We start from the raw sequence: 115,343 nt of genomic DNA, 5'->3' as shown, positions 1-115,343 counted from the left end.
AAGCCATCATCGGCGGCAGTAACAGCACCGGATACGGTAACATCCAGCAACCCACCATTCCCTGCCTCGACAAGAATCCCGTCTTCCGTACGCGCGGTAATTGCACCGCCTAGATCCAGCGTTGTGGCACCCGCCGCCGTACCCGTGGCCGACACAACAACACCAGAATCACCGGTTATATCACCATCTGAATCGATCAGCGTTGCCGTACCTGCCGTGTTCGAAACATTCAGGCCAACTTGGCTCGCTGTGATGTCGCCATCAGCACCCGCAATGAAGGTCACAGTACCTGCATTGCTGTTGTCAATTTTAACACCGTTAAGTGCCGTCGCACCAGTGACCGCCGCGTCCAGCTCAACCAGCACATTGCCGGTTCCCGTCGAGGAGGCCGTAACAACCGTGGCCGTTCCTGTGCCGGTAACATCGGCGTCGATATCCAGTTCGACATTGCCGTTACCGGTACCCGTCGCAGCAATCGCACGGTCAGCCGCGGTCACGGTGCCGGTGGTGTTGATTGTTGTATTGCCGTCGCCACTGTTGACGACCTCGATCCCGTCCTCACCGCCGGACAGTGTGCCGCCTTGCGTGATCGTAACCGCGCCGCTGCCAGCCTGTGCAACATCAATACCGTCCTGATCCGCAGTGACGGTTCCATCCATAGTAATCGTGATGTCGCCGAAGTTCGATTGCGCCATATCCGCAGGGTTGCCCACCACGATACCGTCGCCGCCAGTAGCTGAAACAGAGGACGCAGCCGTGCCATCAATCGCAACAGCCTGACCCGATGTCCGGTTGGTCACCGCAATCGCCGAGCCCGCCGTGGATGTGACTGCCGATGCGAAATCCAGATCAACCGCCGCGCCACCGTTCAGCACAATACCCGTCGCACCGGACACATCGCCACCAGCCGCCAAATCGATATCCAGCAGGCCCAGGCCTGAATCGCCGATCACCTCCAGCCCGCTGCCCGTGCCGCCCGACAATGCCGCACTCAGATCGAAGTCCAAACCGCCATCATTGCGCAGATGCAGCGTCGCACCTGTATCCGTACCGGTAACAGCCCCCGCCAGATCAACGGTAACGGTGCCTGTGCCCGCAGCCGTTTCAAGGTCGATGCCCGTCTCAAACCCGCTAATCGCGCCCGCCGCAGTATTGGAAAGTGAGATTGAGCCGTTCGCCGCCGCATTATTCGCTGCTACACCGGTCGATCCAGCAGCATTCGTACCGTTAATCGCCGCGCCAACCGTCAGGGCAATATCGCCACTGCCGCTGGTGACAGCCGCCGCAATACCGTTGCCCGCCGTAATCGTATCCAGCGTACCAATCGTGACATTGCCATCCGCAGCACTGGCGTCGATGCCGATATTGCTGCCAGCCGTCGTTAACGTGCCGCCAGCAGCGGTGTTCACATCGATATCCCCACCAGTTGCACGGGCCTGCACAACTGTACCTGCCGCGGAAACCGCAGCGGAAATATCAATATCCGTGTCCGCATTCAGGTTGGATGTAACAACACCCATGCCCGAAGAACTGCTGACCGCGCCATCGACATTTATATCGATCAGCGTCGTTGTTGCAGCATTTGCATTGGTCGCGGTAATCGCGTCCCCAACAACCGCAATCGTACCGGCCGCCGTATTCTCAAAGGAAATGCCGCCGGTCGCGCTACTCATTGTGAAGCCTGCGCCCGATCCGGTCACCGCATCAGCGATATCCACATCGATCAGGCCCGAGCCGTCATTCGTCGCAACCAGAACATCGCCAGTGCCCGCGCTCAGCGTGCCGCCTGCATTCGTGCTAACAACCAAGTCACCGGTTGAGGAAGCCGATTGCGTGATCGCGATCACATCGCCCGTACCTGTCGCTGCAATGCTGCCATCGGCAACAACGCTGACATTCTGGGCCGAATCTGTCGTGTTGATCACGGCGATCGCCGCCTCCGAACCACCGCCCTGCACTGCCGCATCGACGTCGATCAGAATTTGACCGGTCACCAGATTGCCTGCGCCGCCCGCAGCAACCGAAATCGCCGAACCCGCAGTACCGGTCAGCGTATCCGTGTTGTTGATGGTCACATCGCTGGCGCCATCGCCGACATTCGAAATCACCACACCACGGCCACCCGAGGTTGCAGCATTTGTCGTCACCGAAACCGCACCTGCGCCGCTTTGCGTGACATCAATTGCCACATCATCAATATCGCCGCTGGTCGCAGAAACCGTATCATTTGCAACGATGGTAACCGTACCCGCACCCACCGAAGTGACCGAGATCGCATCCTCACCGCTAGAGGCAACAGTGCCGTCCAATGTCGCGCTAACCGCGCCGCCCTGATCCGCCTGAACCAGCGAGATACCAACGCCGCTGGCACTAATATCACCACCCGCACCGGAGGTCAGGGTCAAGTCGCCCTGCTGGTTGCTCAACGCAACGCCACCGCCCGTGCCACCTGTCACTGCGCCCGTAATCGACGCGGTGATCTGGCCGTCTGTTGTGCTCAACGTTTCGATGCCGATAGCCTGACCCGCAGCCCCCGACGAAACCGCGCCCGAGGATGCAAAGCTAACGCCAGCCGCCGTGGACGCATTGCTGACCTCAACGCCCTGCGCTCCGGTAGAAATAACATCACCCGCCAGATCCACGGTCGTCAAACCAGACCCGGTGTTCGCAACCGAAACACCCGTTGTCGTCGCAGAAACATCACCCGTGGCAAACGTCGTCAGTGTTGTCGTCGTGCCTGCGCCGCTCAACACGATACCGCCAGTACCACCGGTTACTGCGCCCTCAGCCGTGTAGGTCGTGCTGCCTGTCCCGCCATTATTGATCGTCACTGCGGTCGCGGATGTGCTGGAAACCGTGCCAGCCGTCGTAACCGTCATGTCCTGCGCCGAAGCCGCGTTCGTCGCGCTCAACCCGCTGCCTGTTCCGCCCGCCGCATCGCCATCCAGATCAATGATCGTGCTACCCGAGCCATTATTCGCAACGGCGACACCAGTGCTCGCGCCAGTTACATCACCTGCCGCACCGCTGGTAACAGTCACATCGCCAGTCGCGGCCGCGCCTGCTGTCACGCCGACAGCCGATGCCAGCGCGGAGGTCGCCGTATTGTTCACAGCAACTGTGGTTGTTCCCGTGCCGCTGTTCAGCACGTTAATCGCGTCCGTCGCGCCAGTTGTGGCCACCGTGCCATTGGTCGTGACCGCAACATCCGTCGCGCCCGCACCACCAACAACACCAACGGCAAAACCGCCAGTCGAGGTAACAGCGTCACCCGTTGTTAAAGTGGTCGTGCCCGTACCATTATTCGTGGCGTAAATACCGACTTGTCCGCTGACAGTACCGCCTGCACCCGTCACGATCGACAGGCCGTCACCAGTGGTTTCAACCGCGATGCCGGTTCCAGACGCCGCCGCAACGGCACCATTTGACGTGACCGAGGCCAACCCCGAACCGCCGTGATCCACATCAATTCCGTTACCCGCCGCCGCGGTCACAGCACTCTCGCTCGTGACGGTCGCGGTTGTACCTGCGGTGGTTGTCACGCTGATCGCGCCAGCAGCACCGGTTTTGTCCAGATCAACTGTCGCCGCCCCAGTACCGGCATGGTTCACCGTAATCGTGCCCATAGTGCCCGATGCACCCGTGGACCCGACGCTAACATTATCCGCCGTCGCACCAGTGGTCGCGAGGATATTGCCAGCCGTACCCGCCACATCGATGGCCAGGTCGCCCGTTCCGTTATGCGTCGCATTAATCGCCGAAGTGCTGCCATCGATTGTTCCGGCGGCTGCAATGTCGATATCAACTCCGGTCGCGGCGGCACCGGTTGTTACCTCCAACCCGTCACCACCAACACCGGTCACACTGCGCGCGATATCAACGTCAACAATGCCCGTACCCTCAGCCGCGATATTGATCGCATCGCCATTCGTGCTGGCAATCGCCGTACCAGCCTGCACATCCAGCGTAACACCGGTGGAGCCGGCAGCCCCGTCAATGTCCAGGATTGAGCCAGCAGTGCTGCCAGCGCCAACCTCGAAGTTGCCGCCCAATGTCACCACGGCAGCACCTGCGCCGTCATTATCGACGTGAACCAGCGAACCACCCGTTGCAGTTCCAGTCACCTCGCCATTCAGCGTTAACGCCAAATCACCTGCCGCACCGGTTGTCGCAACCGAAATGGCCGCATCCGCTGCTCCCGCTGTGGTCTGTGTGACATCGCCATTTAACGTGACAGTGGTCGTCGATCCAGCTGCGCCATTGGTAACATTCAACGCCTGTGCGCCGCCCGTAATGCTGCCACCAGACGCCTGCGAAACCACGGTTGAGGTATTGGACCCGCCCGCAACAATATTAACGCCAACACTGGATGCACCCGTTCCTGAAACGGCCCCGTCGAGGTCAGCCATCAATGCGCCCGCACCATTTGCCGTAACGGATACACCACCTGTTGCACCCGATACGCTGGAGTTTGCCAAGAGGTCGATAGTTGTACCAGCGCCCGCAACAGTATCCGCAACCGTCAGAGCGGTTCCCGCGCTGGAGCCAATCGTGTCCGAAACGTCAATATCAACCGCGCCGGAACCATTATTGGTAAAGTTCGCACCACCGGTCGCACCCTGCACAGAGCCGCCATTCATGACCGTAAAGTCGATGCCGCCCGTACCGGTTGTTGTTTGCGTGATACCGGTTCCAGCGCTGGACGCAACACCACCAACACCGGAAACCAGAATATCTGTATTGCCCGCGCCGCTGACCTCCAGACCGGTGCCGTCATTCAACACAGCCCCGTTAACCGTGATCCGCGCATCCCCATCGGAAGAGGCCAACCGCGCGCCGCCATCAACCGTACCACCCAGATCCAGTGTCAGAACCCGTAGCTGATCCATGGATTGCGTATTGCTGACATCAACCGCCAACCCGTTGGTCGAGGTGATGGTGCCAGTATTGGTAATTGTGCGCAGTTCACCATTATCCAGCTCATCGTTGCCGGTGATGGCCACACTCAACGCGGCGTTATTCGTTGTTGTAATGTTGCCCGAGTTATCCACCGAAACAGCGCCGGTTGTATCACCCGAAAATCCACCGGTCGTGCCCGTGATCGAACCGGAGTTATCCAGCGTCAGATCACCCCCAACCACCGAAACCGCCGGACCGCTGGTCGCAGTCACGATACCATCATTGTTTAATGAGAATGTCTGCGAGGTCAGCGACTGGATCGAACCCGTCGTACCCAATACAGAACCGGTCGCACCAACATTAATGACCGCACTGATATCACTGCTGCCACCGGCGCCACCACTGGCACGGGGCTGATTGACCAGCAGGATTCCCATCCCGTCAAAGCCTGCTTCGCTACCCCCCTGCAAAGTACCATTGACATTTACAGTCTGAACGAAGCTTTCGTCGAAATTCCCCAACGGCGACAGAACCAGCGCATTATCATTCGAGGTCAGCGACCCCGTCGCCGCGATTGTGGTGGTCCAGTTGCCCCCAACCTCACCACCGGCAACGACGCGCAGCGCATCCTCATCACGCACACCGGCCGAACCGGTCGTGTCCAAACCCGCGCCCGCATTTACAACCAACGTGCCGGAGCCACCCCCAACAGTTGTGTATGTCCGGTCGTTAACATTATCGGGCGCCCCGCTACAGATCACCGTATTCGGGCTGACCGGAGTATCGCAACTGCCTGCATGTGCAATAACCGGAAAGCTCATTAGGCCGAGGCCAACAATTGCAGTATGCAGGGCAAGCGATTTGCGGGGGGTATGGAACGTCATATTTGCTGTCCTTGTCGAAAGCCGAGGGGGGATAAGGCTTCGTTGTCGGGGTGCACCGGATGGTTCGGGTACAGTTGCCAATAGAAAAGCACGAATGCGCCATCCCTGTCACGCAACTGAGAGGTATATACGTCAGTATATTGCAAAGTTTTTAATTTCTATGACTGTACGCAGTATCACACTAACCATACTATTGCGTTGCAGCACTTTGGGCTTGTTGCTGTGCCTCGCGGAATCTGAGCATCAAAAGTCGGGCCTGGAACAGGCCGTGACGCCACAATGGCTCGGCCTCGAACTGCAATCGAACGGCCATCGGTTCGCCTGCCAATGCGCGCGCACTATAGGTGCTGGTGACCGATAACCGAACGCCCTGCTGGACATCACCGACCGCATCCTCCAGCCGAATATCCGTCGTAGGATCAAGCGGTTCAAACGCCGCGGACTGACGCAGCGTTGCTCCCTGTAATGCGCGGGTCAGCTTCTCGACCCAGACCTCGGGAAAGGCCCCGGTCAACTGCGCATGGCCTTCATCTGAAAGTAGATGACCCAGCATTTGACCGGGGCTGACCTGCGCCCCAACAGTCAGCGTAGCATCCGGCCGGAACAGCCCTTTTTGTGCGGTGCGCACCTCCAACGACTCAGCCAACCGTTGCAGGCGCGCAACACGTATAGCGGATGTTGCAGCGCGCTGCCGTGCCGCCTGCGCCGTCAATGGATCAAGGCCCGCAGCACTATCCGCCAATGTCAGATCGAATAATTGCTCAGCCTGCGCCAAAGCCAATTCCGACTCAGCCCCCGGCGCCTGCAATTGCGCCAACCGGTGATTCTGTTCGACCGGCCCGGCCATAGCCAGTTCTCGCAGCACGCCGCCCTCACCCGCCCGCACGGCATAATGCCCGTCCAAATCCAGTTCGAGCGGAACAACCACATGATACGGGCGCGGGATCAGCGCGATGATCAGCGCGGCGACGCCCAGAATTGGCAACCACAGCCACCCCTTGCCCGCCTTACGTCCACCTGTCGCCATCATCCCCTGCCCTCGCCCCTGTGGCGATGGTCCCGCCAAGGATAAAAGCGGCGTGAAAAACATCGCAGCCATACCCCAAACAACCAAAAACAACCCAAGCCCCAAGAACTTCGGCAAAACCTGCCATGCGACAAAGGCCACGATCCAGATTTTATAACAGGTCGAAACCATCGCGAACGCAATTCGCAGTGGTGCCACAACTATCGCATTACCCGCCGCACCGAACTGAAATCCGGCCAGCGCCGTGCGTACTGACTTCAGTGCGACAAAGCTCTCCGTATGCCAGTTCCGGCGATGACAGGCATCTGACAATGCGAAATAGCCATCCAGCTTTAAAATCGGGTTAAGATTGAACACCACCGTGTTGATTGAATTGAAAACAACCAGCGACGACAGCACCTGCCGCACGGCAGGATCCTCAACCAAATGCCACGCGATAAACGCCACCATCGCGACGCTGAGATCGGCAAACAGCCCCCCCAGCGAGATCATGATCCGCCCCCAACGACTGGCCAGCAAATCCGCCTCGGAACAATCGACAAAGGGTAACGGGTATAGTCCCAACAGCATGACGCCCGCCTTACGCACCCGCACCCGCGCACGGGTCGCGGCAAGCACATGGCCCAGCTCATGCAACATCTTGGTCAGCGGCGCGACGATGGCAAAGGTCGCCAGCGCGGACAGGCTGAAAATATCCCCGATCCGGCTGACCATCGCGCCATCCGTTACCGAATGCATCCATAGGCAGATCAGCGCCAGCAACCCGAACCACACAACGCCAAAGGGCGAAAAGGTCAGCGCAGCCAGCCACCGCAACCGCGCCTGCAACGGCCCCACATCGAATAGCGGTACTTGCATAAATAGCGGGTTAAACTTCTTCGCCCGCTCACCACTGGCATCGGCGCGCATTGCCCGCACAAACTCACCAATGACGGTGGCAGCGGCAATTTCCTCCTCAGGCGGTGTCCCGATTAGGCGGCCAGTCAGCCGCGCCCGCACATTGGCCATCAGACGCGCCAGCTTTGGCTCCAGCCGCAGAATACGACCGCTAGCAGGGTCCGACAGCAAATATAGGTGCCGCCCGCCTTCTTCAGACAGGTGCAATCGCGCCTCTCGCAACGGGCCGGCACCCGTCATGCCGCTCACAGTTCAATACCCAGCTTTTCCCATGCCTTCAGCCGGGCCCATTCAGCCAGCGGTCGCAGTAGAACCGCAACGCGGGGCCGCTCGCCCAGATCCAGACGCGCGATACCGGTCAGGCCCTTGAACAGAGCAGCATCGGCATCCGCCACCTCGGCCAAGACCAGAAGCACGGTATCCCCCTCCTCACGTCGCGTGGCGACGGGGTCCTCGATCACGGTCACTGGCCAGCTACGATCCCCGATCCCGCGCAGCAGGAATGTGCCTGTCGTGCCGGTTCGCGCAAGGGGCGCATCGATCGCAGCTAATCGCAGCAAGACCCTCATATCATTGCCGATCTGAACCTCGGCCAATGAGGCACCCGCGCTCATCATCGCGCCAACCTCACCCCGATTGATCAGGTCGGCAATCCGGCCATCCTGCGGGGCGGTCAGACGCAGCGCGGCGACACGCTCATCCAATCGAGCCAATCGCAAAGTTGCAATTTCCTGCCGCTGTAACGCCAATTGATACCGAGCATAATCGCTGGCGGCCAAGGCTTCTTGCGCACTCAGCCCCTCCAATAACTGGCTCAACGCGGCCTCGTCCCGCGCCTCATCCAGCGGTTCGGAAACCAGGGTCGCGATCACGGTGCCAGCGGTAACATGTTCTCCAACGCTGACCTCAACCGTGGCCAGCCGCGCATCCTCCGCCGCGATGACGATCTCACTATCCGCCGGACGCAATTCGCCCGGAGCGGTGATTTCAAACCGAACAGGCCATGCGAGGAATACAATTGCGGCGGCCAGCGCGGCACCAATCGCGGCGCGCCGTACCCAACCGCCCCCCGCACGAACCCGCTTGGGAAACGCAACCGACAATGCGGCCTGCGCCTCAACAACCTGATCGGGGGATGGGGATTCCTCAACATATAGCGCCAGCCCGTCGCCCGTAGGCCGTGCAATAACAAATCCCGCGATCCGATGTTCCTCGCAGAACAGCTCCAGATCAGCGGGACCATCCCCGATTTTACGTGAAGAAACCGCCAGAACCGGCTGATCCTCATCAATCATTCGGTTCGTGAAAATCTTGATACTATCACTGCGCAGATCAGCCGTCGGGCTTAACCGATGCACCTTACGCGCCTGCCCGTTGCGGACCTCAACAAAAGCGAGGCCCGTCCAGCCGGTCGCCGCGGCCAACCGCTCCAACGCGACCAACCGGCGTGGTTTTAGGCGTTTGGGCAGGCTGACCAAGGATTCCAGCAGCGGCAGCCGCCACGGCACCTCAACCTTTTCAGGCTGCACCGGCGCACTGTTTTGAAAGGCAATCTGCCTGCTGGCCCGCACCAGATTGCGGATCAGATGGGGCAAGGCAACGTCGCCATCACCCACCTGCCACAAATGTGCGCGCCCGTCGCCCAGCGGTACATGCACCGCCAACCGACCAGCGACCAACCTGCGTGCGCCGGGGCGCTCCGCCTCAAATTCGGGCAATAGGGCGATCAGCTCAGTGCTAGGTGCGGGGCCAATTAACGGCGTCACCGCTCCGCCCGCAATTAATGCGAGCAGATCAACATGTGTACCGATCCCGTCGAGCGCGCCGGTGATCGGCCCGCCCTGTCCCGCGCTCATCCGCCGATCTTGCCGAACCGCTCTTCATATGCTTCGAGCGAACGGACAAGGATTGCCGCGAACCGCTTTGCCGCAGCCGGGTTCATGACCATACGGTTGTTCAGCTCGATCTCGACCTTGCCGCCCTCGGGTACGCCCTTCCAGCTTTGATGCTGACCGAATAACAGGAAAAATTCCTCCTGCGTTGCGGTTGCCGTGGCCACATTCGCATAGCTCGACATGATATCAGTATCGTTCCAGACCAGCTCCACCCCGTTGGGCAGAGTTTGCGTCAGGCCGTTCGTCGTATTCTTCTCGGACATGTTCCGATTGCTCCTTAAGACTACCCTAAATTGGGCGCTGTCATTCCGCCGCGAGTGCAGCAGCCGCGTCAAGGTCGAAGGCAAGAATTTCCTCCAACATATCCATTACCATCTGCTCGAATATTGCGTCGAACAGATCGGGATCATTCAGCAGACCATCATTGGACAGGCGCAGTTGCAGCGATGTGCGTACGCTGTCCAAAATCAGATCGCGTTGCAAGTCATAGCGTTGCAATTCTGCCATCTCCGCAATGAACGAAGGCGACGCGACAACCCGTGCGATGTGATCGGACAGTACCCGCGTATCATTGGCAAAGATGCTGACCTCGGTCGCATCGCTTGGCGGCGTCCCGACCGAGATATCATAGCTGGCGCTGCTGCCTGGATTGTTCGCCCCCTGCGCCATTGGCGCGACAGGCGCAGGTGCTGCGATCCCGCCCGGAATGAACGAGACGTTTCCGCCGCCCGCACCGCCGGTTGAACTGCCATACACGCCCAGCACAGTCGAGCTTGCAAACACATCCCCAGCAACCGACGTCATAAGGCCCGTAACCGTTAGCGATGCCGAATTCGGAGCGACAAAGTTGCGCTCGAAATCAGTGTCGAAGAAGTTCGACCCCAGATCCGCGACGATGAAATCACCATCCGCGCCGCTGCTGATAACGTCATTGCCGCCGCCGCTGGTGAGCGTCGTTTGCATCTGGATTGTCTCAACCCATGAGCCAAGCAATGCATCCAATGTGTAGGCGCGTTGCAGATCGAGCGTATCACCGAACAGGATATCCTGTCCGTCATTGCCCGTGATCGTATCATCGCCCAAGCCACCAACCGCCAGATCGCGTCCGCTACCGCCAACGATCACGTCGTCATAGGCAACATCATCGCGAATTGTTTGCAGCGTCTGAACACGGTCCGCAGCACTACCGCCAGTTGGCGCGGCTGAGGTTGCAAAGAACGTCACCGTGGCCAAATCACCGATCAGGATGTTCGCGCCCTCACTATCCGTCAGCAGATCCGCGCCGCCCTGACCGACAATCAGGTCGCTACCGGCACCACCGTCGATCGTGTCGGCAGCACCCTCACCGGCCTGCGTGGCAGTTAGCGAGGTCACAGCACCATTGCCATCAAAGGTCAGGTCGCCCATATCCCCCAGCGCAACATCATCGCCCGCGCCCAAGGTAATGACATCCGACCCCTTGCCGCCAACGATGACATCATCGCCATCGCCGCCATTCAGCACATCATCGCCAAACGCATTCGGCTGGGTCGCGGTTACGCCAACACCGATTGTATATTCAGCAGCGTCACCAAAGATCGTGTCGTTCCCGCCAAGCCCGTTGATCGTGTCATTGCCCGCACCGCCCAGCAGCAGATCGTCGCCCGCACCGCCGGTGATAACCTGATCCACAACCGGACCGCTATTATCGATGGTCAGAACACCACCCGCGCTAAGGTCAGCCGAACCGCCAACCACAACGTTAAAGCCACCATCATCCGAGAAGCTGTTCACGCCGGCACCGCCAATCACGATGTCATCGCCCAAGCCGCCCTCAATCGTGTCGTCGCCGCCCTCGGTAATATCCAGCGAGGTCAGCGCAGTACCGCTTGTCAGGTCAGCCGCTCCGAAATCGCCCAGAATATGATCGTCGCCGTCGCCGCCATTGATCTGATCCGCGCCCGCACCGCCGAGGATGGTATCATCCCCCGCACCGGCATCGATCACATCGCCCGCACCGCCCTGCGACGCGCGGGATGTTGCACTGGTTACGACATTCGCAGCCATAACAACAACCGCACCATCGCCGGAGATCAGGTCATCACCCGATCCCGTCGTCAGGTCATCGGCGCCCTTACCGCCCAGCACGATATCCGCGCCAGTGCCCGAGGTGATTGTATCGTCACCGCCATCGGTCACATCCAGCGTGCTGAAGCCAGTTGCCGTCAGCGTCGCCGCGTCACCCGCAATCCGGTTATCACCGTCGCCGGCATCGATCAGGTCGCCAGCTTCGCCACCGATGATCGTATCCGCACCGCCCAGCACCGTAATGACATCCGCACCACCGGTTCCGGCAGCAATATCAGTCACATCAGTCGCCGTGATCAGACCCGCATCACCCAGGATACGGTTATCGCCCGCACCACCATTGATCGTATCTGCATCCGCGCCGCCGATAATCTCATCCGCGCCTGCGCCGGAGCTGATGCTATCCGCACCCCCCGCACCAACTGTGGTAGAGGTCATATCCGTCGCCGTGATCACCCCCGCATCGCCCAGGATACGGTTCGCACCCTCACCCGCCGCGATGATATCAGCACCTGCACCGCCGATGATCTGGTCATCATCCCCCAGCGTGGTGATCATATCGTCACCGCCCAGCGTATCGGATAGCGAGGTAACGCCAGCCGTATCGATCCGCGCGCCATCACCCGCAATGCGGTTATCGCCCGCACCGCCAGTGATCGTGTCCGCACCAATGCCGCCGATGATCTGATCCGCGCCACTGCCGGTGGTAATGCTATCCGCACCACCAACAGTTTGATCCAGATCCGCCATCTGCGTTGCATCAAGGGTCGCCGCGTCGCCAGCAATCCGGTTATCACCGTCGCCCGCATCAATCGTATCTGCGCCAACACCTCCGACGATCACATCCGCGTCGCCCAGAGTGGTGATCACATCATCGCCACCGACCGTCAGGTTCATCGACAGCGCGACATCGCCCGCGACCGAGCCCTCATCACCCAGCACAACATTCGCACCAGCATCCGCAGCGATTGCATCACCGCCAACACCACCGATGATCGTATCCGCACCGGTGCCTGTTGTGATGTCGTCGATACCACCAATGCCCGAACCGCTCGTGACACCGCTCGCATAACCAACGGCGCCCTCAACAACCGTACCGGAATCGCCCAGCACCATGTTGTCGCCATCGCCGCCCGATACTGTGTCAGCACCCGCGCCAGCAATGATTGCATCCGCACCGATACCCGAGGTGATGCTATCGTCGCCTCCGATGCCGTAGTTCAGCGAGGTCAGCGTATCAATGCCAGCCGAGGCTACGATGCTACCCTCATCCCCCAGAATGCGATTGTCGCCATCACCGGCCGTCACCGTATCAGCACCCGCGCCGCCGATGATCCGATCCAGATCACCACCGGTTGTGATGGCATCATCGCCACCAACACCGCTGGCGCTGCTGAGTGCGGAAACAAACGCGCCCGCCTGATCCAGCTCAACCACTCCGTTATCGCCCAGAACCACATTCTCACCCGAGATCGCGCCGATTATATCCGCTCCGGCACCGCCCAGCACAACATCATCGCCCGCGCCCAATGTCAGAACATCGTTGCCGCCAATCGCCTCATCCAGAGAGGTGAATGTCTGCCCGCCCGTCGCAAGGCGCGTTAGCGTCGCGTGATCGCCAGCAACCAAATCATCGCCCGCGCCCGCATCGACCGTATCGGCCATGGCACCTGCAAGGATCGTATCATTGCCCACGCCCGCGGTGATGCTATCCGCACCGCCGATTCCAACCTCATCCGTGCGGATCGTAGTTGCCGCCGCCGACATGTTGATCGAACCACCATCACCCAGAATGATGTTGTTACCAGCCGCCGCAGTTACGGTATCCGCACCTGCACCCGCCGCGATCCAGTCATTGCCAATGCCCGTTGCGACAATATCCGCACCGCCATCCAGCGAGTCCGTGGCCGTCAGAACTTCATCCCCGCTCGCGCTCAACGTATAGCTGCCGCTATCGCCCAGCACACGGTTATCACCGTCACCGCCAATGATGCTATCCGCACCGATCCCGCCGAGGATCACGTCATTACCAATGCCGGTTTCAATCGTGTCGTCGCCGCCCAGCGTTTCCGCCTGCGATTGTACCGTCAACGCACCTGCTACAGCCGTGATTGTGCCATTGTCACCCAGCACAGCATTATTGCCTGCGATGCTGGTAATCTGATCCGCACCAAGTCCGGCAACGATGAAATCATCGCCTGCGCCAGTCTCAATCGTGTCGTCACCGCCGAGCGTTTCCGCCTGCGATTGGACCATCGTCGTGCCTGCAATAGCCGAGATCGCGCCATTATCACCCAGCACAACATTGCTGCCCGCGCTGCTAGAAATCTGGTCCGCGCCAAGGCCACCAGCGATGAAATCATCGCCCGCGCCCGATGTAATCACATCTTCAGCACCAATTGCGGTGTCAGTCGTAATGACTTCACGGCCCGTATCGTAAACGATCCGACCGCTGTCGCCGATGATATCATCAGCACCCGTTCCGGTCGTCGCAACATCCAGACCACCGCCAAGGATCAGCGCATTGCCGCCATCCCCACCCGTAATCGTATCGTTGCCATCGCGCGCATCCGCTGCGGAAACATAGGTCCGCGCCCCGGCAGCCGCTACGGTCAGCGTACCGACATCACCCAGAACCGTGTTCTGCCCCTCACCAACTGCAACCAAATCATTGGCCGAGCCCGCAATCACGAAATCATCACCGCTACCGGTCGTAATCTGGTCATCACCAGCAAAGGCATCGGACACGCCCGACATCACGCTATCCGCGCCCAATGTGATCGAACCGCTATCGCCAAGCACAGCATTGCTGCCATTGCCTGCATCCAGCGTATCCGCAGCACCGCCCAGAATAACGAAATCATCGCCAAGCCCGCTGGTCACGTCATCCGCACCATCACGCGCATCGGCAGTGGAGTTCGCCACCAGCAGCGCCATCGCAACATCATGGCTGATCGTACCATCATCGCCAAGGATGATGTTATCACCGCCACCGGCCCGAACCGTATCCGCACGCAGACCCGCGATGATCAAATCAATGCCATTCGATACGTCGATTACATCGGCCCCAGCATTATCATCAGCGGTCGAGGCCATGGTCCCTGCAACGAAATCGATCACGCCGCTATCACCGATGATGCGGTTCGTACCCTCACCACCCGTGACAGTATCCGATCCGCCGCCCGCGATAATCGCGTCAGAACCACCGGTCGCCACGATGCTGTCATTCCCGTCCTGCGCCGCCGCAGCCGAGGTCATGGACAGCGCCGTTACAGTACCAGCCGTAAACAGGATCGTACCGCTATCGCCCAGAATCAGGTTGTTACCAGCACCAGCCGTCACAACATCCGCGCCGCCACCGGCTGCAATCATATCCGCGCCACCGGTGGTGGTGATCTGATCGCCACCATCGGTCGCATCTGCCGTTGTCGTCAGACTGCCCGCAACCAGATCGATGGAGCCGCTATCGCCCAGCACCTTGTTATCGCCGGATTGCACATCAGCAACATCCGCCGCACCGCCAAGGATAACGATGTCATCGCCAGTATTGCCGCTGATCGTATCGGACCCGTCACGCGCATCCGCCGTGCCGGTCACATCCAGAATAGCCGTACCATTATAGTTGATCACACCGCTATCGCCGAGGATGACATTATCGCCATCGCCAGCGGACAGCAGGTCACCGCCCGTACCGCCAATGATCCAGTCATCACTGACCGAGGCAGAGCCGGTAACCGTATCATCACCATCCGTATCGGAGGCAAAACCGGTCAAGGTCTGGCTAACCGTATCGATGACGCCGCTATCCGCCAGAACCATATTCGGCCCCGCATTCACGACCGAATACTCATCCGAACCACCGCCCAGAACCAGCTTGTTATCGCCACCGGTTGCGCGAACAACATCCGCTCCGTCACGAATATCGGCATCCGAGCGCAGGATCAGCGCGGCGGTTGAGCCGATCACATGGGTAATGCTGCCCGTGTCGCCCAGTACCAGATCGCTGCCATCATGCAGTGTCACATCATCCGCACCGGACCCACCGATCACCATGTCGGTGCCAAGGCCGCTCAGCTGGATCGTGTCATTTCCGGCAAGGCTATCACTGCCGCTCGACAGTGATCCAGCGACGGCGTCAATCTCACCGCTATCGCCCAGAACCTTACGCGCATCCGTGGCTGCACCAGCACCCGTTACCGTCAGGCTATCCGAACCACCGCCCAGCACGACTGCAGACATACCGCCGCCAATGCTGACCGTATCGTCACCGTCCAGCGCATCGGAAACCGCTTCCAGCGCCAACAGGGCCAAGGCCGCGTCATGGGTCAGATGCCCCTGATCCGCCATAACGATGTGGTTGCCATCGCCCGCCGTAATCACATCCGCGCCCGAACCAGCCACGACAATCGCGTCGCCCGTTCCAGCCGTGATCGTATCCGCACCGTCGAAGACGCTTGCAACAGTTGCTGTAATCTCCATTCCGGCAATGTCGATCGTACCGCTATCGCCCAGAATACGGCTGAGCCCATCGCCAGCGTCAATCGCATCCGCACCACCGCCAAGGATCGCAATATCGTCACCGCCAAGCGCGCTAACCGTATCGTTTCCATCCCGCAGATCCGTGGTCGCGGTCGCCGTCAACACTGCGCCCGTTCCAACCGTGTAGGTAATACGACCCGTATCGCCGAGGATCGTGTTATTGCCCGCACCAACCCGCACAAGGTCAGCACCGCCGCCCGCGACCACAATGTCATTACCGGTCGAGGTGCCGCCGCCAACTGCGATGACCAATGTGTCGCCGGTTGCCTCATCATCGGCCACCGTCTCAATCACGCCATTCACATTGTCGATGGAGCCGCTATCGCCCAGTACAACATTGTCACCATCGCCAAAGGCGACCGTATCGCCCTTACCACCCGCGATGATCCAGTCATTGCCGCCAAGAACCGTGATGATATCAGCCGCATCGCGTGTATCGACCGCGCTGTTCATGCTCAACAACTCAGCCGTGCCAACTGTGTGCAGCACTGTACCGGTTTCGCCCAGAACGATGTTATCGCCCGCACCGCCAGTGATCGTATCCGCACGGCTACCTGCGAGGATAATATCGGACCCGTCGCCAGTTGTGATGCTATCCGCACCCGCCTGAATATCGGATGCCGTTTCCAGCGTTCCGGTCAGCGCATTGATCGTACCACTGTCGCCGAGGACTTTGTTATCGCCCTCACCCGCATCCAGAATATCGCCTGCACCGCCCAGAATAACCGCATCCGCGCCCGTGCCCAAGGTAACAACATCAACGCCATCGCGTGCATCCGCGGTCGAGGTCGCAACCTCCAGCGCGCGCACAACGTCATGCGTCACACTGCCGGTATCACCCAGAACGATATTGTCGCCATTGTCGCCGGAAATCGTATCCGCGCCACTACCGGCAAGGATAATGTCGATGCCCGCTCCGGCCGTGATGCTATCCGCACCCGCAACACTGTCACTGCCCGTTGTCAAGGTCAGCGTCGGCGTATCGATGGAACCGCTATCGCCCAGGATCAGGTTGTTGCCCGTGCCCGCGTCCAGCACATCGCCTTGGCCGCCCAGGATCACGCTATCCGCACCCGTACCGACCGTAACATTGTCCACGCCATCGCGTGCATTTGCAGTCGAGCTCGCATTAATCAACGCAAAGCCCACACCGTGTGTAATCGTGCCGGTATCGCCAAGAACGATATTGTCGCCATTACCGCCGGAAATCGTATCTGCGCGGCTGCCGCCGATGATGATATCAATGCCCGCGCCTGTGGTGATCATATCACCCGCCGCATCGCCCGCTGTGCTGGCCGTTGGTGTCGCATCCAGATAGCTGTCCGAAGTCGCGGTCAGGCTCATCCCGACAACATCAACCACACCGCTATCACCGATGACGCGGTTCATACCCTCACCCAGATTGGCGATATCTGCTGCGCCGCCAAGGATGGCAATGTCGTTGCCCTCCAGCGTGGTCAACGTATCAACACCATCACGGCGATCACTGGTCGAGGTAAGCGAGATCAACGTCTCCGCACCAACAGCAACCATGACCGTGCCGCTATCGCCGATAACAGCATTATCGCCCGCGCTCAGATTGATCTCATCCGCGCCTGCACCCGCAATTACGATGTCATTGCCAGTGCTCGCGCCAGAGGCAACGCCACCCGACAGCGCAATCACAATCCGGTCCGCTGCGGATTGATCCGCCGCTTCACTGCTGATCGTGCCCGTTGTCCGGTCGATCAGGCCGCTATCACCGATAACCCAGTTATCGCCGGCACCAATCTCTGCAATGTCAGAGTTTCCGCCCAGAATGATCCGGTCGGCTCCCTCCAGCACGCGCACATGGTCGGCACCGTCGCGGGTATCCGTCACGCTTTCCATCGCGATCAACACGGCTGTGCCGATCTGATGGCTGATCGTGCCGGTATCGCCCAGCACGATGTTATCGCCCGCGCCGCCAACCAGCGTATCATTGCCCGAACCGAGGATCACGATATCCGAACCGCCGCCCGTGGTGACCGAATCCGCGCCCGAATAGATGTCCGAGATCGTGGACATCGTCCCCGCATCCGCATCAATCGTACCGCTATCGGCCAGCACTTTGTTGTCGTTCGCGCCCAGATCCGCAATGTCGCCACCACCGCCAAGGATGACCACATCGGCACCGGTTGTTGTTGTGACCGTATCGGCCCCATCAAACTGGTTGCCAATCGTCGTCAACACCTTCGCACCGCGCGCCGCCGTAAACGTAATCGTGCCGGTATCGCCAAGCACAAGGTTCGCGCCCGCGCCCAGCGTCAACGTATCCGCGCCCGAACCGCCCAGCACAATATCCGCGCCGCCGCCCGTGGTAACCTGATCGTCACCGCCAAAGACAGCTAGACCAGTGGTCGCCGTACCTGTGGTCAGGTCGATGGTTCCACCCTCGGCCACGACGATGTTATCGCCCTCACCCAGATTGGCCACGTCAGCCCGCGCGCCCAGGATCGCATAGTCGCGGCCCTGCAACGTTGTCACCGTATCAATCCCGTCAGACCCATCCATATCGGACAGCATCGAGATCAGGCTGTTATCCGCCACGTTGAACAGGATCTTACCCGTATCACCCAGCAGCGCGTTATCACCCGCGCCCAGGTTCAGAACATCTGATCCGTATCCGCCGATGACCAAGTCATTCGCGGAACCGGTCGTGATCTGATCGTCATTCGAGGTCACACCATCGGTGCCAACAGCCGTTTCGATTCGACCCTCGGTCAGGTTAATCTCACCCGATCCACCGATAACGCGGTTCAGCCCCTCGCCCAGATCAGCAATATCCGATCCACCGCCTAGGATAACATCGTCCATCCCGCCAAGCGCGGTGACCGTATCGGCACCATCACTCTCGAACGCGGAAACCATGCTAACCGTGGCCAGCGTCAGGCGATCATGGTTGATCGTGCCGGTGTCGCCGATAATCGCGTTATCGCCCGCACCCGCATTGATCACATCCGCGCGGCTGCCGCCGATAATCATATCGCGGCCGGACCCTGTGGTGATGCTATCAGCCCCGACAAAGATATCCGTTGCACTGGTCAGGAAGGCATTCCGCGTCTCGATCGTACCGCTATCGCCCAGCACGGTGTTGTTACCATCACCCAGATTTGCCGTATCCGCCGACCCGCCAAGGATCACCAGATCGTTGCCGCCCAGCGTTGTGACAGTGTCACTACCGTCCCGCGACACGCCCGTCGAAACCAGAGTGTACCCCAGGAAGTCATTGATCCCGTGGCGCACATCACCCGTATCCCCAAGGATCGCGTTATCGCCGGCACCAGCATTGATCGTATCATTGCCACTGCCGCCAATGATGACATCCGCCGAAATACCGGTCGTGATCGCATCATTGCCGCCAAAGGTCTCAGACGACGCGCTCAACAACCCAGCAAAGGGCTGGATGCGCCCGGAATCGCCCAGCACCACGTTGAAACCATCGCCCAGCGTAATCGTATCGCCACGACCACCGCCCATAACGCGGTTGATCAGGCCATCCGCCGTGATCACATCAGCCCCGTCGCGCACATCCGACGTGCCAACCATATCCGTCACAACAAACCCGATAGGCGTATGCGTCACCGTGCCCGTATCGCCCAGAATGGTGTTCGTGCTGCCCGTTCCGGCAGAAATCGTATCTCGCCCGACACCGCCGAGGATGATATCCTGATCCACACCCGTGGTGATCACATCATCGCCTGCATCCAGATCGCTGGCAGTCGTCATAGTACCAGCCGTGATATCAATGGTTCCGCTATCGCCCAACACGCGGTTGAACCCGTCACCGGCAGCTAGGGTGTCATTGTCCCCGCCAAGGATAACGATATCCGCACCCGCACCTGTGGTGACGTTATCGCGCCCATCCTCACCGGAATTGCCCGACTGCATCAACGTCGCCGCAAAGGTAGCCGCATCGAACACGATCTGACCGGCATCGCCGACGATCAAGTTATTGCCTTCGCCCGCGATGATCTGATCGCCACCAACACCGCCTAGGATGATATCGATATCATCACCGGTTGTGATCGTGTCGTCGCCAGCCTCGATCGTGGCGGCGGTACGCGCAGTACCCGTATCGCTGATCGAACCGGTATCACCAGTGACGATGTTCACGCCCTGCCCTAGATCGGCGATATCATCATCACCGCCCAGAATAACCCAATCCTGACCACCAAGGGTCGTGACCACATCGGCACCATCCGCAGATCCGCCAAAGGTCAGGATTGCAGTAACGCGGTTCGTATCTTGCGACACGAACACATCCCCCACATCGGCCAGAATACCGTTATCGCCGGCACCCGCATCAATCGTATCGCCACCGGACCCGCCGAGGATGAAGTCATTCGCCGCGCCCGTGGTGATCATATCATCACCACCGCGACTGTCAGACCGCGAGGACGCCTTGAAGACGTCAATCCGCATGTCGCCATCATCACCGGCGACCCAGTTCAGACCCTCACCCAGATCGGCAATATCATCGCCGCCGCCCAGCACAACGTAATCGTTATCGCCCAGCGTCGTGACGGAATCGTCCCCGTCCAGATCAGTGATGGTCGAGGTCAGACGCAGTGTCATCTTCTCGATCAACGCCACATCAGCGGCGACACGATCCAGTTCTGCCTGACTTGCATTGGCCGCAGGGGTAAATCCGATGATCGCGCGGCGCGCCGCCGCATCGAACAGGATTGTGCCGTCATCACCCAGAATGGCGTTGCGTCCGATACCCGCAGAAATCGTATCATCGCCGCTGCCGCCAACGATCATATCCGCCTGATCCGCCGCGGCGCCGCCAGCATCCGAGGCAACGCCCGAGATGATGCTATCCGCATATTTGCTGGTGGTCGCGATAACCGTGATTTCGCCATCAATCAGATCAACATCGGCCAGATCACCGGCAACGATGTTGGTGCCCAGACCGGCATCAACCGTATCGTTCCCCTCACCCGCAATGATGACATCATGGCCGTTACCCGCCGTGATAAGGTCCGCATTGCCAAAGGCAGAGGCAACGCTGATCACTTCCGTCACGGATTCCAGTGGACGCGATCCGCGCACATTCGCGTAATCGCCAACCAGAACGCCAGTACCGGATACATCCGTCAGCACATCAACCGTGCCCGAGGACGCGCCGCCGCCGATCAGGATATCCGTGCCCAAACCACCGGTCAGCGTGTCCGCACCTTGGTTCGAGGAATCTACCTTCGCCGCTGTGTAATCCTGCACAACGCGGTTCGTGCTCAGCGTGGTCTGACCGAAATCACCAACGATCATGTCGTTGCCGCCGCCGCCAGTGATGCTGTCGCCCTCACCGCCGCCCAGCAGGATGTCGTTTCCACCATGGCCGTCAATCGTGTCCTGACCATCGGACAGGTCAACACTGTCCACCACCAACACACCGGGGAAGCTGAGATGCAGTGTCGAGCTGGCCACGTTGATCGTGCTTCCGCCCTGCGTAATCTCGAACCGGCCACCGGTGATCATGTCATTGCCAAGGTTGCCCTTGATCACATCATCATCGCCGCCGCCCTCGATCACGTCGTCGCCGCCATGGCCCCAAATCTCGTCAGTGCCCTCACCGCCGATAATCAGGTCGGCGCCATCCTCAGCCGCCGCTGTGTTCAGCGCGGTATCCGTGGACAGACCGTCCGCTGTCAGTTGCGCGGACCAGCCATATGCCTTGTTCACACCATCTCCGAGGAAGATACGGTCCGAACCGGCGCCGCCCTCGACCGTGACGAAATCGCCATTGCCGTTAATGGTGTCGTCGCCTGCACCGCCGAAGATTTCAACCGTGCCGGACGCGCCACCCGTCGTGATGGAATCCGCGCCTGCACCGGCAAAGATAACGTGATCGCCGGACCCAACCGTAACCTGATCGGCTGACGAACCTGCGATGCTCTGCGTGGACTGGGTATAGCTGGTTTTGAAATCAGACATCGTCTTGTTCTGATCGCCCCAGGTGCCCGCAATGATCGCCTCGGCTGCGGCCTTGTTAAAGCCACCGGCGGCAAAGGCGGCCGTGAACTCGTCCCGCAATCCGTAATCATCGTCGGCAAAGATCAGCGTGCTGCCCGTACCGCCAACCGTGATGGTATCCGATCCGGCACCGCCGATGATCCAATACTCACCGGTCGCGCCCGCGCCAGCCGTGATCGTATCCTGCCCGTCGCCGGCAAAGACGACGTGGAACCCTTGGTTCGACAGAACGATGTTGTCATTGCCGCTGCCGGTAAAGGTCAGCGTCGGGGTCGTGTCGGTGATGCCCGACATGTCGATATCGTTGTTCCCGTTGCCCGCCGGAATGATGATCGCACTGGTCGCTGAATCCAGCGAGGCCGACTGACTGACGCCACCCGATGACCAGCTAACATCAATCGGAGAGTTCGGCCCCGTGATGACCAAGGTGTCATTACCGTCCTCGGTCACGTCGGACATGCTCAACCCGGACCGCGATCCGATATTCAGGATCGCCGTGTTGCCCGTATCCGAGATGTCGGACGAAATCTCACCCGGAATGGCCAAGCCGCCAAAGGTGAAGCTGGTGTCGAAATCGAAGATATTGACCGAGAAGCTGGCGGACAGCGCCCCGACCCCGATCTTACCACCGGCCGATGCGCTGAACGAGAATCCGCCATCGCCCTTGAACACAAACTCCAATGCCTCAACGAAATCGGAGGCACCCGCAGCAGCCTCGGCCACCTTGATAATCTCGGGAATGCGCAGCTTGCCGTCATTGTTCGGATCGTTGAAGCCAAGCCGGAAGCTGGCATCGCCCGATCCCTTCAGGAACGCCGACGCAATCGCGATACTGATCGAGGCCGATGCCTCGAATCCGATCCCGAAATCGACCAAACCGCCATCGGAACTGTCGATAAAGATACCGTCGAACAACCGCTCCGGCTGCAAGGTATCGATGAAGTTCACTACACCGGACAGGTCATAGCCCACCGTGAAGCCCGCAAAACCGTGGCCATAGACACGGGCCTCCAGCGCATTGCGGATCGGCGAAACCACCTTGGACGGCAGACCCGATGCATCAATCAGAGCGCCGACAATGTCGATATCGAATTCGAAATCGATCAACGTATAGGTCGCCGTAACCACCGTCACATCCGAGAAGTTGCCCAGCAACAGCGCGATAACATTGGACGGATCAGAAATAATCGGCAGATCGATGGACAGACCGGTCCCGCCAAACTTGCTGGTAATCGCCGGACCGGCATCCGTGCGTGTCAGATCGGCGGCCTCCAGACTGCTGGCCTTTGTCGAACCGTTGCTCAGCCCCTCGGTCTGATTGACGAAATCGAATGTACCGAACTGAATAACGCCACCGGAATCCTTGAGATCATCAACGAACACAATGATATCCGCGATGGTGTCCACAATGCCCAGAACAGGGAATACCGTCGTCAGCGCACCGAACGCATAGCTCAACGGAGCCGTGTTTAGCGCACGCCCCAGCTCTGCAAGCGGATCAATAATCGGGGCGAGCGGATCGATGATCGGCGCGAGGAATGCGTCGTACAGCTCCGTCGCGTCCAGACGCACATCCTCGAACCGCAGCGTGTCGAGGCTGAACATCTCACCACTGCGCGACGTGTCAAAGCTGGCCTCGACCACCAATTCAGTCGTCACAGCAGGCAGTGCATCCACGCCGCCAATCTCGATCGCCTCACCGGTGACAGGGTTGATAACACCCGCCGTCAACTGGATTTCGGCATAGGCTTCAGCGGTAAAGCTCAGCTCGACCAGTTCGCTCATGCGCAGGCCGGAAACCCGCACTTCCTTTTCCCAATCAATCGCGGTGCCGTCTTTTTCAACGGAAATACCGGACAGATCACGGGTGATATCCGTACCCTGTGATCCATACAGATCGGCATCCAGCGAAGCCTCAACCCCGACGCGCCCGCCATCATATCCCGCCTCACCCGGTGCCGCGGTAAAGCCGTTGCCATTGGTGTTATCGGTATCCACAGCCGTCGCGGTCAGACGCAACAGGTTCGCCATGGTAAAGCTGCCGGCGAAGCTGCCCGCATCAACGGTAAAGTCGATGCTGATTTCGGCCTCATCCTCATCGTTCAGCAGGAAGAAGCCGTTCTTATCAATCCCGAACCCGATATTCGCGCTGTAATCCAGCGACAGCTCCAGCGCGGTGCCTTCCTCGAATTCCAGCTCGAAACCCGGAATGCCGATATCAAAGCCAGCATCCAGCGAGGCAGAGTACAAATTGCCCGAGAAGTTGAAGTTACCGTACAGATAGCTCTCGCTCGTGGTGCCCGACGTATCCAGGAACGCCTGCATATAGACCACGCCAGAGGTCCCGAACAGATCGTTCATCTGGTCATTCAGGAAACCGGTCAGCAGATCGACCGAGGTTGGCAGCGTTCCGTCCGCCTTTGGCTGGCTCGCATATTCCAGCGCCGGCGCGATCAGATCGTAGCGCATATCGTCGATTACCGACAGGCCAGCAGACAGGCCATCACCGATAACCGGCAGGTTCACCGTGTCCAGGAAACCACCGATCAGATTGTCGGTCTGCTTCAGGATCAGGTCCAGCCCGTTCAGCACCAAACGCGGATCGTTCAGCAGACCGATCACGTTCACATTGCTCAACGCATCCGCCAAACCATCCAGGTTCAGGTCCACATTGCCGGTGGGGAAGCTGCCCGTCTCGAAGAACTCGATCAGGTCGCCTTCAAAATTACTCGACAGGTTGGCAGTGTCGAAATTCGCTGCCGTGATGCCTGCCTTGGTCTGGATCAGCGGGGCGATATATTCGAACCCTGCATCATCGCCAAGGAAGCCCAGATTGTCGCTCAGCGGCAGATCAATCGTGACGCCCAGTTGTACATCAGGAATGAACAGGTCCAGCGGGTCGGCAATGCTGCCGATCAGCGACAAGTCCAGTTCACCATCATTTCCATCACCATCGGCATCGTTCAGCGCAACGCCAATCTTTGCCGCATCGCCCGATCCGTCACCCGCATCGATCAGCGCGGTGCCGCCCGTTACCGTCGCCTCAACCGGCCCAATGCCAAAGACGGCGTTGATGGAATCCTCGGCCCCTGCCTTGAACTCGAACCGGATGGAGGTGTTGTCCGTATCGATAAACGTGCGCACCTTACCGTCGCCCGCGCTCTCGTAGACAGCGGTGGAGGACACTTCGGTTCCGTCCAGCTCCTGCCCGTTTTCAAAGCCCAGCATCCGCGCCGCGTTGGCGCCATTCAGCTCCTCGATCTCGAACGTCACACCGTGGCTGACATCCTCACCGGTCAGGGTAAAGCTGACGGGGTCATAGCCCTGCGTTTCAGCGAAATCGGTGGCGGTCATGACCAACACGCCGCCAACCTCGGTCGCGCGCATCAGCTGGCTGACCGAAATCGTGGTGCCGGGAACTGCATCGGGATCAATCGCGGACCGTAGGACCGAGGAATCCTGCATCGCCTCATTGATCGCATCGGCCAAATCGGCAACCGTCGTGCGGGCGCCATCGCTAGGCACCTCAACAGTGACGCTCTCACCATTTACGATTACATCAAATGCATAGGCCGTCGCCGGATTGGCCGTCGTGGCTGACCCCGTAATGACCTGTGTGCCGCCATCATCGGCGCTGTCCTGCGTGTCCGCCCCGAACAACGCGGTGACATCTGCACTATCGCGCGCCACAGCATCCTGATCGCCAAAGGTGAACACACCCGTCGCGGCATCATAGCTGAACGAAACATTATCGCCCGACCCATCGCCCAGCGTTGCAGACCCGAACCCGGTGCCAACCGCCGCATCAATCAGCGCGACAACATCGGCAACGGTTTCCGCGCCCTCCAGATCAACGGAAACCTGCGTACGGTCCCCCGTATCCCGATCGGTCCGCGTGATCCGCAAATCATTACCGCTGGCCCCAACGATGGACCCGACACTGGCCAACAGACCCAGCGCCGTTGTGCCCTCAGCAAAATCTGTCGGCTCCGCCAGAATGGCGCTCAGATCAATGCCGAAGCTTAGATCCAAAATCAGATCCGTCGTCAGCGTCAATTCCGCATCGCCGCGCGCATCGACAAGGCCGGAGACAAAGCCCGCAACATCCGCCCCGAGGATCGTTTCCAGCTGATCGCCCAACAGCGCCGCCAGATCAATCGCCAGCGGTACGGTTTCAGTGTTGCCGTAAACCAGATTGAGATCGAAGGTCAGAATCTTCTCAACCGTATCCCATGCCAGCGTCACGGTGTCCGCGCCAAACACGCTTTCCAGCGCGGTGTCCAATGTGTCGAGCGTGCCCTGCGGATTGTTCCGCGCATCCTGCACCGCGACGAGGAAGTCCTCGGAGAAGTTCGCAACATCCAGCAACGAGAAATTCAGGATCGGAATTTCTTCGTCAAGGAACGGCAGGTCGTCCTTCAACGTCTCACCAATATCCACCAGCAGCGTTGCGATATTGGTCAGCGTGTCCAGCGTATCACCGGTTTGCAAACCGGTTAGTGCCTCGGCCACGGGGCTATCAATATTGACCGACCAAGTGTCCGTGTCGAACAGATCGCGCGCGCCAACCGTTACCGAGTTGATTGCATCCTCGGCCAAGCCACCCAGACCTGCGACCTCGATACTAACATCACCGAAATGCACGACGGCCACATTGCCGACCTCACCCGCATCAAAGGCTGTCTCGTAAATGTTGTTGTTGATCTTCAGGTTCGCGCCATTCAGCACGACATCGCCGTCCTCGGTCGTGACAGCACCACCGCCCAGCTCGAACCGGCCCAACAGGTCCAGCGCACGGCCCGCAGAAATCTTCGAGGCAAGCGTGGTCAGTGAAACCGCCTGATCGAAATCGGAATCCGAGTTTTCACCCGTCAGCGTCGCGAACAGCTGCGCATCCAGAACGATGAAGTTATCCGACGGCGTGTCCAGACCAATGCCCGCCTTTACCAGACCCAGATCCGCCGAAGCGGTCAGACTGGTCGCACTCGCACTGATCGAGGCAAAGATCGACGTGTCCTGAACATAGACGTGATCCGCAAAATCGCTGGCGCTAAACGACCCATCATTGCCCGCACGTTCGGTCAGCGCCGCACCCGCGTCACCGATCAGCCCAGCCAGATCAATCGCCAGCGCCGTGTTCAACTCACCGCGCAACAGCGCGGCCATGGTTGCGTTCAACTCCAACCCGGCCACATCGCCAAAGCCAAGCTCGTCCAGGTTGAACGATCCGGCAATACCCGTCATCGCCTGCAATTCAGGCAGCAGGAACAGCAGACGCCCATCCTCACCCAGCGAGATTTTGACACCCGGAATCGCGTCGTTCAGCTGCGCATTCGCCCATGCCAGCAACCCATCCAGGGTCTGCGCACGCACCGCATTCTCAACCAGGAACTCAACACTAGCCGCCGCACCGGCCGGATCGTCCAGCGCATATTGCAGCTTATCACCCACCGCCGTCACGGACAGGTTATAGGCCTCCAATGCGGCATCCATCTTTGCCGCCAGATCGGAGACCGTGGTAAATCCGGCACCGGCTGCAACCCGAACCTCGCGCACAGTTCCGGCAGCATCTGTGACGCTGATAACCAGCGCCTCCATGCCTGCCAGCTCGGTCACATCAACATCATCCGCCGTGGTGCTCGATGTGGCCGCAGCAAAGGATATCGCGCTGACCAACCCGAAATCACCAATCAGCAGATCGTCCGTCTCGACGAAATCAACGACAACATCATCACCCGGAACATCCGCCGTAAAGACGAGGCGACCCGCGCTATCAACACTGACCCCGACACCGGCGGAATTCAGTACCGCATCCATCGCCGCAGCAATGCTGGCAATCGTTGTGAACGGACCGTTGATGACAATATTACTGTCAACGCCGCCATCGGTCAGCGCGATGGTGAACGATCCCTCAGCCACAATTGCCGCAACATCCGGCGTCCCCGCCGTAACTGTGGTCAACGGTGGTTGCAGGGCCGCGCCCGCCGAAATGCCGGCTGCCGTCAGATCAACGAGGAAGGTCGATTCCAGCGCCTCAACCACATCCGTAATTGGCGACAGCGCATCGCGCAGGGACAGATCGGTAAAGGGAAGGTCCACATCGAACAGCGCCTGACCGAGGAAATTCTGAATCTGCGTAACCGCCTGCGACAGCACAGCGCGCATCTGCTCCACGCCATAGGCTGCGAAAGCATCGACTGCCCCCTCAACCGCCGCGCGGATTGTGCCATCGGCAATGGCACCGCTGAAATCACTGGCCACGTCCAGAACAGCCGCATCGACAAAGGCCGCAACCATGTCGTCGGACGCTGTGCCCAAAATACTCTCAAGCCCGACGACCAGCGCGAAATCGCGCGAGGTCTGGTTGGCCGCATCAAACGCATCCGCGCCCAGAACCGATGAAACCGCCTGCGTATCCAGCGACCCGTCAATCGTGACCTCGATCAAGCGATAGCTGACATCATCGGCAATGGCGACAAAACCGCCGCCGCCAATTTCCGCGATCTCGGCCGAGACTCCGATCGGCCCCACATTGAACGTATTACTAACCGACCCGCCAAAGGTGATCGTGCTGGATAGGGTCAGGGTATCGAAACCGGTCGTGGCCAAGCGGACCTGCGCCAGATCGATCTGCTCCAAAGTACCCGAAACAAATCCCAGCGAGGTCGTCGGCCCGGAGCCGCCGCCAACATAGGCACCCGCGCCGCCGGCAACCAGCTCAGGCAGGGCGAAGTTATCGGCCAGCAAACCAATGCTGTTCGCCGTGGTCGTCTTGGTAATATCGAACGAGAATTCGCTGGTCGTATCCGCAAACAGGGATTCCGTAATTGCGGTCATATCCAGACCGAAATCCGCCGCGCCCAACAACACGTCCAGATCCAGATTCAACGCGGCCATATCGACCACCACGTTAATCTTGTCCGCCGTCTCATTGTTAAAGGTGACAATGTCCACGCCGTTGCGCTGCACATCCGTCAGGTCCAGTGAGAAGAACGCCGCCGTCAACTCATTCGCGGCGGCCACGCCAACAGCCGTGCCCAAACGCTCAACATCCGCATTGGTGACAGGCGCGGCCAGCTTGGAATCCAGCAATGCCTCAATCGCATCGTCGAAATCGTCATTGTTTACGAGGTTGTCAAAGGTCAGCAGCGCCTCAACATCGGCACCGGTCAACGTGACTGAAACATCATCGCCCGTTCCCGCAGTACCGTCCGCACCATCCGTCTGGATCGAGCCGATACCAGCCGCAATCGCCGCCTTGTTCGCCTGAACAAAGGTATCCAGATTAACCTCGAACGCGGCCTTCGCGGCCTCAACCGTATCGCGGATATCCGCCATCAGGATTTGCGCGGTTTCCTGTGCGCGCGCCAGATCGGTTGCGCCGCCGGTTGCACTGTCAAAACCCTGCGCATCGAAACTATCGCCCGCATCAATCAGCGTGCCCGCGATGGAGACGGCCTGCTCCAGCGTGTCCTGATAATCGGCAAAGATCGACTGCAATTCCTCGGTCTGGGCATCCAGCGTGCCGACAACAGCGTGGAAAATATCCAGCCCCGCGGCCCCGCCTGTATCCAGATCCAGCGTGGCATCCAGCATGATACGCGGCTCCATCGGAACCATCTGGGCCTTCATCTGCGCCAGCGTCTCGTCTCCAAGCCGCGCCTGTGCACCGATTTTTTCAAGCTTACCCATAGCGTATCATCCCGATCTCAGCCTTAATTGAACCGCACAGTGCGCGTTCCCTTTGGCGATATTATGTCAAGGTATCATCATGCATCGGTATCCCGGTGCAATATTCTCATTATCAGTCGTATAATATGCGCGGATTGTCCGTGATCCTTGATCCGCAAGTGGAGAAATGTATTCGAGCCGCACCTGCGCCTCCACATCCCCACGATCACCAGCCTGAATCACCTGATCCGGTGCCTCACGCAGGCGCTGTACTTGTCCAACAGGAACGAAAACCTCGATTCTCATCGGGTCTACCTCGATCAAGGTGGCAACGGGATCACCGCTGGCCACCTCACCGGGGGCCAACAGGCCCTCACCTATAATGCCTGATGCAGGGGCGCGAATATCGCCCTTTGCAATCTGGATGCGCAGACGCTCTGCCTCCGCCTCGGCGAGAACGCGGGCCTCACGCTCACGCTCCAGCTCGAACTGCGCCGTCAACTGATCGCGCAGCGCTTCCTCATGCGCGGCGGCACTGATGACGCCGCCATCAAAAGCACGACGGGCCGAGCTATATAGCCGGTTCGCCACATCAGACCGCGCCTGCGCCGCCTGCAATGTTGCCGTGCCCGCCGCCCGCAATTCAGCCTGCGCCAGTTCTGCCTGCAAAATATCGGTATCCACGCGGGCAATCACATCGCCCTGCTCAACATGCTGACCGGGACGCACCCGCACCTCGGCCAAAACTCCGGCGATGGGCTGCGCAAGCTCGATGATCCGCGCCGGCAGGATCGCACAATCCAGCGCGCCAACGGGGCGCAACGGAATAGCACCCGGCGTGATCCCCTGCGCATAGATCGGTCCGGCAAGAATCATGGCGATCAGAAACGCTCTCATATCAACGCCTCCACAGGATCAGTGCCCGTCAGATAGGCAAGACGCGCCCGCGCGCGCAAAATATCAAAGCGGCGTAGCAGTAGGCTTTCCTCCGCACGTATCAATTGGATTTCACGGGCCAGCACAGCAACGGGCGCCGTTACGCCCGCCTCAACCGCGGCACGCTCCGCAGTCACCAGCGATCGTGCGGCGGATAGTGACACCTGCGCACCGGCCATTGCGCGAACGCCCTGATCAATACGCGCCACCAATGTTGTGATTTCCGCCTCAAGCTGCCGACGCAGCGCAACTTCGGACAAAGTCGCATCGCGATACGCGCTTTCCGCCAAGCGGTGCGCGTAGCCGGTTCCGGTGCGGTTATAAATCGGGACACTGATCCGAACCCCGATGGCATATTCCTCGGTATCGGTTCCGATCCGCCCCGCCGATCCGCCCTGCCCCTCGTAATCGGCGCGGGCATACCCCTCAACCCGAGGCGCAAAATCGCGGGCCACTGCCTCACGATATAAATCGCGGCGGCGCACCGTTTCCAAGCGGCGCTGCTGCATCAGCGGGTTCGCCTGCAACGCAGCCGTTACATAGGTATCAATAGAATTGGGCACATTAAACGCGGTCGATGCGGGCCGGAACATATCGATCCCCGCAACGGCACGCCCTGTCAGGCGGGCCAGATCGGATAACACGCCCGCAATCTCCTGATCGAACAGCGCCAGATCCCCTTCGGCCGAGCCACGCTCAACATCCAGAACCAGGCCAGCCGCCGCGACCGAGCGTCCCGCATCGCGCAACCGGTTTTCGGCGGAGAGCTGTTCGCGCACACGACCCAAACGGCGCGCTGTCAATTCGCGGCGAGCCTTGGCCGTCATTCCACGCAGATAGGTATCAGTAACCTCGAACACAGCGGCCTGTGTTTCGGCTGCGTAAGTCGCCCGTGCAACACCCTGCCCGCGCTCTGCCGCATCCCGCGCTGCAATTGCCGCCGGATCATATAGGGGCTGCGTCGCCTCAACCCGCAAAATGGTACTGTCGTAATTTCCCTCAGTACCGGTGAAACCGCCGGTCCGACCGGTCCGCTCCTCAATCCGCCCGAAATCAATATCGCCACCAATGCGCGGGGACAGGGCAAAGCCTGCATTCTCCCGCTCGATATCTGCACGGCGAACACCCTCCGCCGCCTGAGCAACCCGCAGGTTTTGCGTACGAACCAGTTGGGCCAATGCCTCCAGATCATCCGCACCTGTCGGTGAGATATCCTGCACGACATCAAACTCAGTGCCGAAATCGCTGAATTCCTCAGGTGCAGGCGATGGGATTACCACCTCGCCACCCTCGAATCGTCCGGCCTGCACGCGATAGGTTGGCGACCCCTCGGCGATGCGATCCGCCTCGCGCAGTCCCTCAGCCGTCTGTTCGGCCACGCCCTCGGCCAGATAGACCGGAGCGTCAATTTCATCCAAAGCCACTGGAGACACAGGAAAACATCCCGCAAGCATTACTGCTGCGAGCATGATTTTCATCAATGCGCACCCTGTCGGGTTCATTCGGCATCCATCCATCGACTTAGTGGCTGCGGTGTAGCAACTGTACGTTACATACTCAGCTGCCAATTCTCCACCATATTCATTGGCGATGCCGTGCTATTCGATACCTTATTTACAATTGATTGACGTATCTCATTATTTTTTCATGAATAAACGCATAGGTTGTATTTAGAGGGAGTTACTCTCCGCAAAACTACGGAAAAAGGCGAGGAATGCCTTATCAGGATCACGCGCAGGCTCCTTTCCAGCGGCCCAACTGCGCCACTCGGATTCCACGTGATAGATATCGTATCCGGGAAAACGCAGGCGCGCCGTCTCGTATGTCTCCGACGATAGCGCCGCACCTTTCCGCTCCATACGCGCGGGACGCGGACGGGGCTTTGGCGCGGCTTCAGCCACCGGCTCTGTGCGGCCCTCGGCCTTGGCTCGTCGCCCGACCGATGAGAATTCCATAGCCCGCGCGCGCTCCGCCTCGCCCTGCCCGTCCTTGCGCCACCAGCGCAATTTGACGCCCGTGACACGTCGACCGGTTTTAACCGGCTCCATCTCGACCACATAATCGGACAGCGCCGACACCTCGGCCACCGCAGGCTTGATCGCGCGGTTGTTAAGGTTTGCCCATTCCGTCAGCTTGCCGCGTGGCACGCCAAGGACACCGCGCAATTGGTCCAGGCTGAATTGCTCCTCCGACCTGTGCTTCAGGTTCCCCCGCTTTTGCACCATCTCATAGAGGGTCAGCGCGTATTTCGAGCTAAGCGCGAACATCACGTCGCGCTGCAATCGGGCAAAGATGGTGGAGTTGCGAATGATCTTACGCAATCGCGCGGGGATTTCGTAATGCAACATGCCGTCGGGTCGGGTGTGCTCGATATTGCCGCCCAACAATTGCACCCGCTCGATCGCCGGTTCACCGTCCCACTTCACCGCAACCTTAACGATCGAGGCCATCAGCCGCTCGACACTTTCGCCCACACGGTCATTGGAATTATGCGATCCGCGCAGCAACGCCTTGGGGATCGTGTGTACCACCGGTTTATCAATCGCGTCCCATGCGTTTTCCAATAGCTGGTTATAGATCCGCCGATCCGCCAAGGTTAACGGCGTGACTTCGACCAGATCGACCAGTTCACCCGGTTTGATCAGGGATTCCGCGTTGGGTCGCGCCTGCATGGTGCGATAAGATGGCTTGGATTCGGCTGCCATACCTGTCTGCTCTTACTTTTGTTGGAGTTATCACGTAAGACTACACCGCTGCCCCCCAACACGCAATCACCCAAAAGGTAAGCCTAGATCAGGTGCCGCGACTCACCCCGACGTCCCGAACCCCTATTTTCATTGACGTTCTGCGACTCACGATTCGCAGCGAATGCAGCCTCCCCAAAAGTAAGCCTAGCATCGCATCCCGTTTCGTAAGTCTTGCCACCCCAGCCTGTAAGCCAAACAACCCCGATATGTACGCCAACGCACCCCAAATGTAAGATTGAACCCATTTTTACGGAATAATTACAGCTACTTACTCTTCTAGAACAGAGAACATAAAGAATCTGAACATAAGGGGTTTCTTTTGATTCGCTATAGAAGGATTTGCGCCATGCTTCCCGCTATGCGAACCCTTACCTATGGGGTGAATTCCGGCCCAAAACTGCCAAATCCCTCTTTTCAACTCCGTTCATCCTGTTTCATTCAGATGATTTCCGGTTTTTGAGGTGTACCCTTTCAAAAACCGCACTTGTTGTTGAAACAGCAAAACGGCAATGTTGCGCAAACCAATCAAACAGCGGAGCGATCCATGACGCAGACCCCCCTTCCCCCAGTCGGTGAGGCGGAGCTGGAGATGCTCTCCACCCGCGCTGCCACCGTTATCGAGCGCTTGCGCGATCGGGTCTTCGCGCCCGGCACCTCCAAACGCCTACAGCTCAGCTTCACCGTTCGCAAAGCGGCCGAGATGGTAGGACGTACCGAAAAAACGATCCGTGAGGCTGAGGACGATGGCCGCCTTCCCGTCGCGGCAAAGGATCCGGAAACCGGACGTCGCACGGGATATGCTCTCGCCGATATCAACCGGATGCGCCAAGTTTTCGGCACCCTGCCCCATCGTGGTGAGGATGACGAAGCAGCAGTGATCGCGGTGCAAAGCTTTAAGGGCGGCGTCGGCAAATCCACAGTCGTTTGCCATATGGCGCAATATTTCGCGCTAAAGGGTTACCGGGTTTGCGTCATCGATTGCGACAGTCAGGCATCCACCACATCCGTGTTCGGCCTGAACCCAGACGTGGATGTCGATGATGAGGACGAAACTCTCTACCCGTTCTTTCGCCATGGCGGACCAAAGTCGCTGCACTACGCCCTACGCGCGACCTATTGGCCGGGCATCGCACTGATCCCCGCGAACCTTGGCCTCTATGATGCCGAGTATGAATTCGCCGCTCGCATGGTGCGCGAAGACGCCTTCGTTCTGGACCGGTTGCGCGACGGGATCGACAGTATCAAGGATCAGTTCGACGTTATCCTGCTCGATCCACCGCCGGCGCTGGGGATGATTTCGTTGAGCGTTCTGCGCGCGGCAAACGCCCTGATCATCCCTGCTCCACCCAACAATATCGACTTCGCCTCGACCGCGCATTTCCTGAAAATGATGAACGCCACTTTAGGCGATTTGGCCGAAGCTGGCGGTTCACGCGATTACCGTTTCGTCAAAATTCTGGCGACCAAGATGAATGATAACAAGTCTGCGCATGTTGCCATCAAACGCATGATGGACGCCGTTTTCCCGCAGGACATGCTGCAAGCGGTCTTGAAGGATAGCGCCGAAATCGACAACGCCACCGCCAATCTACACACGGTTTACGAGCTGACCGGTGCGCAAACTCGCACCGATACCCACCGTCGATGCCGTGCCTATCTCGACGCGGTCGGGCGTGAGATTGAACTACTTGTCCGTAAATCCTGGCCGAGCCATCACGCCGGCCTGCGTAAGGAGGGCCAGCTATGAGCAAGCGCCATGATGATGTTTTCAACGACGTACTTTCCGGCTTGGACCGCGCGCCATCGGCAGAGCCGGATCGCCAGTCCGGAACACGGTTTCTAAAGCGCCGCACCGGTCTGACCGAACGCGCCGATACCGAGGAGAAAACCCTGCGCTGGGTCGATCCGGATAATTGCCGTATGTGGCGTCAGCACAATCGCGATTACGATCTTCTGAACGAGGAAAACTGCGCCGATTTGATTGAGGGTATGCGTGCGCAGGGCCAACAGGAATTCCCTGCAATCGTGCGCAAACTCGATCCGGCTGAGGGGCACGATCATGAGTATGAGGTGATCTGCGGTGCGCGTCGTCACTGGACCGTTTCGTGGCTGCGGGCGAATAACTATCCTAAATTCCGCTTTCTGATCGACGTTCGCGAGTTGACGGATGAGGAGGCGTTTCGCCTCGCTGATATCGAGAACCGTGACCGCCGCGACATCTCGGATTACGAGCGTGCGATTGATTATTCGGTTGCCTGCATGACCTATTATGGCGGCTCGCAAAAGGAGATGGCCTCGCGGCTTGAGGTGTCTCCGACATGGCTGAGCCGCTATTTGCAGCTGGCGAAATTGCCGGGTCAGATCGTGGTCGCTTACGGTGATAAGACGCTGATTAAGGAACGACACGCACGCGCGTTGCGGCGCTGGATGGCAACGCCTGAGGACGAGGATGCGCTGTTCGATCGCTGTCGTGAACTGGTGCGTCGGCGTGAAACGGATCGGGCGATCACGGACGGGCAGGCGATTTTCAACTTTCTGAACACCCCCGAGAAAAAGGCTGCCGCGCCCAAGGAGGTTCAAACCTTTAAGCGCGCGGGAGAGCGTGAGGGTATCAAGATGCAGCGATCGGGCCGTAAGATCCGTCTCGAATTTGATGAGGGGTTGAGCCGCGAAGCGATCAAGGAGGCCTTTAGCCAATTTATGGCGGAACATTATCCCGTTCGGCGGAGATAGGGCGATTGCCCATGGGCAATTTTGGAAAATATACATGATATCAATACGATGGGCGGCCTCACGAGGTCGCCCATTTTGTAAGAGTAATGGTTTCGATCCCCAATTGCCCATGGGCAATTCATAAAAATAGCTGTATTTATAAGAGGTTGCGCGTCGGCAAACTACACTGTTGACCCAGCGCGCATTCTACAGCCACCCTCCGCGCTATGACATACAGAAATCCCAACGCTCCCGAAGATGCCTTTCTTGAAACCTTTGCCGGTGCGATGGCGCTGGAGCTGGGGATGCGGCGTGGTCTACTGGACCGCATCGCGCTGGATGGTGCCGTGCCGATTGATCAGGTGAACCTGCGGGCAGAGGCGGCGTTTTTTCCGGTGCTGCTGCAACGTGCAGGCATCGTTGAGCAGGTCGTTGACACGCTGAAACTGACCGATGAGTTTGCAGGAATCTGGCCGCATCGGCGTGCGGCGCTTGCGCATAAGCTACGCTTCCTCAAGGCGGTCAGCGTCGATCTGGCGATGGGGATGTCGGACCTTGTTGGTGATCTGCCCAAGTTCATGAAACACGCGCACACCTTCGATATTTTCGACTACGGCAAATCCATGAACACCGATCCGGCGGCGTTAGAGGCAACGCAGATTTGGTGTGACTACGTGGCGATCCTGACTGAAACGGAAGCACCGGAAATTGTCGCCGCGCTAGATCTGGACCCCGGTGCGCGGGTGCTGGAAATCGGCGGGAATGTCGGCGTGATGGGCGCAGCAATCATGACGGCTTTTGGTGCGGAGGTGACGGTACTGGACCTGCCGGCGGTTTGTACGCTGGGGCAGCGGCGTAATGCGGAGCGGGCCTCCGGCGCGCGGCCCAGCTTTGTTATGGGCGATGCGCGGGACGGCGAATGGGATGAATTGCCCGGTGCGCCATGGGATGCGGTGATGTTCAAGAGCGTGTTGCATGATTGGCCAGAGGCGGATCGGCTGAAGCTGCTGGATCACGCGGTTGCGGCCCTTGCCCCCGGCGGGCACGTGATCGTAGCGGAGCGGGGGCCGTTGCAGGCGACCGGTCCGCTGCCGTTCTGGTTAACGGCCGATCTGGTCTTCGCGCCATTCTATCAGCCCGCCGAATGGTATGCGGATGCGTTGGCTGCGCGGGGCTGTAATGTCGTGCAAAGCGCGCCTGATCTGGGCCTGCCATTCCATATCACGGTGGGGACCAAGACGTGATCCTGACTGTTTGCGGCATACCCGGATCGGGTAAATCAACGGTGGCGAAACTGTTGGCGCGGCATCTGAAGGCGCCATTGGTTGCGTGGGATGAATACGAGACGATGACCCAGCGGTCACCGGACGAGATTGCGGCGTGGCTGGCCCGTGGCGCGCCGTTTTCGGAAATCGAGGCGCCCGGTCTGGTGGAGCGGTTGCGTGGGGCAGGGGAGCTTACGGTTTTTGACAGCCTGCTGGGGCCGACATGGCCGCCGTGTTTTGATCTGAAACTCAGCTCAATCTGGTTGGAATGCCCCGCGGATATCGCGCTTGCCCGCAAGGTTTCGCAGTTACTGGCGCAAGTGGGCCCTGAATGGATTACGGGATATCTTGCGGCATATCCTAAAACTGTTGCGCCAGCATTGGCATTTCAAAAGACAAGAGTTCCGCAACTGTGTGATTTGACACTTGACGCCACAATGAAGCCACAATCATCAGTTGATTCCGCACTGCGTCATTTTTTATATAACGATTAAAGCGTCTTCTGCTTCACAGTTCATTACGCAGTTCAATAAAAAGAGTGGATATATTCGGGGTTTTTAGAGTAAAAAGACGCTAGGAAAATGCCGTTTTGATCGCCTGATTTATTTGGGCGGCGTTACTGCGTTGAAGCAATTGTGTTTTTTGCAGGAGACTTGCCCGTGTCCATGCCGTTCGGTCGCCGAGTAATCGGTAGTTTGCCCAGCCTTCCAATCAATCGCGGATTCCGTGCCCGCCTGAAACATCACGATCGGGATCGTTTCGAGCGGCTGCGGCGTGCGGCATGGCGGCTTATGCTGGACCCTATGGAACCACGGGTTCTGCTGTCGGCTGATCCATTCGCGCTGGCCGCGGGGGGGACCTACGATTCGGATGTGATGGCGGCAGGGGTCATGTCTGGCTCGACGCTGACCGTCACCATCGATGATGATTTGGATGCAGGCACGGAGATTGGTGTACGGATTGCGACCGGGGCAACGGCGCAAGAAGTCATCATCACCGACCGACACAATTCCGACATCGTAATCTATCAGGGCAATTTGACGGGCATCAGCACGCTGAAGATTCTGGGCGATAGTGGCGACGATCACTACGAAGTGGACTTTGACGTATCAACGCTGGATTCAGGCTTCACGTTGGAATTCGGCGCGGGCGCTGGGTACGACAGTGTAGACTTCGTGGCTTTTGATGAGGGCTATACCGGCAACATCATTGCAAACACAGACGCGGTCCGTGTGGCGTCTGGCGTCAGCTTGGGCACGTCGACCAATAAGCTTGCCTCGTTCACGGCGGCGGCGCGTATTACCGAATCTGTGCGCACGGGCAGCGGGCAGGACGTTGCCGATAATGGCACTGCGCTGGTTCAGATTAACGGTTCCATTATCTCGGAGGGGGCGGTCACGCTGACCGCAACCGGCTCCACCAGTTTCAGTTCATCGCTGGGCGGTGTGACCTCGACCCTGACCGGTGGGGCAAATGCGTATGTCAATGTTGGTGCGGATGCCACGATTGACGGTTCTAGCCTGTCGCTGCGTGCGACCGCCGATGGTAGTATCACGCCGAGTGCCGACTATAAGGTCGGCTTTGTCAGCCAGATCAACACGTCCACCACAGCATCTGTTAATATTGCAGGTACGCTGACGGCGCAGAATTCGATCTTTGTCACGGCGCGTGAGGCACTTGATGTTGCCTCGGATATCGAGACGCTGGCCTATACCGCGACCAATGCTGTCTTTAACGATCCGGATGAGGCGTCAAGCGTTGGATTTGATGCCGTAAGTTCCAGCATCAATGCCGTGCGCAGCAGTACAGTTACGATTGCCGATAATGCGTCTATCAGTGGTGCGCAGCTGTCCTTTGCAGCGGTTATCGAGGGCGATGTTTCCACGACGATCAAGAGCGAGCTGTTCGGCCTAACCACGCAAACCGTTTCTGGTGATGCGAAGGTTGTTGTTGGCGCCGCGACGGTCACAGGCACCAGTGCGGTCGGGTTCTACGCCTCGAACAAGTCCAAGATCAGTGCGGAGGGGATTGTTTCCTCGAACACGGTCACGGGCGAAACCTCTGCCACGCTGACCGGTTCCACTGTCACAGGCCGTTCGGTTGATGTTCGGGCGACGGATACGACCGAGATTTTGGTGCAGGCCAAGGATCTGGATATCGGCCTGTCCGGCTGGAACTCGATCAGCCTGCCATTGGGCGCGGCGATTAACGAGGTCAACCGCACGGTCTCCGCTGTTGTCGTCGGGGGATCGCTGGAATCGACCAATTCCGGCATCAGTGTGCTGGCGACCAATGATATGACTTTGGTTGCGACGGCAAATGCCCAGCAGCTGAATATCCCGACCGGTTATGTAAACCCGACCGGTTTTGCGCTGAACATCGCGGGCACCTTGGCCGTGAACGAATTGCTGGGTGGCACAACGGCCAGTGTGACGGATGCGACGATCACGGCCAATCAGGCTGTGAATGTTGTTGCGACCACCAGCGCATTGATTGATTCCAAAACGGAGGCATCTGCGCAGACCCTTGGCGGTGATGGTGCGGCGGTTGCGTTGGCTGTGGCCTATAACAACCTTGGCCGTGATGTGGATTACAGCAGCTTTAAGCAGGGGATCGATACGATCCTGGGGCTCGGCCTGGTTCAGGATTATCAGGGCTTCGACACGGTTGCGCTGGTCACTGGTTCCGTGTTGAGCGGGCGTGACGTGAACGTAAATGCGACAACCTCGCAGATGCTGCTGGATTCGACCGCGACCAATGTTGCGAAAAACGAGTCGATCGCGGTGTCTCGCAAGACGAAATCCTATGCGGCCGGCATTGTGCTGGCGACGAATATGGTGACCTCTGCCACGCGGGCGACTGTGTCGAATAATGGCGCGACGCGCAGCACAATTACGGCCACCCAGAATGTAAGTGTAGCGGCGACTGACGGCGCGAGCATCAATTCCAACGTCAAGCTGGTCAGCAATGCGACGGCGGCGACGGATGGTGGTGCCTCGAATATCGACAACCTGATTGGCGCGGTCAGCCCTGCGGATTACCGCACCAACGGCACGATCCAGACCGATGGTGATTTGCTGACGCCAACTACGCTGAGCGCTAACCCGGCGCTGGACTTTGGCGACCGTGTGCAACTGTTTGCAGAACTGGATGGCAGCACCGGTACTGCGACCGGCACAGCGAATGATATTTACAAGTTTATGGGTGCGGATGGCACCGCCGTTGACCTGACCACAACCGATTTCACCGATACGACTCTGTGGAAGCTGGCGACGGAAACCGATCTGGTTCCGACGGGCAATTCATTCCAGGAAACCGACGCGATCGGCCTTGGTGGCGTTGTGGTGCGGAACGAGGTGACCTCGGGCGCGGAGGCGTTGGTCCAGCAATCCGATATAGGTGCGGCCGGAAATATTACGGTGAAGGCTGATGGCACCGGCAACCTGACGGCCATTGCCGATGTGGGTGTGACGGTTTCCAGCGGCAGCTCCCTGACCGGAGATGGTGATAGTAACGCGGTTGGCGGGGCGTTGGTGTTCAACATCCTCAATGGCGGGTCCAAGGCGACGTTGCGCGACAGCACGCTGACCATGGCCAATGGCGGCGCGATTGTGTCGGCGGAAAATGCCACGGCGATGGATGCGACGCTGCATGGCGCATTTGCAGGCGGTGCAGATACCAAGGCGCTGATGATGTCGTTCAACACGGTCGGGTATGAAACCCAGAACCTGTTGTTCATGGCCTTGGATGCTTTGCTGGCCAGCGATATTGGCGCGCAGCAACCGGCGGGTGCCACGGCGTTGGTCACAGGCTCGACAGTTTTGGCCCATGCTACACCTGCGGGCGTGAATGCGTTGAGCGTGAGTGCAACCAATTCGGCCACATTGACTGCCCTGACGGATATGAACGCAACCACGGCAGCATCGGCATTCCGTGGCGCCGATGGTGCATCCGCTGCCGGCGTGATTACGCAGAACATGCTGTCCGGGGCCGCGCGTGCCAGCATTGTGGGCAGCTCGGTGACTGGAGACGGAATTTCGATCCTTGCCGATGATAGCACGGTTATGGATGCCACCACGGCGTTGGAGACCAGTGCCAGTGCGGACAATGATCTGGGCTTTGGCATCGTTAACGATTTGCTGGACAAGGCCACCAACGAATACGCCTATACGACCAAGAGTAACGGGCAGGAAATCGCGTTCGGCCAGCGGGTGCTGGATGGGGAGAGCCTGTACGAATATCTGGGCGGTGATCCCCTGACGGTTGCGGATTGGACGGCGATTGATTTCACCGATCTGAACCTGTGGCAGCTAAAGGATACGGGCAATCTGTTGTCCACGTCCTTGGCCAAGGCCGTTATGAAGGGGTTTGCCATCAAGGATGCTGGCGGCGCATCCACTGCGAAATCCTTTATGATTACGCGGAACGAGGCGCATGGCGGTGCGGAGGCATTGGTCACGCGCAGCACGCTGGTTTCCGGCGGCGATGTATCGGTCATCGCGCGTGAGCGCGCATCGCTGCGGGCGCAGAATACATCCACCGTGGCGGCGAAGGCGGCGAAGTCTGGTGTTGTGGCAACCAACGCGCTGTTCTCCAAGGCGACGGCGGGCATGTCGAATGGCGTGGTCACAACCACCGGCTCGGGTGATGTGACGGTTCAGGCGTTGAACATCACGACGATGGATGCATTCCTAGACGTGAAAACCACGGGCAAGTCGGAGTCGATCGGCTACACCTTTGCGTTCAACACGGTTGGCTATGACACCGGCAACATCCTGTTTGCGGCGGTCGATGCGTTCTTGGGCTCGAACTACTTTATCGAGACGGACCCGACGGGCGCTGAGGCGTTCATGGATTACGTCACCGCATCTGTTGCGGGTGATCTGGATGTCAGTGCGGCCAGCCGCAATGTGATTTCTGATGATGCTAATGTTCTGTCCACAGCCGTTAGTGGCGATGATCTGGACAATGTGGCCGTGGCCAAGCCTGAGGACGTAGCGGATGAAACCGCAGATGCGGCGATCAAGGCAGCGTTGGAGGCGGCGTTCGCCACGCTCGAAATCGAATTCGAAGGTGATTTGACGGTCGAAATTCTGGCTGCCGGCTCGCAATGGTATGTGACCGATAGTGAGGGGCGCATCTGGCAGATCAAGGATAGTGCGAGCACTGGTTTGGAAGTGGCTGAGGTCAGCCTGCTGAACGCTACCGTTGGTGCAGATGCGACGGCGAAGGCCAAGAATGATCGCGTTCTGGTGGATGCCTTTGCTGAATCTACCAAGACGAATGCCGATGGTGAGCAGGTCAATAAGGGCAAATCCTATAAGGATCTGAAATACGGAGCCAATGCGTCAGCCACCGGCGGTGTTCTGGCAACTAACCGTGTGGCCAGTGAGACGAAGGCGTGGATTTCGGGCGCTACCAAAACCCATGATCTGAATTCCAGTGTTGAGCTGCTGAGCACGGATGACCGCGTTGTTTATAATGGAAAAAGCTATGCCTATGTCGGCTCGCCTAATCTGATCGATGCGGATGACGGGCTGGGCCTGGAATCCGTTCCGGCGGCACTGACTACGGGTACGACTGTGCGCCTGCTGGGGCTGGTGAGCGCGTTCGATATCGGGGTTTATGTGACCTATACGGGGTCCACGATCACCAATACTGACGGCAAATCGCTGAAGGAGTTGATCGACGAGTCCCCCGATGATTGGGAACTGGCTGCAACGCCTGATCCAGTGGTTCTGACCAATGCGGTTCAGGACTTTGCCAACAATGCGCTATGGGTTGATCTGGGCGCTGCGCCGCAACGGGATATCACGGCGGCATCTGTCAGTGTGACGGCGCAGGATAGCGCGAATTTGCGGGCCGAAACCTCGCTGCTGGTGGATGCGACCGCGATCAACAATATGAATCTGGTTGGCGAATATGTCGCCAAGGCGGCCAGCAACGAATACAGCTTTACCAATCATTCCGGCACGCAGCTCGTTGTCGAGGGCGACATGATGCGCGTCGGTACGATCGACGTAAGCGGGCTGAGCGGCGCTGCACTGACCGAAGCGCAGGCGATGAATGCGCTGACGGGCCGCGTGTTCTACTATTCCGGCTCTGATGCGACGATGGATCTGGGTGCGGTTACGGCGGCGACCCTGACTGATGCCAGCGAAGGTGCGCTCTGGATCGATCTGTCGATCATGCCCGATGCGCAGGATGTGCTGACGCCGAACCTTGGCAATCTGGCGGACTCCAATGCGAAGGCTACTGGCGCGACTGTTGTCACCAACCAGGTTGATGGCGCAACGGCGGTTGATGTGCGCGAGGTGGCGATCACCGTTGCGACCGGCGATATCGTGATTGCGGCGCTTGGCAATGCGACGCTGCTGTCGAATATTACGACCTCGGTTACGACCTCGGGCGGTTCGACCTGGGGGTCGGGTACGGTTGTGTCCAAGCAGGGCATGGTTGCGACCAACATGCTGCTGGGTGCGGCCAGCACGACGGTTCACAATGCGGACCTGCGCGCGACGGTTGGCGATGTGACGATCACGGCTGACCAAGCGGTTGTTATGGACAGCACCATCGATTCCAACGCGATGACTGGCGACACGGCCAAGAGCCTGACGCTGGCCTTCAACACGTTGGGCTGGGATTCACAGAACATTCTGTTCAACACGTTCGAGGCGATTATCGGCGATCCGTTCATCTCGGATGATCTGCTGGACGGTAAGGTTGAGTCCGGTGGTGCGGTTACGATCACGGCGACCAATATTCTGGCTGGCGGCGCGATTGACGCGGCGGCCTATACAACCGCGCTGATGAACGCGACGGTGACGAATTCCACCATGTCCGAGGCGGGCGCAATTCAGGGTGCAGGCGGGTCCAGCACCGGGGCGTTGATCTCCTCGAACAAGGCGCAGGCCAAGGCGCATATCCTGATCGACAATGCGGATGCGGCGACCGGTGAAAAGCTGAAGGCGGGCACCGATCTGTCGGTGCTGGCCGAGGACCGCTCGCAATTCTTCTCGAACACCAAATTCGTGTCGTCCTCCACCACGTCGAATACCGGCGGCGCCGATGTGTTGCAGGAAACGCTGAACGATGTGGTGCCGGTTGATTTTGATACAGGCGTTGCGGTTGGGTCTGTAGCGCTCGGGTTTCAGGATCGGGTGCGCGTGGATGATGCGCATGCCACAGCGGATGCACAGGGCAAGATTTACTACTATCTCGGCAATGATGTGGATGCGTCGGGCAACCCGATTTTGGTTGATCTGAGCACGGCGAACTTCCTCGATCTGGACCTATGGCGCGAAGCATCCGAAAGCTCGATTATTCCGCAGGGATATAATGTTCCTGATGTTCGGGTGAAGGAGGGCGAGTCCCAATCCGGTTCTGACAGTAAGGCAACGGGCATTGTTTTCGTGCTGAACGATCATCGTTCGGGTGCCAGCGCGATTGTACAGAATGCTGTTCTGGAAACGACGGATGGCGATATCTCGGTCACGGCGGATCTGAACGCCAGCATGGAGGTTGACGTCAACAACGCGACCTCGTCTTCGGGCGGTAATGCCGTGGGTGAGGGAGAGAGCGAGGCGATCAGCGGTACGGTCGGCACCAACGTGATGTTGGGCTCGGCTGAGGCGGCGATCATCAACAGCACCGTAAACGCAGGTGATGCGGCTGGCGGGGCAACCGATGCTGGCGATGTGATCGTTAAGGCGATCAACGACATGGTTATGTCGGCCAATATGCAGGTAGTCACGGCGACGGGCGATACGGCCTATGGCGTGTTGGCGGCATTCAACACAATGGGGTGGAAGCCCTCGAACGCACTGTTCAACGCAGTCGAAACGCTGATCGGCTCCAGCCCGATTTCCGAGGCGTTTAACGGTGAGGAACCAGCCGAGGCACGCGCATGGATGGACCGCGTTCAGGTCACAGCAGATGGCGATATTGATGTTACGGCAGATAATACCGCAACAGTAACCGCGACGACGGGCAACCAGACGACCAGTGCGGCCAGCGCGTTGAAGGATGCCAGCGGTAAGGGCTTTGGCGCGATTGTTGCCTCGAACAAGTTGAGCGCGGGTGCGCGGGCCTGGATCACCGGTGCCCTGGTTGAGCCGACAGGAACCGAAACGCTCGCAAATGGCGATTTCGTTATCGCGGGTGATGGCAATGTCTGGAAATGGACCGGCGCCGCAGGTGACGTGGCCATCCCGGCGGATACCGCATTTGGCAGCACGACGGGCTGGACGGCCGCGACGCACGCCGATGTGAACCAGTTGATTGCTGGCGGTAACATCACGATCAGCGCAACGGATGATGCGACGTTGGACGCAACCAATAATAGCAAAACGCAAGTTACCGTCCGCAATGATGGCGGGTTGAGCATCGTTCTGGGCATCGCCACCAATCTGGCGGATGATTATAACTACACCACTCTGTCTGGCACCCGTGCGATGACGGCTGGTGATCTGGTGCGGATCGGGTCGAATGTGGCCACTTCCGGTGGATTGACCGCAGGTGATATGTACGCCGCAGTTCAGCAGGTCGATGCCGATGGCAACATCATCTATGGCCCGAACTATGCAAACCCGATTGATCTGGCGACGACGAATTACACCGATGAAACGCTGTGGCGCAAAGTCAATGTCACGCCTGAGCAATATGCCGCGCTGATCGCAGCGACGGCAGGTGTTGCGGGTGTTGGCAATGTGTCCACCTCGGACGCGACGGCGGTTGGGGCGGCGATTTCCTATAACGATGTGCGCAGTCATGCGCTGACCACGGTTCAGGGCGCTGATATCTGGGCCAAGACAGGCTCGATTACGATTTCGGCGGATGAAACCTCGACCTTTACCGCGCTGAATACCGGCAAGGTAGCGGCGACGGGTGGGTCGGTTTACGCGGGGGGTAAGACCTCGGCGGTGAATGCGATCATTTCGACCAACGCGCAGAATGCCGAGGCGGAAACGCTGGCCAAGCATGTGACGTTGCGCGCCGGTGGTGCGGTCAATGTGACGGCAGAAAATGCGGCAACCATGTCTGCAACCGTGGATATGAGCACGATTGCGACCGGTGGTGAGCGCGCGATTGCAGTTGGTGTTACGGTTGCGTTTAACCAGATCGGGTATACGAACAGCCTGATCTTTACCAATTTTGCGGATATGATCGCGGGCACCTCGATCTTTGGTGAGGACCGCGCGCAAGCGACGGCGACGCTGTCTAATGCGACAATTACTTCTGGCGGTAATCTGAATGTGTCGGCGGATAATGCGCTGACACTGGATGCGACGATTTCGTCCTCGGCTGTTTCGGTGTCGATTTCCAAGGAAGCGACGACCTCGGTTTCGGTTGCGCCGATCCTGTCGATGAACCGTGTGGCGGGGCAGGCCTTGGCCGTGTTGCAGGACGTTTCCTCGTTGACGGTTGGCGGCAATGTGAATGTGACGGCGCTGGATACCTCGGTTATCAATGCGGTTGTTATTTCCGCAACGGTTGCGATTTCGGCCAGCACCAGCGGCGCGAAATCTTTTGCCATTGGCGGCAGCTTTACCCGCAACTCCATCGATAGTGAGGCACAGGCCCGTGCCATTCGTATTGGCAGTTCCGGTGCGGCAGCGGATATTACCAATGATCTGAACGTGACAGCACGCCGTGCGGCGCAGATCAACGCGACAGGTCTGGCGGCATCGGTGGCGGTATCTGTTTCGGCCAGCTCCAAGACATCGCTGTCGGTTTCGGGTGCGGGTGCACTGGCGGCAAACGTGATCCGTGGATCGGCGGATGCACTGGTTGATGCGTCCAACCTGACGGTGGGTGGCAATACGGTTATCAGCGGCACATCGGGTTCCGCGATCAATGCGACGATGGCGTCGGTTGCGGCATCTGTTTCGATTGGCGGCGGCACATCACCAGCGGTGGCGATTGGTGCGGCGATGGCGGTGAACTGGATCGGTTACGGTCGGGTTGCGCAGCGGTTTGACGATCAGATCACGGCGACCAGCGGTGATGGCACGGTGACACTGGGCGCGAATGCGCTTGTTACGCAAACACGTGGTCAGCAGAGCGGAAACCAGCTTGCGTCTATCGGGTACAGCTTTATCGGAACGGCAGGGGATGTTGACCTCAGCACGACCGATTTCACGGATACAGCGCTGTGGCGCGAGGAATTCTATATCTCGGATGGTGGCGTTGCCGCGATCAATGCCGGTGATCTGGTTCGGGTTGCGGATGGCGATCAGCTGTCCGGTGCGATCTTTGAATATATCGGCTCGGAATCTCAGGTTGCGACCACGACGGATGGTGTGACGACGCTGGTTGATCTTAGCCTTGCTGACTTTACCAACCGTGATTTGTGGCGTCGCAAGGATATGGCGGCAGGCACCGATGTGGGTGCTGTGGCAGAACTGCGCGGGTCTGATCTGGCCGGCACTGGCACCGTGGATATCACGGCGGATGCGGCGCAGAGCATTACCTCCACCGTGGTTGCGGCGGCGGTTGCGCTGTCGGCGGGTAAGACGGGTGTGGCCGTTGGTATTGCCGGTTCGGTTGCGGTGAACAACATTTGGGGCGGGGCCTATGCCGCGATCTCGGGCGATATGGATAGTGGTGTTAGCGGGTCCACCATCACGGTGGATGCCAAGGATACCAGCATTATCAACGCGGCAACGGCTGCTGCGGCGGTTAGTGCAGCACTGGGTAAAACGGCGGTTGCTGTATCTGTCGGTTTGGCGGTCGCCTATAACGAGGTGTCCGGCGACACCACGGCGGAGATTGTCAGCGCGGATGTGACCAGCACAGGCACTGGCGCGACGGATGGTGTGTTTGTAAATGCGGGTAGCGCCCCGCCGCCCAGCTTTACTGGTGCGGCAGATCCATTGGTCAGTGTTGATCGCTTGGATGACGCGACCGAGGTTCAGACCAATGATGATGGCGATGCGGTCGATGCTGCCGATGCGGCGGCTGATAAGGCAACCATCGATAAGGTGACGGAGCTGATGAACGATCAGCTGGCCGCCGCCGATGCGGTTCAGGGCAGCTATACCGAGGGTACGGTTCGCCTGACCAAGAATAACGAGGCTGGCGGTTGGACGCTGGTTGATGAGGCGGGCAAGGCATTCTCGCTGAAGCTGGGCCCAGCGGGTGAGCTGAACTTCGAGGTCATGACGATCAACGCGATTTCGGCTGCTGCGGCGCTGGCCATTGCGGGCGGATCGACGGGTATCGCGGTGTCGGGGGCAGGGGCGCTGTCGCTGAACTATGTTACCTCGAATGTGAAGGCGCGGATCAGCGGCTCGGTCGTTGTGTCGGCGGGCGATATCGGCATTACGGCTGATATGAAATCTGGCATCAACTCGGCGGTTCTGGCGGCGGCGATCTCGGCTGGCTTCGGCTCCACCGGTGTTGGCGTTTCCATCGGTGCGGCGCTGGCGTTCAACTATGTCGGTAAGGGCTTTGCCGGTCTGTCGGATGGCGGTTCGGTTGAGGCATATGCAGAGGATAGCCGCCTGCAAGCAGCGGATGCGTTGGTCATTACGGCGGATAATGCGGCGCAGATTAACTCGGTCGCCTTTGCCGGTGCTGTGGCGATTGCGGCAGGTTCGACCGGTGTTGCGGTCTCGGGTTCCGGCGTTGTTGTGCAGAACTGGGTCGATATTGATACGGCCGCCTATATCAGCGGCGATGGTGCGGCGAGCGGTTCGTTGCCCGGCATTCAGGGCGGCTCGATCACGGTTGCGGCGGATGGCACCGGTGAGATCAATGCCTTTGCGGCGGCAGTTTCGGTAGCATTTGCTGCGGGTTCAACAGGGGTTGCTGTGTCCATCGGGATCACGGCGGTTCATAACGAGATTACCGGCGACACGACGGCCCATATCAGCAATGCGGATCAGGGCGTGCGGGTCACATCCGGCGATATGATTGTTTCGGCAACGGATGCGGCGACGATCAATGCGGTTGGTGCGGCGGCTGCCTTGGCCGCTGGATTTGGCTCTGTCGGGGTTGCGGTTTCGGGCGCGGGTGCGCTGATTACCAACCGGATCAGCAGCGGCGCGCAGGCGCGTATCCTGAATTCGGACACAACTGTTTCGGCAGGTAAGCTGACGGTTAAGGCGGATAGCGCCGGTACGATCCGGTCGCTGAACGCGGCGGCCTCGCTGGCGGTTGGGGCGGGTGCAACGGGTGTTGGCGTTTCCATCGGTGTGGCGCTGGCGCGCAACCTGATCGGAACCAATCTGGTGCCATTCACCGGCAGTGGTGAGAAGACAACAGCGGATACAGTTCAAACCTTGGCTACGGGCACCTTGGTCCGTGTGCTGGGTGGCGTGCGTGAGGGCGACGTCTACGAATATATCGGCGAGACGATCAACCGCGCTTCTGATGACCAACTGGCGCTGGATAGTGTTGATTTTGCGGATGCTGAAAACTGGGTGTTGAGCAATGTGAGCAGCACGCCGGTTCTGGTCACGGCCGAGATCATCAACTCCGATCTGACGACCAGCGGCGCGACCGAAGTGTTCGCGACCTCGCAGCAAAAGATCGACGCGGTTTCGCTAGCCGCTTCGGCGGCTGCATCGGCAGGGTCTGTCGGGGTCAGCGTTGCGGGTGCAGGCGTTGCCACGGAAAACCGGGTTCAGACTGATGTGACGGCGCGCATTACCGGAACAGGTAGTGAGACGTTGGACGTGGGTAGCGTCAGCGTACTTGCCGCAGATCAGAGCCTTGTGAACGTGTTCACGGGTGCTGCTGCAATCTCCGCTGCATTTGGCGGTGTGGGGGTTGGCGTGTCTGTGGCGCTGGCGGCCTCGATCAATGTTGTCGAGAATGATGTCTATGCGGGCATCACCTCGGTCGATCAAATCAATGCGGGCGGCGATGTCGCGGTGCGTGCGGTTACGGGCGATACGCAGCCTGCCTCGGTTCTGGCGGGGATGACGGCGGCGCAACTGAACGACGCGGTTTCCTATGATCAAGAGGATGACGGCAACGGAAACGATCAGCCAGTTGCCAGCGATGTAGCAGGTGATGCGGCTATTCTGGAAACCCTGCGGGCCAAGCTGGCCGCAGTGGGTGAGATTGCCGAGGGTGAATTGCGGCTGGGTCTGGTCAAGCAGCCAGCCGATGCAAATCAGCGCGATTCCAGCGGCAACTTGATTGCGACCAGCGATGATGGCTCGACCGTTTGGCAGTTGCAGGATGCGGAGGGCAATGCGTGGTCGCTGACCATGACATCAGGTGGATCGCTCAGCGCATTGCGCACGACCATCAACTCGGCAGCCGTGGCAGCGGCCGTTGCGATCACGGCGGGTGGTGTTGCTGTGTCCGTTTCTGGAGCTGGTTCGTTGGCGATCAACACGGTGTTGAGCTCAACCAAATCCGAGATCAAGCTGGCCGATGTGACCACCACAAATAGCGGCGATGTGATCGTTGAGGCCAATAACTCCGCGCGGATCAATGCGGCGGTTATGTCGGCTGCAATTTCGGTCGCTGTTGGCGGTGTCGGCGTTGGGGTGTCGGTTGGCGCGTCCTTCGCGCGGAACTTTATCGGCGCGACCAGCCTGTTTAGCGACGAGGCGGATGATGGCAGTGTCGTCGCGCAGATCGTGGATTCGAACATCATCGCCTCGGGCGATATCAGCGTAACGGCTTCTGGCAATCAGCGGATCTCGACGGTTGTTTTTGCCGGTTCGGCGGCTGCTGCGGGCGGATCTGTTGGTGTAGGGGTCGCGGTTGGCGGCGCGGCGGCACAGAACGTGATCCGTATGACGGAAACGGCCCAGATTGTTAGCAATCAAAACACCAGCGTTTCTGGTGCGAGTGTCAGCGTAAATGCATTGGATGCCAGTCGGATTGATGCGGCGGTTGCGGCGGTTGCGCTGACCATCGCGGCGGGCGGTGTTGGCGTAGGCGTGTCGGTTGCGGGCGCTGTTGCGATGAACGATATCGACAATGCGATCACGGCGCAGATCAACGAGGTTGCGGGCAACCTGACTGCTGGTGCGACGGGTGGCGATGTTTCGGTCGTGGCGCAGGATAACAGTCTGATCAATTCGGCAACGGCGGCAGCTGCAATCAGCTTAGCGGCAGGTGGTGTCGGGGTTGCGGTTGCCGGTGCAGGTGCCGGTGCAACGAACCGGATCGGCAATACGGTCCGGGCCAAGGTGTCGGGCGCGACGGTTAATGCCAGTGGCAATATCATCGTGCGGGCGCAGGGCAATGCGACGATCAATGCGGCGGTTCTGACGGCGGCGGCTTCCGTAGCCGGTGGCGGCGTTGGTGTCGGCGTTGCGGTTGGCGGATCGGTTGCTGTCAACATTATCGGATTGAGCAATAGCACCGACGGCTCCTTTGCCGAGGTCACAGGCGCGACGATGAATGCGGGCGGAAACGTGACGGTTCAGGCGCTGCAAACCTCAACGATCAACACGATTGTGCAGGCTGTCTCGGCGGCCTTTGCCGGTGGTGGCGTTGGTGTTGGTGTATCGGGTGCGGTTACGGCGTCGAATTCGACGCTGGCCTATGCGGTTGATGCGTCGGTTACCAATTCGACAATTACGTCCGGCGGAACGGTCACTGTAGATGCCGAGGACACCGGCACGATGTTGAGCATCGTTGGTGCAACCTCGGTCGCGGCGGCTGTTGGTGTTGTGGCGGTTGCGGTTACGGTTGCGGTCAGTGTTGCCTCCGGTGTGATTGATAACCGGGTTACGGCATCGGTTAGCGGTACGGATGTTACGGCGTCGGCAATGTCGGTCACGGCATCCGATGATATGGATAATCGCGTGATTGCGGCGGCCTCTGCTGCGGCTGCGGCGGCGGGTATTGGTGCAGCGGTTGCGGGCGGTGGTGCGCAATCCACACTGACCTACACCACAGATGTGACGGCTGAGATTACGGGCAATGCGTCGGATATTCTGCGCCTGTCCAATAGCCTGAACGTGGACGCGACCTCGCGCACGACAATGCTGTCTGAAACGCTGGCGGCCTCCGCTGCGGCAGGCCTGGTTGGTGTGGCGGCGTCGGGTGTGAACTCGACATTGGTTGCGCGGCCAGATGTGCGCGCGACGGTTAGCGGTGTTCGTGTTCAGGATCGTGAGAGCGGAACGGCAACGGTTGATGTGAGCATCGACGCGATTTCGCGGATGAGCACAACAGCACGGATCGCATCGGTTTCGGTCGGCAACACTGCTGCTCTGGGTGGTGCATCGGGCATTATGATTTTGGATGCGAATGTACAGGCGCAGGCTGGCGGTACATTCAACGTGCGCGATCTGAGCGTTACGGCGCGGACAGATGGTCTGACCGATGGTGGACGCACGGCTGATCTGACGACAATTGCTGGCGGTGGCGCCGTCTTGCTCAGCGCACAGGGTGCTGATGCGCGGATCACGGTGACCAATGATGTGACGGCTGAGATCCTGTCGAATTCGGTGATCACGGCGCGGGATGTCTCGGTCGTGGCGGATGGTGATTCCGATGCAATTGCGCGCGGTTATGCGGCGACGGTTGGCTTTGTCGGGCTGGGCGGTGCAGGTGCATATGCAAATACGACTGCTGTTATTGACGCGACGATCGGCGCGGGCGTTGCGCTGTCGGGCCGAAATCTGACGATCTCGGCTGATGGTACAAATGCGGCGCAGGGTGCGGTTGCGGTTGGTGCAGCGGGCGGCATTGCAGCGGCTGTGAACATTGTGGACGTGAACATCGATGCTGATGTTACGGCTGCAATTGCGGATGCCGGCAGCTTTGCCACGCAGGCTGATATTGATCTGACGGGTGAGTTTGCCCTGACCGCTGCGCATCATGCGCAGCCGGATAGTGAGATTGTGACGATTGCCGGTGGCGCGATTGGTCTGACCGGTGCGGTTAGTGATATTGATGTCGACTCTACCGTTCTGGCACGGGTTGGCAGCTATGCTGATGTGGATTCGGCGACGGCTAGTTTCGGGGCGACCAGTCAGGTGACCAAGAACGCGGTTAGCGGCAATAACATGACCGCGAAAACCGGCGGTTTGGCCAGTGCGGCGGGTGCGATTTCCAGCGGTGATCTGGGTCTGGATACGCGGATTGTGTTCGGTGCGAATTCCGATGTGGAAACGACCGGCGATCTGGTGGCGACTGTGGCGAACCTGATCACCTATAAGGAGATCCTGAACTTCTTTACCGCGGGTGCGGTTTCGGGTGCTGCGGGCAATAACAGTGTCGATGCCAGTGATGTAACAGGCGAGGTCCGTCTGGACGGTGGTGCCAATGTACGCGCCGGTGGCGATCTGTTGATGGAGGTGGACGGCCTTTACGACATCACGGTCAAGACCAGCGCGGAGACGTGGGGACTGGCCACGGCTGCGGCGGGTTCGGCGATTATCACGCTGACGCCTTCTAACCTGATCACTATGCAATCCGGCGCGACGATGCTGGCGGTGGGTGATTTGACACTGACCACGGGTGTTGGTGCTGACTTCATCACGACGCAGCACAACCTGTCGGTCACGATGGAAACCTTTGCCGGTTCGCTGGTTCCGCTGGACGATATCGCGGCCAAGGCGACCTATATTGCCTATAACACCATCAACGTGAAGGTTGGCGCAGTGATGGAGAGCTACGGCTCTATGCTGCTGAATTCCGATCAGAACGCGGTGTTCGATACGGAATCGCTGGCCAAGGCGACAAGCTGGATTTCGGCGGCAACCGATGCTGTGGATAGCCTGCTGGGCGGGTCCATGGCGGATCAGGATGATGGTGAGCTGCTGGTGCGCGCCTATGGTAAAGTCGTCAATGACGGCACCATGCGCACAGGTGCCTATCGCAACAAGTTGCTGGTCATCGATAACGAGATTGTCGGCACGGGTGCGAATGCCGAACTGCGCTATTACTCCTCTGGTCAGAGCCTGAGCTTTGGCGATCTGGACGGTGATGGGCGCAAGGATACAGCCGCCGACCGTGCACATGCGAATTACGGTGCCTTGGTCGATAGTGATGTGGGCGATATTGCCTTTACCGCCGGGGCTTCGGTCCAGACCAGTAGCGCACAGCGTGAGATTGAGCAGTTGCAGGCGGCCCTGGCCGAGTACAGCAACAATGCCGATTTGCGTGAAAGCTATGAAGAAGCGATCCGCGTGATTGAGCAGCGTATGCTGGATAGCGGTTTCGCGGTTCAGGAAACATTGAACGGTGTGACCAGCATTGTGCCGATCCAGCCAGAAATTCAGCTGATCACCATCGCTCCGGTGAAGGCTGAGGCGGGTCGTATCCGCGTCTTTGCCAACCAGTTGTCCGGCGCCGGACTGTTCGACACGCCCAAGGATGCGTCGATCGTTATCATCAACAATACCGAAGCCAGCATGAATATCGAGGGGATCGAAATCCCTGAAACCAATGGTGGTTTGCTGTTGAACGGTATCGATGTAACGGCTGATTTAGCGGCGACGAGTGCATCGGGCCTAGCGGCAGAAGTGAACGCAAATATCATCAGCGGGTTGCGGCCCGTTGGGGATGTGACAATGGATGGCGATGCGACGTCGTTCAGTTATTCCGGGACAACGATTGGTGCTGCCAGTGGGCCGACCGTGACATTGCCTAACAATGTTTCGGAGGCTGCACAGGCAAACTTCGCCTCGGCTGAGGGGCCACGCATTCTGATCGACGTGACCACCAGCGTTACCCAGATCAAGGAGGAGCGTGCCGCCCTTTACGGCAGTTTCTACGGCGATGCCACCATGCCACCGCAAAGCATCACGATTGAGGGTGATATCCTCAACCGTCGCGGCTCCATCGGTATCTTTAACAAGGTTACCGGCGGTTCGATCACCCAGCTGGAGAGCGCAAACGTTATCGGTAGCGCGGTCACGCTGGAGGCGCAGGGCTCCATCAGTATCAACGCGACATATGCCGCCTATATCGGTGGTGATCCCTATGGCGAGATTATCGACCTGACGGCCTCGGATGAGGGGATTAGCTCCGCTAATTCGGCATCTGTTGCTGCCGCGCTGACCGATGGTGTTTCGGGTACGGTACAGGCAGAGCGGATCACCATTACCGGTGAATACGTTAACATTGCAGGCCTGGTTCAGGCGGGTAAGGCTGACTTCAAGGTTACGCTGGGTGCCAGTGAGCGTCAGCAAATCCTGAACGCAACCGGCGCTGTGACGCGGATCACGACATCGAATGATGATTTCGAGTTCCTGTATATCCGCGCAACCCAGCAGCTGAAGGTATCGCCACTGACGCCGGCAGGCGGCCGGATTGAGATTTCGGGCAATGTGACCAGCACCGGTTCCGGTAAGCTGGTTGCCTATTCCGGCTATCCACAAGTTGAGATTATCAACAATATGGGGCTGGGCGATTACCTCGATATTGTTGTGAATGAAATCGATGGTGCGACACGCGGCACCGGCGAAATTCTGATCTATGACAAGACGCGCAACCAGTCGGGTGATGGTGACTTCATCCGCACGGGTTCGCTGTACAAAAAGAATGAAGATGGCTCGCTGGTTCTGACGACAACCAACACCAATCCGCCATCGGCCAGCGGTGTTGCCGGGTCCAGCTCGTCGAGCACGACGAATTTGGGCAATGGGGTTACGGCGACCTATGATGTGACCGATAACCAGCGTTACGGCTTTGCTATTGGTCAGGTAACGCAGGAAAAGATCGTTTCGGTCTATGGTAAGTCGGGTTGGCTGGGCATCGATTTCCTTGCTATCGATCCTGATGATGCGATCAGCTCGAACTCCACAACATTGTCGGCGGAGCTGATCCCGAACTCGAACTACTTCTTCACCGTTGATCCGGGCGATGTTTCTGCCGCGGACAAGGATTATCGTTACGGCACTGTTGTTACGACCAATACCGATCTGTCGGTCAGTGCGAAACTGACCAAGAAGTGGACGACCTCCACCTGGTACGGCAAGAAGACCTACTATCAGGAGTGGACGCAGCTAAAGGGTACGAACACGATCCATAAGCATGACGTTGATGCGTCGCGCGATATTGCGATTGAGTTCATTCACAATGATGCAGCGAACATCACCATTGATGCAGGCGATTCCGATCTGATCATCGGCGGCATCATTCGCAACGACACGGGTAGCACCACGCTGCGCACGACGGGTAAGCTGACCACATTGGGGGCGAGCGCGGAGAGCGGTCCAACCATCGGTGGTAAAACGGTCAGCCTGACGGCGACGGGCGGTGTGGGCACCGATACCACTGCGGTTCTGACGGAACTGGCAAATAACGTGGCTGGAATCCGCCTGGATGTCAGCTCGGCCGGGAATGTCTCGGTGCGTGAGGCATCTGGGGATATGGTCATTGGCACCATCACAGGTGGTGGCTTGGTCACATTGCAGGCCAGCGGTTCGATCCAGGGGTTCAGCAGCAGCAACCGCGTTACCGGCGGGTCGATCACGATGACCTCGACGTCCGGCGCGGTGGGCAGCTCAGGCACGGCGATCAACATCAATACCGGCGATCTCGCCTCTAGCCTGCTGAACGTCACAGCAACCGGTGGTGTTTACGTGAACGAAGTTGCTGGCGATTTGCGGGTCAACGCGATCAGCGCGGGCGGGGACGTTTATGTAGGTGTCGCGAATGGCGATCTGCTGGATGGTAACCGGACCGAGAGCCGCGATGAGCGAGCTATTTCTGAATTGCAGGGCGCGTGGAGCGCGGCATCGCTAACCGGCACAGCGGCTGAAGATAAGGTTAAGGCCGCGAAGGAAGAGTTGATCCAGAGCAAAACGGATCAATACGCAACCTATTGGGCGTGGCGCTCGGTACAGGATGATTACACGGTCCTGATCCCCGGCTCCGCCAATTATGATGCGAATGCCCTGATCACGTTGAACGTGTCCGAGCAGGATTATCTGGAGCAGCAGCTCGAGAGCGAAATCCGCGATGCTAAACCGACTCTGACCGATGCGGAGGTTGCGGATAAAGTCACGGCGGGAATGCTTGCACTACGGGCCAGCCGTACGGAGCAGTTCCGCGAATTGCATACCAGCTATGGTTCAGCGACGGCTGAATACGATAGCACGTTCCGAGTTATTCTGACGTCTGAGGAAGAGGCGCGGATCGACGGTTCTATTAAAATCTGGACCGAGGATGAGCTGATCAACGCAGTTGGCGCGGGTCTGTTGGCGCCTGTCACAGATACGCAAACCACGATTGAGGCTGACAACATCATAGGCGCATCGGTCACGCTGGACGTTCAAAACGGGACTGTCGGACGGACCGGTGGTCAGGTTCTGATTACCCTCGGCTCGGCTGAACTGACGCCGGATCAGCGCCTGACCCTGGGATCGGCTGAGCGCGATGACATGTACTTCCTGACGACGGAGCGTGTCGGCGCGGTTGTGAACTTCGACGGGTCCAGCATGATCCGCACGAACGGCACATGGGACAGCACGTTCCGTGCCGGCCAGACGATCCAGATTGAGGGAACCACGGCCAACGCGACCGAGGATGGCAAGCTATACACCATCGCCAGCGTTTCCGCGGATCGCACAACGATCGTCTTCACTGAGGCATTGGCACAGTCGGAATCCGTCCAGTCGGTCTTTGTCTCGGGGGTCAGTCTGGACCCGCGCGGGATCAACGCGGTTACGACAATTTCTGTCACGGATGGTGGCACGGCGATCAGTGCCGGTGCCGGTACGTTTGACGGGTTCAATATCGGGGACAAGATCCTGATACAGGATCAGACCGCCACGACCGCAGCCGAGGAAGAAAGCTTTATCGGATCGAACAATGTCGGCAGCGCGGACAACTTGCTGGTGGTGAGTGCGATTTCGGCGGACGGGTCCAAGATGACCTTTGGCCAAGTGCAATTGGATGGCGGCACGCTGGTCGATATCTCGACCCGTCTGTTGACGGCCGAGGATGCAGCCGGTGCAAATGTTATCGTCGATCAGTGGGTCGATCTATATGCGGTTCAGGTTCAGGAGCGCGAAGATTTCGACATCTCCTCCAGTGGTGTGCTGAAGGTAACAGCGGGTGGCGAAACCTTCCTCGGCTCTGAAAACGATCTGAACCTCGATGTAATTACGGTTGATGGTGATCTGCGGGTCAAGACGAATGGCAGCATTCTGAACTCGGTCGGAACGGCAGGTACAGCCAACGTTACCGGCGATGATATCGTGCTGGAATCCGGCAGCGGGTCCATCGGCGTGAACAGCGATGTAGGCCGCATTTATGTCAACACGACAAGCGATGGCAGCCTGACGGCTCGCGCGTCCAATGACATTGCGATCACCGAGATTTCGGGCAACCTGAACTTGGGCACGATCTATTCCCGCTCGGGTGATTTTGATCTGGTGGTTGATGGGTCGGTGATCGACGATATCAATTCGGACTTCGCGAATATTCAGGCCAAGAATATCAGCATCGAGGCGGGCGGTTCTATCGGCTCCACGGACAATGCGCTGGAATTCTATGCAACGGGTGATGGCCTTGTAACGCTGCATGCGGCTGGTGGTAATATCGTTGTCGCTGAAACCGAAAGCACGCTGAACCTGCGCAATGCATATGCGGCGGGTGATATTGAAATCCGCGCAGTTGGGTCGATCTCGGATGAGTTCGATCTGGTTGACCCGTCCAATCCTGACAGTGCGCATGCCGCTGGCTTGGCCGGTGTGGATGTCAGCGCGGGCGGTTCGATCCTGCTGGAATCCACGCTGGGCTTTATCGGTCTGGCGGGGAATGACATCGAGATCGACTCGAACCGCGGTAATGCGTCTGGTACGGGAACGGTGACTACGAAATCCGGTCAGAACCAATATATCCGTGAGACTGTGGGCGACATTAACGTGGCCACTCTGGAAACGGATCTGGGGCAAACAGCGTTTATCGTTGCAACCTCGGGTGCGATCCTGAATGCGGCGGCGGCGAATGTGTCCAACGTAAAGGGTGGACGGGCCTATCTGTCGGCAACCGGAAATATCGGTTCGGCCAGCAAGGCGCTGTATACCAAGATCGGGACGCTTCAGGGTCTGTCGGTCAATGGTGGCGTGTGGCTGACCAATGACGGCGCACTGTCGGTGGATGTGATCCAGTCGGGCTATGCGCTGAACACGCGGGGCAACGCGGTTATCACGACGCAAAGCCCGGTGACGATCAGTGCTGATATTGCCGTTGGCGGGGACGCGACGTTCCTTGCCACGGAAACTGCGACGGCGAATGACGATACCTTTACGTTGAAGGCAGGCATCCACATTGATGTTGCCGGTTCGGTTCTGATCCAGGCGGGCGACGATGTCGTGACCGAGGCAGGATCGTTGATCACGGGTGCGGATATCGTGATCGAGGCGGACTACGCCGATGCCGATGCGTTTGGTGGCGATGTCACCATGGCGGGTCAGGTGATTGCGGAAACGGGTAGTATCACGATCACAACGAATGCGGCAGATGATACGGTCAGCATTGCCGCCATCGGTACGCTGGCTGATAGTGAAGCGGTTGTGACTGTTGCAGGTGGCGTCGCCACGACAACCACGGCGGCCACGGTATCTGATACCAGCCAGCTCTATTCGCTGTGGGCCAAGACGGACATTATCCTCAACACCAATACCGGTTCCGACACCGTGAATATTGCGGGTCGTGTGCGGGCCGAGGATGATCTGAGCATCAATCTGGGCCTTGGCGATAGTGCCACGGATACCGCCACCTTTGGCGGAACGCTGGAGGCCGGTAATGCGCTGAGCGTGACCGATACCGGCGCGGGTCGCACGACATTCGGTGTGACGGGTAATATGACCGCGACGACCATCAGCCTGCTGACCTCGGACGGTGATGATGTTGTGGATATGAACGGTACGGTTACGGCCTCCGGTATTATCTTCATCGATACGAATGCGGGCTCGGATTCCGTGACAACGGGTGGGGCGATGACCTCGACCGGCAGTTCGATCACGATTGATCTGGGGTCTGCTGATAGCGGAACGGAGAGCATTACGCTGGGCGGAACAACGACGGCGGCGACCTCGTTGGAAATTCTCGATCTGGGCGCAGGTCAGACGACTTTGAATGCGGGCGGTGCGCTGATTGCGGGATCGCTGCTGGCGATCGGAACCTCGGACGGTGCGGACGATATCGACTTTGCCGGTTCGTTGCAGGCCGTTGGTCAGGTGGTTCTGGATACTAATGCGGGGTCGGATAATGTTGCCTCGGTCGATGGGGCGACGATCACCAGTACGGCGGCAAATGTACTGATCGATCTGGGCGCGGGTGATAGCGGGGTTGAGGTTATCTCGCTCGGCGGTGCAATCAATGCGGCGACCGACCTGACGATGACAGATACCGGTGGCGGTTCGACCAATGTGACGGTCGGCGGATCGATGACCTCGGGCGGGACGTTGAGTGTCCTGACCTCGGACGGCGCGGATATCCTGCGCTTCGAGGGGGCATTGCAGGCGGCTGCGGCGCTGGTCATCAACACGGCACGTAGTGGCGATCAGCTGACCACGGTTAGCGGTGCGACTGTGACCAGCACGGGCAGTTCAGTTCTGCTGCAACTGGGTGCTGCGGATAGCGGTACGGAAGTTGTGACGCTGGGCGGTGCGGTACAGGCCGCGACCAGCCTGACGATTTCCGATACAGGCGCGGGTAAAACCACGCTGACGGCTGAAGGTTCGCTGATTGCAGGCACGGTTCTGGATGTCGATACGTCGGATGGCGACGATGTGATCCGGTTCGAGGGATCGTTGCAGGCACAAAATGAGGTGACGCTGCACACGGCTCAGGGTTCGGATAGCGTAACCTCGGTCAGTGGTACGGTTACTTCGGTTGCCTCCTCGGTCACGATTGATCTGGGGCAGGGCGATAGCGCGGCGGAAACGCTGACTGTCTTGGGGCAGATCAATGCCGCGACGACGGTTCAGGTGAATGATGACGGCGCTGGCGATACGTCCAGCTACACCATTACCGGTGGTATTTCGTCGGGCAGCCTGATCGAATTCATCCTTGGCGATGGTGGTGATACGGTTCTGCTGGACGGTGCCATGACAGCCAGCGAGCGGTTCGAGCTGGATGCGGGCGATGGTTCTGATGCGGTGACGGTTGAGGCAACGGGCGCCCTGCGTGCCACCAATACCGGTGCGGTTGCGGCGGTCGTGAATATCGACTTCGGTGCTGATGATGCGGGCGCGGAAACGCTGACCGTTAAGGGTGAGATCACGGGTAAAACCTCGGTCACGATCAGCAATGCTGGCAGTGGCACAACGGATTTCGCGAACTCTGGCACGATCCAATCGACCGAGGGGTATGTCCGCTTTGACGGTGCGACGGGCACTGATAATGTTACAAATACCGGCACGATCGAGGCGCAAACCTATGTCGTGATGTATCTGAATGCAGGCGATGACAACCTGCAAGTCACGGGTACATCTGGCGATGCTGCAATTATTCGGGCGCTGACGGGTGAGGTTCTGCTGGACCTCGGCGTAAATGATAATGCTGCCGAAACGGTTACGCTGACCCATGCGTTGATCTCTGCCGCGACGGATGCTGTGATCTGGGATCGTGATGCGGGCACGACGGATATTGCTCTGATCTCCAGCAGCCTTCTGGCCGGTGATAACATCAATCTGGAACTCTCCGATGGAACGGGCACGCTGGATCTGGTGAACTCGACCATCTCGGCTGAGGATTATGTGGAGCTGGACGGGCGTGCGGGGGATGACACCTATACGTTCGATCTGAACTCAACGGTTTCCACTACTGTTGCGGGTGATGTGAACGTCACGATGGGTGTCGATGATGGCGCGACGGATACGATCAACCATGACGGTTTGATCAGCGCGGTGCGTGATGTGCGGATCAACGACCAGCTGTCGGGTAAGACAGTTCTGAATGTCACCGGAAATGGTCGCATCGTTGCGGGCCGTGATCTGGATATCCGCACCTCGTCGGGTGAGGGCCGGATTACCTTTACTGATGCGACGGTTAGCGCGGGTGATGACGTTGTGCTGAATACCGGCGCGGGTCGTGATTTCGTGACCTTCCTGCGGGGCAGTGTGACGGCGGTTGATGCGATCCAGATTGATACGGGTGAGCAAGCGATCACCGGAACGGATGATCGCGATCAGGTGCGGATTGAAACCGCCACTTGGGATGCGACCTATATCAATATCGATCTGGGCGAAGATGACGACATGCTCTGGCTGCTAGACCCGGCCGCGTTCGATGGTGAGGCCGTGCTGCGCGGTGAGACGGGTGATGACCGGTTCCAGATTGTGCGTCTGGACGCCCAATCCACCGGCGACAGCCTGCTGGTTGATGGCGGTATAGGCTCGGATGATATCCTGCTGCAAACATGGGGTTCGGTCGCGGGCGCCGCGGGTGCCAAGGATTACATCATCAATGTCTATGATAGCGGCACCGAAAATGACGGCGCCGACACGATGCAGATCGACGGCACGTCCGATGCGGATATCTTCCTGAGCCGTGGTAACTTCGCGGCGCTGATGCACGGAACCGAGGATCAGATCCGCAGCAATGCATCGGATCGTCCGCAATCGGTTGAGCGTATCAACTATGATACCACGCTTAATGGTCGTCTGACCCTGTTCGGGCATGAGGGCGACGACGTGTTTATCTCGGATGATAACGCGACGATGATGACGATGGATGGCGGCAAGGGCGATGATACGTTCCAGTTCGGCCAAATCTTCGGCAACAAACCAAGCAGCGAATTCTTTGCCGATAACGGCATTGCGGCGGGTGATGATATCGACGCGCTGCTGACCACACGCGGCTGGCTGTCCAAGGGCATCCGCTTTGCCACCAATGCCAAGGGTGGCGAGGGTGAGGACACCTTCACGGTCTATTCCAACAAGGCCAAGCTGAAGCTGGAGGGCGAGGACGGGAATGATGAGTTCATCGTGCGTGCCTTTGTCCTGGAGGGTGACGGTTCGGGCACTGCTGATAACCTGGTTGAGGTTAAAGCCGGCGGCGGCGACGACAAAATCCAGTATAACGTCAACGCGCCTGTGGATATTGATGGCGGTGCCGGTTTTGACCGCGTCATCGTATTGGGTACGGAGGCGGATGATAACTTCGTCATCACGTCCGAGGGTGTATTTGGCGCGGGTCTGAACATCTCCATCTCGGGCGCGGAGGAAGCGCTGGAAATTGATGGTCTGGAGGGCGATGATAACTTCTTCATCCTGTCCACCAGCGCCTATGCCGTGACCAATGTGATCGGCGGTCTGGGATCGGATACCTTCACCATTGCGGGTGATGTGACGGAGCAGATTATCTCCTCCGATATTGATGGCCGTTCGGGTCTGATCGATCATCAGGGCGTATCGGCGGATGACAGCTATGATGGCGTATTCATCGCTGGTCTGGGCACAACCATTGCCGATCCGAACAAAGGTCAGGTGGTTATTTCCAACGATACCGGATCAACACTGGGCGATCTGACGGTGGATGAGGCCGGCGGCTCGGATGTGTACACCGTTGTTCTGGCGGCGGCACCGACGGCTGCGGTTTATGTGACGGTTTCGGCTGGGCGTGCCTCGCTACAGGATCGTGACCTGACGGTGCCTGGCATCACCGGCACACCGGGGCTGGCGATTAGCGGCACAACGATCACGCGCAGCACGGGCAGCTGGCTGACGGATGGCTTTGCCGATCACCACTCGATCACGCTGGCAGGGACGACTGATCTGGATAATGACGGCACGTACCGCATTACCTCGGTCACGGACACGACCATCACGATTGAGGGTGTGTTCGAGGGCGGCGATGAGGTGCTCGCCTCAACCGTCAGCGCAACCGGCGGCATTGCCGATAGCGTGCGTGTTTCGGCCAATGGTACCGACTTTACCGATGCACTGGTTCTGACATTCGATGCCACAAACTGGAACGTCGCGCAGACGGTAACGGTTGAGGCAGCGCAGGACGCAGCCGAGGAAGGCCAGCGGATCGTTCAGATCAGCCATGGCGTGAAATCGGCGGATGCGAACTTTGACCAAGCACAGGTCGAGAACGCTGAAATCACGGTTCTGGATGATGATAAGCCTGAGTTGTTGATCATCGAAAGCGGCACCGACACCTATCTGCATGAGGGTGTTTCCGGCTCCGAAATCACGGATACCTACGATATCCGCCTGACACGCGAACCCGCTGCCGGTGAGGTTGTGACCGTCACGCTGAGCGACGATAGCAATTCGGGCGATCTGACCTATTCCAAGCGTGTTCTCAGCTTCGATGCCAGCAACTGGGATCAGGCGCAGACGGTAACGGTAACGGCCAAAGCGGACGGTATTGTTGAGAATAACGAGGGCATTCGCATCACCCATACCATTGGCACCTCGGGCGGTGTTTATGATGCAACGACCGAAAGCTTCCTGGATGTCACCGTCTCGGATGGCGACAGTGCCGGCGTGATCGTGCGTGAGAGTAACGGCGACACGCTGATCATTGATCAGGCGGGTGAGACGGATACATACTCGCTGCGCCTGACCAAGGCACCAACGCAGGATGTTACGATCAACATCGCGGATGATGGCCAGACACGGGTTGTGGCCGGTGGCCGCGTCGTTCTGAACCAGCTGGCGCTGTATAGCGGCACCCTGCAATTCGTGCATAACCCTGACGGGCCGGATTACATCATCCGCACGGATGGCGGTGATTTCCGCGATGATGATTTCGCAATCGGTCAGCATATCGACGTGACAGGCACTGCCAGCAATAACGGCGCCTATGCGGTAGGCGCGGTGACTGAGGGCGGCACGCGGATCGAGCTGTCCGGCGGTATGTCCGTTGTGAATGAAACGGTTGCAGGCACACTGGATGTAACGGTTGCGCAGGTGACCTTTACCAAGGATAACTGGGATCAGGCGGTTACCGTTACTCTGGAGGCCGATCCGGACTTCATCCCTGATAGCCTGAGCTATGTGACCAAGGTCTTCGCGACGGAGCCGCATACGGCCTCGAAAATCGCAGGCCCGCTGATCATTGATGGTGGTCCGACCACAGGTCGTGAAATTCACAGCGCGGTTATGTTGCCAACGGAACGCGATAGCGGCCCACGTGACATCAATGTTGTCATTGACGAAACGCAGCAGACGGACCGCGTCTTCCTGCACAATGATACATCTGTCGCCGTGGATGCGGGCTTTATGAGCAATATCGTTGATGCGAACGGGGTTTCCCGCACTCTGATCAACGGGTTGGGCATGGGCACGGGCACGCTGACCTTTAACGAGGGCACGCCGGACGAGCCGATCTACAAGACCTATGATCGTGGCGTCAGTTTCCAGCAGATCGAAGTGACCGAAGTTCTGTTGGGTCAGGGCGATGACAGCTTCACCGTTGATGGCTCCAACGCTACGGCGGATGGTGTCACGGCGCAGGCGATCACGCTGGTTCATGGCGGCGGCGGTTCGGACCGGATCACCATTAACGACGTGACGACGGACACGCTGTTCGTTGTCTATGGCGATACGGATACCGATGGCGCGCGTTATAACTGGGAGGGTGGTGCCGTGAACGGCAACGCGCTCAGCTTTGACGCAGTGAATGGTGGTGTCGGATATGACCCGAATGATTTCGCGGATATCATTGATGCCAGCAACGTTCAGAATGCCGGGCTGACGATCTATGGTGGTGTTGGCGACGACACGATCACAGGCTCGCAGCGTGGCGATCATATTGCGGGTGGTTCCGGCAATGACCGGATCGACGGGCAGGGTGGTGATGACCACATTTATGGCGATGCGGGCTTCCGTGTTGAGGTTCTGAGCCGTGAGCTGATCGTAGATAACACCGTTGATATGACGCCCGAATTCGACAGTGCCGATACCCGTGCACCCGGTGCCGATAGCATCGAGGGCGGCGCCGGCGCTGACATCATTCTGGCGGATTATGGTTATATCTATCAGCTGGCCGGAACGTTGCGCATGTCCACAACCGGCAGTGTCAGCCGCGTGGAAAGCCGGACCTTCGACTTTGGCGGAAACGATACTGTTGCGGGCGATGCCGGTGCGGATATCGTTCTGGGCGGCAAGGGCGATGACCGGATTGATGTTGGAGCAGATGCGAACATTGCCTTCGGTGATCACGGCTATGTCAATTTCGATGGTGTCTATGCCGTTGAGATTGGCGGCCTGTCGGTCACAATCGGCGGCGATGATTTCGTCTTTGGCGGCAGTGACGCGGACATCCTGATGGGTGGCGCGGGCGAGGATCGCGTGACGGGTGGTGATGGTACAAACATCATCATCGGCGATTACGCACAAATCACGGGCACGGCAGGTGTGACACCTACAGCGGGTCTACCGATGGCGGTTGCGACCATTCTGGGCACCGATGTTGCGGCCGGCGACAGCGACGTTCTGACCGGCGGCAGCGGCTATGACATCGTGATGGGTGGTTATGGTTCCGACCGCATTCAAACGGATGGCAACGGGTCCAGTTCGGATCTGGGCGATATTGTTGCGGGTGATTATGCGCGACTGGTATTCCGCACGGATATCACGACGGATACGCATCCGATCCTGACATTGGCGGAAACCACTGATGAGACTGTGGGCGACGTGGATGAGATCACAACCGGCGCTGGCGGTGACATTGTTCTGGGCGGTGCCGAGCAAGACACGATCGAGCTGGGCGAGGGCGACAATATCGCAATCGGTGATGCTGGCCTGCTGATCGGCTCTGCCACGCTGAACCCGCTATCGGGTGCTGCACCAATCCGGTTGGAGCGCGCGGAGAGCCGCCGCACCGATCTGGCCGGTAACGACATCATCACAGCGGGTGCTGGTGCGGATATCGTGATCATGGGCTCGGGCGACGATGCCTTTACCACGATCAACAGCCGCAACCCGTATAAGGGTGACATCATTGCGGGCGATAACGCGGTGCTGATCCTGCGCGAAGCCTCGGTCGGGGGTGTCTATATCCTCGCCTCGGCTGCGACATTTGATGATGCGGTTGGTGGTGATGACGTGATTATCACTGATGACAGCGCTGATATCCTGATTGGTGGTGCAGGTTCCGATGATCTGGGCGGCGGCGATGGCGATAACATCATTCTGGGCGATACAGGTACATTGATCGGCAGCCTGACGGCGACACTGGGCGGCGATGCTGCGCCAATCTCGCTGGTTCAGGTTGTGACGAGCGATGTTGCAAATGCGGGGTCGGATACGATCTTTACCGGTACTGGCGCGGATATCATCATCGGCGGATCGGACGCGGATGAGATCGTGTCGGATGGCGGAACCAATATTGTTGTTGGCGATAATGCGGTACTCGATTTCCGCGCGCTGACGGCGGATGGGCGCTATATCCTCAGCCAGATTGCTACCGTAAATGCGGATAAGGGCGGGGCGGATATCATCCAGCTTGGCACTGGGTCCGACATTGTAATCGGTGGCGCGGATGTGGATGAGCTGGACCTAGGGTCTGGTGACAACATCGCGATCGGCGATAACGGTATGCTGATCGGCAGCCTGACGGATCTGGTTTACACCGGCAGTGCAGCGATTGCCTTGGTTGAGGCGCGCAGCACGGATTACACCATCGGTGGCGCGGATCAGATCATCACAGGTGAAGGACGCGATATTGTCATCGGCGGTGCGGATGGCGACCGGATTACCACGGGTTACTCCGCGGCCGATCTGGCAGATATCGTTCTGGGTGATGAGGGTGTGATCAAGGTGCGCGCGCTAGAGGCGGACGGCGATTATATCGTCACGCTGATGCAATCCTTGGCCGCGACCACTGGTGGCGGTGATGTTATCACGACCATGGGCGGTTCCGATCTGGTGATTGGCGGCATGGGCGGGGATGAGATCAACCTCGGCTCCGGCGATAACATCGCGCTGGCGGATGCAGGCGCATTGGTAGGCGAGGCAACAGGTGTGCTGGGATCTGGCAATGCTCCGATCCGTCTGACGATGGCGGTTAGCGATCAGGTGAATAGCGGCGGTGCCGACTACATCACCGCAGGCGACGGCGCGGATATTCTGATCGCAGGTGTTGGTGCCGATGTCGCGCAGCTATATGCAACGGCTGCGGGCGATGCGTCTAACATTGTGCTGGCGGATGCGGGTATTCTGACCTTCCGCACATTGGGTGCTGATGGCCGCTATATCCTCAGCGAGGCTGCTTCGCGTGGAAACACGGGTGGTGCGGATCGCATTATCACAGGCGACAGTGCTGACCTGATCATCGGCGGCTTGGGTGAGGATAATATCAGCGCAGGTGCAGGCGATAACGTGATCTTTGGCGATAATGGCCGCGCACGTGGCAATAACGGTGTAGTTCATGCTGATGCGGTGCCGATTGCCCTGCAATTGCTGTCCAGCACGGATGGCCAATTGGGCAGCAAGGATGTGATCAATACCGGCGCTGGCGCGGATATCGTCATCGGCGGTATGGGTGACGATTATATCGAGGTTCACGGCAATAACTCGACATCGGATCTGGGTGATTTGGTTATCGGTGATGCGGGTACGGTTTCAATCCGGTCCACGGATACGACCGGTGGCTGGGCTGTCTATTCCGCACGCGTAACTGAAAGCGGCACAGGCGGTGGCGATCTGATTTATGTGGGTGCAGGCGACGATATGGTCATCGCCGGCGCGGGCACAGATTTGATCGATACAGGCACTGGCGCGGATATGATCCTGGGCGATGAGGGTTACTTCCTCGCCGACACGGATGCTGGTGCACGGATTGGTGCGGGCCTGATGATGGGCGCAGGACGCGGCCAAATGGGCGGCACTGTTGAGGCTGATAACATCTTCATGGCCGATAGCACCGAGCGTTTGCTGGATCGTCGGGATGTTGACTTCGTCTTTGTTGCAACGACGCTGACCGATTATGTCAGCCCGCTGCCTGAGGGGCATGTCTACCTCGACGCGGACATTTCGACGCCAGCCGCACCGGTGGCATTGACGCCACGGCTTGAGGCACGCTTGGCCGATGTTCTGCCAAAGGCGGAACCGACAATGGGCGCAACGGCCTTTGCCGAGATCGGGTTGGAGGCGTCCAAGCCATTCGGCGCCATCGATATGGGGCTCAGCCGTGAGGTTCTGCCACTGACGCCACAGGCCGATGCGGAAGGTCTGGATGCGCTGACCGATGCGCTATGCGACGCGGATGAGGGGCTGATGGCGACCTGCGGCTTGCAGGACGGCGACGTAATCGGCGGCCTGTCTGGTGAGACGACGATCACACGTGGTTCTCTGTCACATATCACGCTGAACACCTCGGATGATGGTGCGGTTCCGGCCTATGTCTTCAATGAGGAAACCGGCCGGTTCGAGGCAACTGAGGGTCCGGCGCAGCCGATCACGACCGGGGCCGAGGTTGCGCTGGAATTCTTTGACAGTGACGGCACGCTGTTCGCCTATGTCGATGATATGGGCGGCCTGTGGATTGTCAGTGGTGAGGAGGCGCCGCGTGCAGACGCAGCACCTGCACCAGCCACGCCTGAACTGGATGATGCCGATTGGCTGATCGAAGAAACGCTGGAGGGTGTTGCCCTCGTCGCGGCGGGCGTTACGGTGGCGACGCAGCGTAGGGAGCGGACCAAACGATGAGCGACGGCACCACCACCGGAACGGTTGACTGGAATGATGACGACATGGCGACCAATTTTGCCAATGTCGTCAACATTCAGGGCACACGCGAACAGATCGAGCTGTTCTTTGGCACCAACCGGACCTGGAATTTGGGCGAGGGCTCAAATGTGCGGGTTGATTTGACCAATCGCATGATCCTGACCCCCCATGCGGCCAAGCGGCTGAACTCCATCCTGACAGGTGTGGTGCGTGAATACGAGACGCGGCACGGCCCGCTGACCACCGACGAATCGTGACCGCCGAAACACGCATTGCCGAAGCGGGCGAAAGCCCATGGCGCGCGCTTGTCACGGCGGAGGGATTGCAGGACGCAGCATCGGCGTGGACTTCGCTGATGCTGACCCGCATTTCGGAAATGGCTGGAACGAATCCGGTCGCCTGTACGGTGTTTCTGATGCGCGATGGGGGGCCGGTTACGCTGGGCTCTACCCCACAGGAACGCAGTCCGGGCGCGGATATGATGGCTGCTGCGCGATCCGCACATGATCAGGGTCGCGCCGTTGTGCGGGGGCGCATGCCAGAAACGGGACAGGAGGGCGCAATTGCAGCCGCTGTTCCGTTGGAGGTTGAGGGCACGATCCTCGGGCTTGTCGGATTAGAAATGCGCCCTACGGATCGGGGTGTTTTGTCCGCGGCGATGCGGAACCTGCAATGGGGTTCGGCATGGATGCGGGATGCGATGCGCGCCGAGCAATCCCGCGCGGATGCAAAGCGGCATGAGCAGGCGGTTCACGCCTTGAACGCCGTTGTCACAGTGGCGGAACGGGATGCATTTCCGACGGCTTCGCGTGCAGCGGTGACAGATTTGGCGACGCGGTTCGACTGTGATCGGGTTTCACTGGGCCTGCGCCGGTTTGGTCGGACGCGGGTTGCGGCGGTCAGCCATTCCGCGCAGTTTTCACGACGAATGTCGCTGATACGGCAGCTTGCCGGTGCGATGGATGAGGCGATTGACCAGCGCGCCACCGTCCTGTGGCCAGATGAAACCGAGGTCGTGATGTCCACCCGTGGCCACGCGCAATTGGGGCAGGCGGAGGGTGCGGGCCACATCTTTACGGTGCCGCTATGGGCGCGGGATGCCTTTGTCGGCGCGATTACCTTTGAACGCCCGCAGGACCGTCCTTTTGCGCAGGATGAGCTGGACATGCTGGAGGCGGTCGCGACCGTGATCGCCCCCGTTCTGGAGGAAAAGCGCCGGGCCGGTCGCTGGCTCATTACCAAGGCTGGAGAGGTCGTGCGCACGCAATTTGCGCGTCTGGTCGGTCCCGGATATTTGGGGCGTAAGGCGTTGGTCGCAATTGTCGTTTTGCTGGTAGCGACCTTCTGGATGTTGCGTTCGGATTACCGGATCAGCGCAGATGCGCGGGTTGAGGGGGCGGTGCAGCGTGTGATTGCCCCTGCCTTTGACGGTTTTCTGGCCGAGGCACCGGTCAGGCCCGGTGATCGCGTTGCGCAGGGGGATTTGTTGGTTCGCCTTGATGATCGCGAATTGGCGTTGGAGCGGTTGCGTCTGGTCACGGCGCGCGCACGTCAACAGATCGAGTTTGATAGTGCTGTTGCAGCACGGGACCGCGCCGAAACACGGATCAGGGCCAGCCAGATTGAGCAAGCCGACGCCCAGATCGCATTGGTTGATGAGCAGATTGAGCGTACTCGGTTGCGCGCCCCCTTTGACGGCTTGATCGTATCGGGTGATTTGAGCCAAGCGATTGGCTCTGCCGTGGATCGGGGTGAGCCTTTGCTGTCCGTCGCGCCGGATGGTGAATACCGGATCATTCTGGACGTGGATGAACGGCAAATCCGCGATGTTGTGGTTGGCCAAACAGGTGAGCTGCGGGTGACGGCGCTGCCCGAAACCACATTCCCGTTCGAGATTACCACGATAACCCCCGTCGCCCGTTACCGTGAGGGCCAGACGGTGTTTGAGGTGAAGGCGACGCCATCAGGTGATCTGACCGCGCTGCGTCCTGGGATGGAGGGGGCTGGCCGTCTGTTGATCGACACGGATCGCCGTGTGATTGAAATTTGGTCACGACCGATCCGTGATTGGGCGCGCCTGAAATTGTGGCAAATGGGTCTGGTGGAATAGCACGTGGCCCAGTCCTTTCTCTCTTCTGACTGGTATCGCATCGCGCCGCTAAAACCGCGATTACGGGGCCATGTTGATATTCATCGCCAGCAATTTCGCGGTGAGGTTTGGTTCGTTGTTCAGGATCATACCACCGGCAAATATCATCGGGTGACACCCGCAGCGAATTTCATGTTGTCGATGATGAATGGTCGCCGGCGGATGCAGGAAATATGGGAGCAAGCCTGCGCTCGCTTTGGTGAGGAACCACCCACACAGGGTGAGACGATCCGCCTGCTCAGCCAATTGCACGGCGCGGACCTGATCGCCAGTGACCTGACGCCGGATGTTGAGGAAATCGGGCGGCGGCATGCGCAGCAGGAGCGGTCCTCCATGCTGCAAAAAATCCGCAATCCGTTGGCGATGCGGCTGCCGCTCTTCGATCCGGATCGGTTTCTCGATTTGACGCTGCCGTTGGTTCGACCGCTATTCACCGTCACGGGGTTTGTGTTGTGGATCGCGCTGGTTGTGACGGGCATGGTTCTGGCGGTGATGAACTGGGGTCCGCTGACCGGCAGTATCGGGGATCGTGCGCTGGCGGCGGATAACCTGTTGCTGATGGTGCTGGCCTATCCCTTGGTCAAGGCGGTGCACGAAATGGGCCACGCCTATGCGTCCAAAGTATGGGGCGGTGAGGTGCATGAGATCGGGGTGATGATCCTCGTCTTTATGCCTGTGCCCTATGTGGATGCCTCCGCCTCTGCCGCGTTTGCGTCGAAATGGCGGCGGGCGGTTGTGGGTGGCGCGGGGATCATGGTTGAGCTGGCGCTGGCCAGTTGTGCGCTGATCTTCTGGCTGAGCGCGGAGCCGGGGCTGGCACGGGCCTTTGCATGGAATGTCATGCTGATCGGCGGGGTTTCGACACTGCTGTTCAATGGCAACCCGCTGCTGCGCTTTGACGGCTATTTCGTCTTTGCCGACCTGATTGAAATTCCGGGTTTGGGGCAGCGATCCAACAAGTATTTCTGGTATCTGGTCCAACGCTATCTGATGCGGATCGAGAGCGCGAAAAGCCCCGTCACCGGTCGTGGTGAGGCGAAATGGTTGCTGAGCTATGCGGTTGCGGCGTTCATGTACCGGATGGTTATCAGCTTTGCGATTGCGCTGTTTATCGCCTCGAAATTCTTCGTTGTGGGCATTCTGCTGGCGATCTGGGCGCTGTTTAACACTTTCGTTCTGCCGGTGTGGAAGGGTGTGAAATGGCTGGCCACAACGCCTGATCTACGCACGCGCCGCTGGCAGGGCTGGGGCGTGCTGGTCGGCGCTTTGGCACTGGTGGGCGGGCTGTTGTTCTGGGTACCGGCGCCCTATGCCACTGTGGCGCATGGGGTTGTTTGGCTGGACAATGATGCGTTTTTGCGCCCCGCAACGGCTGGCGTTGTGGTGGATGTAGCGCCAACGCAGGATGTTACGGTGGGAACCCCTCTGATCACGATGGAGGCACCGGCGCTGGACAATGCGCGCGATGTTGCCATCGCCCGCTTACAGGAAATGCAGCTGCGCCTGCGCGCTGTGTTGGTTCTGGATCGCGTACAGGCCGGCATTTTGCGCGAACAGGTACTGCTATTGGAAAGCCAGCTCGCCGATGTTGCAGCGCGTAGTGAAGCGTTGGAAATGGCTGCCAGCGCTGCGGGCACGGCCATCGTTCCGGGGGCCGAGGATTTGCCAGGTCAGCGGTTGGAGCAAGGCACCGTGATCGGCTATCTGATCGACGGTCGCCCGCTGCGCCTGCGGGTGGCGGTGGGGCAGGACAATGCGGAACTGGTCCGTGGGCGCACGCAATCCGTCTCAATCCGGTTTCAGGGGGATGTATCGCACAGCGTGCCGGCTCAATTGCTGGCGGAGCTTCCCGAGAGCCGCGCGGAGCTACCCTCACGCGGGTTATCCACGGCGGGGGGCGGTGCGTTTGTGCTGAACCCACAGGGCAACAGCCCGCTATCGACCATCCAATCGGTGTTTCAGTTCGAGGTCGCCCCCTTGGCCGATCTGCCGGTTAGTCGTGTGGGGGAGCGTGCCTTGGTCCGGTTCGATCATGGTGCGGAGCCTATGGGCTGGCGGTTCCTGCGCGCAACGCGACAGCTATTCCTACGGCAATTCTCGGTATGACGGCGCCGCTGCGATTGCCGCGTGCGCTGGATTATCCTGAGCGCACGGATGTTCAGGAGGGCCCGACCGAGCGTTGGTTGATCGGTGTTCAGGCCAGCATTATCGCCCGTGGAGCGCGCCTGCGTGCGTGGCGTTTGCGTGGGATATTGCGTGCTACCAACCGGCATCAGGCGCGATTTTCCGCGATGGATGAGGCCGGCCTGCGCGATGCCGCGCGTGAGGTTTCATTGGCCTTGCGAGAGGAACCGGATCGCCTGCCAGTGCGCGTCACCGGTGAAGCATTCGCCCTAATCCGCGAGGTATCGGCGCGGGTGTTGGGCAAGCGGCATTACGACGTGCAGGTACTGGGCGCGTGGGCGATGTTGCGTGGACAGATCGCGGAAATGCGCACGGGTGAGGGTAAAACGCTCTGCGCGACTTTAGCCGTTACCACAGCGGCGCTGGCCGGTCGGCCCGTGCATGTGATGAGCGTGAATGACTACCTGACCGCCCGCGATGCGGAGGAGATGATCCCGCTCTACGATTTCTTTGGCCTGACAGTCGGTGTCGTGCAGGAGGGGCAGGATGCCGATACGCGGTGCGCGTTGTATCGGTGCGATATTGTGTACGGCACGAACAAGGAAATCGCCTTTGACTACCTGCGGGATCGCGCAATTCTACGCCGCGCCCCGGGCAATTTGCGGCGCAAGATTGATCGCCTGATCCAGCCAACGACCGAGCCATTGCGCCTGCGCGGTCTGCATGTCGCGATCATTGACGAGGCGGATTCTGTCCTGATTGATGAGGCACGGACCCCGCTGATAATCTCGGGCGGGGAAACCGAGGAAGGCGGCTTTGACGAGGCCCTGTTTCGTGAGGCGATGGACGTTGCCAAGGGCATGATCGAGGGGGACCATTACCGTATCCCACGCGGTCTGCGCCGGATCGAAATGCGCCCCGAGGGGTTGGACCATCTAGACGAACTGGCAGGTGAGCGTGAGGACGCATTCGGTATTCCCGTCATCCGCGAACATGCGGTCGTGCAGGCGTTGAACGCGCTGCATATCTATAATGCGGGTGAGGCCTATCTGGTCATGGACGATAAGGTTCAGATCGTGGACGAGAATACCGGTCGCGTCATGCCCGATCGAAGTTGGTCCGACGGCTTGCACCAGATGGTTGAGTTGAAGGAAGGGTTGGAGATCACAAAGGCTCGCGAAACCCTAAGCCGGATCACATACCAACGGCTGTTCCGCCGCTATGCCCATGTTGGCGGCATGACCGGAACCGCGCGCGATGCGGCGTGGGAGCTGTGGTCGGTTTACCGTCTGGCCGTTACGAAAATTCCGACGAACAAGCCGGATATCCGCCGTTTCGCAGGGGATCGTTTGTTCACTACCGAGGCTAAGAAATGGGCCGCGATTGCTGCGCGGGCGCGAGAATTTCATCTGGCAGGCATGCCGGTTTTGATCGGCACACGGTCCGTCACCGCATCCGATATGGCCAGTGAACGGCTGGACGCGGCGGGATTGCCCCATCAGGTTTTATCCGCCGCGCAGGACGCGGATGAGGCGGAGGTCATCGCGCAGGCCGGCGTGGCAGGGCGGATCACCGTTGCCACCAATATGGCGGGGCGCGGCACCGACATTAAGCTGGGAGAGGGGGTCGCCGCCGCCGGTGGTCTGGCCGTTATCCTCAGCGAACGACATGATAGCCGCCGCGTGGATCGACAGCTTGAGGGCCGATGCGGGCGACAGGGCGAACCGGGGCAGGTTGAGGCGTTTCTAAGCCTTGAGGATGAGTTGATGCGCGGTAAGGGCGCTGCCAATTTACGGCGGATCGGGCATCTGATGTCACGGGCCTTTGGCGCGTCCTCCGCCGGTTGGGTGCTGCGTTTGCGGCAAAAAGCGGTGGAGGCATTGCATGCCGAGGCACGTCGCGATTTGCTGGAGCAGGATCGTCAATTGTCACGCACAATGGCCGTATCGGGAGAGTTGGAATGATGCGCTTGGTTCCTACAGAGCGGCACGCTAGGGTCGCGATATGAAATATATTGCCCTCAGCCTATGCCTGTTTGCCGCGCCCGTGATGGCGCAGGAGCAATTCGATTGCGTCATGGACCCTGCCGAGCTGGTGCAAATCGGCAGTCCGGTGGCTGGCCTGTTGGCGCGGGTCAATGTCAGCCGTGGCCAATGGGTGCAGGCGGGCGATGTCATTGCCGAGCTTACTTCGGAATTCGAGATGACCACGATTGAACTGCTGGAGGTTCAGGCAAGCTCGCATGCGGCACTGGATGCGCAGCGCGCAGGGCTAGCACTGATCGAGGGGCGTTATGCCCGCACGCAGGAGCTGATGGATCGTGGCGTTGCCACGCAGGACGCCATGGCCGAGGTTGAGGCAGAGCTGGTCACGGCGCAGTCCCTCGTCGTGCAGGCGGAGCTGGAGCAGGAAATCGCCCGCCGTGAACTGGAACGCGCCCGTGCCGCATTGGCGCAGCGGGTGATCCATTCGCCGATTGATGGCTTGGTGTTTGAAAAGCGGATGACCAGCGGCGAATACCTGACCTCTGACGGGTATGTGGCCAGTTTGGTGCAGTTGGACCCGCTGCATGTTGAGGCCTTCCTACCGGTCGAGCTGTTCGCCGACGTGGCCGAGGGGCAGGTGGTTACGATCCGGCCTAGCGCACCGATTGGTGGTGAGTATCAAGGCACGATCACTGTGCGCGATCGTGTTTTCGATGCGGCCTCCGGCACATTTGGCGTTCGGGTTGAATTGCCCAATCCTGATGGTGCGCTGCCTGCCGGCCATCGCTGTTTCCTCGAACTGGAGTGAGGGATGCGGCACATTTTCTGAGCACGCTGCAACGGTTGGACGGGCCGTGCATGGTGGAACGCTCGGTCAAGGTGACAGGTACGCAGATCGCGGATGGCAGGTTGCTGGTTTCCGCCCCGCGTCGCGCGCTATTACCCGGGGCCAAGCGTAGTTTTCAGACGATATGCGATCAATTGGGCGCGCCCGGCGTTGATGCTCTGCTGCCCTATCTAGGGATGGCCACCGATGTGCATTTCGGGTTCGAGGCGGGCGATGACCCGATCCATAAGGCCTATCTGGAATTTGCGCAGGACAGTCCGGTTGAGAATGTCCGCTTCCTTGCCGTGAAATGGCGGGGGCAGGATGTGCGCACAAACCTGTATTTTGACCGGACGGCGCTGCCCAATGTGGAGCGCGCCGCGCTGATTGCCGACATTGTACCGCAGGGCATTGTGGCCGATAAGCTGGGGCAGGTCGTGCAACGCGTCATGGCAGCCGCGCCGTTACACGATTTGCCCCTACTCTTGGTCGAGGAGGAGGGAACCGCGCGGCGGTCGCTGGACCTGAATGTCGCAGATCTGGAATGGCGGGGGCAGGATTTAGGCGATCAGCTCGGCCCCCTATTCCCCGATGGTGATTTGCCCGCAGACCTGCGCGGCCAGCAGATCGGCCATATTGCTGCGGGTGCTGCGCGCGACGGGCGGGCCTTTGCCACGATATATTATGGCGCGCGCGGAGTGATGGCGGCGGACCTACCTCAAACCGCGCGGCTATAGCGGGTTTCGGCTGTATTGTACTGATCCAAAGCAGCCGCGACGATACGGGCGAGGACATGTGCATCCTCGGCTATGAATACGCCATTTGCGTCCCGTTCTACGATTTGCGGGAACCTATCCAGCAGGCTGCTCATCGTGGATTCAATGGCGTGCAGCTTGGCATGAGTTCGGGCGGCGATGCGGGCGGGGGTGATACGGAACTGGCAGAGCAGCTCCTCGATCATTGCGGCGATCATCACGTCCTCTGCCGTGAATTTATGACCGCGCACCGTTGTCAGGCGGCCGTCCAGAACGCCCTTTTGCCATTCGGATGTGGACGGATTGTTCTGCGTATAGCCCTGCGGCATCCGCGATACGGATGAGGCGCCCAGACCGATCAGCCATGCGCAATCATCATCGGTATAGCCCTGAAAATTCCGGCGCAGTGTCTGGTTCTGCCTTGCCATGTGCAGGCCATCCCCCGCCCGTGCGAAATGATCGATGCCGATCTGGTCATAGCCACCGGTGGCCAGTGTTTTCGCCGCTTGATCAAACAGGGTCAGGCGGGCAGGGCCGTCGGGCAGATGCTCGGCGGGGATCAGCACCTGTCGTTTTGCCACCCACGGGACATGGGCGTAACCGTATAGCGCGATGCGATCGGGTGCGAGGTCGAGTACCTGTTGCACTGTTGCCTCCAGCCGCTCCTCGGTTTGGAACGGTAGGCCGTATAGCAGGTCGAAGTTCAGGTTCTTCACGCCCACCCGCCGCAAGTTTTCGACGACTGACTGCGTTTGGGCAAAGCTCTGCTGTCGCCCGATGGCGTCCTGCACGGTTGGGTCGAAATCCTGCACGCCGATGCTGGCGCGGGTCAGGCCCAGATCGTGTAGTGCCGCAATGCGGTCGGCATCGACACAAGTCGGGTCAATCTCGACCGAGACCTCTGCATCTGCCGCGATGGTGAAGTTGCTACGCAGCGTGGCGCCGAGTTCGGCGATCATCTCGGCGGGTAAAATCGTTGGTGTGCCCCCGCCCCAATGCAGGCGACCGATCGTCACGTCGGGGGGCAACAGGGCGGCGACTTGCTGAATCTCAGCCTTGAGCACATCCAGATAGCGCCTAATCGGTCCATCAGTACGGGTTCCCTGCGTCCGGCATGCGCAAAACCAGCACAGCCTGCGGCAAAACGGGACATGCACATATAGCGATATCCGTGCCCCTTCGGGCACATCCATCAGCCATGCGGCAAAGTGCGACGGTCCCACATCTTGCGTGAAATGCGGTGCCGTGGGATAACTTGTATAGCGCGGAACACGCGCATCGAAGAGGCCGTAACGGCGCAGCAGATCCTGTTTCATGGGGATGTTATGGCGGCTGACAAAAACCGATTCCTTGATCGGGATCAAAAATAACCATTTTTCGCCGGAGATTTCCGTGAGCATACAGCAAGCCACCTACCAATCCTGTAGCAGCTGTCCGATCCAGCACCGTGCCATCTGTGCGCGTTGCGATGAGGATGAGTTGTTGATGCTCGAAAAAATCAAGACTTATCAGACCTTTCCTGCCGGTTCCCCGCTGATCCATGCAGGCGATGATGTGGAGTTACTGTCCTCGTTGGTTGAGGGATGCGCCACCATCAGCATGACGTTGGAGGACGGCCGCGTGCAGATGGTGGGCTTGCTGCTGCCCTCGGATTTCATTGGCAGACCCGGGCGGCAAGTTGCGCCCTATGACATCACCGCGATTTCCGAGGTGACTTTGTGCAGTTTCCGGCGCCGCCCGTTCGAGGTGCTGATCGCCGAAACCCCGCATATCGGCCAACGTTTGCTGGAGATGACGTTGGATGAGCTGGACGCCGCCCGCGAATGGATGGTGTTGCTGGGGCGCAAAACCGCGCGGGAAAAAATCGCCAGCCTGATGGTGATCCTGTCCAAGCGGCTATCTCCCCGTGGCCATGATGTACATTTCGAACTGCCCCTAACGCGCGAGGCTATGGCCAGCTATCTGGGCCTGACATTGGAAACAGTCAGCCGCCAGATCACTGCGCTGCGCCGTGATGGTGTGATCGTGCAGGAGGGGCGTCGCGGCATTACCGTGCCCGATCTGGATCGCCTGATCGCCCTGACCGGCGATGATACCGATGGCGGGTTACTGGCCTAAGCTACATTCAAATTGCTGATCGCATCGCGTTCTTGATCCAGATCAAGGCGTCACATTTGCGTGTCTGCCATTTCTGCCCCTGAAACGGGATTGCGCGAACCGGATGAGGTGCGCGCAGAGAATGGAGATGCGGCACGATGTGGGATGGGTTTAGACTTATATTATTGGGGATCGTGATACTGATCTCCGCTATGGCGGCGAACTGGGCGCGCGATGTGGCCTATCAGGTTCATGCCTTGCTGATTCTGCTGATCGCATCCGGAATGTTCTACTGGGTGTTGCGCAATACGGGTGAGGAGGCACGACCTTCCGCGCCATTGGGGCATTATATGGATGGTCCTGTGCGGGCCGGCGTGATTGCCACTGCATTCTGGGGCGTCGCTGGTTTTCTGGTCGGGACGTTTATCGCGTTTCAGCTGGCCTTTCCGGTGCTCAACATCGATTGGGCGCAACCCTATGCGAATTTCGGGCGCTTGCGGCCGCTGCATACCTCGGCTGTGATCTTTGCGTTCGGGGGAAACGCACTGATCTGTACGTCGTTCTATGTTGTGCAGCGCACCAGCGCGACGCGACTATGGGGCGGTAATCTGGCGTGGTTCGTGTTCTGGGGCTACAACCTGTTCATCGTTATGGCGGCCACCGGCTATCTGCTGGGCGCGACCCAATCCAAGGAATATGCAGAGCCTGAATGGTATGTCGATATCTGGCTGACTATCGTTTGGTTGAGCTATCTGGCGGTATTCCTGGGCACGATTATCAAGCGCAAAGAGCGCCATATCTACGTGGCCAACTGGTTCTTCCTCGCCTTTATCGTGACGGTTGCGATGTTGCATGTGGTCAACAACCTCAGCGTTCCGGTCAGCATTTGGGGGTCGAAATCGGTCCAGCTGTTCGCTGGCGTACAGGATGCGATGACGCAGTGGTGGTACGGCCATAACGCCGTTGGCTTTTTCCTGACCGCCGGTTTTCTGGGCATGATGTACTATTTCGTGCCCAAGCAAGCGGGCCGTCCGGTGTTCAGTTACAAGCTATCGATCATCCACTTCTGGGCGCTGATCTTCTTGTACATCTGGGCGGGGCCGCACCACCTGCACTATACCGCCTTGCCCGATTGGGCGGCGACGCTGGGCATGGTGTTCTCGATCATTCTGTGGATGCCATCGTGGGGCGGCATGATTAACGGCCTGATGACGTTGCAGGGCGCGTGGGACAAATTGCGCACCGATCCGATCATTCGGATGATGGTTATCAGTCTGGCCTTTTACGGGATGAGTACGTTCGAGGGGCCGGTCATGTCGATCCGCGCTGTGAACTCGCTAAGCCACTATACGGATTGGACAATTGGTCACGTGCATTCGGGTGCGCTGGGTTGGAACGGTATGATCACCTTTGGTGCGCTGTACTTCCTGACGCCGAAGCTGTGGAACCGTGCATCCATGTATTCGATCAGCGCGATCAACTGGCATTTCTGGTTGGCGACGATCGGCATCGTTCTGTACGCGGCCTCGATGTGGGTTAGCGGCATCATGGAAGGTTTGATGTGGCGCGAGGTCGATGCGCAGGGCTTCCTCGTCAACAGCTTCGCTGACACGGTTGCCGCGAAATTCCCGATGTATGTCGTCCGCGGATTGGGCGGTGTGATGTATCTGAGCGGCGCGCTGATCATGGTCTGGAACATGTGGATGACCATCCGCCGCGCCCCCGAAGCAGTCAGCCGCAACGCGGCCGTACCGGCGGAATGAGGACCCCTAAAATGAGTGATAAGGATATGAAAAAGCCCCGTAAGGGATTCCTCGACCACCACCGCGTGCTGGAACGGAACGCGACGCTCCTGCTGATCGGCTCGTTTCTGGTGGTTAGCATCGGCGGGATCGTTGAGATTGCGCCACTGTTCTACCTCGAAAACACCATCGAGGATGTAGAGGGGATGCGCCCCTATTCCCCGCTGGAGCTGGCCGGCCGCGATGTCTACGTGCGTGAGGGGTGCTATAACTGTCACAGCCAGATGATCCGCCCGATGCGCGATGAGGTGGAGCGTTACGGCCATTACAGCCTCGCCGCGGAATCGATGTACGACCATCCGTTCCAGTGGGGGTCAAAGCGGACAGGGCCGGATTTGGCCCGTGTTGGCGGGCGTTACTCGGATGAATGGCATCTGGACCACCTGCGCGACCCGCAATCGGTGGTGCCGGAAAGCATCATGCCGAAATATGCCTTCCTCAGTGATGTGATGGTGAACGCGAACCACGTGGCCGATCTGGTTGCGACCCATGCTATCGTCGGCGTGCCCTACACGGATGAGATGATCGAGATGGCGGCGCAGGACGTGCGCACCCAGATTGATCCGTTCGGCGATACCGATGGCTTGCTGGAGCGCTACCCCGGTGCGGCAATCCGCAATTTCGACGGTGAGCGGGGCGTGTCCGAGATGGATGCTCTGGTCGCCTATCTGCAAATGCTGGGCACTTTGGTCGATTTCTCGACCTTTATGCCTGATGAAAGCCGCTGAGGAGGACCCGAAATGGATATGTATTCAACCTTGCGAGAGATCGCGGATAGCTGGGTTTTGCTGGGACTAACGCTGTTTTTCATCGGCACTGTGTTCTGGGCCTTCCGCCCCGGCAGTCGGGATTTACACTCGGATGCCAGCGCTATTCCGTTCCGCGATGATGAGCCGCGCTGCCAAAACGCATGCCCCGATTGCACCTGCAAGGGCGCAATCGCCGCGCTGGAGGAACGCCACGATGTCTGAGAACCGTGTGGACGAGGAAACCGGTGTCGAGACCACAGGTCACAGCTGGGACGGGATTGAGGAGCTGAACAACCCGTTGCCACGGTGGTGGTTGTGGAGCTTTTACGCCACGATTGTTTGGGGCATCGCCTATGTCATCGCCTTTCCGGCATGGCCGCTGATCAACGGTGCGACACCCGGGCTGCTGGGTTATTCCACCCGTGGTGAGGTGGCGGAGGAAATCGCGCGGGTTGATGCCGCCAATGCGGGGCTGGAGGCGGATTTGGCTGCGGCTGATCTGGCCGCGCTATCGCCGGATGATCCGTTGTACCGGTTTGCCACCTCGGGCGGGGCGGCTGTGTTTCGGACCAACTGTTCGCAATGCCACGGATCGGGCGCGGCAGGTGCCGTGGGCTATCCCAACCTGCTTGATGATGACTGGCTGTGGGGTGGTACGGTGGAGGACATCCGCACCACGGTTCAGCACGGTATCCGCAATGATGATGATCGTGACGCGCGCTGGTCGGAAATGCCTGCCTTTGGCGATATCTTGTCCGAGGAGGAAATCGACACCTTGGTCGCCTATGTTGGCGGGGGTTTGGGCATTGCCGATCCGGGACACGAGCTATTCCTGAACAATTGCGCGGCTTGCCACGGGGATACCGGAACTGGCGATCGCACGATGGGTGCACCTGATCTGACCGACGCGATCTGGCTGTATGGCAACAGCGAGGCTGCGCTGACCCAGACGATTACCAATGCGCGCTTTGGCGTGATGCCGCCCTGGGCCGAACGGCTGAGTGAGGCGGATATCGCGGCGGTTGCTCTCTACGTTCACCAGTTGGGCGGTGGAGAGTAAATCAACCTCGTTCCGCCCCCTCGGGCGAGGTTGATCCCTGTCGGCTCCGGTCCATCCCACCGGAGCCGACATTTGCTTGATCTGAGTCAAGGACGCGCCGGCCCTGCGGGGCTAACGTCCGGTTGAGCCTATGACCGAAAGAATCCCAGTGACCGATAGCCCACCCCCTCTTTACGCACCACAAGAGCCGATTTTCCCCAAGCGGGTCAGCGGGACGTTCCGCCGCTTGAAATGGTGGATCATGCTCGTGACCTTGGGCATCTATTACCTGACGCCGTGGCTGCGCTGGGATCGCGGCCCCAACCTGCCCGATCAGGCGGTGCTGGTCGATTTGGCGGGGCGCCGTTTTTACTTCCTGTGGATCGAGATTTGGCCCCACGAATTCTATTTCGTAGCGGGCCTGCTGATCATGGCTGGGCTGGGGCTATTCCTGTTCACCTCCGCGTTGGGTCGGGTGTGGTGCGGATACACTTGCCCGCAAACCGTCTGGACCGATCTGTTCATTCTGGTCGAGCGCTGGATCGAGGGTGACCGGAACGCACGGGTTCGGTTGTGGAACGCCCCTTGGTCCGCCCATAAATGGCGTTTGCGGATCACGAAATGGCTGGTTTGGCTGATGATCGCTGTGGCAACTGGCGGGGCGTGGGTGTTCTATTTCACCGATGCGCCGACGCTGTTCCGCGATTTACTGACCTTTGACGCGCATCCGGTGGCCTATATCACCATTGCGATTTTGACGGCCACGACCTTTGTTTTCGGGGGTTTTCTGCGCGAACAGGTTTGCATTTATATGTGCCCATGGCCCCGCATTCAGGGCGCGATGATGGACGAGGACAGCCTGACCGTCGCCTATCGCGATTGGAGAGGCGAGCCGCGTGGTAAGAAACGTGATCACACCGAGGGCGACTGTATCGATTGCATGGCCTGCGTGAATGTCTGCCCGATGGGCATCGATATCCGCAATGGGCAGCAGATGGAGTGTATTACCTGCGCGCTGTGCATTGATGCGTGCGATGACATCATGGACAAAATCGGCAAGCCGCGTGGCCTGATCGACTATCTCGCGCTTAGCGATGATGGGCCGGAGCGTGAGGGCAAGCCCCCCATCCCGATCTGGCGGCATGTTCTGCGGTTCCGCACCATTCTGTACACGCTGATCTGGGCGGGTATTGGTGGTGGCTTGGTCTTTGCCCTGTTCATCCGGCCAGAGATTGAGATGACCGTTTCGCCTGTTCGCAATCCGACCTATGTGGTGATGTCCGATGGCTCCGTCCGCAATGCCTATGATGTGCGCTTGCGTAACAAGCATGGTGAGCCGCGCGATTTCCATATGTCGCTGGTATCGGACAGTATTTTGCGTATCTCGCTTGAGGGGACAGACACCCGCACCGTTACAGTTCCGGCAGATGCCGTGCGATTGCAGCGGGTCTATATCCTCGCCCGTCCCAATGATCCGGCAGCCGAAATCGACAGCACCCCCGTGCGTTTGTGGGTGGAGGATGTTGCCGAGGGGGAACGTGCATCGGTCGGGACAGTCTTTAACGGTATTGGGGAGTAACAGCATGGAACTGACAGGTACGAAGGTTTTCGGTATTTTCGCAGGCTGCTTCGCGATTATCATCGGCGTGAATATCACGTTGGCCTATCAGGCAGTTGCGACCTTTCCGGGGTTGGAGACGCGAAACTCCTATGTTGCCAGCCAGTCATTTGATGCGGATCGTGCCGCACAAACTGCGCTGGGGTGGGAGGTTTCCGCCCGCTTGCAGGGGGATGAATTGATCCTGCGGATATTGGATCAGGCAGGCGCCCCCGTTCAGCCCCGGATGATTGAGGCGACACTGGGCCGCGCAACCAATGTCAGTCAGGATGAAGTCCCCGATTTCAGCTTTGACGGTCAGCAGTTCCACGCCACAGTGGCCGGAGGGGCAGGTCGTTGGGATTTGCGGTTGGTTGCTCTTGCGCAGGATGGAACGCAGTTTCGTCAGCGGATTATCCTGCATGATCGGTCGGGCACATGACGATCGCGGCTTGTCCTGCCTGTGCGGTTGCCCCGGCGGCGCTGGATATTGCGGGGCCTGAACATGCGGCGGGGGATGAGGTATTCCTGTCCCTGCCCAACATTCATTGCGCTGCCTGCATCGGTGGGGTTGAACGCGCCCTGCGTGCGGTGCCACAGGTCCGTGCCGCGCGGGTGAACTTGCGTCTGCGCCGTGCGACGGTGGTTGTTGAACCGAATACCGATCAGGCCGTCCTGATTGATGCCCTAGCCCAAGCAGGGCATGAGGCGCATGAGTTGGACGGTGCCGCATTGACCGGTCGGGTTGATCCGGTTGGGCGCGATCTGTTGGTCCGTTTGGCCGTTGCAGGCTTTGCGATGATGAATGTCATGGTTTTGTCGGTTGCTGTTTGGTCCGGTGCCACTGACGCAACCCGCGATCTGTTCCATTGGATCAGCGCCGCAATCGCCCTGCCGGCGGTATTCTATGCCGCGCAGCCGTTTTTCCAGAATGCATGGCGGGCACTACGGGTGCGGCGGCTGAATATGGATGTGCCGATATCGCTGGCCATTATCCTTGCTAGCGTGATGTCACTATTCGAGGCCAGCGTCGGTGGTCAACACGCATATTTCGATGCGGCCCTGTCGTTGAGCTTTTTCCTGCTAACGGGCCGTTATCTGGATCACCGCACACGATCCGCCGCCCGATCCGCCGCGCAGGAGCTTGCCGCGTTGGAGGTTCCTCGCGCCACGCGGATCGTTGAGGGTGTGCGCAGCAGTGTGGCCGTCGCGGATTTGCGCGCTGGCGATCATATCATCGTTGCACCGGGTGGCCGGATTCCTGTCGATGGCACGCTATTGCAGGGTGATGGTCTGGTGGATCGGTCGATGCTGACCGGTGAGAGTTTACCCGTCGCCGTGACATCCGGTGACGGCATCGCAGCAGGCGAAGTGGTGGTGGATCATCCATTGGTGATTCAGGCGACCGCAGTGGGTGCTGATACAACCTTGCGCCGCATGGCGGCCCTGGTCGAGGTCGCGGAAACGTCGCGCAACCGCTACACCGCGCTGGCCGATCGGGCGGCGGCGGTTTACGCGCCGCTAGTTCACGGCTTGGCACTGGCGGCGTTTATCGGGTGGTATATTGCGACCGGCGATGCGCGCCACGCGCTGAATGTCGCGGTGGCGACGTTGATTATCACTTGCCCTTGTGCACTTGGCCTTGCGGTGCCGGCGGTGACAACTGCTGCCTCTGGCCGGTTGTTTCGGATGGGGCTGTTGATCAAATCTCCAACGGCGCTGGAACGGTTGGCGCAGGTGGATACGGTGGTTTTTGACAAGACCGGTACGCTGACACAGGGCAGGGCGCGCCTGTCTGGTATCCAAGCGTTAACGTCGGATCAGGCTGGCATCGCGCGTGCCTTGGCCCATGGGTCGAACCACCCCGTTGCACGGGCGATTGCCGATGCACTGCATGATGTTGAACCCGCATTGCTGACGAATGTTCATGAGGTAACGGGTGAGGGCGTTTTCGGCCTGTGGCATGGGCGCACCGTGTTTCTGGGTCGCGGAGCAGACGCGACGGAGCTGCGGATTGACGGTCAGCCCAGCATTCCCCTGCCCATGCAGGAAATCCTGCGCACCGGAGCGGCCGATGCCATTCACGCGCTGGATGGGTTGCAGTTGCATGTGATGTCCGGTGACACGGTTGCGGCCACGCGCCGTTTGGCGCAGCAGGCCGGTATTTCCATGGTCGAGGGCGATTTGCGGCCTGCGGATAAGCTGTCGCGGATCAATACGCTCAGCGATCAGGGGCGGCATGTTTTGATGGTTGGGGATGGGCTGAATGATACGGCGGCGCTGGCTGCGGCGCATGTGTCGCTGTCGCCTGCCTCGGCGCTGGATGCTTCGCGCGCGGCGTCGGACATTGTGTTGCTGGGCAATAGCTTTGCACCACTACCCCATGCCCTGCGGATTTCGCGTAAAGCGCGGGCGCGGATACGTGAGAATTTCGCGATTGCGGTTCTGTATAATTGCGTTGCGATCCCTGTCGCCTTAGCCGGATTTGCAACGCCCCTAGCGGCGGCATTGGCGATGTCTACATCGTCGATTACTGTTATTCTCAACTCGATGCGGGTGCGCTGATGAATGTTCTGGTTTTCCTCGTGCCGGTGTCGCTATTCCTAGGGGCAGGGGGGCTGGCGGCCTTCGTCTGGACCGTCCGCCATGCGCAATATGAGGATTTGGAGGGCGATGCCGCCCGCATCCTGTTGAGCGAGGAGGAGGATTAGAGGATCGCAGCCCTAATCGCCATCGCCACCACACCCAATACCGCGACACTGATCAGCCACAGGGCGACAAACCATGCCAGCCTGCGGAATGTGCTGTCGCGCCTCAATGATACCCCTCCTCTGGATCAACCTTGCCACGGAAAACCCAATAGGCGTAGGCGGTGTAGGCGAGGATCAGCGGGACCAATACGACGGTGCCGACCAGCGCGAATTTCAGGCTGGAATCCGGTGCTGCTGCCTCAACTATCGTTAGACTAGGCGGTACGATATTGGGGTAAAAGCTGATCCCGATTCCGATAAAGCACAGCACAAACAGCCCTAGTGAAGCAAAGAACGGGGTCGCGTCCTTGCCCGCCTTTAGGCTGCTGAACAACAGCCATGCCATCAATAGAACGCAACCGGGGACGATGACGCTGAACGCACTGCCGGGCAGGTTAAACCAGCGCTGGAAGTAGTCGGGGTTCTGGAATGGAGTCAGCAGACTAACCACCCCCATGAATCCCAGCGTTCCGATGCCAAGGAAAACAGCGTAACGTTGCATTTGTGCCTGTAGCCGGTGCTCCGTTTTCAGGTTGATCCAAGTCGCCCCCAACAGCGCGTAACCGATCACCACAGCGAACCCTGTCAGCACGGAAAACAGGCTCAGCCAATCCCACCAGCCGCCGGAATAGGCGCGATCCGTCACCTCGATCCCCTGCACCAGGGCGCCCAAAGCGATGCCCTGCATGAATGCCGCAATCAGCGACCCGCCAAAGAAACCCGCATCCCAGACGGGTTTCCACCGCTCTGTCCGCCAGCGATATTCAAAGGCGACACCGCGAAAAATCAGCGCCAGCAGCATCAGGATGATCGGGATGTATAGCGCAGGCATGACCACTGCATAGGCCAGCGGAAATACCGCAAACAGGCCACCGCCGCCCAGCACCAGCCATGTTTCATTCCCGTCCCAGATGGGCGCGATGGAATTCATCATGGTGGCCTTTTCCGTCTCGTTTCGGGCCAAGGGGAACAAAATCCCCACGCCCAGATCAAAGCCGTCCAGAATGACATAGGTCAGCACGGCAAAGGCGATGATGCCGGCCCAGATGAATGAAAGCTCAATAACCATCTGAAATCTCCTTACTGTCCTAGGTTCGTGTCAGAATCGCCGTGATGCATCTGCGCAATGCCAGCCGCGCGAACTGGTCCGTCCCTCAGGCCCAGATGCGGTGTGTCTGGGCGCTTGTTCATCATGCGCAACAGGTAGAACGTGCCTGCGCCAAAGATGAAGAAATACACGATGATGAACGCGATTAGCGATGCCGCCACAGCAGGCGCCGCAATCGGCGCGAGGCTATCGGAGGTGCGCAGCAAGCCGTAGACCGTGAACGGCTGGCGACCAACCTCGGTCGTGACCCATCCGGCCAGAACCGCGACAAAGCCCATCGGCCCCATCACGATAGCCGCACGTTGCAGCAGCCGTGCGTCATATAGTTGACCGCGGAACCGGTGCCACAGGCTCCACGCGCCGAGGCCCAGCATCGCAAAGCCGAGCCCGACCATGATGCGGAAGCTCCAGAACACGATGGCCACGGGGGGGATATCCTCGTCTGCGACGGTATCCAGACCCTCCATCGGTGCGTTCAGATCATGCTTCAGGATCAGGCTGGATAGGTTTGGAATTTCGATTGCGTAATCAATCCGGCGTTCCTCTGGATTGGGGATGCCGAACAGGATCAGCGGGGCGCCGTCGGGGTGGCTGTCATAATGCCCCTCCATCGCCATGATCTTAACCGGTTGATGTTCCAGCGTGTTCAGGCCGTGTGCATCGCCCGCCAAAATCTGGATCGGGGCGACAAAGACCAGCATCCACATCGCCATGGAAAACATGCGCCGCGCCGGTTTGTCAGTTTTATCGCGCAGCAGGTGCAGCCCGCCGACCCCGCCAACAACCAAGGCGGTCGTCAAAAACGCCGCCAGCACCATGTGCACCAGTCGATAGGGGAAGGACGGGTTGAACACGATCTGCCACCAGTCCTCGGGGATGAATTGGCCTAGCTCGTTGATGCTGTAGCCGGCCGGTGTCTGCATCCATGAGTTCACCGACAAAATCCACGTGGCAGACATCAGCGTGCCAAAAGCGACCATAGCAGTGGCAAACATGTGCAGTTTGTCCCCGACCCGTTCGCGGCCAAACAGCATGATGCCCAAGAAACCTGCCTCCAGAAAGAAGGCTGACAGAACCTCATATGCCATCAGGGGGCCCAACACGGGGCCGGTCTTGTCCGAGAATACCGACCAGTTGGTGCCGAACTGATAGGACATCACAATGCCTGATACGACGCCCATGCCGAATGCAACGGCGAAGATCTTCTTCCAATAGGTGAACAGCGTCAGATAGGTCTCATCCCGCGTGCGCAGCCATAATGCGTTCAGCGTCGCCAGATAGCTGGCCAACCCGATGGAAAAGGCAGGGAAGATGATGTGGAATGACACCGTGAATGCAAATTGCATTCTGGCAAGTGTCTCTGCTGTTAAACTGTCGAACATAGTAATCTCCGGCTAGCGGAAGGGACGTGGTACAATGCTGCGTCGCGGGCAAATATGCGCCCGTGATGTTAGGGTTTTGCGACAATACGCGGCCTGCCGCCATGGCCAAACCGAGTTATGCGACCATGCGCCTCAGTTTGGCACCGCCCGGGGACGGTAGGGAAACAGGATGAACAATAACCGGAAAATCGGAGAGAATGCACCATGACATTGAAAGATTCGACGCAGCCGTGGCTGGACCGTTTTCCGGGTTTGTCGCGGCTGGCCCCCGAAACCAAGCAGGTGCTGATGGATCGCAGTAGCGTTCTGAATTTATCCGAGGGCACTATGATTTTCGGGCCGGGGAAATCACCCGAAAACATGTTGTTCCTGCTGGAGGGTCGTGTGCGGGTTCAGCAAATCTCCGAAACGGGGCATGAAATCGTGCTGTACCGCATTTATGCGGGGCAAAGTTGCGTTCTAACCACGGCCTGCTTGCTGGCCTATGAGGATTATTCAGCCGAGGGCATAGCCGAAACCGCAGTGCAGGCCGTGGCCGTTCCGCGTACCGTTTTTGATGATCTCGTTGCGCAATCGAAGCCGTTCCGCGATTTCGTTTTCGCCGCCTTTTCCAAACGGATAACGGACTTGTTTCGCATGATTGACGAGGTTGCCTTTCAACGGATCGATGTGCGCTTGGCTGACAAGCTGCTGGAGCTGGCGGATAGTGGAGGCAGGATCGAAACCACCCATCAGAAATTATCGGTTGAGCTGGGCACGGCGCGCGAAGTTATCTCGCGCCAGTTGCAGGAATTTCAGCGGCGCGGTTGGGTTGAGCTGACCCGTGGGAACATAAATATCATAGGTAAACAGTCTCTTATCGAGCTTTCTCAATCGCAGGCTTAGGATGACCGTAGCCTTGGTGACAAAGTCACTGAAGCGTTCCAGCAAAGCGCATAGGACAGACCCTAGGATAAGAGGGAGTCTGTAAATGACGTTGAATATCGGGCGTTTCGACCGCATCATTCGTGTAGTCCTGGGTGCGTTTCTGATCATCGCACCGCTGACTGGTGGCATTAGCCTGTACCAATCCACATTGCTGGCAATTATCAGCGCAGTGGTAGGTGTCGTGCTGATTGCAACGGCTGCTTTCCGCTTTTGCCCGCTATACCGAATGATCGGCATTCGCACCTGTAAAGTTTGACTATGGAAACTGCTTTTACACCACTGCAATCGCTGGCAGGCGGCGTTCTGATCGGGCTGTCGGCTGTTTTGCTGATGGGCTTGATGGGCCGGATCATGGGCGCAACTGGTGTGCTGGCCGGATTTATCGCGCCGGCGGGGCTTTCCGATTGGACATGGCGCGCGGTTTTGCTTGCGGGCATGGTCAGCGGACCGGCTGTGGTCCTGCTGGTAACGGGGCAATGGCCTGAGGTTCAGGTGCCTATGCCACGGACAATGCTGATTATTGGCGGATTTATCGTTGGGCTGGGCGTTACCTTTGGCGGTGGATGTACATCGGGTCACGGTGTTTGCGGCATGGCGCGCCTATCCCCACGCTCCATTGTGGCGACACTGACCTTTATGGCCACCACCGGCATCACTGTTTTTGTGGTGCGCCACATGTTAGGATTGTAAGATATGAAGCTGGTATTGTTGTATTTAATCGGCCTCATCTTTGGCGTGGGTATCGCGATTTCAGGGATGGCAAACCCTGCAAAGGTGCTCAATTTCTTTGACGTGGCGGGCACGTGGGATCCTAGCCTGGCCTTTGTGATGGGCGGTGCGGTCGTCGTTACCTTCGTTGGATATCGGATCGTTTTTCGCCACTCTGCACCACGGTTTGCGTCGAGCTTTCAACTGCCAACGCGTCGGGATTTGGATGTCCCGCTCTTGGGTGGTTCGGCGCTGTTCGGCATTGGTTGGGGCATCGCCGGATTTTGCCCGGGTGGTGCACTACCGGCGCTTGGCACCGGACAAATGGATGTTGTCGTTTTTGTCGCAGCCTTGATTGCAGGGATTGTCGTCGCAAAGATGCTAGGTAAAATTGGTCGCCGCGCCGCGTCCTAATGTTGGAGAGTCGCTATGTCTGAGTATCCCGTTGATATGTCTGTTGTTCCCGAGGTGTCGGCGCATTTCGATGCGGCCACCAATACGATCAGCTATATCGTGACGGACCCTGCCACACGGCATTGCGCGATTATCGACAGCGTTATGGATATCGACTACGCGGCGGGTCGGATCACCTATGATCATGCGGATGCCCTAATCGCGCAAGTGCGCGAGCAGGGACTGACCCTCGACTGGATTATCGAAACGCATGTTCATGCCGATCACCTAAGCGCGGCACCGTATATTCAGCAAAAGCTGGGTGGTAAGATCGGCGTTGGCGCAAAAATCTTGGTCATTCAGGAAACCTTTGGCAAAATTTTCAACGAGGGCACTGAATTTCAGCGCGACGGCTCGCAATTCGACGCGCTGTTTTCCGATGGCGATACCTATCAAATCGGCGAAATGACGTGCTTTGCAATGGACACACCGGGTCACACACCTGCCTGCATGGTGCATGTCATTGGGAATGCGACATTTACCGGCGACACCCTATTTATGCCTGATGGTGGGTCCGCCCGCGCGGATTTTCCCGGTGGCGACGCGGGACAGCTATATGACAGCATCCAGCGGGTTTTGGCGCTGCCGGATCAGATGCGGTTGTTTATGTGCCATGATTACGGTCCGAATGGCCGTGATATTCAGTGGGAAACCAGCGTTGCTGATGAAAAGGCACATAACATCCATGTTGGCGGTGGCAAAACGCGGGATGAATTTATCGCCTTTCGCACCGCGCGCGATGCGCAGTTGACGATGCCGAAACTGATTATCCCATCGCTTCAGGTGAACATGCGTGCAGGTGAGGTGCCGACCGATAAGGACGGGAACCCTATGTTGAAAGTTCCTGTAAACGGATTGTAAAAGCCGGCCGCGTAGAGTTTCGGCAACGCCTTGCCCCTGACGAAAGCTGACCACGATATGCATGCTAATCTGCGGAACTATCTCCCAATTCTGGATTGGGGGCGCAGCTACACTCGGGCTACGTTTTCCGGCGATCTGATCGCCGCGTTGATCGTTACGATCATGTTGGTGCCGCAATCATTGGCCTATGCATTGTTGGCGGGCCTGCCGCCTGAGGCGGGTTTGTACGCTTCGATCGCGCCGATTATCCTATACGCAATTTTCGGAACCAGCCGCGCATTGGCGGTGGGGCCGGTCGCGGTTATCTCGCTACTGACGGCGGCGACATTGGGGAATGTGGTGGAGCAGCTTGGCGTGGGTTATGCGGTCGCGGCCCTGACTTTGGCGTTTTTGTCAGGGTTAATTTTGCTGGCCATGGGATTGTTCCGGCTGGGGTTTCTGGCGAATTTCCTGTCTCACCCGGTTATTGCTGGGTTCATCACCGCATCGGGAATTATCATTGCGGCCAGTCAGCTAAAGCACATTCTGGGTGTTGAGGCGTCAGGCCACAACTTGTTCCAACTGCTGCTATCGCTGTTCCAGAATCTGGACGCGATCAACTGGATTACATTCGCACTGGGCGCTGGCGCCACTGGCTTTTTGTTCTGGTTGCGCAAGGGGATGAAACCACTTCTTAAGTCGATGGGGGTTAGCCCCCGCATGGCAGATGTCGCGACAAAGGCAGGGCCCGTTGCCGCCGTAGTCGTCACGACGGCGCTGGTCTGGGGACTGGGCTTGGCGGACCGCGGCGTACGGATCGTGGGCGATGTCCCGCAAAGCTTGCCGCCGCTGACGATGCCGGACCTATCCTTTGATGTGGTATCGGCGCTGATGGTGCCGGCGCTACTGATCTCCGTCATTGGCTTTGTTGAATCGGTTTCTGTCGCCCAAACCCTCGCCGCGAAAAAGCGGCAGCGGATCAAACCGGATCAGGAACTGATCGGTTTGGGGGCTGCAAATCTGGGCGCGGCCTTTACCGGTGGTTTTCCCGTAACAGGTGGTTTTTCGCGGTCCGTTGTGAATTTCGACGCGGGTGCGGAAACCCCAGCCGCAGGGGCGTTCACGGCGATTGGCTTGGCGATTGCGGCGCTGGCCCTGACGCCGCTGATCTTCTTTCTGCCACAGGCGACATTGGCGGCGACGATCATCGTTGCTGTGCTGGGGCTGGTCGATTTCGGCATTCTGAAACGCAGTTGGAGCTATTCCAAGGCTGACTTCTTCGCCGTTGCCGCCACGATCCTGTTGACGCTGGGCATGGGGGTTGAGGTTGGCGTAACGGCGGGCGTTGTGCTGTCGATTTTCCTGCATCTGTATAAAACGACAAAGCCGCATATCGCCGAGGTTGGACTGGTCCCCGGCACGCAGCATTTCAGGAACATCAATCGGCATCAGGTTGAAACGCTGGACCATGTGTTGACCTTCCGCATTGATGAGAGCCTGTACTTCGCCAATGCGCGGTTTCTGGAGGATTACATTTATGACCGCGTTGCGGGGCAAAGCTCGCTCAAACATGTGATCCTGATGTGCTCCGCCGTGAACGAGGTCGATCTAAGCGCGCTGGAATCGCTGGAGGCAATAAATGAGCGGCTGGCTGCGTTGGACATGCAATTGCATCTGTCCGAAGTGAAAGGCCCCGTCATGGACCGGTTGCAGCGCGAACATTTCATGGATGATCTGACCGGTCGGGTTTTCCTGTCGCAATATGATGCTTTTCAGGCGCTGCGCTAACCCGAGTGGCTATTTCGCCATCAAATTGCGGCGAGAGTGACCGAACGCCAAAGACGTCTGCAAAAAAAGCCGTTAGCCTACGACGGACTGGGATACGCGCCGCGTACAAAACAGTAAGGAGCCGCGCATGACCCGATTTTTGTCCTATATTTGGCGTGAGCACCGCACAGCCAGCATATTATTCGCCGTCGCAGCCCTGTCATTTGTGTATTTTCTAGCTGATTTCGGGATGAAGGCCTCCCATTTCTCGCATCCTGAAAATCACGAGCGGCAACTGGAACTGTGGATGCCCCCCCGTTACGTCGCGCAATCGTGGCAGATTCCCCGCCCCATAATGTTCGATATTTTTGAGATCGAGCGTAATGCACCGCATGAGCAAGTTCCCCGCACGGTTGGTGCATTCCTGAACGATACCGGCATGACGCTTGAGCAATTGCAGGCGCGGGTCGAGGCGGCAAAGGCTGAATTGCGCGCGGGGCAGGGCAATTGATCGACACATTGCTGGCCTTTGTCCCGACCTATGGTTTGTGGCTGATATTTGCATGTGTCGCGCTGTCATGCCTCGCCGTGCCGATCCCGTCCTCGATGCTGGTTATGGCTGCGGGCGGGTTTTCTGCGGCGGGTGATTTTGCCTATTGGAGCTTGGTGCTGTTTTCGTTCTCGGGGTTTCTGTTGGGCGATCAGATGGCGTTCCTGCTGGCACGCGGGGCGGGGGCACCGTTGATTACTAGGTTTCAGGCTAGGCCACGCTTTGGCAAAGTGATCCTCAAGGCACAGCGGCTGTTGGAGCAATATGGCGCCTTTGCCGTCATTTTGACCCGTACAATATTCGGACCAATCGGCCCCTATGTTGCCTATGTTTCTGGAGCACTGAAAACTCCGTGGGTCCGGTTTGCGCCAGCATCAGCATTCGGGGCGTTTTTGTGGTGCGTGGGCTACAGTGCGCTTGGCTATGTCTTCACCGGTCATATTGAGGAACTGGCGCAACTCATCAGCAGCTCGGTCGGTATTGTTGTTGCGGGCACCTCTACTTTGGCGCTGGCTGGCTGGCTGATCGGGAATTATCTGCGAGCGTTGCGTGTCCAACAGCGTGGTGAGTAGGGCATATCTGTCAGTGCCTTTGACGTAAAACATCTCCCTAATGCGGCAAGTCGCCGCAATCGGGGTATCAAATCGCACGATTGGGCTGGTCGCATCCACATCAATATGGGAGACATGCATCAGTTTCGCGACCTGAGTTATCTGGCCCGATTGCGCATGGTTGTGAACGCCACGGATTATTTTCATAATCCATGACAGAATTAACTGACGCCTGAATCTGGGGAGAGCGGCTTTTGTCCTTGTTTTTGATTGCGGCTCTGCCTTTCCTTGGCGCGCTATTGCCTGGCCTGTTGATCCGCGCGGGGCGTGATGCCTGCGCGATTGTAACAGGGTCAGTCACGCTATTGGCCCTGATCGGGTTGGGCGTAAATGCCCCCGCCGTTCTGCGTGGAGAAATCGTCACCGCGCGGATCGATTGGATTCCGGGGCTGGGGCTGAACGCGAACTTCTTCCTCGATGGGCTGGGATTGCTGTTTGCGGGAATGATCCTGGGCATCGGCCTGTTGGTGATCATCTATGCTCGCTACTACCTGTCGCGGAATGATGCGATGGGACGGTTTTACACATTCCTATTGCTGTTTCAGGGCGCGATGGTCGGCATTGTTCTGTCCGATAACGTCCTGATGCTACTGGTGTTCTGGGAGCTGACCTCGCTGTCCTCCTTCCTGTTGATCGGGTACTGGAACCATCTGCCCGAGGGGCGACAGGGCGCGCGGATGGCGCTGGCTGTTACCGGTGCGGGTGGTCTGGCCCTGATCGGGGGCATGTTGATGTTGGGCAACATCGTCGGCAGTTATGATCTGAGCGTGATTTTGGAGAGCAAGGATGTGATCCAATCCTCGCCTCTATACCTGCCAGCGCTAATCCTGATCCTGCTGGGATGTTTCACGAAATCAGCGCAGTTCCCGTTCCACTTCTGGCTGCCGCATGCAATGGCGGCGCCAACACCGGTTTCGGCCTATCTACACTCCGCCACCATGGTGAAGGCTGGCCTGTTCCTGATGGCGCGGATGTGGCCGGTTTTGTCGGGGACCGAGGCTTGGTTCTATATTGTGGCCACGACCGGCCTGATTACGATGGTTGTGGGCGCCGTGATTGCGCTGTTCAAGGATGACCTGAAGGGGCTGCTGGCCTTTTCCACGGTCAGTCATTTGGGCCTGATCACCATGCTTCTTGGCTTTGGCACGCCTATCGCGGCTGTCGCGGCGGTGTTTCACATTATCAACCACGCCACGTTTAAGGCGGCACTGTTTATGACCGCAGGCATTATCGACCACGGTGCACATACCCGCGATATCAAGCGGTTGGGCGGGCTGCGAACATTGATGCCAGTGACGTTCGTGATTGCCACGGTGGCGTCCCTGTCCATGGCGGGCATACCGCCGCTGAATGGTTTCTTGTCCAAGGAAATGATGCTGGAGGAAGCTGCCCATACCGTTTGGGCCGGTTCACATTGGTTGTTGCCGGTGCTGGCCTGCCTTGGGGCGCTATTCTCCGCGGCTTATTCCTTCCGCTATATTTCGCATGTGTTCCTAGGACCGAAGCGTGAGGATTATCCCGCCACGCCGCATGATCCCGGCATTGGCATGTGGATCGCACCGGGACTTTTGGTGGTGCTGGCCATCCTGATCGGTCTGTTTCCGAAGACGATCGTTGGCACATTGGTGGCCATCGCATCTGGTTCGGTGATTGGCGGCGATCTGCCGTATTACTCGCTGAAATTGTGGCACGGTGTTAACCCCGCCTTGATCATGTCGGGTATCGCGGTTGCGGGGGGTCTGGTCCTGCTGTGGTTGCACGGTTCGCTAGACAAGCTGTGGAACGCGCTGCCCCGTCCCGAAGCAAAGCGGATTTTCGATATTGTTATCAGCGGCCTGACCACACTGGCGCGCTTCTTTACCGAACGGACACATAACGGGTCGTTTGCCCGCTATGCGGCGATCTTCTTCGTCTTTGTGTTCGGGTTGGGATATTACGCCTATCAATCGGGCACGATGGTTGCAGCGGATCGAACGATGCTGGATGCAAGTCCCGTGGCGATTGCCGGTTGGGTTTGCCTAATCGTTTCAACGCTATGCGTGGTGACATTCCACCGTAACCGCCTGCTGGCCTTGGTGCTGATTGGTGTGACCGGTTTGATCGTGTCGATGTCGTTCAACTATTTGTCGGCACCGGATCTGGCGCTGACGCAAATCTCGGTCGAGGCGGTTACGATTATCTTGCTGCTGCTGGCCCTGAATTTGATGCCCAAGGAAACGCCGGTGGAGCTGCGATCCGGTCGCAAGCTACGCGATGCCGTGCTGTCCATCGGTGGTGGTCTGGGTGTTGGTGCCCTGATCTATGCCATGATGATGCGCGATCTCGTGCAGCCGTCGATTTCGGAATTCCACATCGCCAACTCCTATTCCGGCGGTGGTGGAACCAATGTGGTTAACGTGATCCTCGTGGATTTCCGTGGCTTTGATACCTTTGGTGAAATCATCGTGTTGGGTATTGCGGCGATTGTGATTTACGCACTGACGGAATCGATCCTGTCCACTGGTATTCGCGGGCAATTGCTGAACCGTAAGCCGGACTTCCCGATTGCAGGCGATGCGCATCCGATGATGATGGTGGTTGCAACCCGCGTTATGATGCCAATCGCGCTGATGGTCGCGGCCTACATCTTCTTCCGTGGGCATAACCTGCCGGGTGGTGGGTTCATTGCGGGTCTGATCGCGGCTATCGCATTGATTATGCAGTATATGGCCAGTGGATTTTCGTGGGCTTCGGCACGTCAACGCTTCCCCTATCACGGAATTATCGGGGCCGGTGTGCTGGTTGCGGCACTGACTGGCATGGGCGCATGGCTGAATGAAATGCCATTCCTGACCAGCGCGTTCAGCTATGTCTACCTGCCTGGTTTGCATAAATTCGAGTTGGCCACGGCGGCGCTGTTCGATCTGGGTGTTTTCCTCGCCGTGTTTGGCGCGGTGCTGCTGGCACTGGAAAGCTTGTCACGTTACGCATGGCAGCCCGATGACGCGACCGAGCATGCAATGGACATCAACCCAGCGCGGGATACCGCCGTAGTTGAGGAAGGGAAATAGCATGGAAGTGCTTGTAGCCACCGCCGTTGGTGTGCTGACCGCCGGAGGTATTTATCTGGTGCTGCGTCAGCATACTTTCCCCGTTATTTTGGGATTGGCGCTGCTGTCCTATGCGGTGAACGTGTTCCTGTTTGCGACAGGGCGGTTGGCGTTCAATCTGCCGCCGATCTATTCCGATGGCGCGGTCAGTTATACCGATCCGCTACCCCAAGCGCTGGTTTTGACAGCGATTGTGATTTCATTCGGCATGACAGCGGTTGTCGTGATGATCGCGCTCAGCGCGTATCTCTCGGCCAAGGATGACCGTATCGACATGACCCCAGATGCCGGAGACGGCGCGTGAACCACTGGATTATCTTACCGATTGTACTGCCTGCGGTACTGGCGCCCTTTATTATTATGGTGCTGCGCCATCATCTGGATTTGCAGCGCATTTTCTCTATCGCGGGCACGCTGGCGCTGGTCGCGGTAACGCTGGGCCTGATGGGATCCGCGCTAGGCGGCGATATTCAGGTTTATGAGCTGGGCGACTGGCCTGCCCCATTCGGCATTGTTTTGGTGCTGGATCGCCTGTCAGCAATGATGATCGTGCTAACGGCGCTGCTCGGCTTAGCCGTACTGCTGCACGCTATCGGATCAGGTTGGGACAAACGGGGCTGGCATTTCCATGCGTTGTTCCAGTTTCAGCTGATGGGCATTATGGGGGCGTTCCTGACCGGAGATGCCTTCAACCTGTTTGTTTTCTTTGAGGTTCTGTTGATCGCGTCCTACGGATTGATGATCCATGGCGGTGGCGCGGTCCGGTTGCAGGCGGGTGTCCAATATGTTGGCTATAACCTGCTCGGCTCAACCATGTTCCTGTTTGCGCTGGGAATTTTGTACAATGTGACGGGGACGCTAAATATGGCGGATCTGGCTGTGCGGGTTGCTGATTTCCCTGCCCAGGATACAGCCTTGCTGCGCATTGGTGCGATCCTGCTGCTACTGGTCTTTGCGATCAAGGCGGCGGTGCTGCCCCTGCATTTCTGGTTGCCGGCCAGCTATGCCAACGCGCCTGCGCCTGTGGCGGCGCTGTTTGCGATCATGACTAAGGTTGGCGCCTATGCGATCCTGCGCATGTATACGCTGGTTTTCGGGCCGGATGTTGCGGCTAGCGCGGGCCTTGTCACGCCGTGGCTGATGCCAGCGGCGGTGCTAACATTGGCGGTCGGGATGATCGGCATTCTGGGCTCGCGGCAATTGGCGCGGATGGTGGCCTTTGCTGCGATTGGCTCTATGGGAACGCTGCTGATTGCGATCTCGATGTTCACGCCCGAGGCGACGACGGCGGCGCTGTACTATATCATCCACTCGACCTTTGCGACCGCGCTACTGTTCCTGATTGTCGATCTGGTGACGGAGCGTCGTGGCGACCAGTTAAAGGTCAATATGCCAATGCCGCAAAGCGGGCTGATCGCTTGCCTGTTCTTCGCCGGCGCGATTGCTATGGCGGGTATGCCGCCGCTATCGGGCTTTGTCGGAAAGCTGCTGGTGATGAATGCCTCGTGGGACAGCCCGCTGGTTCTGCTGATTTGGGCGACGATCCTCGTGACCTCCTTCATCGCGATTGTTGGTCTGGCCCGCGCCGGTAGTATTCTGTTTTGGAAGCCATTTGATGCCACATTGACGTTAGAGGCGCCTGAACCAAGCAAACCGGCGATACTGTCCTTCGTTGCCTGCTTTGCCCTGTTGGCTATGCTGATCGCACTGACAGTCTTTGCTGGGCCCGTGCTGGATTATGTAGGCGCTACTTCCGAGCAGCTATTCGCCACGCAGGACTATATCGACGCCGTATTGAATAGGGACATTCCATGAGCCTTTTTCACCGCCTGTTTCCCCACCCCCTGCTAACGGTTTTGTTAACCGTGGTTTGGCTGATGATGGTGAACGAATACACGATCAACTCGCTGTTGTTCGGATTTCTGCTGGCCACAATCATCCCGTTTGCAACGCGCAGTTACTGGCCCCAGCGGCCAAAGCTGCGCAATCCGCTGATGGTGGTGGAATTTATCCTCGTTGTATTGTGGGATATTGTGATCGCGAACATCACCGTGGCACGGTTGGTTTTGTTTCAACGCAATGCCGACTTTAGGCCCGCCTATATCTCTATCCCGTTAGAGCTGAAATCGCCCGAGGCAATTACAGTGCTGGCCGGCACCATCACGATGACCCCCGGCACTGTAACCAGCGATACCTCCAATAAGGGTCACAGCCTGTTGGTGCATTGTCTGCATGCACCCGATCCCGATGCGATTAGGGATGAGATCAAAACCCGCTATGAACGTCGGTTGAAGGAGATTTTTGAATGATTGAGTACGCAATCTACTTTGCCTTCGGCTGTTTCTCATTAGGCCTCCTGATGAACCTATGGCAGATCGTTTTTGCCAGCGGTGTCGGAGATCGCGTTCTGGCGCTGGATACGATGGTCATCAATATGATCGCGTTACTGGTGCTGTTCGGATTGATGGCCGGAACCGAGATGTTCTTTGAGGCCGCGATGATTATCGCGATGCTCGGCTTTGTCTCCACCGTGGCCTATGCGCGCTTTATGTTGCGCGGCAATATCATCGAGTGAGGGCGCTGCCATGAGTATTCTGTTCGACATCGCAATCACCGCTTTTCTGATTATCAGCGGCGTTTTCGGGCTCGTCGGTTCATACGGGCTGATCAAACTACCTGACCCGATGTCACGGCTGCACGCGCCGACCAAGGCGACGACTCTAGGTGTCGGCGGTGTTTTGATTGCATCCATGCTGCACGCAATCGCGGTTGAGGGGCAGGTTTCGCTGCATGAACTGTTGATCACGCTGTTCCTGCTGATCACTGCGCCGATTACCGCAAATTTCATCGCAAAGGCGCATCTGCACCGCCATGTTGAGCGGGATCAACTGCCAGATGCCGCTCCAGATGACTGTTGGGCAGTCCATGATATCGAGCCATTTCAGGCGGGCGCAGAGCCCAGCACTGAAACCACGAAATAGGCGATATCATCGGATATTAAAGGTTGGCTGACCCTGCACGGGTCAGCCATTTTTTTATATCAGAATACGAATTCTGCACTGATGCGGAAAGAACGCCCCGGTTCCTGCAGCGTTTCCACCTGACCCGCAAATTCCTGACCATAGGTCGCGCGCGAGGTATAGGATTCATCGAATAGGTTGTTCACCTCTGCGCGCAGGGTCAGCCCCTCCACTTCACTGGGCGTGTATTCCATGAATGCGTTAACGACGGTGTAGCCCGGCAAAGTCGGGCCCGATCCACCGGTCGCGGAATCGTAAGTGTCATCATAATCGAATGCCACCTGCACGTCGCCACCGACCAGAATGCCGTTGCCGAACTGATGTGCGGCCTGAACGGTCAGGAAGTCACCCATCGGCATTGTCAGGTAGTTACCGGTATAGGAATCCGCAGCGCGGCCGTTAACCTCGGTATCAACATGTGCATAGCCGAGGCGCAGGAAGCCACCCTCCCATGCGGTGCCAAGGCCCAGTTCGACCCCGCGCGAGGCAACATCAGTAGTCAGGCTAGGTCCGCCATTATAGCTGGCCGAGCGCGCATTATTGATTTCGGTGTTGAACACCTTTCCATCAACGACCCAGCCGCCGAAGTCGTAGCTGGCGGCCAGAAACACACTGTCCGAAGTGACTGGTGTGATGCCATCGGGTGTATAGCTCCATGCTGGATTCAGGATGTAGTTTTCCGCCAGCTCCATCCCGCCCCAAACATGGGCATAACCCGCGCTGAGCGTTAGCTGATCAGTAGCAAACAACTCACCCGAGATATTGCCCGAGAGGCCAGCTTCGGATTGTGTGTAGTCATCAATACCCTCGAAATCCTGAAAATCTGCACGCAGGCCGAGGGATAGGCGCGTCATGTCCGACGGCTCCATCCGCAATTGCCCAAACAGACCGACATTGCTGAGTTTCTCACGAGCGGTTTGATCGATGCCTGCGGTCGTCAGGTCATCATATTCCAGATCGGCCTGATCCGAGTAGAAATCCAGGCCCGCATTCACGGCACCCCAGCCTAGATCGAAGCGATTGGAAATCTCGCCGCTTAGGCTACTGGTCTCACCATAGGTTGTTTGCGCGGTGGACAGGTTGGACTCATCGTTGAACAGCTCAGTTCCGCTATAGGCCAGGCGGAAGGTTGGGTCCCATAATCCGTCAGCCACAGTTTCGGTATAGCTGAGGATGACATTGGTTCGCTCCAAGTCATAGGGGCGTTCCGAAGGAACCGGACGTCCACCGAAAACCGCACCGATATTCGCGCGATACGGCCGATTTTCATCGTCGCTAACCTGCTCAACCGACAGTTCCAGGCGGCTGCCCCCTTCGGTCTCATAGGCTACTTTTGCCAAGCCGCTGAGAAGGTCCGTACCCGAGCCGATGATGTCCTGCCCGTCGCCATCCTCACGCACATCACCCGTCGCATATTTCAGGAAGCCCAGATACTCGAACCCACCCTCAATGCCATAGGCGGTAAGGCTGTTTGAAAAGATAGCGCCATTGGTGTCGTATTCGGTTTTAAACCGTCCACCAAATGTCTGTCCCACCGCAAGCAAATCGCCCGCATCCATTGTTTCATAGGCCAATGCACCGCCAAGCGCACCAGGGCCGGCATCGGCCGGGGCGACACCGGGATCAATGCGGACGGTGTTCAGCAAGGCAGGGTCGATTAGGGTGGTCGTGTTGTGGTGGAAAATCTTGTTGTTCTGCCGCGCACCATCGATGGAGATTGCGAGGTTGTTTTCCTCGATCCCGTTCACATAGACCTTTTGCGACATCGGGATGGAGCTGCCAACAGCGATGGTTGGTTCAGCTACGAACAGTTCGGATAGATCCGATGGATTGCTCAGCGCGATCCCCTCACTGGTTACGGAAATCGCGTCTTCAGCCAAGCCCGGAACCGTGGGATAGGCTAGAACAATAGTGCCCAGGAAACCCTCGTCCTCAGTACTTTGTGCAAAGGCGGCGACGGGCAATAGGCCCGCCGCGCACCATACTACTAGATTGGATGTCTTCATTTTGCCGTCCCTCAGATGACTGTCTGTTGGGTGGCTAGGGTGGTGCTGGCTGCCTGTTTGAGGTTAACTGACAAAAACACTCAGATACCGCAAGAGAACGAAATAATGATGCCTGCGATGTTGCTAGAATATCACCCTAAGCTGGCCATGTGGGGCAAAATGAACGGAACCTGCCCGATCTGTTCAGGCGCAACATTCACGCGAACATTGCAATTATAGGCGGCGGACAAGTGTTGATCGGTCAGAACCGTTGTTGGATCGCCTTGCACCAGCAAACGACCACCCGCCAGCAGGGCGACACTATCTGCAAACATAGATGTCAGGTTCAGATCATGCATCACCGCCACAACGCTACCACCTTTATCCACGAAATCCCGGGCAATCTGCATAACCTCTAGTTGATAGCCGATATCCAGCGCGGAAACCGGCTCATCCAGAAACAGCCATGATGATCTGCCAGACCGAACCGGTTGCCAGACCTGAACGAGCACGCGGGCCAGTTGGCATCGTTGCTGCTCACCCCCGGATAATGCGTGGTAGAACCGACCCTCGAATCCGGCCAGCCCAACATGGGCCAGGACGCGGCTGGGTAGATCATCATCCTCGGCGTGCAGGCCGCTTAGCAGACCCAGCCGAACGACCTCCAGCACGGTAAAGGGAAAGGCCAGCGCCGCCGCCTGGGGTAAAACGGCCCGTCGTGCGGCAAGGTCGGCTGTGGAATAGTCCTGAATGTCCCTACCATCGAGGTCGATCACCCCGCTATAGGGCAACTCACCTGTTGCGGCCTTGAGCAACGTCGTTTTGCCCGATCCGTTTGGCCCAACAACGGCTGTAAGCTGCCCCGCCTGCGCGCGAAACGAGACTTCGTTCAGGATCGGAGCGCCCGACAGCGTGACGGAGATTTTCTGTGCGTCGATCATATCAGATGTCCAATACGCCGCGATTACGTAGCAAAATGTACAGGAAGAACGGGCCACCAATCGTCGCGGTGACAATCCCGATAGGAAGTTCGGCTGGGGCAATGATGGTTCGTGAAATCATGTCCGAAAACAGCAACAGTGATCCGCCGAGTAACGCAGAGGCTGGCAGCAAATACCGATGATCCGGCCCAATTGCCAAGCGGAGCAGGTGCGGAATAACGATCCCCACAAACCCGATGCCCCCCGAAACCGCGACAGCCGCACCGGTTGCGCCTGCAACAGTCAGGATTGCGACATTCTTCATAAGTTGAACGCGGATACCTAGATGTTGGGCAGTCGCCTCGCCTAAGGTCAGTGCATTCAGGCCCTTTGCCAGAAACGGTGTTGCAGCGAGGGATAATGCGATCAGCGGTGCAGCGACTGCGAATTTGGTCCATGTCGCACCGGCCAGCGACCCTAAGCCCCAGAATGTCAGATCTCGCAATTGGGCATCATCGGCCATGTAGACCAGCACACCAGACAACGCACCGGATAGTGCTCCAACGGCAATACCGGCCAGCAACATCACCGCGACGGAGGTTCGACCGCGATTGGTCGAAACCCTGTACAGCAGCATCGTTGTCAGCCATCCCCCCAGAAAAGCAGCCATTGGAACGGTGTAGATTCCGGTGAACGCAGCAATTGCAGGCGGCAACAGCCCCCCTAGGACGATGGCCAAAATAGCACCTAATCCAGCACCGGCGCTAACCCCGACCAAGCCCGGATCGGCCAGAGGATTGCGAAACAGCCCCTGCATCACGGCTCCTGATACGGCCAGTGATGCGCCGACCAGCACACCCATCAGGGTGCGCGGTGCCCGAATGTCGAACAGGATGACCCGCTCGCGCAGGCCAATATCCAGCCCCGATGCCCAATCCATCAGCGCCGCGAGCAGCGAGGTGCCCGACGCGCCAACCGTCAGGCTTGCCACAATCATAACGGCGAGCAAGAGCGCGCTAATCCAAATGACGCGCATGGCCAAATCGCGGCGATCCCCTGAGGACCGCCGGAACTTGGATGCTATTGAGGTGTCAAACGTGACCATCGCTCAAAGATCGCCATATAGCGCGTCGTGCAACGTTGCGACCGCTTCAGGAGTGCGAGGCCCGAACCCAAGCAGCAGCAACCCGTCAATGCGCACAATGTTTTGCGTTTGGCCCGCATTGGTGGTCGAAATCGCCGGATTACCCCACAGGTCATTATCAGCCGTGGCATGATCGCCGTCACGATCCATCATTACGATAACATCTGGATTGGCGGCGGTAACTGCTTCGTCCGTTAGAGGTTTGTACCCTTCGAAATCTGTCACTGCGTTGATCCCGCCCGACAGCGTAATGATGCCGTCAGCAGCCGTATTTGCGCCTGACGCCAGAATTCGCCCGCCCTGCATCGACAGGATAAACAAGACCCGCTTTGACGCATCGCTTTGCGTATCCAGTGCATCTAGCTGCGCATCAATGCTGGTCGCGAGGGTTTCGCCGCGTTCCGAAACACCCAGCGCATCCGCAACGGCGCGAATTTTCGCGCCTACAGCGGCACCGTCATAGCCATCTGGAACAGTGATGAAAGGGATTTGCGCCTGTTCCATCACAGCAATCGTTTCCTGCGGACCGCTGCCTGCCTCGGCTATGATGAGCTGCGGATCGACAGATAGAATACCCTCGGGTGAGAGGGCCCGCATATAGCCGACATCTGGTAGAGCCTCAGCCTCGGCTGGAAAGGATGACGTGGTGTCGCGTGCAATCAAACGATCCTGTTCACCCAACGCATAGATGATTTCAGTCACGGAGCCGCCAATTGATAGAACGCGCGAAGGCACTTCCTCAGCTTGAGCGACCGTTGCGAATACGGCAATTCCGACCAGAAAACTGCTCAGGCCGCCAAGAATGGTGAATTTCCATTGATTGACCATTGCTTACACTTCCTCTGGGTGAAGGGCAGGCAGGCTATCGATAACTTTACGGAAAGCATCCGTGTGGTCGATTTTATCGCTTTCCTTGCGACGGCCAAACATTTGCAGGATTAGTGCGCCATGAGCGTCAAATGCCTCGATCGACAGAGCGGGACCGCGCTTTGTAGGCTTCTCAACGGCCCAAACCTCTGCAACGTGATCGGCACGCAGGTGCAGGTTGAAATCGGGGTCCATTACGTTCTGCCACGGGCCCATAGGCTTGATATTATTGAGCGGGCCGCTGTGAATCTGAATGCAGCCGCGATTGCCCACGAACAGCATAATCTCGGTATCTTGCTGACCCAGCGTGACCAAGGCATCGTTTAGCGCAATTGGTGCCAGTGGCTTCACAAAGGGCGCGCCAGCGATGCGATAGGCACCCAAACGGTTCATTTTCAGTTTCGAGGTCAGGCGCATGAACTGATGTGTGTCCGTCATTTTCGCCCATTCGGTGCGCAGAACATCAGCCTTATCCGCGTCGCCCTTTGCCACCTCGACCGGTGCGCGAACGCCCAGATCGATCGTGTCGGATGTATCGCCGGTAGCGAGGGTGTTCATCATCGCCTCAAACGCGGCCATATCTGTGCCGTCGCGGGTGAAAACCTTGTGAATCGCATCGCCAGCCGCATCGAAAACCTGGATCGAATGGCGCGGACCATTATCGGTTTCTGTCGTTACCGCAAATCCGTGGACCCAGTGGCTGCTGAAAATCCGCAGGTCGATCTCTTCGTTCAGAACCATCGAGGCATGTTCGCCGGAATGGTAGTTGTCGTAGACGCCAACCTTTTCATGCACGGCACTGATATTGCGGGTCAGGGCCATGACAGGGCCACATGCCTTTAGCGCGGGCATAATGTCGTCCGGAGCGGCGGAGATTCGGCGCGCACCCTGTGCGGCCAGCAATGCGGCCTCACCCACACCGATCTGATCGGCCAAATCGCGGGCCCGCATCTTGGGATTTTGCGAAATATGTTCACGAATCTCGTCGGCGCTGATTCTGGCGTCTAATGCCATGGTATCATCCAGTCTTTGTTTAAAATCGGAGTTTCAATCAAGCTGGCGATGACGTTTGGCTGGCATTGAAGTGGTTTCAGTTTCTTGACTGTTTTAATCGGACATCTTAGGGAGAGCAAGATCGCAAATTGTTAACCAGCAAGTCACCGTAATTTTCGGGCCAGCCAGATAACTGACAACTCTGCCATGGCAAGGAAAAACCGATGACGAACTGCAAGCGCGCTTTATTAAGCGCGACAATTTTAACTTCTATAACAGTGATTTCCGCAAATTCTGTGACTGCGCAGGAAACTGCAACCACCGGAACTGCGCTGGGACGAATCGTTTTGGGTGCGGGTGCAGATAGTACTGTTGCAATCGACACTCCGCAGGCTGTTACTGTCATTAACGCCGAGGAAATCGACCGCGAGCAGGCCACTACCGTTGGTGAGTTGTTCGAGATGGTTCCTGGCGTTCAGGCCATTGGCTCGGGCCGTGTTGCGGGTGAATCGTTCAACATTCGCGGAATTGGTGCGCTGGGTTCGGCCGATGAATCGCGGATTATCATTACCGTTGATGGCGCGGCGAAGTTTTACGAGCAGTACCGTCTGGGGTCGTTCTTCTCGGACCCTGAACTGTACCGTCAGGTTGAGGTCCTGCGCGGCCCGGCGTCCTCAACGCTATACGGTTCGGGCGCATTGGGCGGCGTGATCAATTTCGAGACGAAGGACGCCTCTGACTTTCTGACAGATACCGATCAGGCCATTCGCACGCGGCTGAGCTATGGCAGCAACAATGATGAGCTGGCAGCCTCGGTTATTTTCGCGAACCGTTTGGCGGATAACCTTGAGGCACTGGTCGCGCTGAACTACCGCGAGGCAGGCAATTATAGCGACGGCGACGGCAATGACGTTGGCGGCTCGGAATTCGACTCGCTGTCTGGTTTGATCAAAACGCGACTGAGTTTTGGCGATGACATGGCGCAATCGCTGACTGCCTCCTACACCCGCTGGAACAGTGAGCTGGACGATACCGCCTATTCGCAAACCGGCACCTTGGGCTTTGGCACTGTAGATCGGGATGTTACGGACGACACGCTGGCTATCCGGTATGAGAACCCGATGCTCGGCAATGACTTGCTCGATCTGGATGTGGTGCTCAGCTATTCGAACACGCAGGTTGAACAGTCCGACGCGCAGTTCTTGGCAGGGGCCTGCACGGCAGCATCGCTGTTCTGCGATTCCAACTATGGGTATGAAACGACCAGTTTGAAGGTGGAGAACACCTCGACCTTCACGGGTGAGAATTCGGAAACCTTCGTGACGACCGGTATTCAACTGTCCCATCAGGATCGCACAGCACAAACCGATGCGGGCGGATTGGGCTATCATCCGGAGGGCACGGACCAGCGCGTTGGCATCTATGCTCAGGCTGAATACATCCTGAATGACCGCCTGACGATTATCCCCGGCATTCGCACGGATTTCGTCTCGCTTGAGGATGGCACCGGCTCGTCCTTTGACGATCACAGCGAGGTTGCGGTCTCACCCAAAATCGCCGTGCATTACGAGATCGACAATACCTACAGCGTGTTCGGATCGCTGGCCCAAACCCAGCGTGTGCCAACAATGGACGAGATTTTCTCGTTCGATGCGGATGAGCCGAACAGCCCCGACCTGACCATGGAGACGGCAAATAGTGCGGAGCTGGGCCTCAGCGCGTCCTATCTGAATGTCGCGGCGCATAATGATGCGTTGGATGTGAAGGCAACGCTGTATTACTCCGAAATTGACGATCTGATTTCACGCGATAGCACGGCTGGCACAGCTTATTACGAGAATGTGGATGCCGCGAAAATCTACGGGCTAGAGGTTGAAGCCGCCTATCAATCCGATGCCTTTTTCGCACGCGCTGCCTATTCCGATGTGCGGGGTAAGGATGACGCAACGGGTGAGACGCTCTCCTCGATCCCGGGCCGTTCGCTGAACCTGACCGTCGGCACGCAGGCAAATGAGCTAGGTATGCAATATGGCTGGCAGGGTAATTTCGTTGATGACATCAATTACGGCGCCACGCGGTATTCTGGATATGCGGTCCATGACCTGTTTGTCGATTGGACACCACAGCAGGGCGTGATGGAGGGGATCACTGTTGGTTTCCGCCTGAACAACGTGCTGGACACGCAATATGAAAACTCGCTTGCCGGTGATGCAGGGCAGGGGCGCTCGTTCGAGGTCAGCCTGACCCGCGCGTTCGAGTTTTAAGATGAGCGTTCGAATAAAACCCGCGCAAGCGCTCGGTCTGGTTGCTGCCCTATTGGCAGTGACCACCCCCGCATTTGCACAAGAGGAGGGGGCGGCACCTGCCGCGCCCTCCATCACGGTTGAGTTGAACAACACCGCACAGCAGGGCGATGCATGTCAGCTTACCTTCCTGCTGGGCCATACGCTGGATGATGCCATCGACGCGCTGGTTTTGGAAACCGTGCTGCTGACCACGGACGGCGCGGTTGATCGCCTGACGCTGTTCGATATGCGCGATCTGCCTGCCTCGCGCTCACGGGTGCGGCAATTCAATGTGCCAAACCTGAGTTGCGCGAGTCTGGGGCAGGTTCTGATCAACGGGGTCGCGACATGTCAGGGGGCGGGCCTGTCGCCTGCAATCTGTGCGGGCGCGCTGTCCCTCTCAACCCGTACAGAAATTGAGGTTCTGGGATGAACTTATTCATGGCGCTGCACACACAAATGATTGCGATCTACCAGTTGGGTGGCCCTGTTGTGGCCATTTTGATTGGTCTGTCGATTATCTCGCTGTCTATGATCCTGTGGAAACTGTGGCAGTTCGGCTCACTGGGTGTAGGGCGCCATCGTGAGATTACGCAGGCAATTGCGTATTGGGACACGGGTGCCGATACACAGGCGCGGGCGGCCCTAGCACGCAGCCGCAATCGATTGGCCGAATGCCTGTCCCGCGGTGACGGATCGGCACAGCAACCGCGGATCGAGGCAGAGGCCAGTGTTCATCTGTCCCGTCTGGAGGGGGGATTTCGCGCGCTGGATATTATCGCGCAAAGCTCACCCCTGCTGGGTCTGTTCGGCACAGTTCTAGGGATGATCGATGCATTTCAGGCGTTGCAGGATGCCGGTAATTCCGTCGATCCATCGCTACTGGCCGGTGGTATCTGGGTTGCGTTGCTGACCACTGCTGCCGGGTTGGCCGTTGCGATGCCGACATCGCTGGCACTGACCTTTTTCGACGGTCGCGTCGCTGGTGAGCGGACATTAGCGGAAACGGCAATCGCGGCTCGGTTCGCGCCAATGGCCCCAACACAGGTAGCGGCGTAACCATGGCCGTTCGATCAGCACAAACCAGACGCAAGGCAATCTCGATGACGTCGCTGATCGACGTTATCTTCTTGTTGCTGCTGTTTTTTATGCTGAGCTCGACCTTCTCCAAATTTTCGGAAATACCGCTATTCGGCGCACAGGCAGGCACCACTGCACCAGCGTCTGACAGCACGGCACCGCTATTTGTGCGCCTGTTTGAGGACCGGCTACAGCTGAACGGGCACGAATTTGACCTCACAACTCTGGCTGACGGGGTTAACCAGATGCGCGGTGACGGAACCCAATCCGTGCTGATCGCACCACAGCGGGATCAGGCAACCGCGCAGCGATTGGTCGATGCCTTGGTCGTGCTGTCCACCGTGCCCGACCTGTCTGTTATCGTATTGGAGTAACGCTATGCCATTAGGCCCTGCGACCCCCAGATCCCGACCTGAATCAACGATTGCGCTGATCAATATCGTGTTCCTGATGCTGATCTTTTTCATGGTGGCCGGAACGCTGGCCCCGCCGCTGGATGCACGTGTTTCCCTGGTCGAGACCGAGAACCTGGACGGCCGCGCCCCGCCTGATGCAACCGTGCTGACATCCGACGGCACGCTGTCCTATCGCGGTGCGCCGACCACCACACAGGAAATTATCGCCCGCGCAGCAGCTGAGAGTGCCGAGGTTGCAGTGCGCATCGTGGTTGATCGTGCGGTCGCAGCGACAACGCTGATGGAACATGCCGCTAGCTTGCGCGCAGCCGGCGCGCAGCAAGTTTGGATCATTACCGAAAGGGGTCTTTGAGATGGGATTAAAGCGGACAGCCACCATTTGCATAACGACGTCCTTTGCTGTGCATGCCGCAGCTTTCGTTCAATTTGCCACACCGCAGGATATGCTGGCTGCATCAGGTCCGCCGCCAGCGCTGGTCACGGCGGGAAACAGCTTTGCCGATATGGTCATGGGGGCGCCTGCCACGCAATTGCCTGATCCGGTCCAGCCCGCGCAACCCGCAGTTTCATCGCCCGAGGCCGTGGAGGAAGTGGAAATCGTGAATGCCAGCATTACGCTGGAACCTACCGAAATCACGGATGCAGCGGCGGAGATATATGCCTCAACAACTGCGCAACCCGAATTACAGCAGGCGCAGCCGGTCGAAAATACCTCGGTCACGCCCCCAGTGATGCGAGTGGTCCCCGAGGTTCAAACTATCGCCCCCCAACCGACCGAAACTACGGCAGCACCGACGCCTGAACGCTTGCAGCCGGAACCGGAGGAGGAGCAGATTGCCGAGGAAGCGCCCGAAACCGCCCCCCGCCCATCTGCGCGTCCGACTGATTTGGCCCGAACCCCACCACCAGAACGGCAGGCGCCGCCAGCGCCAGAGGTGGCAGTAGCAACAGGATCTGCGCAACAGGATGCAGTGCGTGGGGCGGATACCCCATCGCAGGTCGAAAGCGATCAGCACGCCAGCGGGCACGCCCAGCAACCTGACGAAGCAGCTATCGCAGGTGCGCAAGAGGCTATCGCCAGCTACCCAAACCGGGTCGTTAGTGCCATTATCCAAACCCGCCGTGATCGTACCCGCGCGCGTGGTATGACGGTTGTTAGCTTTGATATTGGCAGCGCAGGTCAGCTTACCTCAGTACAGGTGGCGCGCAGTTCAGGTGATCGAGAGCTGGACCGGATGGCGCTGAGCCATATTCGACGCACGGCACCATTCCCGACACCACCACAGGGTGCGCGGACATCGTATACGTTCGAATTTCAGGGTAGATGAGGGTCGCGCCCGCAATCCTGTAAAGACGCGGGCGCGGGTTGGATCAGGCGGCAGCCTCGGCACGCTTCATGGCCTGATGGTCATCCTCGATCATGCCGAATTTCCAATAGCCCGAGATGTAGCAATCCTGTTTTGGCAGCGCCTTGTCGTTGGTCAGATAGCCACGCAATTCCTTGATTGCGCTGCTCTCGCCCGCGATACAGGTTTGTACGACACCGTCAGGCCAGTCGAATTTATGAACTGCGTCCACCAATTGCGTACTGGGCGCGGTGCGATCCATCTGAACAAGCCAATGCAGCCGAACACCGGCAGGCGCATTGATGGATTGCGTGTCATCGAGGTGGTTGATCTCGAAATAGGCGTCACCCTGTGCGTCGCGGGGCATTGCCTCCAGCGTTGCGGCGGCAACGGGTAGGGCAGACATATCGGCCGCCACCAGATAGCGATCGGCATAGAACTCCGGCACCTTTACGGGACCGGGGCCAGCAAAGCCGCAAAATGCGCCGGGGGCGGCAATACGTGCCCATGCGGATGCGGGACCGGCATCGCCGTGATCCACGAAGTCGATGTCCATTTCACCTAGCTCAGGGCGGATATGGCGCACCGTATATGTGCGAACCGTTGGGCGCGGGCCATCGGCCAGTTGAGTGGCAAAGGCTTCCTTGGCCTGATCGGGTGCAGGTAGGAAAATCTTGCAATTGGCCCCCTCACAACCAGGGCGCATTTCGGTGATTGCATCGCCGTGCAAGGTGACGCGGATCATATGCGGCGTCAGGTGCCACGCTGCCTTTACGTCCAAGAGATGCGGTGTTTTTTTGGGTTTATTCATGGGTCATCTCCGCCCGAATAGCGGTGCCTGCCTATGTGAGGCACCGCCGGTTTTGATAGGTTTCTAGCAGGGGATGTCGTGTAGCTTTGCGAATTTCCCGCATGGCGCCCCAATACCCGATTATATTAGTCAGATACCTGCGGAATTACAAGATCACCTAACCTGAATGGCCCTGATCAACCCCCTGCACCCGCCCCTCACGGGCAAGGGTTGCCTGCTCCGCCTGGGTTAGCAGCGCCAGGACATCTTGCGTTTCCAAACCTTTGCGCCGTGATTTAACCCAGATGCGCTGACAGGAGGCGGGTGACCATGGCAAAGTCGCCTCTGCCAGCCACTGCCGCAGCGGTGCGGGTAGCGTGTCGAAGGTTTGCATCGGGTCCGCAGCTCTGCGCCGCCGCTTTAGGGTGGTTGCTCCTAAATTACCTGTCATGCGGCACTCTGCCGACGCCATGCGGGGAACGGATCGGGCAAATCGGGCAGGGCATCCGGCGATGCCGCGATGCTCAGCGGTACGAGGGCTGCATCCAATTGCGCCTTGAGAGCGGGCCAATCAATGCCTGCACCGATAAACACAATCTCCTGCCGACGGTCGCCCCATGGCTCCACCCAATGCTGGTTCAGATAGCTTTGGGCAGCCTCCGGATCGGGCCAGCGTTCCTTTGGCACCGACGCCCACCACGTTCCCAATGGAGTGACCGAGGCAAGGGCCCCCGCCAGTGAAAATTCAGCAACCCATTCAGGACGTGTGGCGATCCAGAAATGCCCCTTTGCACGGATAACAGCGGGCAGATCACCGCTTAGCAGCTCATGAATTTTGGCCGGATCGAATGGCTGCCGTGCACGATAGACAAAGGAGGCAACGCCGTATTCCTCAGTCTCGGGCACATGATCGGCAAAGCCGTACAGCTCCTTGGCCCACATCGGATGCTCGTGCGCTTTTTCGAAATCAAACAGGCCTGTGTTCAAGATTTCATCAGCAGGCACGTCCGAGTGGTTTGCCTCCAGAATCCGCGTATCTGCATTCAGGCTGCGAATGATTTTCCGTGCGGCATCAACCTGCTC

At 58.6% G+C, this 115,343-nt stretch carries 60 protein-coding genes (2 of these 60 running past the window's edge); 40 read left to right on the top strand and 20 right to left on the bottom strand.

The features are described from left to right. From CR254_RS08455 to CR254_RS08420, 8 genes are all read right to left on the bottom strand, one after another. Nucleotides 1-5,783, bottom strand: the beginning of a protein-coding gene (locus CR254_RS08455; RefSeq protein WP_097929402.1) for a hypothetical protein. The gene continues 5,911 nt to the left of window position 1, outside the view; the window shows 5,783 of its 11,694 coding nt (coding positions 1-5,783); its start codon is at nucleotides 5,781-5,783; its stop codon lies beyond the left edge, outside the window. A gap of 190 nt (nucleotides 5,784-5,973) precedes the next feature. Beyond that, the gene (locus CR254_RS08450; RefSeq protein ID WP_145996724.1) at nucleotides 5,974-7,956 is read right to left on the bottom strand and encodes a M50 family metallopeptidase; all 1,983 of its coding nucleotides are present in this window, start codon (nucleotides 7,954-7,956) and stop codon (nucleotides 5,974-5,976) included. Further along, nucleotides 7,953-9,563, bottom strand: coding sequence for an RND family efflux transporter (locus tag CR254_RS08445; protein ID WP_097929400.1), 1,611 nt, complete (start codon nucleotides 9,561-9,563; stop codon nucleotides 7,953-7,955). Before CR254_RS08445 ends, CR254_RS08450 begins: the two co-directional genes overlap by 4 nt. Next, complete coding sequence (locus CR254_RS08440; protein ID WP_097929399.1) at nucleotides 9,560-9,865, bottom strand: DUF3467 domain-containing protein; 306 nt, start codon at nucleotides 9,863-9,865, stop codon at nucleotides 9,560-9,562. Before CR254_RS08440 ends, CR254_RS08445 begins: the two co-directional genes overlap by 4 nt. Nucleotides 9,866-9,905: 40 nt before the next feature. Beyond that, the gene (locus tag CR254_RS08435) at nucleotides 9,906-29,897 is read right to left on the bottom strand and encodes a calcium-binding protein (protein WP_097929398.1); all 19,992 of its coding nucleotides are present in this window, start codon (nucleotides 29,895-29,897) and stop codon (nucleotides 9,906-9,908) included. Between the two features lie 66 nt (nucleotides 29,898-29,963). Then, a complete protein-coding gene (locus tag CR254_RS08430) occupies nucleotides 29,964-30,773 on the bottom strand; it encodes an efflux RND transporter periplasmic adaptor subunit (protein WP_097929397.1) in 810 nt (269 codons plus the stop codon). Continuing rightward, on the bottom strand, nucleotides 30,770-32,245 hold the full coding sequence (locus CR254_RS08425; protein WP_180955940.1) for a TolC family protein: 1,476 nt from the start codon (nucleotides 32,243-32,245) through the stop codon (nucleotides 30,770-30,772). Before CR254_RS08425 ends, CR254_RS08430 begins: the two co-directional genes overlap by 4 nt. A gap of 237 nt (nucleotides 32,246-32,482) precedes the next feature. Then, nucleotides 32,483-33,517, bottom strand: coding sequence for a replication initiation protein (locus CR254_RS08420; RefSeq protein WP_097929395.1), 1,035 nt, complete (start codon nucleotides 33,515-33,517; stop codon nucleotides 32,483-32,485). A gap of 586 nt (nucleotides 33,518-34,103) precedes the next feature. Between CR254_RS08420 and CR254_RS08415 the strand changes: the two genes are divergently transcribed. The 11 genes from CR254_RS08415 (at nucleotide 34,104) to CR254_RS08365 (ending at nucleotide 77,927) form a co-directional block, all read left to right on the top strand. Next, the gene (locus CR254_RS08415; protein WP_097929544.1) at nucleotides 34,104-35,306 is read left to right on the top strand and encodes an AAA family ATPase; all 1,203 of its coding nucleotides are present in this window, start codon (nucleotides 34,104-34,106) and stop codon (nucleotides 35,304-35,306) included. Continuing rightward, entirely contained in the window at nucleotides 35,303-36,292 is a 990-nt protein-coding gene (locus tag CR254_RS08410; protein WP_097929394.1) for a ParB/RepB/Spo0J family partition protein, read from the top strand. Before CR254_RS08415 ends, CR254_RS08410 begins: the two co-directional genes overlap by 4 nt. A 206-nt stretch (nucleotides 36,293-36,498) precedes the next feature. Further along, nucleotides 36,499-37,515, top strand: coding sequence for a methyltransferase (locus CR254_RS08405; protein ID WP_097929393.1), 1,017 nt, complete (start codon nucleotides 36,499-36,501; stop codon nucleotides 37,513-37,515). Continuing rightward, entirely contained in the window at nucleotides 37,512-38,030 is a 519-nt protein-coding gene (locus tag CR254_RS08400; RefSeq protein WP_097929392.1) for a hypothetical protein, read from the top strand. The genes CR254_RS08405 and CR254_RS08400 overlap by 4 nt, the downstream gene beginning before the upstream one ends. A gap of 171 nt (nucleotides 38,031-38,201) precedes the next feature. After that, nucleotides 38,202-70,085 (top strand): LEPR-XLL domain-containing protein, encoded by a 31,884-nt coding sequence (locus tag CR254_RS08395; protein WP_097929391.1) that lies wholly within the window; start codon nucleotides 38,202-38,204, stop codon nucleotides 70,083-70,085. Continuing rightward, a complete protein-coding gene (locus CR254_RS08390) occupies nucleotides 70,082-70,363 on the top strand; it encodes a DUF3467 domain-containing protein (protein ID WP_097929390.1) in 282 nt (93 codons plus the stop codon). Before CR254_RS08395 ends, CR254_RS08390 begins: the two co-directional genes overlap by 4 nt. Then, the gene (locus tag CR254_RS08385; protein WP_097929389.1) at nucleotides 70,360-72,216 is read left to right on the top strand and encodes a GAF domain-containing protein; all 1,857 of its coding nucleotides are present in this window, start codon (nucleotides 70,360-70,362) and stop codon (nucleotides 72,214-72,216) included. The genes CR254_RS08390 and CR254_RS08385 overlap by 4 nt, the downstream gene beginning before the upstream one ends. A gap of 3 nt (nucleotides 72,217-72,219) precedes the next feature. Beyond that, entirely contained in the window at nucleotides 72,220-74,361 is a 2,142-nt protein-coding gene (locus tag CR254_RS08380) for a PqqD family peptide modification chaperone (RefSeq protein WP_097929388.1), read from the top strand. Continuing rightward, nucleotides 74,358-76,343 (top strand): preprotein translocase subunit SecA, encoded by a 1,986-nt coding sequence (locus CR254_RS08375; protein ID WP_097929387.1) that lies wholly within the window; start codon nucleotides 74,358-74,360, stop codon nucleotides 76,341-76,343. Before CR254_RS08380 ends, CR254_RS08375 begins: the two co-directional genes overlap by 4 nt. 40 nt (nucleotides 76,344-76,383) lie before the next feature. After that, nucleotides 76,384-77,172: an efflux RND transporter periplasmic adaptor subunit gene (locus tag CR254_RS08370; protein WP_097929386.1), complete on the top strand. Its 789-nt coding sequence runs from the start codon at nucleotides 76,384-76,386 to the stop codon at nucleotides 77,170-77,172. Continuing rightward, the gene (locus CR254_RS08365; protein WP_145996721.1) at nucleotides 77,169-77,927 is read left to right on the top strand and encodes a hypothetical protein; all 759 of its coding nucleotides are present in this window, start codon (nucleotides 77,169-77,171) and stop codon (nucleotides 77,925-77,927) included. The genes CR254_RS08370 and CR254_RS08365 overlap by 4 nt, the downstream gene beginning before the upstream one ends. Here CR254_RS08365 and hemN read toward each other — a convergent pair. Continuing rightward, nucleotides 77,909-79,261, bottom strand: coding sequence for an oxygen-independent coproporphyrinogen III oxidase (hemN, locus tag CR254_RS08360; protein WP_097929384.1), 1,353 nt, complete (start codon nucleotides 79,259-79,261; stop codon nucleotides 77,909-77,911). The two genes, CR254_RS08365 and hemN, sit on opposite strands and share 19 nt — an antisense overlap. A 76-nt stretch (nucleotides 79,262-79,337) precedes the next feature. Here hemN and fnrL point away from each other — a divergent pair, with 76 nt between their 5' ends. The 9 genes from fnrL to ccoS all read left to right on the top strand — a co-directional run bounded on the left by fnrL (nucleotide 79,338) and on the right by ccoS (nucleotide 87,940). Then, a complete protein-coding gene (fnrL, locus tag CR254_RS08355; protein ID WP_245851506.1) occupies nucleotides 79,338-80,063 on the top strand; it encodes a transcriptional regulator FnrL in 726 nt (241 codons plus the stop codon). Nucleotides 80,064-80,200: 137 nt separating this feature from the next. Further along, nucleotides 80,201-81,805, top strand: a complete 1,605-nt coding sequence (gene ccoN / locus CR254_RS08350) for a cytochrome-c oxidase, cbb3-type subunit I (protein ID WP_097929383.1) — start codon at nucleotides 80,201-80,203, stop codon at nucleotides 81,803-81,805. Nucleotides 81,806-81,816: 11 nt separating this feature from the next. Further along, nucleotides 81,817-82,572, top strand: coding sequence for a cytochrome-c oxidase, cbb3-type subunit II (ccoO, locus tag CR254_RS08345; RefSeq protein WP_180955939.1), 756 nt, complete (start codon nucleotides 81,817-81,819; stop codon nucleotides 82,570-82,572). Between the two features lie 12 nt (nucleotides 82,573-82,584). Next, the gene (locus tag CR254_RS08340; RefSeq protein WP_097929382.1) at nucleotides 82,585-82,815 is read left to right on the top strand and encodes a cbb3-type cytochrome c oxidase subunit 3; all 231 of its coding nucleotides are present in this window, start codon (nucleotides 82,585-82,587) and stop codon (nucleotides 82,813-82,815) included. Then, nucleotides 82,808-83,653 (top strand): cytochrome-c oxidase, cbb3-type subunit III, encoded by an 846-nt coding sequence (ccoP, locus tag CR254_RS08335; RefSeq protein WP_097929381.1) that lies wholly within the window; start codon nucleotides 82,808-82,810, stop codon nucleotides 83,651-83,653. The genes CR254_RS08340 and ccoP overlap by 8 nt, the downstream gene beginning before the upstream one ends. A gap of 130 nt (nucleotides 83,654-83,783) precedes the next feature. Next, complete coding sequence (ccoG, locus tag CR254_RS08330; protein WP_180955938.1) at nucleotides 83,784-85,211, top strand: cytochrome c oxidase accessory protein CcoG; 1,428 nt, start codon at nucleotides 83,784-83,786, stop codon at nucleotides 85,209-85,211. 4 nt (nucleotides 85,212-85,215) lie between these two features. Beyond that, complete coding sequence (locus tag CR254_RS08325) at nucleotides 85,216-85,671, top strand: FixH family protein (RefSeq protein ID WP_097929380.1); 456 nt, start codon at nucleotides 85,216-85,218, stop codon at nucleotides 85,669-85,671. Then, entirely contained in the window at nucleotides 85,668-87,794 is a 2,127-nt protein-coding gene (locus CR254_RS08320) for a heavy metal translocating P-type ATPase (protein ID WP_097929379.1), read from the top strand. The genes CR254_RS08325 and CR254_RS08320 overlap by 4 nt, the downstream gene beginning before the upstream one ends. Beyond that, complete coding sequence (gene ccoS, locus CR254_RS08315; protein WP_097929378.1) at nucleotides 87,794-87,940, top strand: cbb3-type cytochrome oxidase assembly protein CcoS; 147 nt, start codon at nucleotides 87,794-87,796, stop codon at nucleotides 87,938-87,940. The genes CR254_RS08320 and ccoS overlap by 1 nt, the downstream gene beginning before the upstream one ends. On the opposite strand, the gene CR254_RS08310 is transcribed toward ccoS, so the two are convergent. The 3 genes from CR254_RS08310 to CR254_RS08300 are packed head-to-tail and all read right to left on the bottom strand — an operon-like array spanning nucleotide 87,937 to nucleotide 90,469. Then, a complete protein-coding gene (locus tag CR254_RS08310; protein ID WP_097929377.1) occupies nucleotides 87,937-88,047 on the bottom strand; it encodes a DUF2474 family protein in 111 nt (36 codons plus the stop codon). The genes ccoS and CR254_RS08310 overlap by 4 nt on opposite strands. Beyond that, nucleotides 88,044-89,048 carry a cytochrome d ubiquinol oxidase subunit II gene (cydB, locus tag CR254_RS08305; protein ID WP_097929376.1) on the bottom strand — a complete coding sequence of 335 codons (1,005 nt, stop codon included), beginning with the start codon at nucleotides 89,046-89,048 and terminating at the stop codon, nucleotides 88,044-88,046. Before cydB ends, CR254_RS08310 begins: the two co-directional genes overlap by 4 nt. Nucleotides 89,049-89,059: 11 nt before the next feature. Continuing rightward, nucleotides 89,060-90,469 carry a cytochrome ubiquinol oxidase subunit I gene (locus CR254_RS08300; protein WP_097929375.1) on the bottom strand — a complete coding sequence of 470 codons (1,410 nt, stop codon included), beginning with the start codon at nucleotides 90,467-90,469 and terminating at the stop codon, nucleotides 89,060-89,062. Between the two features lie 204 nt (nucleotides 90,470-90,673). Between CR254_RS08300 and CR254_RS08295 the strand changes: the two genes are divergently transcribed. From CR254_RS08295 to CR254_RS08230, 14 genes are all read left to right on the top strand, one after another. Continuing rightward, entirely contained in the window at nucleotides 90,674-91,354 is a 681-nt protein-coding gene (locus CR254_RS08295; protein ID WP_097929374.1) for a Crp/Fnr family transcriptional regulator, read from the top strand. An 85-nt stretch (nucleotides 91,355-91,439) separates the two neighbouring features. Next, nucleotides 91,440-91,652: a YgaP family membrane protein gene (locus CR254_RS08290; RefSeq protein WP_097929373.1), complete on the top strand. Its 213-nt coding sequence runs from the start codon at nucleotides 91,440-91,442 to the stop codon at nucleotides 91,650-91,652. A gap of 2 nt (nucleotides 91,653-91,654) precedes the next feature. Continuing rightward, nucleotides 91,655-92,086, top strand: coding sequence for a YeeE/YedE family protein (locus CR254_RS08285; RefSeq protein WP_097929372.1), 432 nt, complete (start codon nucleotides 91,655-91,657; stop codon nucleotides 92,084-92,086). A 3-nt stretch (nucleotides 92,087-92,089) separates the two neighbouring features. Next, entirely contained in the window at nucleotides 92,090-92,518 is a 429-nt protein-coding gene (locus CR254_RS08280; protein WP_097929371.1) for a DUF6691 family protein, read from the top strand. Between the two features lie 15 nt (nucleotides 92,519-92,533). Beyond that, nucleotides 92,534-93,418, top strand: a complete 885-nt coding sequence (locus tag CR254_RS08275) for an MBL fold metallo-hydrolase (RefSeq protein WP_097929370.1) — start codon at nucleotides 92,534-92,536, stop codon at nucleotides 93,416-93,418. A 57-nt stretch (nucleotides 93,419-93,475) separates the two neighbouring features. Beyond that, on the top strand, nucleotides 93,476-95,185 hold the full coding sequence (locus CR254_RS08270) for a SulP family inorganic anion transporter (protein ID WP_097929369.1): 1,710 nt from the start codon (nucleotides 93,476-93,478) through the stop codon (nucleotides 95,183-95,185). Nucleotides 95,186-95,312: 127 nt separating this feature from the next. Continuing rightward, complete coding sequence (locus CR254_RS08265) at nucleotides 95,313-95,675, top strand: hypothetical protein (RefSeq protein WP_097929368.1); 363 nt, start codon at nucleotides 95,313-95,315, stop codon at nucleotides 95,673-95,675. Next, a complete protein-coding gene (locus CR254_RS08260) occupies nucleotides 95,672-96,286 on the top strand; it encodes a DedA family protein (RefSeq protein WP_097929367.1) in 615 nt (204 codons plus the stop codon). Before CR254_RS08265 ends, CR254_RS08260 begins: the two co-directional genes overlap by 4 nt. A gap of 233 nt (nucleotides 96,287-96,519) precedes the next feature. Then, complete coding sequence (locus CR254_RS08255) at nucleotides 96,520-99,375, top strand: monovalent cation/H+ antiporter subunit A (RefSeq protein ID WP_097929366.1); 2,856 nt, start codon at nucleotides 96,520-96,522, stop codon at nucleotides 99,373-99,375. Nucleotide 99,376: 1 nt separating this feature from the next. Next, nucleotides 99,377-99,718: a Na+/H+ antiporter subunit C gene (locus tag CR254_RS08250; RefSeq protein WP_097929365.1), complete on the top strand. Its 342-nt coding sequence runs from the start codon at nucleotides 99,377-99,379 to the stop codon at nucleotides 99,716-99,718. After that, a complete protein-coding gene (locus tag CR254_RS08245; protein ID WP_097929364.1) occupies nucleotides 99,715-101,229 on the top strand; it encodes a monovalent cation/H+ antiporter subunit D in 1,515 nt (504 codons plus the stop codon). The genes CR254_RS08250 and CR254_RS08245 overlap by 4 nt, the downstream gene beginning before the upstream one ends. Further along, on the top strand, nucleotides 101,226-101,723 hold the full coding sequence (locus CR254_RS08240) for a Na+/H+ antiporter subunit E (RefSeq protein ID WP_097929363.1): 498 nt from the start codon (nucleotides 101,226-101,228) through the stop codon (nucleotides 101,721-101,723). The genes CR254_RS08245 and CR254_RS08240 overlap by 4 nt, the downstream gene beginning before the upstream one ends. Further along, complete coding sequence (locus CR254_RS08235) at nucleotides 101,720-101,989, top strand: K+/H+ antiporter subunit F (protein WP_097929362.1); 270 nt, start codon at nucleotides 101,720-101,722, stop codon at nucleotides 101,987-101,989. The genes CR254_RS08240 and CR254_RS08235 overlap by 4 nt, the downstream gene beginning before the upstream one ends. A gap of 10 nt (nucleotides 101,990-101,999) precedes the next feature. Then, on the top strand, nucleotides 102,000-102,395 hold the full coding sequence (locus CR254_RS08230) for a Na+/H+ antiporter subunit G (RefSeq protein WP_097929361.1): 396 nt from the start codon (nucleotides 102,000-102,002) through the stop codon (nucleotides 102,393-102,395). A gap of 59 nt (nucleotides 102,396-102,454) precedes the next feature. Here CR254_RS08230 and CR254_RS08225 read toward each other — a convergent pair whose 3' ends face one another. From CR254_RS08225 to CR254_RS08205, 5 genes are all read right to left on the bottom strand, one after another. After that, a complete protein-coding gene (locus CR254_RS08225) occupies nucleotides 102,455-104,440 on the bottom strand; it encodes a TonB-dependent receptor domain-containing protein (RefSeq protein ID WP_097929360.1) in 1,986 nt (661 codons plus the stop codon). A gap of 131 nt (nucleotides 104,441-104,571) precedes the next feature. Continuing rightward, nucleotides 104,572-105,360: a heme ABC transporter ATP-binding protein gene (locus CR254_RS08220; RefSeq protein ID WP_097929359.1), complete on the bottom strand. Its 789-nt coding sequence runs from the start codon at nucleotides 105,358-105,360 to the stop codon at nucleotides 104,572-104,574. A 1-nt stretch (nucleotide 105,361) separates the two neighbouring features. Next, nucleotides 105,362-106,444, bottom strand: a complete 1,083-nt coding sequence (locus CR254_RS08215) for a FecCD family ABC transporter permease (RefSeq protein WP_097929358.1) — start codon at nucleotides 106,442-106,444, stop codon at nucleotides 105,362-105,364. A 3-nt stretch (nucleotides 106,445-106,447) separates the two neighbouring features. Beyond that, a complete protein-coding gene (locus tag CR254_RS08210; protein WP_097929357.1) occupies nucleotides 106,448-107,311 on the bottom strand; it encodes a heme/hemin ABC transporter substrate-binding protein in 864 nt (287 codons plus the stop codon). Between the two features lie 3 nt (nucleotides 107,312-107,314). Next, nucleotides 107,315-108,364 carry a hemin-degrading factor gene (locus CR254_RS08205; protein WP_097929356.1) on the bottom strand — a complete coding sequence of 350 codons (1,050 nt, stop codon included), beginning with the start codon at nucleotides 108,362-108,364 and terminating at the stop codon, nucleotides 107,315-107,317. A gap of 275 nt (nucleotides 108,365-108,639) precedes the next feature. On the opposite strand from CR254_RS08205, the gene CR254_RS08200 reads away from it, so the two are divergent. The 6 genes from CR254_RS08200 to CR254_RS08175 are packed head-to-tail and all read left to right on the top strand — an operon-like array spanning nucleotide 108,640 to nucleotide 113,452. After that, nucleotides 108,640-110,607: a TonB-dependent receptor domain-containing protein gene (locus CR254_RS08200; RefSeq protein WP_245851503.1), complete on the top strand. Its 1,968-nt coding sequence runs from the start codon at nucleotides 108,640-108,642 to the stop codon at nucleotides 110,605-110,607. Nucleotide 110,608: 1 nt separating this feature from the next. Further along, complete coding sequence (locus CR254_RS08195; RefSeq protein ID WP_097929354.1) at nucleotides 110,609-111,061, top strand: hypothetical protein; 453 nt, start codon at nucleotides 110,609-110,611, stop codon at nucleotides 111,059-111,061. Nucleotides 111,062-111,069: 8 nt separating this feature from the next. Then, nucleotides 111,070-111,687, top strand: coding sequence for a MotA/TolQ/ExbB proton channel family protein (locus tag CR254_RS08190; protein WP_245851500.1), 618 nt, complete (start codon nucleotides 111,070-111,072; stop codon nucleotides 111,685-111,687). Between the two features lie 44 nt (nucleotides 111,688-111,731). Beyond that, nucleotides 111,732-112,082: a biopolymer transporter ExbD gene (locus CR254_RS08185; protein WP_097929540.1), complete on the top strand. Its 351-nt coding sequence runs from the start codon at nucleotides 111,732-111,734 to the stop codon at nucleotides 112,080-112,082. 4 nt (nucleotides 112,083-112,086) lie between these two features. Next, nucleotides 112,087-112,476 carry an ExbD/TolR family protein gene (locus CR254_RS08180; protein ID WP_097929352.1) on the top strand — a complete coding sequence of 130 codons (390 nt, stop codon included), beginning with the start codon at nucleotides 112,087-112,089 and terminating at the stop codon, nucleotides 112,474-112,476. A 1-nt stretch (nucleotide 112,477) separates the two neighbouring features. Next, a complete protein-coding gene (locus tag CR254_RS08175; protein WP_180955937.1) occupies nucleotides 112,478-113,452 on the top strand; it encodes an energy transducer TonB family protein in 975 nt (324 codons plus the stop codon). Between the two features lie 43 nt (nucleotides 113,453-113,495). On the opposite strand, the gene CR254_RS08170 is transcribed toward CR254_RS08175, so the two are convergent. The 3 genes from CR254_RS08170 to CR254_RS08160 form a co-directional block, all read right to left on the bottom strand. Further along, complete coding sequence (locus tag CR254_RS08170) at nucleotides 113,496-114,281, bottom strand: siderophore-interacting protein (RefSeq protein WP_097929350.1); 786 nt, start codon at nucleotides 114,279-114,281, stop codon at nucleotides 113,496-113,498. Between the two features lie 157 nt (nucleotides 114,282-114,438). Further along, a complete protein-coding gene (locus CR254_RS08165) occupies nucleotides 114,439-114,711 on the bottom strand; it encodes a DUF6525 family protein (RefSeq protein ID WP_097929349.1) in 273 nt (90 codons plus the stop codon). After that, on the bottom strand, nucleotides 114,708-115,343 hold the 3' portion of the coding sequence (locus tag CR254_RS08160; RefSeq protein ID WP_097929348.1) for a GTP-binding protein. It continues 573 nt past the right edge of the window; 636 of the gene's 1,209 nt are visible here — the last part of the coding sequence; its start codon lies beyond the right edge, outside the window; its stop codon occupies nucleotides 114,708-114,710. Before CR254_RS08160 ends, CR254_RS08165 begins: the two co-directional genes overlap by 4 nt.

Origin of the sequence: Pontivivens marinum, from assembly GCF_900231835.1 — a bacterium.
GTDB lineage: Bacteria > Pseudomonadota > Alphaproteobacteria > Rhodobacterales > Rhodobacteraceae > Pontivivens > Pontivivens marinum.
The sequence above is the reverse complement of the archived record's forward strand: the minus strand, read 5'-3'. Positions and strand labels throughout refer to the sequence as shown.

Bases quoted from the DNA above. Each gene is read 5' to 3' on its own strand.
- CR254_RS08445 (WP_097929400.1), bottom strand. From the start codon at position 9,563: ATGAGCGCGGGACAGGGCGGGCCGATCACCGGCGCGCTCGACGGGATC.
- CR254_RS08440 (WP_097929399.1), bottom strand. From the start codon at position 9,865: ATGTCCGAGAAGAATACGACGAACGGCCTGACGCAAACTCTGCCCAAC.
- CR254_RS08435 (WP_097929398.1), bottom strand. From the start codon at position 29,897: ATGGGTAAGCTTGAAAAAATCGGTGCACAGGCGCGGCTTGGAGACGAG.
- CR254_RS08430 (WP_097929397.1), bottom strand. From the start codon at position 30,773: ATGAGAGCGTTTCTGATCGCCATGATTCTTGCCGGACCGATCTATGCG.
- CR254_RS08420 (WP_097929395.1), bottom strand. From the start codon at position 33,517: ATGGCAGCCGAATCCAAGCCATCTTATCGCACCATGCAGGCGCGACCC.
- CR254_RS08415 (WP_097929544.1), top strand. From the start codon at position 34,104: ATGACGCAGACCCCCCTTCCCCCAGTCGGTGAGGCGGAGCTGGAGATG.
- CR254_RS08410 (WP_097929394.1), top strand. From the start codon at position 35,303: ATGAGCAAGCGCCATGATGATGTTTTCAACGACGTACTTTCCGGCTTG.
- CR254_RS08405 (WP_097929393.1), top strand. From the start codon at position 36,499: ATGACATACAGAAATCCCAACGCTCCCGAAGATGCCTTTCTTGAAACC.
- CR254_RS08395 (WP_097929391.1), top strand. From the start codon at position 38,202: ATGCCGTTCGGTCGCCGAGTAATCGGTAGTTTGCCCAGCCTTCCAATC.
- CR254_RS08390 (WP_097929390.1), top strand. From the start codon at position 70,082: ATGAGCGACGGCACCACCACCGGAACGGTTGACTGGAATGATGACGAC.
- CR254_RS08375 (WP_097929387.1), top strand. From the start codon at position 74,358: ATGACGGCGCCGCTGCGATTGCCGCGTGCGCTGGATTATCCTGAGCGC.
- CR254_RS08370 (WP_097929386.1), top strand. From the start codon at position 76,384: ATGAAATATATTGCCCTCAGCCTATGCCTGTTTGCCGCGCCCGTGATG.
- hemN (WP_097929384.1), bottom strand. From the start codon at position 79,261: ATGAAACAGGATCTGCTGCGCCGTTACGGCCTCTTCGATGCGCGTGTT.
- ccoN (WP_097929383.1), top strand. From the start codon at position 80,201: ATGTGGGATGGGTTTAGACTTATATTATTGGGGATCGTGATACTGATC.
- ccoO (WP_180955939.1), top strand. From the start codon at position 81,817: ATGAGTGATAAGGATATGAAAAAGCCCCGTAAGGGATTCCTCGACCAC.
- CR254_RS08340 (WP_097929382.1), top strand. From the start codon at position 82,585: ATGGATATGTATTCAACCTTGCGAGAGATCGCGGATAGCTGGGTTTTG.
- ccoP (WP_097929381.1), top strand. From the start codon at position 82,808: ATGTCTGAGAACCGTGTGGACGAGGAAACCGGTGTCGAGACCACAGGT.
- ccoG (WP_180955938.1), top strand. From the start codon at position 83,784: ATGACCGAAAGAATCCCAGTGACCGATAGCCCACCCCCTCTTTACGCA.
- CR254_RS08325 (WP_097929380.1), top strand. From the start codon at position 85,216: ATGGAACTGACAGGTACGAAGGTTTTCGGTATTTTCGCAGGCTGCTTC.
- CR254_RS08320 (WP_097929379.1), top strand. From the start codon at position 85,668: ATGACGATCGCGGCTTGTCCTGCCTGTGCGGTTGCCCCGGCGGCGCTG.
- ccoS (WP_097929378.1), top strand. From the start codon at position 87,794: ATGAATGTTCTGGTTTTCCTCGTGCCGGTGTCGCTATTCCTAGGGGCA.
- cydB (WP_097929376.1), bottom strand. From the start codon at position 89,048: ATGGTTATTGAGCTTTCATTCATCTGGGCCGGCATCATCGCCTTTGCC.
- CR254_RS08300 (WP_097929375.1), bottom strand. From the start codon at position 90,469: ATGTTCGACAGTTTAACAGCAGAGACACTTGCCAGAATGCAATTTGCA.
- CR254_RS08295 (WP_097929374.1), top strand. From the start codon at position 90,674: ATGACATTGAAAGATTCGACGCAGCCGTGGCTGGACCGTTTTCCGGGT.
- CR254_RS08290 (WP_097929373.1), top strand. From the start codon at position 91,440: ATGACGTTGAATATCGGGCGTTTCGACCGCATCATTCGTGTAGTCCTG.
- CR254_RS08285 (WP_097929372.1), top strand. From the start codon at position 91,655: ATGGAAACTGCTTTTACACCACTGCAATCGCTGGCAGGCGGCGTTCTG.
- CR254_RS08280 (WP_097929371.1), top strand. From the start codon at position 92,090: ATGAAGCTGGTATTGTTGTATTTAATCGGCCTCATCTTTGGCGTGGGT.
- CR254_RS08275 (WP_097929370.1), top strand. From the start codon at position 92,534: ATGTCTGAGTATCCCGTTGATATGTCTGTTGTTCCCGAGGTGTCGGCG.
- CR254_RS08270 (WP_097929369.1), top strand. From the start codon at position 93,476: ATGCATGCTAATCTGCGGAACTATCTCCCAATTCTGGATTGGGGGCGC.
- CR254_RS08265 (WP_097929368.1), top strand. From the start codon at position 95,313: ATGACCCGATTTTTGTCCTATATTTGGCGTGAGCACCGCACAGCCAGC.
- CR254_RS08250 (WP_097929365.1), top strand. From the start codon at position 99,377: ATGGAAGTGCTTGTAGCCACCGCCGTTGGTGTGCTGACCGCCGGAGGT.
- CR254_RS08240 (WP_097929363.1), top strand. From the start codon at position 101,226: ATGAGCCTTTTTCACCGCCTGTTTCCCCACCCCCTGCTAACGGTTTTG.
- CR254_RS08235 (WP_097929362.1), top strand. From the start codon at position 101,720: ATGATTGAGTACGCAATCTACTTTGCCTTCGGCTGTTTCTCATTAGGC.
- CR254_RS08230 (WP_097929361.1), top strand. From the start codon at position 102,000: ATGAGTATTCTGTTCGACATCGCAATCACCGCTTTTCTGATTATCAGC.
- CR254_RS08225 (WP_097929360.1), bottom strand. From the start codon at position 104,440: ATGAAGACATCCAATCTAGTAGTATGGTGCGCGGCGGGCCTATTGCCC.
- CR254_RS08220 (WP_097929359.1), bottom strand. From the start codon at position 105,360: ATGATCGACGCACAGAAAATCTCCGTCACGCTGTCGGGCGCTCCGATC.
- CR254_RS08215 (WP_097929358.1), bottom strand. From the start codon at position 106,444: ATGGTCACGTTTGACACCTCAATAGCATCCAAGTTCCGGCGGTCCTCA.
- CR254_RS08210 (WP_097929357.1), bottom strand. From the start codon at position 107,311: ATGGTCAATCAATGGAAATTCACCATTCTTGGCGGCCTGAGCAGTTTT.
- CR254_RS08205 (WP_097929356.1), bottom strand. From the start codon at position 108,364: ATGGCATTAGACGCCAGAATCAGCGCCGACGAGATTCGTGAACATATT.
- CR254_RS08195 (WP_097929354.1), top strand. From the start codon at position 110,609: ATGAGCGTTCGAATAAAACCCGCGCAAGCGCTCGGTCTGGTTGCTGCC.
- CR254_RS08190 (WP_245851500.1), top strand. From the start codon at position 111,070: ATGGCGCTGCACACACAAATGATTGCGATCTACCAGTTGGGTGGCCCT.
- CR254_RS08185 (WP_097929540.1), top strand. From the start codon at position 111,732: ATGACGTCGCTGATCGACGTTATCTTCTTGTTGCTGCTGTTTTTTATG.
- CR254_RS08180 (WP_097929352.1), top strand. From the start codon at position 112,087: ATGCCATTAGGCCCTGCGACCCCCAGATCCCGACCTGAATCAACGATT.
- CR254_RS08175 (WP_180955937.1), top strand. From the start codon at position 112,478: ATGGGATTAAAGCGGACAGCCACCATTTGCATAACGACGTCCTTTGCT.
- CR254_RS08170 (WP_097929350.1), bottom strand. From the start codon at position 114,281: ATGAATAAACCCAAAAAAACACCGCATCTCTTGGACGTAAAGGCAGCG.
- CR254_RS08165 (WP_097929349.1), bottom strand. From the start codon at position 114,711: ATGACAGGTAATTTAGGAGCAACCACCCTAAAGCGGCGGCGCAGAGCT.